The following is a 115,343-nucleotide window of genomic DNA, read 5'->3' on the forward strand; positions in this document are numbered from 1 at the left end:
TTTCAAAAGAATCATCTTTATCCACCACTACAGCCACACCACCCTGGGCATATTTTGTGTTAGATTCGTCTTCATTAGACTTGGTAACAATTAAAACCTTACCAAACTTTGCAGCTTTGAGCGCAAAACTTAAACCCGCTATACCTGAACCAATTACCAGGAAATCTACTTTTCTCATCAATAAAAACCTTTAATTATACACGATGTTAACAACTGTGTTAATAATGTTAACTTTATGTCTAAATTATTCTAACAACTAAATTTGAATGTTTAAAGCTAAACTAAAAAGACAATTTGCCACAATCTTTTCACCAATTTATAAGCACTTTTGTTGAAGTAATTAACTTTTTGGTAGGTTATAAACAATTAACATTTAAGTATTGACAATTTTTATGCAGTTTTTCAATATAGCTGTAAATCAGATTTATAATATTAAATAAATATCATCTGAATGTTAGTAAACAATTAACAACTTATATAAAAGAACTTTTTTTTGAAACTTGCCAACAAAACTAACACACTAATAAACATTAAAGATTTATTTAATTAAAATACTTATTAATTATTGAGCTGTGGAAACTCCTATCTTTGAGCCAGCTTCAAAATCAATAGAAGAAATATTTTTAAAATGAACATGGATACCTTAGCAGAAATAAATATCAAGGGATTTGTAGAAGAAGAAATTGATCCAACGCTTGATCTTTTTGCAGAAATTGAAAAACTGAAAAAAGAAAAAAATGCGATTATATTAGCTCATTATTATCAAGAACCTGATATACAGGATATTGCGGATTACATAGGTGATAGTTTAGGTCTATCGCAGGAAGCTGCTAAAACAGATGCAGACGTGATTGTGTTTGCTGGTGTGCACTTTATGGCAGAAACTGCTAAGATTTTATCGCCGGGTAAAAAGGTTTTATTGCCTGATGTTAAAGCCGGATGTTCGCTGGCCGACAGCTGTCCTCCGCACCTATTTAAAAAATTTAAAGAAAAATATCCGGATCACCTGGTGATTACCTACGTAAATTGTACGGCCGAATTAAAAGCTTTAAGTGACATTGTTTGTACCAGTACCAACGCGGTACAGATTGTAGAAAGTTTACCTAAAGACCAGAAAATTATTTTTGGTCCAGACCGGAATTTAGGCGCTTACGTAGCAAAAAAGACTGGAAGAGACCTGGTACTTTGGAATGGTGCCTGTATGGTCCATGAAATTTTTTCGCAGGAGAAAATTACGAAACTTAAAGAACGTCATCCAAAAGCTAAATTTATTGCGCATCCGGAATGTGAGGAAGTAGTTTTAAAAATGGCTGATTACATTGGTTCTACAACAGGTTTGCTTAAATATACCATCAATGATCCGGCTACTGAATTTATTGTAGCAACCGAAAGTGGAATTATTCACCAGATGGAGAAGGCAAATCCGACAAAAACTTTCATTCCTGCGCCCCCAAACAACAGTTGTGCATGTAACGATTGTCCTTACATGAAAAGAAATACACTCGAAAAATTGTATTTATGTATAAAAAACGGATTACCGGAAGTGACTGTACCAGAACACATTATAGAACTGTCGCGTAAACCGATTCAAAGAATGCTGGATATTTCAGCTGAACTGGGATTGTAGCTGATGCCCTTGTAGCGGAGTAAATTATTTTTTTGTGCTTCGTAAGGAAGAAAAAGAGAAAATATGAAAAAAAACAACATCCTTAAAAATTATTCGGGCTTACTATGGCTTTTGGCAGGTATAATTGCCGGAAGTATAGCAGGTTTAATTTTTGGAAAAAAGATTGAAACCATAAAACCCTTAGGTGATATATTTTTAAATCTGTTGTTTACAGCTGTTATTCCTTTGGTATTTTTTGCCGTTTCCTCGGCCATTGCAAATATAGACCGCTCAAAAAAGTTGGGAAAACTGATGATGATTATGGTGATGGTTTTTTTATCAACCATCTTAATATCAGCATTTTTAACCATCGTTGCCACCTGGATTTTCCCAATCCATCAACAATTGTCATCGGCTTCTTTACCTGCAGAAACTGAAAAAATTCAATCCGTAGGCGAGCAAATGACTCAGCTTTTAACCGTAGGAGAATTTTTTGAAATTGGCAGCAGAAAAAATATGCTGGCGCTAATTATTTTTTCTGTTTTAATCGGTTTCTCTACGCTTTATGCCGGCGAGGAAGGTGAAGCTTTTAAAAAGTTTTTATCTTCAGGAAACGAGGTAATGAAAAAGCTAATTATACTGATTATGAAGCTGGGTCCAGTTGGTTTGGGTGCTTATTTTGCTTATCAGGTTGGTGTTTTCGGCCCTCAGTTATTTGGTACTTATGCAAAAGCATTAGGTTTATATTACGGCGTTGGTGCATTTTATTTTATCGTTTTTTTTACTATATATGCCTTTATATCAGGTGGTTTCAAAGCAATAAAAATATTCTGGAAAAATAATATTGTACCCTCTTTAACTTCAGTCGGAACTTGTAGCAGCATTGCTACTATACCTGCTAATTTGGATGGTGCAGTTAAGATGGGGGTACCGGCTTATATTGCGAATGTGACTATTCCGTTGGGATCTACCTTGCATAAAGATGGATCGAGTATCAGTTCTATCATAAAAATTGCAGTGGTTTTTGCCATTTTTGGTAAAGATTTAGTTCATGTTGATACCATTATGATCGCTTTAGGGATTACGGTTTTGGTTAGTATTGTAGAAGGTGGAATTCCGAATGGTGGTTACATTGGAGAATTGCTGATGATTTCTGCCTACCAGTTGCCGCCAGAAGCTTTACCACCCGCGATGATTATTGGTACTTTGGTTGATCCAATGGCTACCCTTTTAAACGCAACTGGCGATAATGTTGCGGCTATGTTAATTGCCAGATTTACAGAAGGAAAAAATTGGATGTTGAATAAATCTACTGAGTTTAAAGCTTAAAAAATGATTAAGCTGTGGTGAGTTGAAGTAATCTTTTACAGATTATTTTTCTCGTATTGACAATTATAAAAATTAAAATCAGGGCTTGCCCTATAGTACAAAAGAATATGTTTGAAAATAAAGAACGCACAGATATAAATGAATTAGGAGAGTTTGGTTTAATTAAACACCTGACCACTAATTTTAAAATTAAAAATGATTACTCAGTAAAAGGAATTGGAGATGATGCAGCCGTTTTGGATTCGAAAGGCAAGCAAACCTTAATTTCAACTGATTTATTACTGGAAGGAATTCATTTCGATTTGGCCTATGTGCCTTTAATGCACCTGGGTTACAAAGCTGTACAGGTAAACTTGAGCGATATTTATGCAATGAATGGCACGGCGAGCCAGATTACTGTTTCTATTGGTTTATCAAGTAAATTTCCTTTAGAGGCTGTTGAAGAAATTTATAAAGGAATTGAATTGGCTTGTAATAAGTTTAATATTGATTTAATTGGTGGTGATACATCTTCAAGTAAACAAGGTTTAGTGATTAGCATAACCAGTATTGGTTACGCCGATGCGGATAAAGTTGTGTACAGAAATGGTGCGCAGGAAAATGATCTGCTTTGCGTTTCAGGTGATTTAGGGGGCGCCTATATCGGCCTTCAAATTTTAGAACGTGAAAAATTAATTTACCTGGAAAACCCTCAAATTCAGCCTGATCTTGAAGGAAAAGATTATATTATAGAAAGACAATTGAAACCTGAAGCCAGAATGGATATTGTTGCTTTGTTGGATGATTTAGGTATAAAACCAACTTCTATGATTGATGTTTCTGATGGACTGGCCTCGGAAATTTTGCATTTAGCTACCGAAAGTGATAAAGGCATTACCATTTACGAAGAAAAAATTCCATTAGATCCAATGACTTATGAAACAGCAAGAGAACTGGGCATTGATCCTACAGTTTGTGCATTAAGTGGTGGTGAAGACTATGAATTGTTATTTACCATTAGCCAGGAAGATTATAAAAAATTGAAACACGATGTGGATATTACAGTAATTGGACATGTTACGGATAAAAATTCTGGTTGCAAAATGGTTTCAAAATCTAATAATGTACACGAATTAAAAGCACAGGGCTGGAATGCCTTTAATAAATAATTAGAGAATTTATATTGAATTTAAATGGATCTGCGATAAGGTAAATACTTTTTCGCAGATCTTTTTTTGAAAAATTGTGACCATTCGTTATTAGCTGTATGACTAAAGAAGAAGAAAAATTAGACAACCCGGTTTGGTTTTCATTAACAGAAGCACATCAGAAATTTGCCTTAAATTATGGGAATATTAAGTTTTACCATCCAGATTATTGTCCTTTTGGAGGATTTATAAATGATGAAAATACTTCTGATTTTATTGAGGAGTATGCAAAAGAAACGGCAAACTTTTATGTAGTTGGCAAAAAACCTAATTTCAGTGAAAATTTAATATTGAATAAAGAGTTAGTATGTAACCAAATGGTGCTTCAGGATAATATTAAAATTGAAGTTACTGAAGAAATTGTTGAACTTAATGCGGATAGAAAGCATGATTTAATTGAGCTGGTAAATTTAGTTCAACCTGGTTATTTTAAAGAAAAAACACCACAACTTGGTAATTATTATGGTATTTATAAAGATCATAAACTTATAGCAGTTACAGGTGAAAGGATGAAAATGAATGCGTATAGCGAGATAAGCGCTGTGGTTACCCATCCTGATTTTACCGGAAAAGGTTATGCGAAACAATTAGTTGCTTTTACTGCAAATGAAATTTTTGTAGCAGGAAAATTACCTTATTTACATGTTGCTGAAACCAATACAGGCGCCATAAAACTGTATGAAAAACTCGGTTTTACAACCCGGAGAAAAATAAGTTTCTGGAATTTAATAAAGGAGGAAAATTAAACTTCGCCATCTAAATATTTAATATCAATTTGCTTGGTTGCTTTTGCACCTAATTTTTTAATTTTCTCTGAGGTATTGGTTAAATTACCTGATCCGACAGAAAGTTTGTTTAGTGCCTTATCATAAGCGTCCTGACTTTGTTTAACATAACGGCCAATATTTTCCATGTCGGTAATAAAACCAACAAACTTATCGTACATGCTACCGCTCAGGCGGGCAATTTCCATTACATTCCGGTTTTGACGTTCTTGTTTCCACATACTTGCAATGGTGCGCAAGGTAGCCAGCAAGGTAGAAGGACTAACAATTACAACCTTCCTGTCCCAGGCAAAATTAAAGAGTTCTGCATCTTTTTGAACGGCAACACTGAATGAGGATTCTATCGGCACAAACAATAAAACAAAATCAGGAGAATTGATCTGGTATAGATCATGATAATTTTTGGCAGAAAGTTCCTGAATATGGTTTTTAATGGAAGTCAAATGCTGTTTTACGTAGCCCTCACGCTCTTCTTCTGTCTCGGCTGATACAGATCGTTCATAAGCAACCAAAGATACCTTAGCATCAACAACAATGTGTTTTTCATCTGGCAAATCTATAACTACATCCGGCTGTAATCGGCCTCCGTCGGCAGAAGCTAAACTGGCTTGTATCCGGTATTCCTGGTCTTTTACCAGTCCCGAGCGTTCTAAAACCTTTTCTAAAATAACTTCACCCCAGTTTCCTTGTTTTTTGCTGTCTCCCTTCAAGGCTTTGGTTAAATTATTGGCATCTTCCTGAATAAGTTTACTTTGAATCTGCAACTCTGAAATTACACCTTTCAGCATGTTTCTTTCATCAGATTCGGCCTTATAAACCTTTTCAACTTTATCTTCAAAAGCTTTAATATTCTCTTTTAAAGGGTTTAAAATCAAATCGAGATTGGTTCTGTTCTGTTCAACAAATTTTGTTGATTTTTCTTCCAGTATTTTATTTGCAATCAGTTCAAAGTCTTTATTTAATTTTTCCTGCGATTGTTGCATGCTGTTTTTTTGTTCAGCTAATTTTTCTTTTTCTGCCAGATAAAAAGACCGTGTACTTTCGAGTTCCCGGTTGGCATCAGCTAAACGATCACGTTCGGCTTGTAACTCATCTATCAAACGTTGTTGTTCTTCTTTTAGAAGCGCTGTAATGTTTTCTTTTTCTAAGGATAAACCATGCACACGTTCATCCGCTTTAGCCAAAGCAATTTTTAAATGCTCCTGTTCAGATTTTAACTTTTCGAGATCTGCAACAGAAATTATTTCGGGATTTGATTGCGGTTTTTTAAGCAAAAGAAGTACTAAAACAATTAAAATTATAATTAGTAAAGCAATACCAGCGATTTCCATAATGATAAAAATTTTAGCAAAAATGAAAATTTAAAACAGATATACCAAAAATTTTTAGTTAAGATATGCTTCGTTTAGTTAAAAAAATATTTATAATTGAGCTTTGTATTTTAAAGATGAACGAATTAACAATTCTTATCCAGTGTCCGGATCAGGTGGGTTTGGTAACCAATATTACCCGGGTGCTCGCCAGCCATCAACTCAACATTATTGCCATGAGAGAGTTTGTTGATGAACAGCACAAAACCTTTTTTACGCGTATTGCATGTACAGGAGAATTGACGGAACCTTATAAACTGGAAGAAAAACTATTGGAAAACTTGCCAAATTCTGCCCAGGTAACCTTGATTACGCAACAAGAGAAAAATATAGCTGTTTTGGTCACTAAAGAATACCATTGTTTAGCGGAAATACTCATTAAAAATCAATTTAAAACACTTGGAGCCAATGTAAAATGCGTGATTGGAAATTACGAGTCGCTTAGAGATTTTACAGAAAAACTGGGAATCCCTTATTATTACATTTCTCATGAAGGCAAAGATAAAGTGCAATTCGAATCTGAGATAAAAGCAACCATAAAGCAGTTTGATGTAGATTATATTGTACTGGCAAAGTTTATGCGCATCCTTTCTGCTGATTTTGTTAAGGACTACGAAGGGAAAATTATCAATATCCATCACTCTTTCTTACCTGCTTTTATAGGTGCAAATCCGTACAAACAAGCTTTTGAAAGGGGTGTAAAAATTATTGGTGCTACTGCTCATTTTGTAACCAATAACCTGGACGAAGGACCAATTGTAGCCCAGCATACCACACACGTAGATCATACTTTTGGTGTAAAAGAAATGGTTCGGTCGGGCAAGGAAATAGAAAAAGCCGTTCTATTGGAAGCCCTCAATCTAATTTTTGAAAACCGGGTATTTGTAAGCGGAAATAAAACCATAGTTTTTAAATAAAAAATATTTAGAAACTATCGGTTAATAATTGGGCGATGTCCTCGCCGGTTTGAGCTCCCATTGCTATACCCATTCCATTACATCGGGCAGCACAAAAAATATTTGGTTTAACTTCTTTAATAATAGGCTTTAATTGTTTTCCAAAAGCCATAATGCCGCTCCAACGCTGATCTATTTCAAAAGTTACCCCAGGTAAAATCACCTCCGCCAAAAGGTTTTCTAAAGCATACTGAATTAAAGGCGTTTGCCCGAATGAATTGGTTGTTTCCACCTCAAAATCTAAATTTCGGCCACCGCCCAGTAAAATGCGGTCATTGATATTTCTGAAATAGAAATATCCCCGGTCATAATGAAAAGTACCCCTTATTTTAAGATCCTTTACAGGCTTGGTGATCAAAACCTGGCCACGGCCCGGTGTAATGTCTAATCCCGGCAAAAGGTTTTGCGTGAAGGCATTTGTGGTCACGATAACTTTTTTACACTTAAAAGGTCCGTCATCAGTTAATAAACTTATACTGTTATTTTCCTCTTCTATTTTATTTACGGTACAATTATTAAAGATAAATATGCCTTGTGCCTGTGCATATTGCAATAGGGTAAACATCATTTTTCCTGTATCAATTTGCGCTTCGTATTGATTAGCAATCAGATTTTCTATGTTTTTAAAACCAAAATCTTTAATCTTCTTATTTTGTAATGTAAAGGCATTACTGCCCGCTATATCTTTAATTAAAGAATTAAAATGTTCAATTTTAGATACACTGAGATTAGCCAGCTGTTCTTCATTATTTTTAAATAATTCGTAGCCGCCTAAACATTGGTAATCAATTCTTTCATCGCCCAGCAAGTGGCGCAATTTTAACAAGCCTTTCCATCTTTTTTCAATCAGAAAACAAAGCTCATCAGTTCCACAAATACTCTCCTGGTCTATCAGTTCAGAAATACTCCCAAAACATGCAAAACCGGCATTTTTTGTGCTGGCACCGGCAGGTAAAAAACCCCTTTCCAAAATACAAATATTCGCTTTAGGAATATATTTCTTGAGATTAATGGCCGCATTTAGGCCAACAATTCCACTCCCGATAATAATGAAATCATAATTAAAGAATGATGATTTTTCCCAATAAGATTGCTCAATATTCATACTTAAATGTAGTATAATTTAAAATGAAATTAATATGGGAACGCTTTTTGATATATGTCATCTTGAAAAACATACACAAGAAAATGGGATTTTATTTAACATTAATAATCCCGGTATTATTGCTCAGCATGTTTGTACAATGGCGGTTTAGGAATAAGTTCTCTAAATACGCTGAAATGCAACTTAGCTCTGGGTTATCGGGTAAGGAAGTGGCAGAGCGAATGCTGCACGACAATGGAATATACGATGTGAGGGTAATGAGTACTGAAGGACAGTTAACAGATCATTACAATCCATCCGATAGAACCGTAAATTTAAGTACAGACGTATATTATAGCCGTAGCGTTGCAGCGGCTGCTGTGGCAGCGCACGAGTGTGGCCATGCGGTGCAACATGCCAAATCTTACAGCTGGCTTTATTTAAGAAGCAATATGGTGCCAATAGTGAGCATCTCTTCTAATTTATTGCAATGGGTTTTATTAATTGGCGTAATGCTGTTGGTATTTTCTGTTACGCCAATTGTTTTAGCAATTGGTGTAGTTGGATTATTTTTAGTTACTGTATTTAGTATTGTTACTTTACCCGTAGAATTTGATGCCAGCAACAGAGCTTTGATCTGGTTAAAAAATAATAATGGAGTTATGCAAACCCAGGAGGAAAATGTGCAGGCAAAGGATGCTTTGTGGTGGGCTGCCATGACTTATGTGGTTGCTGCCGTGGGTGCCTTAGCCAATTTACTTTACTATGCATCAATGCTTTTTGGAAGAAGCAGAGATTAATAATAATATCTATAAAAGCAAAAAGCGGATCAGAAATATTTCTGATCCGCTTTTTTTATACGATTATCTTTTATTAATTTAACTTATAAGGCGCAATTAAAGTAAACTCCGGAATATCAACTTCAAACTCTGCTTCATCTACCAGGCGTTTCATCAGGTATTTTCCCTGCATGCTGCCCATATCGGTTTTTAAATTGCAGCCCGATACATATACATGGGTTTCGCCAGGATTTATAACCGGCTGAATACCCACAACGCCTTCTCCCTCTACCTCTCTGCGGCTGCTGTTTGAATCAAAAATAAACCATTGACGGCGCATAAGCTGTACCGGATAATCTGAAAGATTGGAAATTTCTATGCGATAAGCGAACATAAAATGTTCATTAGCCGGATTTGAATATTCTGGCTGGTAAATGGTTTCTACTGAAACTTTTACTCCATCTGTAATTGCTGTAACCATGATGATTTATACGAATGTACAAAAAGCTTTTCAAAAATCAAGCCAGTACAATTGTTGGGTCGTAGTTGGCAAATTTTTCTGCCACTTCGTCTAAAATGCTATAAATATTATTTACATCTGGCTCTGCAACCAAACGCATTCTGAAGGGTTTAAAATCAGGTAAACCTTTAAAGTAGTTTGCATAATGGCGGCGCATTTCAAAAATACCTGTTTTAGGTCCTTTCCACTCCAGCGATTTATCCAGGTGCGTACGACAAACCGAAATTCTTTCTTCAATGGTTGGTCCTGCCAAATGCTCGCCGGTTTTAAAGAAGTGTTTTATCTCGCGAAAAATCCATGGATAGCCAATGGCGGCGCGACCAATCATAATTCCGTCTATCTCATACTCCATGCGCCAGTTGGCGGCCTTTTCCGGACTATCAACGTCTCCGTTTCCAAAAATTGGAATTTTAATGCGCGGATTACGTTTAATTTCTCTGATTAAAGACCAATCGGCACTGCCTTTATAAAGCTGGGCTCGTGTACGCCCATGGATGGTAAGCGCCTGTATTCCAACATCCTGTAGTCTTTCGGCAACTTCATAAACATTTTTGGTATTATCATCCCAACCTAAACGCGTTTTAACGGTAACAGGTAAATGAGTCGCCTTTACAACAGCTTCAGTCATTTTTACCATTTTATCAATGTCTTGTAATAAGCTTGATCCGGCACCTTTGCAAACCACATTTTTTACCGGACAACCGTAATTAATATCAACAAGATCGGGCCCTGCCTGCGACGCGATTTCTGAAGCTTCACGCATGTGTTCAATATCGCCACCAAAAATTTGAATGCCTATTGGACGTTCATATTCAAAAATATCGAGTTTCTGACGGCTTTTCGCTGCGTCACGAATGAGTCCTTCAGATGAAATAAACTCCGTATACATCATGTCAGCACCATTTTGTTTACATACAAAACGGAACGGCGGATCGCTAACATCCTCCATTGGAGCTAATAATAATGGGAACTCACCTAAATCTATATTTCCTATCTTAACGGACATTTTCTATCTTCAAACTTTAATAAAACATACAAAGGTACAAATAATGAATTTTGTAACACCTAAACAGGAGGAAATCAACCCTTTCTTTCAGATTCTTTTACTTTTAGCTTACGCGATTGCGGGCGCCCTGATCTTTTCTTTTATAGGTTTGGTGATAGTCTGCGCGATGTACGGAATATTTTCTTTTGAAAAAATCAACTTTTTAGTTTCAGGAGATCCCCGGTATATTGATGGAATAAAAATCATTCAGGTTTTAAGCACCATAGGTACATTTATTTTACCACCAGTAATTCTTGCACTTAACGAAAGGAAAAAATTAAGCTCATTTTACGGTTTTGTTAAGCCGAAATTTTTATTGCTCATTATTGTTTTGGCAGTTATGATTGTGAGCATGCCGTTTATGGAATGGATTGCGGTGAGCAATCAAAAAATGGTTTTACCAACGTTTTTTAAAGGAATTGAACGCTGGATGAAAGAAAAAGAAGATGCAGCCATGCAAATGACCATTCAATTAATTACCGCCAGAAATAATTTCGATTTTTTAGTAAACCTGGTGATGATTGCTGTTTTACCCGCAATTGGCGAAGAATTAATGTTTAGAGGTGGCTTACAGCGATCGCTAAACAGAATGTTTGGTAATCCACATGCGGCCATCTGGATTTCTGCAATTATATTTAGTGCCATCCATGTACAGTTTTATGGGTTCATTCCAAGAATGCTTTTAGGTGCAGGTTTTGGCTACTTATATTATTACAGCGGCAACATCTGGTATGCCATTACAGCTCATTTTATAAATAATGCTTATGCTGTTTGTGCGGCCTTTTATATGCAAAAACATAATATTCCACTCAATAAAGCCGATGAGCCAATTGGTTTTCCCTGGTATGGTTATGTAATTAGTGCAATAATTACCATAGCTTTGTTTAAATTTTTTAAAGATATAGCACAACGTGAACGAAAACTGGGTTAAAGTATATACAACAGGCGATGCCTTTGCGGCAGAAGTATTAAAACAAGGTTTAACCGAGGCCGGAATACCGGCGGTAACCATTAGTAAACAACTGGCTGCCTATAATTTTGGTGAAGTTAATGTAATGGTCAGTCAGCTTGATTTTGATAAGGCGATTGAATACATTGTACAAAACGAAATAGAATAGCAGGGATCGTATTTTTCATATTTTAATTCAATTTTAGCTTTTTCAAAATGAAAACCCGTGCAATAACCGCTTTCTTTTTTACCATTGTGATGTTGGGCTCTATCTTTTTAGGCTCCTATACCTTTTCTATATTTTATCTTGTTCTAAGTATTTTATCGCTATTCGAATTTTATAAACTGATAAAAAACTCAGGCATAAGGCCACACCGAAATATTGGCTTAATTGCCGGGGCGCTTATTTTTTTAATGGCTGCAGGCTTGCATTATTTAAAGTATGATGTAAAGTATCTTTTGCTGTGTATTCCGCTAATTTTTTCGGTTTTTATAAGCGAATTATATAAAAAGAACAAAATTCCGTTTGCAAACATCTCCTACACTTTCGTTGGTTTTGTATATGTAACCATTCCTTTTTGTTTTTTCCACGCCTTAGGCTTTTTAAAAGAATGGAACACCTATAATTTTCATTTACCCCTTGCCTTTTTATTAATGTTATGGGCTAACGATACTGGTGCATACCTTTTTGGGGTAAAATATGGTAAACGGAAATTATTTGAACGCCACTCACCTAAAAAAAGTTGGGAAGGCTTTTTCGGCGGAATGTTTACTTCCGTTTTAGTAGCCGTTGGCCTGTCGTTTGTTTTTACAGAGAGCCAGCCATGGGTTTGGGCCGGAATGGCCGTTTTAATTTCAAGCTTTGGTACCCTTGGCGATTTGGTAGAATCGATGCTTAAAAGAAGTTTGGATACTAAGGATAGCGGAGGTTTATTACCAGGACATGGTGGTTTGCTTGACCGCTTTGACGGGTTATTGCTTGCTGCCCCGGTTGTTTATGCTTATTTGTATTTAATCCTTTATTAATCTTTTTTAATAGCCCTAATTACATAGTACTTTCTAATAACAGATTGCCCGATATTGTTGGAGATATTTTCGGTAAAGGAGGCTACTTTTTCAATGCTGAAGTTTGCTTTTTTAAGCAAAGCAGCTGCAGAATGATCACTATAGAGCTGAAACCCGTAGGAGGTAAATGGTAAGGTTTCCATAAAAGTTTGATCAGCAAAGCATACCGTGAATATACCCTTAGGCTTTAAAATACGGTTTATTTCATTTAAAAACTGCTCGGGATTTTTCCAGAAATAAATGGTGTTTACCGTAAAAACCTGATCGAAACCAGCGGAAACAAATGGAAGCACTTCAGTTTCTGTTAAAACAAATTTTGCTTTTTTATTTTCAATAAACCCGGCGTTAATTTTAGAAGCTTCTTCAATCATTAAAGCAGAAATATCTGCACCAGTATACCCAACATTATGAGCTTGCTGAAGCAGATATTCCAAGTGGCTGGCATTGCCAGGGCCTATCTCCAAAACCTGGTTTCCATTTTGAAGTACCATTGCAGAAATGGCGCTTTTGGTCATGCCTATATTGCTCACGTTCATCATTGCAGCAGTTTTTAAGCCTTTTTCGCCTTTCGGACAACTTAATTGTGCAGCAACTTCTTTTAAATCATCTTCTGAATGTTTATTTTCCATCATGCAAATTACAATTTTAAAGTGCCAGATATTTTACATCATTTCAGTTAAAACTTACGATATTTTTATTTAATCACCTGAACGGGTTTTTTATGCTCATCAATGGCAACAAAGGTAAAATCGCCATGTACGGCAAGCTCCCTTCCCTCGGCATACATCTGTTCAATGTAAATTTCTACATTAACTTTTAAACTGGTGTTGCCAACCTTGGTTACCTGGCCAATAAGCTCAACAATGGTTCCTGCCGGGATTGATTTTTTAAAGTCTATTCTGTCGCTACTCACGGTTACCATAATCTGTCGGCTGAAACGGGTAGCCGTTATAAAAGCAACTTCATCCATCATGTGCATGGCTGTACCACCAAAAAGTGTATCGTAATGATTGGTTGTATTTGGAAATACCGCTTTAAAAATGCTGGTTTTTGAGGTTGCAATTCTTTCTTCTAATGTCATTATATAAATATTATCTGATAAACGTAGCCACGGAAAACAAACGCTGCTGTATTTCCGTGGCAAAAATTACTTTATTTTCGCAAAGTTAAGTTTTAGTTTTTACGCATTTCTTTTGCGGCTTCAACCATTTCAATTAAAGCTTTTTTGGTTTCCTCCCAGCCCCGGGTTTTTAAGCCGCAATCGGGATTTACCCAAAGTTGTTCTGCCGGAATCACCGCCTTTGCTTTTTTGAGTAACTGAACCATTTCTTCTCTTTTTGGAACACGGGGCGAGTGAATATCATAAACACCCGGACCAATTTCATTCGGATATTTAAAATCAGCAAATACATCCAGTAATTCCATTTGCGACCTTGAAGTCTCAATCGTAATTACATCCGCATCCATATCGGCAATATTCTGGATAATATCATTAAACTCTGAATAGCACATGTGTGTGTGGATCTGCGTTTCGTCCTGTACACCGCTTGCCGAAATGCGGAAAGCTTTAACTGCCCAGTTTAAATACGCCTGCCAGTCGGCTTTGCGCAAAGGCAAACCTTCTCTAATTGCAGGCTCATCTATCTGTATAATTTTAATACCTGCTTTTTCAAGGTCATTAACCTCATCTCTGATGGCTAAAGCAATTTGTGCGCAGGTTTCTGATCTGGGCTGGTCGTTACGCACAAAAGACCACTGTAGAATTGTTACTGGTCCGGTTAACATGCCTTTCATAAATTTGGATGTAAGCGACTGGGCAAAAGCAGTCCATTTTACAGTCATAGCATTTGGACGCGATACATCACCAAAAATGATCGGAGGTTTAACACATCGCGAACCATAGCTTTGTACCCAACCGTTTTTAGAAAAGGCAAAACCGTCAAGCTGTTCACCAAAATATTCAACCATATCATTGCGTTCAAATTCCCCATGAACCAAAACATCCAGGTCAATCTCTTCCTGCCATTTTACGGCTTTTACCGTTTCTTCGGCAATTAAAGCATCATATTCTTCGGCACTAAAAGTTCCGTTTTTAAATTTTGCCCTCCAGCTTCTAACTTCTGCGGTTTGGGGAAATGAACCTATTGTTGTGGTTGCGTAAGCGGGCAGATTTAGTTTTTGTTGTTTTATTTTTCTTGATGGATAACCGTTTAAACGTTGGGCATCCTTATCCTCAATAGCATTTACACGAGCTTTTACCGTGTTGTTATGAATTAATGGAGAAATTTTTCTGTTTTGCTGAGCGACTTTATTTTCGGCAAATCTTCTTTCTACAACAGGAGAATTTTCTCCTCCGGCTAATTGTTTAAGCGTTACCACTTCTGCAACTTTCTGTTTAGCAAAGGCCAGCCACTGTTTAACCTCAGCTGGTAAATTTTGTTCATGGGTTTCATTATCCAAATCAACCGGCGAATGAACTAAAGAGCATGATGGCGCTATCCAAATCCGGTTTTTATCCAATTTAGCTGCTGCCATTTTTATTATGGCAAGAGAATTTTCGAAATCATTTTTCCAGATATTCCGGCCATCAACCAAACCTAATGACAAAATTGTTTTGTTGTTTAAAACCGAAATTACTTCGTTAAGCTGCTGAGGTGCACGAACCAAATCGATGTGTAAAACGGTTACAGCTAAAGATGTGGCCAATGTTAAGTTATTGCCTAAGCCTTCAAAATAAGTAGCCAATACAATTTTTAAGCGCGGAAAAGCTTTTCTAACTTCTTTATATGCATATTCAAAAGCCTTTTGCTCTTTTTCCGTTAAATCTAAATTTAAAAAAGGCTCATCAAACTGAACATATTCTACGTTTAGAGCCTCTAACCGGGTTAATATATCAATGTAAACGGGTAAAAGGTTTTTAATCAGGTCTATTTTTTCAAAGCCAGCTTCTTTTTCCTTGCCTAATAAAAGATAAGATACAGGGCCAATTAATACAGGTTTAGTTATAATCCCCAGTTGTTTGGCTTCATAAAACTCATCAATAATTTTGGTTGAAAATAATTTAAAGGGCTGGTCTTTATAAAATTCAGGCACAATATAATGATAGTTGGTATCAAACCACTTGGTCATTTCCATGGCAACAACATCCAAACCTTCTTTTTGATAACCCCGAGCCATTGCAAAATAAAGATCTAATTCTGTGTTTCCTTTTTTAAGAATCACTTCATTGTAACGTTTTGGAATTGCTCCAAATGTTAGCGAATGATCCAATACCTGATCGTAAAAAGAAAAATCATTTGAGGGGATAACATCAATTCCAGCTTCTTTTTGCATCAGCCAGTTTTCGTGTCGGATGTTTTTACCTACCTGAAGCACGTTTTTGTACCCGGTTTTACCTGCCCAATAATTTTCGCAGATTTTTTTTAGTTCGCGTTGACTACCAATTCGCGGATAGCCTAAATTTTGCGTTAGCATTTCTTTTAAAGATTAATGTAAATAAATCGTTTAAAAGCTCTTTAGCCATATTTGTTCTGCTTTTTCGGTATAGATAAAAAGGAAAGGTATGGGCACAAATAATTAATTTCCCGGCCAAAATGGCTTAAAACAAAATTTAATAAAACGGTTCATTTTATTGTTGTACAAATCAGACCTGACCAATTACTTTATAACGCGAAAGCATCGTCAATTCAATATTGGCAGGTCTCCTGACTTGTTCCCAAGTTTATCGCCTTCCCATTCCAATTGGAACAGTGGCCTTAATGATAAAATTGTTGCATCTTTATTAAGAGGCAGAACTTACAGTTGCGCGACAGCTCGTGATTTGCACACGATTCCCTATTAACCCCGATATTACATCGGGGACCACTACTGGTTGATGAAAAATAAAGTTAAGAACTTACATCAGCAGCAAATGTAGACATTAAGCACGAGGAAACGAAGGTGTAATTCACTGTAACAAATTTACAGCAAGCACATTTGAAATCTTTTTCTCTTTTATATTTGATTTAACCCTACAAACCCAACAAATTATGATAAAAATTTACACAAAAAAGCTATGTCTGGCCTTTTTGGTTTTGAGTAGTAGTTTCGCCTACGCACAGGAGGTTCCCAATCCTAAATCTCATTTCGGCTTTGATATTGGCGACGATTACCAGCTGGCCACTTATACACAAACAGAAGCATATTTCAAAAAATTAGCCGAAACCTCCAAACGGGTTAAGTTGGTTGATATTGGTAAAACTGAAGAAGGAAGATCACAATACATGCTGGTGATTTCTTCGCCAGAGAACTTACAAAAGTTAGCTCGTTACAAAGAAATTTCTCAACAGCTGGCACATGCCGAAATTACACCCGAACAGGCAAAAGCGCTGGCTCAAGAGGGAAAAGCCATTGTTTGGATTGATGGCGGATTACATGCCAACGAAACCGTAGGTGCACACCAGCTTATAGAAACAGCCTACGAATTTGCATCAAAGACTGATCCTGAAACATTAAGGATACTGGATAATGTGATTATTCTTTTTACCCATGCTAATCCCGATGGGCAGGAATTGGTGAGCAACTGGTACATGAGGGAAAAAGACCCAAAGAAAAGATCCCTATCCAATATACCAAGGCTGTATGAAAAGTATGCGGGGCACGATAATAATCGTGATTTCTTTATGCTTAATTTAAAAGAAACCCAAAATATCGGGCGTCAGCTTTTTGTAGAATGGATTCCGCAGATTATGTACAACCACCATCAGGCAGGTCCGGCAGGTACTGTAGTGGCCGGACCTCCATACCGCGACCCTTTTAATTACGTTTTTGATGCAACGCTTTTAACCAGTTTAGATGCCGTTGGTGCCGCCATGCACAACCGCATGAATGTAGAAAATAAACCAGGTTACACACAAAGAGGCGGATCTGTTTTTTCAACCTGGTATAACGGTGGGTTGCGCACCACAACTTATTTCCATAATATGATTGGCTTGCTTACCGAAATAGTGGGCAGCCCTACCCCATCTGAAATTCCATTGGTTCCATCCAGGTTGCTGCCTAACAGCGATTCTCCAAATCCGGTTACCCCGCGCAAATGGTACTTTAAAAACTCTATAGACTATTCGGTTTCTTTAAATTATGCCGTTTTAGGCTACGCACAGCGCTACCATGATGAGTTGCTGTATAACATTTATCAAATGGGCAGAAATTCTATTGAAAGGGGTAAAAAAGATACCTGGTCTTTCTCACCTAAAAAAATTGAAGCCATTAATAATGCGGCAAAGAAAGACAGAAGCACGGCGGTTAATAACAATACAGAGTTTGGCATGAGGCAAATGAACATTAAGTATTTCGATACAGTAATGAAAGCGCCAGAAAACCGCGATCCCAGAGGTTATATTTTATCTGCCGATCAGCCTGATTTTAATTCTGCCATAAAATTTTTAAATGCTTTAATCAGGACTGGAATTGTTGTTCAAAAGGCAACAACTGCTTTTACAGTTGCAGGTAAAAGTTATCCTGCCGGAAGTTATGTTGTGAAAACGGATCAGGCTTTCAGGCCACATGTTTTGGATATGTTTGAGCCGCAAGATCACCCGAACGATTTTAGATCAGAAGGTGGCGCACCAATTCCGCCTTACGATGCCGCGGGATGGACCCTGGCTTATTTAATGGATGTGAAATTTGACTGCATCCAGGATGATTTTTCAGGCCCTTTTGAAAGAAACCCGTATGGCCAGCTATTAATGCCGGAGAACAAAATGGTTTCAGGGCCAGGCTTTGTGCTAAGTGCGGCTCAAAACGATTCTTATACCGCGGTAAATGACCTTTTAAAACATAATGAACAAGTTTACCGTAATGCTGAAAATGGAGACTTTTATGTTTCTGCATCGGCCCAAACAAAATCGATTTTAGAAAAAGCCAACATCAGGTTAAAATCAGCTGCAGCACCAAAATCTAAAATTAAAGTTGTGCCAGCAAGAATCGCCCTTTGGGATGTTTATGGTGGCTCAATGGCATCAGGCTGGGTAAGGTGGCTAATGGAACAATACCACTATAATGCAACCGTTATTTACCCCGGTGATATTGATGCAGGAAATTTAAAAGCCAAATACGATGTGATTGTTTTCGTTGGTGGCGCTATCCCCTCGTTACAAACCGGAGGTTTCAATGGCAGATCTTTTGGACCAAAACCAGAAGATACACCTGAAGAATATAAAAACCGCCTGGGCAGAATATCAGCGGAAAAGTCTGTTCCACAACTTAAAAAGTTTTTAGAAGAAGGTGGAAATATTGTGACAATTGGAAGCAGTACAAACCTGGCTTATCAGTTAAATCTTCCGGTACGCAATGCAATGGTCGAAATTGTAAACGGAACAGAGAAAAAATTACCGGATGAAAAATATTATATACCAGGCAGTGTTTTAAACGTTGGTGTCGATTTATCGGTGCCCGCAACTTGGGGAATGGAAAAAGAAGCTGACGTTTATTTTGATAACAGCCCGGTTTTTAAATTAACCGGCGATGCCATTGCGACAGGAAAAATAAAACCTTTAATGTGGTTCGAATCTGCAACGCCTTTGCGTAGTGGCTGGGCATGGGGGCAAGCTTATTTGCAGGATGGTGTTACCGCTTTCCAGGCAAATGTAGGGAAAGGTAAGTTATTTGCTTTCGGACCCGAAATTGCTTTCAGGGCACAAACCCATGGTACATTTAAGCTGATATTTAACCAGCTATACAAATAATAAAAAAGCCTTTTTCTTGAGCCGCTATCCTTAAAGATAGCGGCTTTTTACTTTGGGCTTACTTTGCTTAAATCTTAATGGGCTAATTTTACATTATGAAAGTAGAAATCTGGTCGGATGTAATGTGTCCGTTTTGCTATATCGGTAAAAGACATTTTGAGCAAGCTATTGAAACCTTGCCTTTTAAGGATGAAATTGAAGTAGAATGGAAAAGCTATCAGCTAAATCCTGAATACCGCAATACAAATAACGAAACGGTTTTTGATTATTTATCGAGAAGTAAAGGCATGCCTGTTGAACAGGCTAAACAGATGACACAACAAGTGGTAGACATGGCAAAAAATGCAGGTTTAACCATTGATTTCGGAAAAAACATTCCGGCCAATACTTTTAATGCACATCGTTTAATTCATTTGGCCGCTAAACACCAGCTTCAGGATGTAGCAGAAGAAAAGCTTTTCGAGGCGCATTTTATTCAGGGAAAAGATATTGATAATTTAGCGGTGTTGGCAGAAATAGCAACCGAAATAGGTTTAGATAAAACCGAAGTAGAAGAGGTTTTGCAAAGCGAGCAATTTGCCGAAGCGGTACGGTATGATATTTACGAGAGCCAAAATTTGGGTATCCGTGGGGTGCCTTACTTTGTTTTAGACCGAAAATATGCCGTTTCAGGGGCACAACCTGTTCAGGCCTTTGAAGATGCATTAACCCAAAGTTTTAAGGAATGGAAAGAAACACAGCCAAAAACACAATTAAAATCATTAAATAAAAATGATGATGCGATATGTGATGAAAACGGCTGTGAGTTATAACTTAATTTGATTAACGCTGCTGGTTCTTCAGCGGCGTTAATAAATATTCGAGACCGTTTACGCGAATTTCGAACATGGTGGCCATCAGGTCGCCCAGTTTCCCTTTTGGGAACCCCTTATCCTTATACCACAGCAAATAACTTTCGGGAATATTACAAATTAAATAACCTTTGTACTTTCCGTATGGCATTTGCATTTTAACAAGATCGAGCAATAAGTTTGGATCCATTTTAAAGTATAAAATCTAAATAATTTTCCTGGTTTAGTATTGAAATCGGAGTCTTTTGGTATTTTTTTAATCGATTAACTCTAATGTTTGTATGGCCTCGTCAACTGTGGCTATGTTATCGAAAGCAATTCGAAGTGTATTTTTAACTTCTTTCAGGTTACACATTCGCGGATGATTTTGAGCAAAAGTTAAAATCTTTGTAAATGTATTTGAATCGAAATAAGCCGATTGTTTATCACTTAAAAAGTACCCGCGTAAACTATTTTTCTTGAAACTTATTTTTTCAAAACCGAGTTTCTTGCCCAGCCATTGTAAACGAACAACGCTTAACATAGTTTTTACCTGTGCCGGAACAGGCCCAAAACGATCGGCGAGGTGCTTCTCAAAACGTTCCAGTTCTTCTTCATTTTCAAGTTTTGAAAGCTCCGTATATAAATTATAGCGCTCCGTTATATTGGTAATGTAAGCATCCGGAATGTAAAGTTCCAAATCAGTATCTACCTGCGTAAAGCCAACAAAGGGGCGCTGCGGTTCATTCTCAAATAAACCTTTAAACTCCGCATCTTTTAGTTCCTGTATAGCTTCGTCTAAAATTTTATGGTACATTTCGAAACCAATTTCAGCAATAAAACCGCTTTGTTCGGCCCCGAGTAAATTTCCACTTCCCCGAATATCCAAATCGCGCATGGCTACATTAAAGCCACTGCCTAAATCAGAAAACTCTTCAATGGCACTTAAACGCTTCCTGGCTTCTGAGGTAAGGGTTGATAGTGGAGGAGATAGTAAATAACAGAATGCTTTTTTGTTGCTTCGCCCAACACGTCCGCGCATCTGGTGTAAATCGCTCAGCCCAAACATGTGCGCATGGTTAATGATGATGGTATTGGCATTTGGGATATCCAGGCCGGCCTCGATAATTGTGGTGGCAACCAACACATCTTTTTCGCCATTAATAAAATCGAGCATTACATCTTCCAGTGCGTCGCCGTCCAGTTGCCCGTGGGCAATGCCAATACGCGCTTTCGGAACTAATTTTTGGATCATACCGCCCAGCTGCATCAAATCATTAACCCGATTATGGATAAAGAATACCTGCCCGCCACGATCCAGTTCAAATTGTACAGCTTCCTGAATAAGTTTATCATTAAAAACATGCAATTCGGTACTAACCGGTTGCCGGTTTGGTGGTGGGGTGCTGATGATGGATAAATCCCGCGCGCCCATCAATGAAAAGTGCAAGGTTCGTGGAATAGGTGTAGCTGTTAAGGTAAGGGTATCTACATTTACCCTTACTGCTTTAAGCCTCTCTTTTGCTGTTACACCAAATTTTTGCTCCTCATCAATAATCATGATGCCGAGATCTTTAAACTTTACATCCTTGCTTAACAAGCGGTGTGTACCGATTAAAATATCAACTTTTCCTGCTGCTGCTTCGGCAAGTGTATCTTTAATTTGCTTGCTGGATTTAAATCGGTTAATGTAATCAACCGTAACCGGAAAATCTTTTAACCGGGAAGAGAAAGTTTTAAAATGTTGTAAGGCTAAAATGGTTGTTGGCACCAATATGGCCGCTTGTTTACCCTCTGCAACGGCTTTAAATGCTGCACGAACTGCAATTTCTGTTTTACCAAAACCCACATCACCACAAACCAAACGGTCCATTGGATGGGGTGCTTCCATATCTTTTTTTACATCCTGAGTAGCTTTTAACTGATCAGGAGTATCCTCATAAATAAAAGAAGCTTCCAGTTCTGTTTGTAAATAACCATCAGGAGAAAAAGCCGTTCCTGCCTGCGTTTTACGTAAAGCGTAAAGTTTAATCAGGTCGCGGGCAATATCTTTAACTTTTTTTTTAGTAGTTTTTTTTAGCTTATCCCAGGCATCAGTACCCAGTTTATTCATTTTAGGTATGCCGCTTTCTTTACCGCTATATTTCGCAATGCGATTTAAAGAGTTAATATTTACATACAGCAAATCATTATCTGCATAAACCAAACGAATCATTTCCTGGGTTTTGCCGTTAACCTCTACCTTTTCCAAACCCGCATATTTTCCAATACCATGGTCAATATGGGTAACATAATCCCCTGATTTTAGTTCACGAAGATCTTTTAAAGTAATGGCCTGACTTTTTTGATAGCCCTTTTTGAGTTTGTATTTATAGTAGCGATCAAAAATCTGGTGATCAGTATAAAATGCGGTTTGAATCTGAGGATCAACAAAGCCCTCACGCAGCATGCTATTAATTGGGGTAAACTTTGCCGTTTTATCAATATCATCTAAAATGGCATACAAACGTTCGATTTGTTTAGCCGAATCTGTGAAAATAAAGTTTACAATTCCCGCTTTTTCATTTTCTTTCAAATTATGGATCAGCAGGTTAAAATCCTTATTAAACGAGGGCTGCGGTTTGGTTTCAAACTCAAAGCGGTTATCGGTTTGATAAAAAAACTGCTTTCCAAATTCAATTATTGGAAAATCCTGTAAATGATCACCTAAAAGCTTCTCATCCGTAAAAGCAAATTTTGGATCAATCCATTCAGGGTTCTGGCTTTTATCGGCAGCAGGCAAAGCTTTCCAAAGCTCGACTGCTTTTTTGTAGCCCGCCTTTATAATATCAAGTGTAAATTCTACATCTTTAAACCAAAGCTGCGTATCCTGATCAATATAATCCAGGATGCTAATGTTGCTTTCAGTTAAAAACTTGGCCTGAACGTTAGGAACAATTGTTAACGATTTTACGTCATTAACCGAAAGCTGACTTTCAATTTCAAAACTACGGATGCTTTCTACCTCATCGCCAAAAAATTCTATGCGGTAAGGTAAATCAGAAGAGAAAGAGAAAATATCAACAATACCCCCACGAATGGAAAACTGTCCGGGCTCGTATACAAAATCGCGGCGATCGAAATCGTAATCAATTAAAAATTCATTAATAAAATCAATACCAAGCTTGGCGCCAATACTAATTTCTAAAGTATTTTTTTCAAGTGCCGAACGATCAATAACCTTCTCAGCAATGGCTTCAGGGTAAGAAACTACAATTTTACCATATTCCGAATCGTGATTAAGTTCATTTAAAACTTCGGCACGAGCCAAAACATTTGCCGTATCTACCTGCGTAAAATCAAAAGATTTACGATAAGATGAAGGAAAGAGTAATATTTGTTTATCCAGAATGCTTTCTAAATCCGACTGAAAATAAGCCGCTTCCTCCCGGTCAGGAAAAACAAAAAGCAAAGGTTTGTGTAGTAAGAAATAAGAGGATAAGGCAACAACGGCATCTGCAGAACCTACCAACCCTTTTAACTGTACTTTAGGGTTTTTAGAACTGTTGAGTACCTTGTTAAATGCGGCTACTCTATCATCTGTTTTATATCTGTTTATTAAATCGCGAATATTCAAGGCACAAATTTAATGTTTATTTCTGAATTGATTTTTTTTGAATTGTAATCTTGATATTAAATTAACCTTAAACCAGCATAAAGGTTTTTAAGTTTAAAGAAATTGCAGTTGTACTAATTTTCTTCGAAGGAATAGGGTAATTTGTCGGATATTTGCTCCTATTCGTCGAATAAAGCCATATTATTGTAACAAAGCCTTTTTGATGGCCTCTAAAATATATAAAAACTGAAACATGAAATACATTAAAAGCTTTCCGCTGGAACTTTCTTTCTGGATAATTGCTTTAGTGTTGCTGGCAACTGCTAACAGTCATGAACATCATTTTACGCTATGCCCTTTAGCAAACCTGGGTTTTGAGCAATGGTGTCCTGGTTGTGGTTTAGGCAGATCAATAAGTCACATTTTTCATGGCGAATTTAGCCAGAGTTTTAAAAATCACTGGTTCGGTTTTCCAGCTTTGCTGATTATATTTTATAGAATTTATACATTAATAAAAAATAAACAATTTAAAATTTCACCACTTAATACATAAAGTCATGGATATCTTTCAATCACCTCTAATGTCGTTACCAGGTATAACTCCAGAGGAATACTCATATTTACAACAGGCAACCGCAGGTTTAAGCGAGCAACAGCTAAGAAACTTCCTGATGGTTTACAGCAGCAAAAGAAAAAGTGCATCTGATATGCTTATTTTCTGTTTAATCGGCTTATTTGTAGTGCCAGGTTTGCAAAGGTTTATTGTAGGACAGGTTGGAATGGGTGTTTTGTACCTTTTAACCATCGGTCTATGTTTTATCGGCTCTATTATAGATGTAGTGAACCACAAAAGTCTTGCTTTTGAATACAACCAGAAAATGGTTTTTGAAAGTTTGCAGATGGTTAGAATGGGCGGGTTCCAGTAAATAAAGATTATAACTGCAGGTAAATGATGCATTACCAATAGTTTACACGTCCGCATACCAATAAAATAAGGTTTGCGGACTTTTTTTATTAAAGTTTAAATCAAGGCTCAAATCGCGATATGGAATTTGTAATTATTAAACCAGAATGTGAAATCCTGAAAAATTATGTCCAGTATTTTTTGTTTTTCAAGAAAACGGATAACAACACCATAAACTATACTACATTTCCAAATAATAATCTTTGTTTAGCCATTTATAAACAAAATAAAATCAATTATATAAATAGTGTTAATCAGAATAATTGCACCATTACAAGTGGTAAAAGAAATTTTACAAGTAAATTTTATGGCTTTCATAAAATGCCGTTTCAGGTAGAAATTAATTCTTTTCTGGATCAGATATGTATTGTTTTTTATCCATCTGCATTAAGGGCATTTACATTTGAGGGATATGAAAATTTAATGAAATCTGATCAGATTTTTGAGGAGATATTTGCTGAAAAAAATCATTTTGCCTTAGAAGAAATTTTTGAATGTGAGGATTTTACAAAAAGAGCCAGGCAGCTTGAAAGCTTGCTTTTAAAAAAACTGAGAACCGATAATATTCCGTTAAAACTAAAAGAAGCTTTTTGCTTTATTGAAAAAAACAGCAATAATCAATTTTTAAGCATCGAAATGCTTTCAAAGCACCTTGATATAAGTGATACCACCTTGTTTCGCTTGTTTAAAAATCACTTAGGACAAAACCCTAAATCTTATTTAAAAACCATTAGGTTTAGAAACGTTCTGACAGAAGTTATCGACCATAAAAACTCGCTTACTGAAATTGCTTATTTGAATGAATATTACGACCAGGCTCACTTTATAAAAGATTTCAAAAAATTCTCCGGACTTTCTCCAAAAGGGTTAATTAAGCATGTATCGGTACAACAAAACGACCTGGCCTGGATATACAACGAAAGTTAATAAATGAATGATTTTTACAATTTCTGTAAAGTAGAATTCCTTTCTTTTGTTCTAAAATTTCAACGGAATGAAAGTGAAGCACATTTTATTATTATTGGCAGTTCTAATTTCTAATATAACTTTAGCCCAAACCAATAGCAGCCAGGAAGCTTTAGAAAAGCTAATTAAACTGATGGAAAAGGACTACCCTGGGTTTGATGAAAAGACTAAAGACAAAGTAGCCTACGAGTATTTTAAAAATAGTTTACTCGAAAAATCGAAAAGCACAGCAGATGAAGACGGACTAAAATTATTGAACGAATTTACTTCCTATTTTAGGGATAAGCACATTTTCTTCCTCGATGCCTCAAATAGCTTATTGGTGGTAAAAACAGATAAAAAGGAAGTTGTTAAAAATCCTGAATCTTTTCTAAACAAAATAAAAATTTCTAAAGATACCCTGGAAGGAATCTGGAAAAACGAAGATTTTAAGATTGGTGTTATTAAGGCTAAAGACAATACTTATAAAGGTTTTGTAATCAGTTCGAACGATAAATACTGGCAGCCCAATGATGTGTTATTTACTTTGGATAACAAGAAAAACCTTAAATTTTTTAATAAAGACTTAACTTTTTTTGAGGATACCTACTCGTTGCCAAATCAGGGCACACTACAGTTTACAAAACTGAAGCACTATTTTATTAAAGACAATCAGGATGAGTACAGCTCGGTAATCATAAAGGATAGAATTAGTAAGCTACAGGGATTTTATATAGAAAAGGTATCTGAAAAAACCACACTTATAAGACTTAAAAGCTTTGATTATCCCTTTGTACAAAAAATTGAAAGCTTAATCGCTGATCATAAAACACTGATCGAAAATTCTGAATACCTTATTGTTGATTTAAGAGGTAATGGCGGCGGAACAACAACGGCTTATCCTCCACTTTTACCCTACATCGTGACGGGCAAAGACAGGAGTTTGAATAACGAATTTTTAGTAACAGACTTTTTAATTTCCGGATTGGAGGCTTATATAAAAAGGCTTCCAGATACTGAAGAGAGCCAAAAAGAAAAAGTACAATTAAATAAAAACATTGCTTTTTACAAGCAAAACATGGGCAAATTTGTGCTTAATCCTGGTGAAAAAAAGGTAGAAGAATACAATTTAGAACCAGCAATACACAGCCCAAAACAAATTATATTTTTAGTAGATAAAAAGGTTGGCAGTTCTGCCGAAGCTCTGTTACTGACCGCTAAGCAAAGTAAAAAAGTTAAAGTAATGGGTACGCCAACATCTGGTGTATTAGATTATGCGTCGGCAAGGATTACCAATTTTAAATGGAAGGAGAACGCTTTAGTATTACCCACTTACAGAAGTTTAAGATTACCCGATTTCCCGATTGATAATATTGGTGTACAACCTGATATTTATTTAGATCATGGCGTAGAAGATTGGGTGAAGTATGCCATTCAGTATTTGGAGGATTAACCAGCGGTTAAAACGTAGAGCTTGCATAAAAGCAATTTACCCCTTTGTTGCTTTTAGTCTCAAATAAGGGATCAAATAATTCTTTACAAGGGGTTAAATTAGAAAACCTGAAAATTTCTATCTTTATAAAATGAAATTATCAGAGATTACCAATTATTTAGAAAGTATAGCTCCGCTTAATTATCAGGAAGATTACGATAATTCGGGTTTAATTGTTGGCGATCCGAATATGGACATTCAGGCTGCTTTGGTTGCCCTTGATTGTGTTGAGAAAATAGTTGATGAAGCCATTCGTACCGACTGTAATTTAATCATTACCCACCACCCCATCGTTTTTAAAGGCTTAAAGAAATTTAACGGTAAAAACTATGTGGAACGTGTGGTACTTAAGGCCATAAAAAACAATATTGCGCTTTACGCCATTCACACCAATCTGGATAGCGTGCACACGGGTGTAAACGCCAGGATTTGCGAACGTTTAGGTTTATCCGGCACCAAGGTGCTTTCGCCTAAAGCAGGATTATTAAAGAAACTGGTAACCTATTGCCCTCATGCGCAGGCAGAGCAATTGCGGTCAGCACTATTTTATGCTGGTGCAGGTAATATTGGAAATTATAGCGAAAGCAGCTTTAATGCAGATGGTTATGGAACCTTTAAAGGAAATGAAGATTCGAATCCATTTGTTGGAGAAAGAGGAAACCGGCACCATGAAGCAGAAGTGCGGATAGAAACCATTTATCCGGTTCAGTCAGAACGGAAAATACTGGTTGCTTTATTCGAAAATCATCCCTATGAAGAGGTTGCCTATGATATTTATAAGCTGGAAAATAAAAACGACCAGGTAGGTTCCGGTATGCTGGGCTGGCTGGAATACGATATGGATGCCTACGATTTTTTGCACCTCGTTAAAGACCGGATGCAGGCAAAAGTAGTCAGGCATACGGAGGTTTTACCCAAAAGGATTAAAAAAGTAGCCGTTTGCGGAGGTTCAGGAAGTTTTCTGCTGAAAGAAGCAATTGCTGCCGGTGCTGATGCTTTTATTACTGCTGATTTCAAATATCACGAATTTTTTGATGCAGAGGAAAAACTGATCATCGCCGACATCGGACACTTTGAAACTGAACAATTTACCTCAAATTTATTGGTTGAAATTATTCAGAAAAAATTTGCTAACTTTGCAATCCGTTTAACGGAGCAAAATACAAACCCCATAAATTACTTGTTTTAATGGAACAAACCGTAGAACAAAAGCTAAAAGCTTTATACGAATTACAAAACATCCACACTAAAATTGATAAAATCCGTCAGGTAAGAGGCGAGTTACCAATGGAAGTAGCTGATCTTGAGGATGATGTTTTAGGATTAGAAACGAGAATTCAGAAAATTAAAGGCGAACTTGATGATCTGGAAGATTCTATCGTAACCCGTAAAAACACGATTAAAGATGCCCAGGCAGCAATCAAAAGATACGATACTCAATTAAAAGAAGTTAAAAACAACCGTGAATACGATGCTTTAACTAAAGAAATTGAGATTCAGGGATTAGATATTCAGGTTTCTGAGAAAAAAATTAAAGAACACGGTTTTGAAATCACTTCTAAAACTGAAATCTATGAAGCTGCTAAAGCTGAATTAGAAGGCAGAAAAAAAGATTTAGATATTAAAAAATCGGAGTTAGATGTAATTACTGCTGAAACTGAAAAAGAAGAACTGGATTTACAGAAAAAAGCAGATAAATCTGAGCCGCTTATTGAAGAGCGTTTATTAGTTGCTTACAAACGGTTACGCAAAAATGCAGTAAATGGTTTGGCAGTGGTAACTATCGACCGTGATTCTTGTTCAGGTTGTTTCAACCAAATTCCACCTCAGCGTCAGTTAGACATCCGTCAACGCAAAAAAATTATTGTTTGCGAACACTGTGGCCGTATTTTGGTTGATGAAGCCCTTACTCATGAAGTAGCTGAAGCTTAATCAATTCTTAAAATTATTTAAAAACGTTCAGGGCTAAACCTGGACGTTTTTTGTTTAAGGTAAAACAAGAAGCTATATTTTGCGTTAAGGTTAGATATTTATTAATTTGTTGTTGCCTCTGCAATCATCCGGGCAAATTTAGCATCCAATTCAATGTTTAAAAGACTACGTTTTTTTTCTGCGCTCTTTCTTCTGGTTTCGCCGCTTTCATTATTCGCCAATTTCGATTTTAATGCCAATTGCTTAAATGCCTACAAAAGTGTTTTTGAATTAAAGCTGGGCAACGCAAAGGCTTATATTGCTACCGAGAAAAAATTAAGACCTAACAATGCAATTATTCCATTGCTGGAAAACTACGTTGATTATTTTACCTTATTAACTTCTGAGAATAAAGCTGATTTTGATCGCCTTAAAGGAAATAAATCGGCCAGGCTGGATAAAATAGGTGACGATGATAAGCAATCGCCCTATTACTTATATGCACAGGCAGAAATTAATTTGCAATGGGCGTTAATTAGAGGCCGCTACGGCGAATATTTTAATGCCGCAATGGAAATTAAGCGGGCTAATAATTTGTTGCAGGAGAACGCAAAGAAATTCCCTGATTTTCACCTTAACTTAAAAGGCCTTGGCTTAATCAATGCGGTTTTGGGTAATTTACCCGATGGCGCTTTAAAAAGTACCCTGGCAACATTTGGCATCAGGGGCAATTTACAAAGCGGACTTTCCATGTTCGAAAAACTGGCCGATAATCTTCCTAAATCATCTTACGAGCCTTTTTACGAAGAAGTGGTATTTTACTACGCTTATGTTTTAACGGATGTTGCCCACAGCCCTTCGGCTTATGCTAAAACGATGAAGTATACAGAAAGAATTGCCGATACAAGTTTGCTTAAATCTTATTTGCAGAGTTACGTTTGCATAAAAAATGGACACAACGATGAGGCCATTAATATTTTAAAATCGAGGCCAGAGGGCGGCGTTTATCAGCCCTTTCCATATTTAGAATATCTTGAAGGTGTTGCGTACCTCAATAAGTTAGATTTAACCGCTTCTACCCATTTTAATAAATTTTTACAAACCAATAAAGGGGTCAATTACATTAAAGATGCAAACCTGCACCTGGCATGGATTGCTTTATTAAAAGGAGATAAGGCTGGCTATACGGCCTATGCGTCAAAAGCAACAAATGCAGGGTATACTTATAATGAAAAGGATAAACAAGCCCTGAATGAATCGACTGCTCCTGCGCCAAGTACAGATTTATTAAAAGCCCGTCTTTTGTTTGATGGTGGTTATTTAGCAAAATCACAGCAAATTCTCGAAGCCTCAAAGGCCGCTGATTATACCTCTGATAAAGATAAAACAGAATACAACTACCGTTTGGGCCGGGTTTACGACGATATAGGAAAAGATGAACAGGCTTTGATTTTTTATCAGGCAGCAATCAATCAGGGCAAAAACCTGAAATACTATTTCGCGGCAAATGCAGCATTGCAGATGGGTAAAATTTACGAAAAAAAGAAAAATCCAGCCAAAGCTAAAGAAGCTTATAATACCGCTATTTCAATGAAAAATCATGAATATGAAAGCAGTATCGAAAGTCAGGCCAAGGCTGGATTGAGAAGAATTTAAAGCTTAGAAACGATAAACAAAAGCATTAATGTGCATACCTGCACCCACGGATGCAAATACAGCAACGTCGCCCTTTTTAACTTTATAACCTTTAACTTGTTCTTTTAATACTAAATCGAGTAAGGTTGGTACGGTCGCTACCGAACTGTTGCCAAGCCACGAAATCGTCATAGGTACCAGGTTTTCAGGTACGGTATCTATATTATAAAGCTTAAACAAACGTTTCATAATGGCAGTATCCATTTTTCCGTTTGCCTGGTGTACAAATACAATATTAACGTCTTCTACGCTTAAGTTTGCTTTATCCAAGGCCTTTTTAATCACTTGTGGTACCTGAACAACGGCAAACTCGTACAATTTACGCCCGTTCATTTTCAGGTAATAATTTCCACTGGTTTCATCCGGATGTGAACCCTTGCCCATGGTTAGTAAATTGCCATAATTTACCGCATAAGTTTCGGTTTTATGTGCCAGGATGCCAACTTTATCTTCTTGTTCAGCTGCTTCATAAATCACAGCACCTGCGCCATCAGAAAAAATCATACTGTCGCGATCGTGAGGATCTATAATTCTGGAAAGTGTTTCAGCACCAATAACCATTACGCGTTTGGCATCTCCACTTTTAATATAATAATCAGCTTGTATGGAACCCTGAACCCAACCCGGACATCCAAAAATTAAATCGTAAGCCACACAATCCGGATTAAGAATGCCCAGTTGTTGCTTTACTTTTGCTGCCAGTGATGGCAAAACATCGGTACGATTACTATTTAATGGAATATCACCAAAGTTATGGCAGAAGATAATATAGTCTAAAGTTTCCTTATCAATTCCGGCGTTTTCAATTGCCCTTTCGGCGGCAACCGCGCCAATATGATTGCTTAACTGATCTGGACAAACATAACGTCTCTCCACGATTTCCGTAATCTCCGAAAATTTATGAATAATCTCCGTATTCTCTTTATCCAGCTTGCTTCCGTTCTCAAAAAAAGTTGAATTAAGAAACTCATTCCCGGAAATAATATTTTCAGGAATATAGCTCCCGGTTCCGGCAATTACCGTATTTAATCTTGCGCTCATAAATTATAATACCGTAGACTAAATCGGTATGTAGTATAAAATTATCAATTATAATCGATAAACGAAAATAATTTTATTTTTAGTCCAGTTTATTTTCAAGTATAAACTTGAGTAACCCTGTCCATTCGGTTACGTTTTATTTTAAAATTATATTTTTACGGTACGTATTGACCGTATTTAAACTGCGATGTAATTCATGTAAAATTTGCTGTGAAGCGTTTTACCCTGGTTAATTAATTTCAGTATTTTCAATTTCCGTGCCCTTAAGTTATACTTTTTTTGAAAGTTATGCTTATTGTTAAACTATTTTACGTCCCTAAAAATGAGTTTTATTTTTTAATACAGAAATACCAGTTAATAGATGGGTTTAACTAAAATCATCTATTAGGAAAACAAAAAGCTCTTTAGGGCCATGGGCGCCAAGAACTAAAGTTTTTTCAATATCGGCGGTTCTGCTTGGGCCTGTAATGTTGCTGATCATGGAAGGGATCTGGTTGCCGTACTTATTTTTTAAGAGCTGGAAAGCATCTTTTAAGTCCAGTACCAATTGACTGGTGCGGGCAATAACAATATGATGGTGTGGGAATATACTTAGTCTTCTGCCTGCGCCCCCTTCATTGGTTACCATTACGCTGCCATTTCTGGCGACCAGCGCCTCGCAAAGTGTAATACCAACCTCAGCCTGGTCAAAATCTTTATCTGTTTGGTAAAAGGGGAATTCATATTTAGCTAAAAATGCCTGCAATTCGGGTTCCCAGCAATAAATTTTACGCCATTTAAACCGATCAGCAAGCTGAAGCATGTTTTCGATAAAATCGATGCCATCTTCACAAAAAATAAAATTGCCCGATATGGCGGTTAACTGTTCTGCAAATAATATTTCCAGCGCTTCTGTATTTTGTTTATACAATGGGCTTTCTTCTAAGTTTGGATAAGGGTTTTCGCGTTTCTCTAAAAGCGCTTTTCTTATCTTTTTTAGTATCTGTTCTTTCGCTGTCGTATTATCCTTCATCATCTAAAAAAATGAAACCTTGAATTTTTTACGTCCAAGGTTTCAAACTTATATATAATTGTGTTTATATGCAATTTATAGCATAATGTGTTTTATTCTTTTTCAGAAGAAGGGTTTAATCCCTGAACTTCCTGGTTAATATCCGCATCACCTACTCCATCATGTACTAAACCTTCTGCTGCAGGAGTCTGATCGCCTGTACCATTCACAAATTCATCATAAGTAGTACGGGTATCAAACGGACGTTTTCCTAAAATTTCTTCTAAATCGGCTTGGAATAAAATTTCTTTTTCCAATAATTTTTGAGCTAATTTTTCTAAACCTTCACGTTTATCGGTTAATAATTGTTTTGTTTTAATGTAAACATCTCCAATTAATTTACGAACCTCAATGTCAATTAACTCTGAAGTTTTTTCTGAATATGGTTTATTAAAGTTGTACTCGTTCTGTGGATCGTGGAAAGAAACATTACCTACATTCTCATTCATACCATAAATGGTCACCATTGCATAAGATAATTTGGTAATGCGTTCCAAATCGTTTTGAGCACCGGTAGAAATTTTACCGAAAGTAAGATCTTCAGCAACACGTCCACCCATTGTCATACACATACCGTCAATTAACTGCTCAGTAGTATATAAGAATTGTTCTTTTGGTAAATACTGGGCGTAACCTAATGCAGCAACACCGCGCGGAACAATGGATACTTTAACCAGTGGATCGGCATGCTCCAGGAACCAGCCCGCAATTGCATGGCCTGCTTCATGATAAGCAACAATGCGTTTCTCTTCTGGAGATATAATTTTATTTTTCTTTTCTAAACCCCCAATTACACGATCAATCGCATCCTGGAAATCCTGCATATCTACGCTTTCTTTATTGCGGCGGGCAGCAATTAATGCAGCCTCATTACAAACATTCGCAATTTCAGCACCAGCAAAACCTGGTGTTTGCGCAGATAATTTTTTAGCATCAACTTCTGCTGATGTTTTAATTGGTTTTAAGTGTACATTGAAAATGTGCTCACGGCCAACTAAATCTGGTTTATCAATAGAGATTTGTCTGTCGAAACGACCTGGGCGTAATAAAGCTGAATCCAGCACATCAGGTCTGTTTGTTGCTGCTAAAATAATAATTCCAGAGTCTGTTCCGAAACCATCCATTTCAACAAGCAATTGGTTCAGTGTGTTTTCACGCTCATCGTTACCACCCATCACGCTATTTTTGCCACGGGCACGTCCAATGGCATCCACCTCATCAATAAAGATGATACATGGCGCTTTATCTTTAGCTTGTTTAAATAAATCACGTACACGTGATGCACCTACGCCTACAAACATCTCTACAAAGTCAGAACCTGACAATGAAAAGAAAGGAACCTGTGCTTCGCCAGCAACCGCTTTAGCCAATAATGTTTTACCTGTACCCGGAGAACCTACTAATAAGGCACCTTTAGGGATTTTACCACCCAGGTTTGTATATTTTTTAGGATTTTTAAGGAAATCTACAATTTCCATAACCTCTTGTTTAGCTTCCTCAAGACCAGCTACGTCATTAAAAGTAATGTTTACCTGGCTTTCTTTATCGAAAAGAGTTGCTTTAGATTTTCCAATGCTGAAAATCTGACCACCACCACCGGCACCACCACCCATACGGCGCATCATAAAAATCCAGAAACCGATTAATAACAATACAGGTAAGATGATGCTTAAGAACCAGCTTGCCAATGGATTGCTACGGCTTGTTTTTTCTGCCAAAACACGTGGTTGGTTAGCCGGTAAATCTTTTTGAGAATCTGCCAGTTGCTTATCTAAACCATCCATTGTGCCTGCGTTAAAATAAACTGTAGGCCCTGTAGACATGTTTAAAGAACTGGTACTTTTATAAGCTTTATACTGTGGTTTAGTATTTAAACTATCTTTTTTAATGTAAACCTCCGCTTTAACAAGATCGTCGGCTTTATAGGCAACTACTTTTTCAACGTCGCCGGTCAACAACATTTTTTGTTCAAATGTTTGGTAAGTAACTTCTTTGCCTCCATCTCCGGTAAAGAAGAACTGTGCGGCAAAAATCGCTACTATAATGGCTGCATAAACCCAAAAAACATTAAACTTTGATCCTTTTTGTGGCTTTTTCGGGATGTTTGGTAAACGTTTTCCCGGTTTTTTGTTGTCGTTTGTATTTTGATTATCGTTCATTTGTCTCGTTCAAAAGGTATGTTTTATGGCTAAGCGCTTTGAAAGTTTGTGCTTTCAGCATCTCCCCATAATTCTTCTATGCCATAAAAATGGCGTTTTTCTGTTTTAAAAATGTGCACAACCACATCAAAATAATCCAGTATTATCCAATCTGCACTTTCAAAACCTTCTTTGTGCCTGGGATCGGCCTGTGTGTTTTTATAAATTTCTTTTTCTACGCTATCCGCAATAGCTTTCACCTGTGTACCCGAGTTGGCACTGCAAATAATAAAGAAATCTGCTACTGAAGAATGAATATTTCTAAGATCCAACCGCACTATATCTTCTCCTTTTTTTTCCTGTATGCCATGTACGGCTAATTCGGAAAGGTATGTAGAAAGGGCTACTATTTTCTTTTTTACCATTAAAATGCTTTAATTTTGAGATTACAATAAATATAAATTCAACACTTGCAAAATAACACTTTTTCGACACTATTTGTTGGTCAAAATTTAATCAAATTAAAAGAAGTTGATTCTACCAATAACTATTTAAAGAATTTGGCTTCAAATTCCGAGCCATTACCTGAAGGAACTGTAATTATGGCAGATAATCAGTTTGCAGGCCGGGGGCAACAGGAAAGTGTTTGGCAAACAGAGCCAGGCAAAAACATTAGTACCAGCATTTATTTGAAGCCCTCATTTCTACCTTTAAATAAACAGTTTTATCTAAATATAGCCGTTAGCTTAGCTGTAAGTAAAGCTTTATCGCAATTTATTAATGAGCCTGTTAAGGTAAAATGGCCAAATGATATTTACTGCTCAGGCCGTAAGCTTGGTGGCATTTTAATAGAAAATACACTGACAGGTGTGTTTATAAAATCATCCGTTATTGGCATTGGTTTAAACATTAACCAGCAACATTTTAGTCCGGATTTATCGCAAAAGGCCGTTTCTTTGCTTCAGATTATTAAAAAGGAAACTCCTTTAGAAATCATATTAGAGAAAATATTCGTATATATAGAGAAATACTATTTAAATTTGAGAGAAGGTAAATACGATATTTTACAAAACGATTACCTTAAAACATTATATAACTTCGAGGTTACTGCCATTTATAGGCAAAATGGAAAGATTTTTGAAGGCATAATAAAAGGAGTTGAAGATGACGGGCGTTTGATTTTGGAAACAGAAACGGGCACCAGTATTTTTAATTTCAAGGAAATTGAATTTATACACACAAAATAAACACACAAAATGAAAAAAATCACATTAGCACTATCCCTCGTGCTCTTTACAATCGTGGGTGCTTTCGCACAGATCGAAAAACCAGTAACCTGGTCTTACGTGGCTAAAAAGGTAGGTAAAACAGAAGCTATTCTATATTTAAAAGCCACAATTGATGACAGATGGCATATTTATTCGCAGAATGTTAAAGATGGCGGGCCTGTAAAAACAACTTTTACTTTTTCTCCTTCTAAAGATTTTAGTTTGGTTGGAAAAACAATAGAACCAAAAGCAATTGTAAAATACGAATCTACCTTCAAAATGAATGTTAGCTATTTTGAAAAACAAGTAATATTTCAACAGAAGGTTAAATTAAATAAAGGTACTACTGCCATTAGAGGTAAGGTAGAATTTATGGTCTGTAACGATAAACAATGCCTTCCTCCTGAAGAAGTTGAGTTTAGCATTCCGGTAAAATAAAACAGGAAAAAAAACAGAAACAGCTGCTCTTTTGGGTAGCTGTTTCTGTTTAAAGTAAAATCTAAGCCTTATGGGGGGTAAAAATTATTCCTTTATAAAATTATGCTTAATTTCACACGTTCAAACACACACAAAACACACAAATGAAAAAGGTTTTATTATTGTTACTAATGGTTTCAATGTTTATAGCATTGCCAGCCGTTAAAAGTTTCGCTGTAGCGGTACAGGATACAACCGCCACTGCCCCACCGGATGACCTCGAATTTACAGAGGTTGGCTCTGCAAAAGATAGTGCCGCAAATCATCTCGTCAAAGATTCATTAAAGAAAGATACAATTAAAACCGCAGCTTTTAGCTCAAAAAAAACAGGCGATTCGGAGAAATTAACGCTTTGGCAAACTTTTATTAAAGGATTGCTTTTCGGCTTTGCGGCGATCTTAATGCCTTGCATTTTCCCAATGTTGCCTTTAACAGTGAGTTTTTTTACGAAGAAAGCAGGTAGCAAAAGCAAGGCCGTGGGTCAAGCCATAATTTATGGATTGTCAATTATTATTATTTATGTTGCCTTAGGCATGCTGGTCACCATCGCTTTTGGTTCGGATGCATTAAATGCCCTATCTACTAATGGAATATTCAATGCATTTTTCTTTCTAATGTTAGTGGTTTTCGGAGCCTCTTTTTTGGGCGCATTCGAAATTACATTACCAAGCGCTTTTGTAAATAAAATTGATGCAAAATCGGACAAAGGTGGATTAATGGGCATATTTTTTATGGCTTTTAGTTTGGCTTTGGTGTCCTTCTCTTGTACAGGGCCACTTATTGGTACATTATTAGTTGATGCGGCTTCAAAAGGCGACAGATTAGGGCCTGCGGTTGGAATGTTTGGTTTTTCATTCGCCTTAGCAATACCATTTGCGCTATTTGCCTTATTTCCTTCATTATTAAAATCACTGCCAAAATCAGGTGGTTGGTTAAATAGCGTTAAAGTAGTTTTAGGCTTTATTGAACTTGCTTTTGCTTTTAAGTTTTTATCAAATGTAGATTTAGCATATCACTGGAATTTATTGGATAGAGAGATTTTCTTAGCCATTTGGATTGCAATTTTTGCTTTAATGGGAGTTTATTTATTGGGTAAAATAAAGTTTTCACATGATAGTGATTTGCCTTATTTATCAGTACCCAGAACATTTTTGGCAATATTGGTATTTGCCTGGGTAATTTATTTGGTGCCAGGGATGTGGGGTGCGCCGTTAAAATCTATCAGCGCATTTTTACCGCCGACAGCTACGCAGGATTTCGATCTAAATAATTTGACTATCGCCCAGCCGGCGGCAAATTCAACCACATCAATTAAGGTAAAAAAATACGCAGAGCTATTTCATAGGTTAACACCAAAAGGGTTTGATCCTTATTATGATTTTGAACAAGCTAAGCAGGCTTCTAAAGAATTGGGTAAACCAGTTCTAATCGATTTTACGGGTTGGAGTTGTGTAAACTGCAGAAAAATGGAAAATAACGTTTGGTCAAATTCTGAGGTAGCAAAAAGGCTAAAGAATGATTTTGTAATGGCTGAATTAGTTGTGGACGACAAAACAGAATTACCGACAGAAGAACATTACGTTTCTAAGTTCAGTAATAAAAATATAAATACAATTGGTAAAAAATGGAGCGATTTTCAGGCATCAACATTTAACAGTAATTCTCAACCTCAATATATAATTGTTGATGGTGATGGAAATGTTTTAGTACCACCTCAGGGAGCGGATTATAATCCTGAAAACTACATTAAATTTTTAGATAGCGGAAAGGCAGCTTTCCAGAAAAAAAAGAATGAGTAAGATAAAAAACATTGGCGTTTTAACCTCCGGCGGAGATTCGCCGGGCATGAATGCTGCAATTAGAGCTGTAGTAAGAGCCGCAATTTATTATGATGTTGAAGTAACGGGCTTTCTTCGCGGATACGAAGGTTTGATCAACAACGATTTTATTCCGATGGACCGTAAATCTGTAGCCAATATTATTCAACGTGGCGGCACGATTTTAAAAACAGCCCGCAGTGAAGCGTTTAGAACGGTAGAAGGAAGAAAAACGGCACATGAGAATTTAATAAAGCTTGGTGTTGATGCTCTAATTGTGATTGGTGGCGATGGAACTTTTACAGGAGCTAATGTTTTTGCTAAAGAATTTGATTTCCCGATTATTGGTTTACCCGGAACAATTGACAACGATTTGGCAGGTACTGATTTTACAATTGGTTACGACTCTGCAATTAATACGGTAATTGATGCGGTTGACAGAATCAGAGATACGGCAGAATCGCACGACAGGTTGTTTATCGTAGAAGTTATGGGCCGCGATTCAGGTCTTATTGCCCTGAGAAGTGGAATTGGTGTTGGTGCAGAAGCAATTCTGATTCCTGAAGCCAATATGGGCGTTGAAGATGTTTTGCATAAGCTGGAGCATAGCCGAAAAGATAAATCATCAAAAATTATCATTGTTGCTGAAGGTGATGATGCCGGCGGTGCCTTTAAAGTTGGCGAAATACTGAAAGATAAATACCCTCATTACGATACTAAAGTTTCGGTACTTGGGCATATTCAACGTGGCGGAAAGCCAACATGCATGGACAGGGTACTGGCGAGCAGATTGGGCGTGGTAGCTGTTGAAGGGTTGCTGAAGGGCGAAAATGGCGTTATGGCGGGTCAAATAAACCGCGAAATGGTTTTTACACCTTTTGATCATGCCATTAAGCATATCGACGCTGAAAAAGTAAGTTCAACCTGGATAAAGCTGATTGATATCCTTTCATTTTAATTCAGGAAAATCATATAAAAGAAAAGTCCTTCCCGCACCGGAAGGACTTTCTTATTTTGCTTAGTTTTCGCTATAAGCAATAAAAGCTCATCAGTAGATTTGATTCTGCCAATGAGAAAACACTAAATATCTTCAATAACAACTGCGGTACCACTTGCGGTAACCATTAGCATGCTCCCGCCGCTACCAACTGTTTCATAATCTAAATCTACCCCAACAATTGCATTTGCCCCAAGTGCTGCGGCATATTGTTGCATTTCGCTTACTGCGGTATCTTTTCCTTCTCTTAAAACTTGTTCGTAAGAACCAGATCTTCCGCCTACAATATCGCGGATTCCCGCAAAAAGATCTCTAAAAATATTTGCACCAATAATGGTTTCGCCTGTTACCAAGCCAATGTACTTCACTATTTTTTTGCCCTCTACAGACGGTGTTGTAGTTACCAGCATAACATTCTTTTCTCTTTTGACTGTAAGTTATATAAAAAGTTACAAAAAACGTGAAAATTGGCTGATGTTTTTACTCCATAACGGCTGTGCCGCTGTTCTTTACGGTTATAATTGCCCTTAAAATTTAAAGGTAAAAACTAACCCTCAGAAATAAATTTATGTAATCCTTGCAAATTTTGCATCCCTATTAAAAAACCAATGTTATGAAAAAGCTTAAAGCCATAGTTGTATTTCCATTGTTAATACTGGCAACCTTTGTACAAGCACAAATGCCCGTGCTTAAAGTTCAGCAACCAGAAAATGAAGCGCAAAAAATAGCGGTCAGCCTAAAAAAACTGAATATCGATGTTCAGATTACCGGGAATATTGCAACAACGGTTATGACGATGACTTTTTATAACAACAGCAACCGGGTTTTAGAAGGCGAATTAACCTTTCCAATGCCCGAAGGTGTAACGGTTAGCCGTTATGCACTCGACATAAATGGAAAAATGCGCGAGGCGGTGCCGGTAGAAAAAGCAAAGGCAACTGAAGTTTTTGAAAGTATTGAGCACCGTCGGGTAGATCCGGGTTTGCTTGAAAAAGTAGAAGGAAATAATTTTCGTACCCGGATTTATCCGTTGCCTGCTAAGGGCAGCCGCACTATAATTGTTGGTTATGAGCAAGAGCTTAGTTTTAATGATGGTAATGCCCTCCAATATCATTTGCCTTTGGGCTATAATCAGGCTATACAAGATTTTACGCTAAAAACGACTGTTTTTGAAACAGTGGTAAAACCTGAACTGGTTGAGCAACCCGATGGAAACTTTAGTTTCAACGCAAATGGGAATACTTATATCGGAGAAATAAAGAAAAGTAATTATGAGCCTAAAAATGGACTAACCATAAGTTTACCCAAACGTACCAACCTGCCTGAAGTGCAAATGCAAAAAGCTTCTTCCGGCTACTATTTTATGGTAAATGTTTTTCCAAAAACGCAGAGCAGACCAAGGCAATGGGCAAATCAATTGGGCTTAATCTGGGATTGTTCTTTAAGTGGCCTGCAACGGGATGTTAAAAAAGAAATTGAACTTTTGGGCTTAATTATAAACCAGAAACAAAACCTAACCATACAATTGGGTTTGTTAAATAATAATTTTAAAGATGGCGGTGTTTTTGTGATTAAAAATGGCAATTGGAATCTTTTAAAAAGAAAACTGGAAACAATGGTTTATGATGGGGGAACCAATTTTAGCGCCATAAATCAAAAAAACTTCCTGGCAGAAGAGTACCTGTTTTTTTCAGATGGTTTATCCACTTTCGGCAAAAGTAACGTAAGCCTTGGCAAGCCTATTCATACTATAAATACTTCGCTAAAGGCTGATTACAGTACATTGAAATACATTAGCTTAAAAACAGGCGGCCAATTTGTAAATTTAAATAGCATTTCAGTACAAAACGCTTTTAAGCAGCTAAGTCAGGAAAATTTGCAGTTTTTAGGCGTTAAAAATAATGCAGATGTAAGAGAAGTTTATCCATCTATGCATGTTAATGTAAATGGGCAATTGTCTTTAGCGGGAATTTTAAATGGTTTAAATACATCTTTTATTCTGCAATTTGGTTTCGGGAATACTGTTGTTTTAGAGATGCCAATTCGCTTAAATGCTACAGAACATACATTAACCAGCATAGATGTACGAAGGGTTTGGGCACAGAAAAAGATTGCCGAAATGGATATTCAGTACGAAACTAACCAGGATGATATTAGCGCTTTAAGCAAACAGTTTGGTATTGTAACCAGAAACACCAGTTTGATTGTTTTAGAAAATCTGGATGATTATTTACGCTACGATATTGCGCCGCCAGCCGAATTAAGGGCAGATTATGATGCAGTAGTAAAACAACGCAGGGTTGATATTCTGGAGCGAAAAACAAATTTAATAAATACCGCGGTTGCCATGACAAAAGAACTCAAAACCTGGTGGAATACAGATTTTAAATATGTTAAAGGAAGTAAAGGAAAAGATAAATACCCAACGGTAGAGGGTGATCCTGTTGGAAATAGGGTAACCTCAGAACCTGTTAGGGCAGCAGAGAGAAGTGTTGATGCCGTGCGAATGCCTGCGCCCGTTGCTTCTGCAGACGAATCAAGAAGAAGAGAGTCAGACAGCAAGGCTTTGCAGGATGTAGTCGTAACGTCGTCCAGATCGGTCAGAAAACAAAATTTAAGCCAGTCTGCCGTTTCGTTACAGGGAAGTGTTGCCGGGTTGTCAATCAATCAAACCAGAACAAGAGTAGAAACAACTGCCCCGGGGCCAACCATTATTATCCCTGAATTTAAAAGTGATAAGGATTATATGAAAAACTTGAAAGGGAGCCCGGATAGTGCTTATCAAAAATATTTGGAAATGAGGCCGGGTTACATCAGTACACCAATGTTTTATTTTGATGTGGCAAACTGGTTTTATCAGCAGAAGGATGATGCCAGGGCCTTAACCATTTTAAGCAATATTGCTGATTTGGAATTAGAAAATGCTGATTTATACAAAACATTGGCTTATAAACTAAAGCAAACCCATAACTACACAGAAGAGATTTTTGTTACAGGAAAAGTATTGCAATGGCGTCCGATGGAGTCGCAAAGTTACCGCGATTATGCCCTTGCTTTAGCCGATGCCGGCCAATATCAGAAAGCGCTTGATTATTTATATAAAGTTTTAACACAAAGTTATAATACACAAACAGCCGATCGCGATGAAGGAATAGAAGAAATTATCATCTCAGAAATGAATAATTTGATTAGCAACCATGGCGATAAATTAAATACTAAGGGTATGGATAAAAGATTGATTTTTCCTTTACCGGTTGATGTTAGGGTGGTGCTAAACTGGAATAAAAACGATACCGATATTGATTTATGGGTTACAGATCCTACAGGAGAAAAAGGATATTACAGCAATCCAAGAACCCAGATTGGAGGTCGGATTAGTAACGATTTTACCTCTGGTTATGGTCCTGAGCAGTTTATGATTAAAAAAGCCATAAAAGGTAAATACAAAATTGAAGTAAACTATTACGGCGACAGGCAAATTAACATCAGCGGGCCAACTACCGTAACCGCAGAAATTTATACCCGTTACTCAACAGGAAAGCAAGAACGAAAAGTAATTGTTTTACCAATGGATGCTAATAATAAAAACGGCAATTTAGTTGGAGAGTTTAATTTTAATTAAGTGATGTCCAACCGACAACGTTAATTTAAATAATAAACAATGTAAGCGCACTATGGTTCAATGCGCTTACATTGGTTTTAGCTTTTAGAAAAAAGCAAGCTCAGGTATTTTTAACTTTCCTTTGTTGTTAAGCGGTATTGCAGCGGTATCGCCCGGTTCTTTATCGGGAATTTAGGGAAAAGCCCGACCGCAGGACGTAAAAGCTGCGGAGCCTACGCTTCAAAACCATTGGTTTAGAGTAATTTTTCTTCAATTTCTATCCAGCTACTTACCCTTTCGTAATCGGTAATGAGTAAGTTGTGCGGAGAGGTATATAAAAGTGGGCGGCCTTTAAAGCTGGTGAAATTTTTAATGCGATCGTCAATTAAGAAATCAGCTTCAATAATTTTATTACCGCAAAACATAATGTGTTGCCAGTCTATAAAAGGAAAATGCTCGGCCAGCCAATCGTACTTATCCGTTAACGAGTTTCTAAATTCCATGGCTGCAGAAACGATATAGACGTCATATTTTTCCTGTAAGGCCTTAATTACCCTTTGGCTGTCGGGAATCACCGCTAAATCTCTGAAAAACCCTGGCTCATTAATGTAATCAAACCATTTTTGATTTATATTTTCGGGTACATGTTTGTATATTTCATTTCCAGGCTCGATAATCAGATCCAAAGGAACGCCGTAATCGCGGTTATAAAGTTTAATAAATTTTGGGATAACATCAGCTATCACCTCGTCCATATCAATGGCAATTCTTTTCATATTGTATCAGCAAATATTTTAGCGTAAATATCTCTAAAACAAAGAAATTAAACTATGTTTTTAATTTACAGTATTTTAGTTATCTTTGCAGCCCGCAGCACGAAGCTCCGGGAACTATGTTGAATACATAAATACAATTGAAAAATGGCAACTAAAATCAGATTGCAAAGATTCGGTAAAAAAGGGAAACCTTTTTTCCACGTTGTGGTAGCAGATTCTCGCTCACCACGTGATGGTAAATTTATTGAGCGTTTAGGTTCATACAACCCAAACACCAATCCTGCAACCATCGAAATTAATTTCGAAAAAACTTTAGCTTGGGTTAACAGTGGTGCTGAGCCAACTGATACCGCTCGTGCTATCCTTTCTTACAAAGGTGTTTTATACAAAAAACACTTAGAAGGTGGTGTGAAAAAAGGTGCTTTAACACAAGAGCAGGCAGATGCTAAATTTACAGAGTGGTTAGACGCTAAAGCTGGTAAAATTTCTGGTAAATCAGAAGGTTTAGCAAGCTCGAAAGCTGAAACTCGTAAAGCAGCATTAGCAGCAGAAGCTAAGAAAAAAGAAGATAGAGCAGCAGCTATCGCAGCTAAAAATGCACCAGTTGCAGAAGAGGTTGTTGAAGAAGAAGTAACTGAAGAAGCACCAGCTGTTGAGGCTGAGGCTACTGAAGAAGCTCCTGCAGCAGAAGCTACTAAAGAAGAAGGCGCAGAATAATTTAATTTATTTTGCTGTACAGAAAATAGCGTTCCGAATTTTTCGGAACGCTATTTCTATTTAAAAGACATTATTATATATAGCTCGTTATGCTGAACTTGTTTCGGCATCTTTCTTGCAAGCCCCTGAACTAAATTCAGGGTGACGATTAGTATTTGGATATGAAGCACGAAGAAGCATTTTACATCGGTTACGTTACAAAAACCAGGGGATTAAAAGGAGAAGTTCAGGTATTTTTTGAATTTGATGAATATGAGCAATTGGAATTTGACATTGTTTATGCAGATATGAATGGTAAGCTTGTTCCTTATTTTGTTGCATCGGCTAAATTACAGGCAAACAAAACCGGATATTTTAATTTTGACGATGTAGATCATATTGATAAAGTACAGCCGCTTTTAAAAAAGAAATTGTATTTGCCTTTAACGCAAAAGCCCGAGCGTGATGAAGATGAGTTTTTCTATACAGATTTGAAAGGCTTTATGGCGGTTGATGAAACGCTTGGCGAACTTGGCGAAATTTTGGAAGTAAACGAATATCCGCAGCAATTTGTGGCTACCGTATTACATCAGGAAACCGAAATTCTTTTTCCACTCAATGAAGATTTTATTGTTGAGATTGATGATGAAGAAAAAATATTAACGCTTGATTTACCCGAAGGCTTGTTGGATATATACCTGGAAAAGTAAACGCTTGTTCTCCTACTACAAAACTTTAACTTTGAACCTATGCGTTTCGATATTATAACTGTTTTACCTGCATTATTGGATAGTCCTTTTGCTCACTCTATTTTGCAAAGGGCACAAACAAAAGGTATTGCAGAAATTGTTGTTCATAATTTGCGTGATTATGCAACAAATAAACAAAAAAGTGTAGATGATTATCAGTATGGCGGCGGAAGCGGCATGGTGATGAGTATTGAACCTTTTGCGGTCTGTATTGAGAAATTACAGGCAGAGCGCACGTATGACGAGATCATATTTATGAGCCCTGATGGCGTTACGCTTAATCAGAGCACGGCTAATGAGTTATCTATTAAAAAGAACATCATTATTCTGTGTGGCCATTATAAAGGCATAGACCAGCGCATACGTGATATTTTTGTAACCCGTGAGATTTCTGTTGGCGATTATGTTTTAAGTGGCGGAGAGCTGCCGGCGGCAATTGTTGTAGATGCTGTTGTTCGTTTAATTCCTGGTGTTTTAAATGATGAAACCTCTGCCCTTTCGGATAGTTTTCAGGGCGATTTGCTGGATGCGCCGGTTTATACCCGTCCGGCAGACTGGCGCGGCCATAAAGTGCCGGATATTTTATTGAGCGGACATGAGGCTAAAGTAAACGAATGGCGCCACGAACAGGCCTTAGAACGCACTCAGAAACGCCGTCCTGACCTTTTGAAATAGAAGCAATTAACATTATCGAATGTGGAATTCATAAAGATTGTGGAAAAAATTAAAATAGGTTTCTTTATATCAAAAATTTTCCCTAATATTGCAATCCGATTTTCAAGGTAAAGAATATCGGTTTAATAGCTTAAAATCATGGATTTAGTAAAATTTGTTGAAGAGCAGGCCATCGCGAAAAAAGATTTTCCTGCGTTCAAGTCTGGCGATACAGTGAGCGTACACTATAAAATTCGCGAAGGTAATAAAGAACGTGTTCAAATTTACCAGGGTGTTGTTATACAACGTAACAGCGCAGGTGCTAACGAAACTTTTACGGTTCGTAAAATGAGTAATGGAATAGGTGTAGAGCGTATCTTCCCTATCAATTCTCCAAATATCGAGAAAGTAGACGTTAACAGTTATGGTAAAGTTCGTAGAGCGAAATTATTCTACTTACGTGCATTAACTGGTAAAGCAGCTCGTATCAAATCTTTAAGAAAATAATATTCTTTATAAAAAGATATAAACCTTCACGATTACTCGTGGAGGTTTTTTTGTTTATATATTTGTGGCCATGATGAATTCTGAATTTTTCAACCAGGTTTTTTGGGGGAATAACATTAGGGCATATTTTCTTTTCGGTACCATCCTGCTTTTAGGGCTTATTTTTAGAAGAATTGTTTCTAAACTTTTAAGTAAACTGCTTTTTAAACTTTTTAAAAGCTTTTCCCAGCAGGCGCACGATGATACCTTTGTTTCTTTATTGCTAAAACCTATTGAGGTTTTTATCCTGTTTTCTACCCTTTATCTTTCTATAAATCAGCTAAAACACCCCCTAGAAGTAACGGTATTCCACTACGGTAAACTTGTTGGTAAGGTGAAAGAGCAGATTCCGGTCTCCATCGGAGATTGTATCGACAGAATATTTTTATTCCTGATTATTTTATCCATTTTCTGGATCATTCTCAGGATTATAGATTTTATTTCTCATGTGCTGTTATATAAGGCCTCTTTAACAGAAAGTAAGTCCGACGATCAGTTGGTACCTTTTTTAAAAGAGTTATTTAAAACGATCGTTGTTTTTATAGGCTTTTTTACACTTTTAGGATTTGTTTTCGAGGTTAATGTACTTACACTGATTACTGGTTTAGGTATTGGTGGTATTGCAATAGCGCTGGCAGCCAAAGAAAGTCTTGAAAATTTAATCGGTTCTTTTACTATATTTTTAGATAAGCCTTTCACGGTAGGCGATCTGGTAAAGGTTGACGGTGTAGAGGGTACAGTAGAAAAAGTAGGCTTTAGAAGCACCTTAATTCGTACCACGGAGAAAACGATGGCTACCATCCCTAATAAAGGCATGATTGACGGCGTTTTGGAAAACATGAGTTTAAGAAACTTTAGAAGGGTAAAGTTTTCTTTCGGAATTACTTACGAAACAGATGCACCAACAATCAAGAAAATTGTAGAGGAAATCAGAACGTACATCAGACAACACCCCGATACAAGCGATGATGGTAATGCCTATTTTGAAGGTTTCGGCGATTCATCTCTAAATATCGAGGTCATTTATTTTGTTTCTATAACTGCGTACAATGATTACCTGGCTATAAAACAAGAAATTAATTTTAAGATTATGGAGATTGTAATGAGCAATAAATCAGATTTTGCTTATCCAACACAAAGATTGATTAGTGATCAGTCTGCACCCGTATCTGATAAAGTACCGGGAAATGATGCAACGGATTAGTTTGGAATAATCAGGCATAAAAAAAGCGATTTGGTTTGTTCCAAATCGCTTTTTTTCTATTTGTATATTTTTCTAACTTAACTCTGCTAAAGTGGTAATCCCACCTTTAACCACATCGTTAAGTGCAACGTTTACCTTAGTTCCAACCGGAAGAAAAACATCAACCCTGGAGCCGAATTTAATAAACCCAAACTGTTCTGCCTGAACAACCTGATCTCCTTCTTTTACATACCATACAATACGACGGGCTAAAGCACCGGCAATTTGACGGAATAATACAGGCGTACCATTTTTATGCTCTACAACGGTGGTTGTACGCTCATTTTCAGTCGATGATTTTGGATTCCATGCGGCTAAGTACTTTCCGGGATGGTATTTGAAAAATTTAACCACACCAGAAATTGGATTACGGTTGATGTGCACGTTTACCGGCGACATGAAAATTGAAACCTGCAAGCGTTTATCTTTAAAGTACTCGCCTTCTTCAGTTTCTTCTATCACCACTACTTTACCATCTGCAGGACAGATTACCAGGTTTTCGCCAGATGAAAAGCTTCTGCTCGGGTTGCGGAAAAATTGTAAAACAATTATAAATAATGCCGCCGAAAAAATATAAATAAACCAGCGTAACCAGGTTACATCATAATATTTGTAATCAACAAAAGCATTAATGATAAAGATAAATAATATGCTTAAAGCTATAGTTGTATAACCTTCTTTGTGTATAGTCATTGTGTTATTTGATTGTTGAGCAAAGGTGCAAAAAATAAATTAAACTGTATATTAAGCTTAACAAAGGTTTTTATAATTCCGCTTTAATATCTTATTCTTCTCTCGGGATGTTCTGTCTAAAATTATGAGATTAACCTTACTTTATGTAAGTTTGAGTAGACCTTATAAGCAACCAAAATCCTAAAAACCAAATTATGAAAAAACTACTAATCTTAATGGCGCTCGTTGCCATATCTTTTGCCGGTTTTAGTAAAGAAAGTAAAACCACTAAAAATTCCATCAAATATAAAAAGGTTAATACCATTAAAAAGATTAAGGCAAAGAAAAAACAAGACTGCTACCCTGTGCAAATTAATGCCAGTTGCGGAACATTTTTTGAAACAATGTGTAGTGAAGGGGGAACTCCAAAAGAAAGACAAGAAGCATTTGAAGTACTTAGCGATATGTACGATAATGCTGTTTGTGGCTAATTAATTAACAATTGCTTATAAGGTCTAATTATTTTAAGTACAGATATTTAGTTGATTCAATTTATAGCTTTCACATTCTTTAATAAGTATACAATCACTTTGTAATGAAAAAATATTTTTTTGTAGCAATTGCCTTTTTTATTTTTCTAAATGTAAAGGCGCAAAAAGGAGAGCAGGCACTGATAACTGTTTTTTATAAGTTTAACCATTTAAAAGATACTTTAGATAAATCGAGTTTATATAAAGAAAGAATGGTGTTGTGGGCAGGTAAAAATGCGTCTGTTTATAAAAGTTATGATAAGATTGTAAATGATTCGGTTAAAAAAACATCTGTACAGGAAGATGGTAAAGGCGGTTATATAATAAATACCGCCAACCGCAAAAAAACAATCGGTACACAAATTTTTAATTATCCTGCAGATAAAAAAATGATTGTTTTAGAAAAACTGATTAAAACCTATGCCATTGATGAAACCTATCCGAATATAGAATGGAAAATCAAGGAAGACACGCTTTCTCTATCCGGAATTAAATGTCAAAAGGCAGAGGCCGTTTTTAAAGGGAGAAATTACACAGCCTGGTTTGCTCCTGATTTACCTTATAATACTGGCCCGTGGAAATTATGTGGGCTGCCGGGTCTAATTCTTCAGGCGTATGATGATAAACACGAAGTAGAGTTTATGTTTGATGGATTAAAGCCAGCGGAAAGTTTAGAAACTATTGCTACGCCGAGCATTGCAATAGCCGCTACGCAAGCAGACTACAAGAGGTTGATTGATTTGTTAAGAAATGATCCGAATGCTTTTTTTGCACAAAATGAAGTGAATGGCGTAAGGCTTTCGCCAAATAACCCCGATTTATTTAAGAATGCTAAGAAAACTGAAAGTAATCCTCTCGAGTTAAAGCCTTAATGTGTTTAAAAAAGAGCCTTTTCTTTTTACTTTTTAATTTGCTGTATGTTTCATTGGTTTTTTCTCAAGATTATATCCACGGAAAGATCACTGATTCACTAAGCAAACCAATTGCTTTTGCCAATATTGCGCTGCTTAATAATGGTATAATTATAAAATATACTCAAAGTAATCAGGAGGGGCAGTATGCATTTAAACAGCAAGAAAAAAGCACTGTACAGTATTTACAACTGCAATTTACATCTGTAGGATTCGAAAAGAAAATAGTTGCAATAACAACTGCACAAAAGCAGTACAATGTTATGCTCAAAGCATCGAGCCTTATTTTAAGCGAAATTTTAGTTAAAAGCAAGCCCGCTCCTATTCAGAAACGTGGGGATACGACGAACTTTGATCTTTCTTTTTATAAGGCTCCTCAAGATCGGGTTATAGAAGATGTTTTAAAAAAAATACCAGGGATTGAAATTACAGAGGCTGGAAAAATAAGTTACAATGGAAAATCTATTACCAGTTTTTTTATTGATGGTGATAATCTATTGGATGATAAATATACTTTGGGTACCAAAACAATTCCTGCTGGAATAGTAGATACACTACAGGTTTTTGAAAATCATCAGCCTATAAAAGCCCTTAATAAAATTTCGCCAAGTGATAATGTTTCTTTAAACATCGTTTTAAACCCAAAAGCAAGAATCAAAGTTACAGGGCTTGCTAATTTAGGGCTCGGAACAAATGAGCACTTTAAAGAGGAAACAAATTTAATGAGTTTAAAAAAGGGCTACAAGACTTTAAACCTTATTAAATACAACAGTGATGGATATGATTTATCAAAAGAAATTACCGCACAAAATTTTACTGAAAAGAATGCTGATTTAGGCCGGAATACAAATTATCCATTAATCAATTTAAATACGGTTGTAACGCCCAATCTAAGCCAAAACAAATACTTATTCAATCATGCCTTTCTTGCTACGAGCAATCAATTATTTAAGCTGAGTAATGATATACAGTTAAAACTTTCAGGACATTATTTTAGAGATGCACAGAAAAGTACTTTCTCCAGGCTAACACAACAAGTTATTTTAACGGATACCATCCGTTACCTCGAAGAGCAGAACCAACAAGATAACCCGCACAGGTTTGAGCTTAGAGGTGATTTAACGATCAATAAAAAGAAATACTATTTTAACAATACCTTGGTTTTTAAAAATGAAACCCTTAGCACCAATGCTTTGATTACGGTAAATTCTAACCTGGTAAACCAGGTGCTAAAAGTAAATCCTTACGAGTTTTATAACGAAGCGAAGTACATTAAAACCATCCAAAATGATAAGGCATTAGAATTTTTCTCTTTTATTAGCAAATCTAACCAAAATCAAAATTTAAATATATTTCCTTCCGTTTTTAATGGATACGAAGTACAGCAAATTAAAACACCTCAGCTATTTGTTAATAATGGCTTGGCTTTAAAAGTATTGAGCGGCAAAATTTTTCAGGAGTTTAAAGTTTCGCATACTTATGATGAAAAGGAAATTAATTCGGCCATAAATGGCATTTATTCAAACCAACTTGGGAATAATTTAAAATGGAAATATAACAAGCTTCAATTTAGCCCTTCCTTTAGCTATGCAGATGAAAAAATAAAAATATTGTTATCTCTGCCTGTGAGCTATAATGGTTTTAGTTTTAATGATAATCTTTATGAAAGTAACCACCATGAAAACAAGTTTGCTTTTGAGCCTAAACTAACCTTTAAAATTAATCAGGGAAAAGAGAACCGGGTAACCGCTCAATACCAATATAAAAATGATTTTGGTGATGCTAATACACAGTATCAGGGCTATATATTATCAAACTACAGAACACTAAATGCTTACAGTACTGATTTTCTATCTCAATCCAATACCCATAATTTTTCAATGGGTTATAACTTCAGTAAAAGCATAAGCCTTTTCTCTTTTAATGTATTTGGCTTGTATAGTGTAAAAGAAAATAATTCTATAAGTCAGATCAATTTTAATAATTTTAATCAAACAACTTTGCAACTTCCATTAATCAATTATAATAGAAATTTATTGTTAATCGGAAACACTAACAAATACATTTTTGAACTGAAAACAACGGTTAAGGCAAACTTTGCTTTGCAGCAACTTTACAGTAATCAAGTGCTTAATGCACAACTTTTACCCTACAAAACCATAGCGTATACTTATGGCTTCGGAACGGATACAAAGTTTAATAATTGGGTTTATTTAAAATATGCAGCATCTTATGTGCCTACAAGATCCAAAACAACAGCATTTAATTTAGAAGCGCAGAAAAACACATTTATAAACCAGAAAATGGAATTGGTTTTATTGCCGGTAAAGCCCGTAATTTTTAAGGTTAATGTCGAGCATCAATTTTATAAAAGTACAAGCAGCAATGCTTCGAACTATTTATTTTTAGATGCCAATTTAAACTGGAAGTTTGCAAAAGCCAGGCAAGAGCTAACATTTTCGGCAATTAACCTGGCCAATATAAAATCATACCGAACAAATTACCTATCGGCTTATACCAGCGCAAATTCCAGTTATCAGCTTTTAGGGCGCTTTTTTCAGGCAAATTATATTTTTAATTTTTAAGAAGTGGCCCTATAAATATCAGTTAAATTTCTGCCTAAGCCGTTATAGTCTAAGCCATAGCCTACTACAAATTCATTCGGGATCTCAAAGCCTATGTATTCAAGTTCTTCTATCTGATGCTTTAAAGAAGCCGGTTTAAGCAAAAGTGAACATACTTTTACCGATGCAGGTTTTTTTGTTTTAATGGTTTTTAAAATATGCGTTAACGTGAGGCCTGTATCTACAATATCCTCTACAATTATAATATCCCGTCCCTCAATGTCATCCGGCAAACCAATTAGTTCTTTAACCGTTCCGCTACTCTCCGTTCCCTGGTAAGAAGCCACACGCATAAAAGCAATTTCGCAAGCTCCGCTGATTTCCTTGATTAAGTCGGCCATAAACAAAAAACTTCCGTTTAAAACACCGATAAACAAAGGGCATTTGCCTTCATAATCTACATTCATTTGAATGCCCAATAACCTGATGCGTTTATTCAGATTATCATTTTCCAAAAATATCTCGAATTCCTTATCCTCTACCTGAATTTTATGCATGTTGTTTTAAAATGTTTGATAACTTATTTTGTAAAACGAGTGGATTAACCACCGTTTTCCTGTTCCCGTTGTTTTTTGCGCTGCTCTCTCCGCTCCTGTCTGAGTTGCTTTTTTGTTTTTGTGGTGTCAGCTGGGATTGTTCCCTGCTTATTTACCGTATCTTTTTTAGAACCACCACCAAATATCCGATCGAAAAGATTTTTGTTGTGATCCTGCATAATAACAGGAGGTGTGTCGCCATCTTCATCAAATGCATTGGTGTCAATCGCTACCGTATCCGGAGTTAAATACTTACGGAGTCCTTCGCGCAATCTAACATTATAAAAGCCATAACCCGAAGTATCCGCAGGCGTTAAACCTCTTCTGGCCATAATATTGCCCATATACCTGAAATAATTAAACAAGTAAGGTTTTAATGCGCCATCGCCGGCAAATTTATACATTGCAGCTTTTGGTTTGGGAACAATATTGGCTAAAAATATACCTTCTCCAATGGTTAAATCAGCTGGCTGTTTACCAAAATAATATCTTGAAGCCTCTCCAATTCCATAAATATTTTGCCCAAGTTCCATAATGTTGAAATAAACTTCGAGCATTCTTTGCTTGCTTACTAAATGGTTGTGTTCAATTAGCCAAACAATTAAAATTTCTTCCGCTTTACGTGCAAGGGTTTTTTGACGGCTTAAATAAACATTTTTGACCAATTGCATGCTGATGGTGCTTCCTCCGCGTTTAAATTTTTTCTCCTTGTAATTAACTGCAATTGACTTTCGGATCGATTCTTCCACAAATCCATTGTGAGTAAAGAAAGAGGGATCTTCGGCCGTTAATACGGCATTTTTAAAGTTTGAAGAAATAGAAGTTAAAGGGGTAAAGTTTGAGTTTGGCGGGCCAATGGTAATGTTGCGCATTGGTTTTCCGTACTCATAAGGGGTATATATAAAAGTGCTGTTTATTTTTTGAAGATTCGTTTTACCCCATTGTAAAATTTTGAAATCAACAGGCGTTAATGTTGAGCTAAAGCGAACACTGTCCGGAATTTTGCTGTCGAGATAAAAATTCAGGTTATATTTAATTTTGCCTTTTACTTTTAAGCCATCTAACGATTCGAACAAACCTTCAGGAAAAGCTTCAAAAACAGATTGTGCATCCTGCTCCTCCGCTTTTAGTTTCAGTTCGTAAATTTTATTAGGACTAAGCGTGTATTTTATATAAGGATGAATAGAGGCATTTTTTAAAAATGCAGTTGAGGTGCTATCCAGGGCCACATAATTTTTGCCCACCAAAACGTCGGCATCCAGTTTAGCACTTTGCACAATAATGTCATTGCTGGCAATTCTTGGCTGGTTAATCAACATGTTTTTAACAGACCAGGAGCCAGAAATTTTAAAATCGTCACCGCTGTAGCCCGCATCTTTTAATTCGGTTTGCAGGGTATCAAAACTTAATTTAGCGTGTAGCTTATGGTTTAAATATGGTAATTCTAATTTTTTGCCGTCGGCATAAGCCGTAAAGCTCAATTTCTTTTTGCCTGGTTTAACAAGGCCGTTTACATGCCAGGTAGATTCTCCGTTGTTAACATTAATGCTCGATTTTAAATCTCCCCCATCAATGGTTGCCGTAGTGGCAAAAGAAAGTTTTGCGGTATCATTATCATTAACCTTAAAAACCATGTTCTTCATGTCCATATCATCAGGGATTTTGTATAAAACCTGGTTTAATATGTTGCTGGCAATTTCAGATAAGTCTGCTTTCCCTTTGTTTTCGGTATTATCTTTCTTTTTTCTTTTTAACAGAAAGTCGATATTGGTAATCGAATCTTTAAGCACAATGCTTACAAACCCTTCGTTTAGTTTTACTTCAGATAATTTTACATTACCAAAAATCAGCGGGAACAATTTTACGCCAACACTAAGTTCATTAATGTGCGATAAAGTATCCCGATCTTTCGGAACAACCGAAATTTGGGTCATTTTTACGGTACTTAATCCGGTAAACCCGGCAGAACCGATTTTAATATCCAGCCCATAATCTTTATCAGCCTTTGCAATGGCTTTAGCCATCATCTTTTTGAGTAAAGCTTCCCTTTTACTATAAGCAACCGCCCCTAAAGCCATGCAAACAATTAAAAAAACGCCCAAAACCCAGGCCCCGATTTTTAAATATTTTTTAGGAATGTTAATTTTTGGTATCCGCATATAGTCGTAAAAATGGTTAATTGCTTAAACGTAACAATTAAATGTTTATTTCGTGTTAAAATTACAGTTAAAAACCCTAAATAAAAGTATATGTGGCTATGTTTTGTTAATTTTGAATTTAAATTTATATAATGCAAATTAGCTCACAGCAAGTTTTAGATGCCCTTAAAAATGTTGAAGATCCGGATCTGAAAAAAGATCTGGTTACTTTAAACATGATTAAGGATTTACAGATCGTTGATAAACACATTAGTTTTACACTTGAATTAACCACACCGGCATGTCCGATGAAGGATATGCTGACAAATGCCTGTACCAATGCCATTAAGCATTTTGTTATGGCTGATGCAACGATTTCCATCAACGTTACTTCGAGGGTTACTCAATCCATCAGTTCTTCTTCACTGGATAGCATTAAGAATATTATTTTAGTTTCTTCAGGAAAAGGTGGGGTTGGTAAATCAACTGTGGCCAGTAATTTAGCTGTGGTTTTAGCTAAAGATGGCGCTAAAGTTGGCTTAATTGATGCCGATATTTATGGCCCATCTGTACCAACGATGTTCGATTTGGTTGATGCTAAACCAGGTGCGGTAGAAACAGCTGATGGTAAAACAAAAATTTTGCCAATCGAAAAATACGGCATAAAACTCCTGTCGTTAGGTTTCTTTGCAGATCCAGACCAACCTGTGCCATGGCGTGGTCCAATGGCATCAAATGCCGTTAAACAATTATTTAACGATACAAATTGGGGCGAACTCGATTATCTGATTGTAGATCTTCCACCGGGTACGGGCGATATTCACATTACCATTACGCAAAGTTTTCCAATTTCTGGTGCCGTAGTGGTTACAACACCACAACAGGTCGCTTTAGCTGATACTAAAAAAGGATTAGCCATGTTTAAAATGCCGGGAATAAATATTCCGGTTTTAGGTGTAATTGAAAATATGTCTTATTTTACCCCAGCAGAATTGCCGGATAATAAATATTATATCTTTGGAAATGGGGGCGGGAGAAAACTTGCTGCGTATTTTGACGTTCCTTTCTTAGGAGAAATACCCATTATACAAAGCATTGCAGAAGCAGGTGATAGCGGTAAACCGGTGGCCTTAAATCAAAACCCTTTACTGGACAGTGTATTTGGGGATATAGCAGGTAAAATAGCGCAACAGATATCTATAAACAACGCGCAACCGGCTAATTGCTAAAAAATTACTATTTTTATACTTTAAAAAACATATAATGAATTTAACAGAGCGGGTAGAACAGGCATTAGAAACCATAAGGCCATATTTAATTGCTGATGGTGGGGATGTTTCTGTTGAGGAAATTACATCAGATAATGTAGTGAAATTAAAACTTTTGGGTAATTGCGGTTCTTGCAAAATGAGCTTTATGACCATGAAATCAGGTATTGAGCAGGCGATTATGAAAGCTGTTCCTGAAATTACTTCGGTTGTAGCTGTCAACATGGCTGAACAAGATTAGCTTTAACAATATTTAACAAAGAAGTTTTCTTAATAAAATTACTTTTGTATTAATGAGATATTGTATTACCCTTCTTTTGCTTATTTTTTCGGTAACTGCTTTTGCACAACAAAAGCCAGTACAGGATAAACTTATCCAGTTTTCGGGTATTATAACGGATATTGATAGTACAAACGTAATTCCTTATGTAACCATTACTAACCTTTCGGCTAAGAGTAAAAGGGTTGCTGCAGATTACCGGGGTTATTTTACCTTTATTGTAAACCCAGGCGATACCATTTTATTTACTGCCATAGGCTACAAAAAGTTTTCTACGGTTATTCCGCAAAGCCAGCCAGATAGTAAATACACCATTATGGTAAAACTTAAAGCTGAGGTGATCAATTTGCCCTCGGTAAGGGTTTTTCCGTGGGCTACAGCAGAAGAATTTACCCGGGAGTTTTTAACCATGAAACTTGCCGATGATGATATGGCCATTGCTAAAAAGAACCTTTCCCGTTCATCAATCGATGGTTTAATTCAAACCCTTCCACGCGATGGACAGGAAATTGGCAGCCAGAATTACCGCTATAACTTTGACCGGATGGTTAATAAGAACATGGTTCAAACCAATCCATTGTTAAACCCTTTTGCATGGGGTAAACTGATGCAACAAATCTTTGATGGGGATAAGAAAAGAAATACCGATAATTAAAGGATAAGTTTATCTTAAACGGATTATATATTTTTTAGTGAAATTTCTATTAACTTACGTTGATAGAAACAAAAAGGAGCAATTTTAATTGCCCTCTCTTAATTATCTCTTTTTACTTTTATTTGGAAACTTCATTTTGTAATCCGTTTTGATATTTCCCTTTGAAATGGCATCCAGTTTGCTTTTAAGCATCGTTTTACGTAAAACACTTACTTTATCGGTAAATAATTTACCTTCAATATGATCGTACTCGTGTTGGATTACACGGGCGGCTAATCCATCTACATCTTCGGTATGCTCCACCCAGTTTTCATCCACATATTTTATTTTAATGTTGGGTTTGCGCGAAATATTTTCGCGGATGTCGGGAATACTCAGGCAGCCCTCATTGAAGAACCAGGGTTCGCCTGTTTCTTCTAAAATCTCGGCATTAATAAAAACTCTTTTATAACCGGAGTTTCCGTCATCATCCACACCGGTATCAACAATAAACAACCTGATAGGCAAACCCACTTGTGGTGCAGCCAAACCAACGCCGTTAGCATAATACATCGTATCAAACATGTTGGCAATCAGCTCTTTTAATTGAGGATAATCTTTTTCTATATCAGTTCCTACTTTCTTTAATACCGGATCTCCGTAGGCTACTATTGGTAATTTCATTTTGGTAATATTTTTTCAGACTAAAAATCTGAGTTATTAATTTTTTACTTGTCAGCTAATTTTGGTTTAAATTGTTTCAAAAAAGCCATTGTCGACAATGCAATAAAGATTTGATTCTGCAAAAATAAGAATTATTCCCCTATTGGACAGAATGTAAAGATATTCAGTTTGTCTTTATCTAAAACTTCGTGAGCTATTTCTGCAATTTCATCGGTATTCACCGCATTAATTTTAGCAAAAACGGTTTCTAAACTGTCAATTTTATCATGATCGATCAGGCTTTTAGCCATCGCAATGATTAAGCCAATTCTATTTTCTTCACCAAGGGCAATCTGACCAATAAATTTATGCTTAGCTTTCTGCAGCTGTATACTGTTGAGCGGATTCTCTCTTAATTTTTTAATTTCTTTAAAAATCAAGGAGAGTGCTTTTTGTTGTTTTTCACGATCGGTACCAAAATAAATGGTAAATATTCCAGTATCGCTAAGTGGAGAAAAACCAGACTCAATGGTATATGCTATCCCATATTTCTCCCTGATTTGCAGGTTAAGTACGGAACTCATGCCGTTGCCACCGAAATAATTATTTAAAAGCAATAATCCGGCTTTATATGGGTGATGGGTTGAATAACTTTGTGCGCCCAGCAAGCAATGCGCCTGAGTAATAGGTTTATATATCGTTTTATTTTCTGGCTGATGGATTACTGGCTTCACACGTTCTTTCATTGGCGAATTTTCGGGTACATCGGCAAAATGTTTTATTCCATTATTTACCACTGTTTTAAGGCTGTAATTTCCTAAAACGGCTACTACAATTTCGCTGGTTCTATATTTCTGATTTCTGAAATTGATAATGTCTTCGCGGGTAAAATTTTCAACCGTTTCTGTTGTGCCCAAAATATTATGGCCAAGCGAATGTCCTGCAAAAAGCAAATCTTCAAAATCATCATTTATGGCCTCTTCAGGTTGATCGGTGTATGAAGAAATCTCATCTAAAATTACACCCTTCTCTTTGTCCATTTCATCTTCAGGGAAAGTAGAATGGAAAATAATATCATTAAAAAGATCTAAAGTACGATCGAGGTAAGGATTTAAAAATGAAGCATGAACGCAGGTATATTCTTTGGTTGTATAGGCATTTAAATCGGCACCTACGCTTTCTAACCGGTTTAAAATCTGGTTTGTACTGCGTTTCTCGGTTCTTTTAAAGATTAAATGTTCTATAAAATGCGCCAAGCCTGCTTTATGGTCAGGTTCATCGCGTGAACCGGTATTCACAATAATACAGGCATGAGATATCGTAGAAGCCGAGGGCACATGTAATAAGCGGATGCCGTTAGGCAGCGTATGAACGTTGTATTCCATTGATTTGCAAAGATAAGCATTTGCAGTCTACCTGAGGGCTAAACTACAAATGCCATCCGTCAGCATACTGTTATAAATTCTCTGTATCAGGGTATTGAATGTTTAAACTTTCAATAATTTTTTCTTTTGTTGGCCTGCTTATAATTAAGCCCACAAGACTGATTAAAGCAAATACTAAGAAAAAAAGATTGTGCGTAATAAAAAATACAGTAATATTAAGTAAAGCACCAGCTTCTAAAAATGCCATTTTAATAATAAATGCGGTTTGGTAACGGGTCAATTTCGAATCAGTATTAATGGTTGCATCCATAGCAGACATGGCTTTTTTAAATCCAATCAAAGCAAAGCTTAAACTCGCTAAACCCATTATGGGAAATATTGGATTAAAAGGCGATGTTGTTGCTGGGTTTGCATTAAAAAAGAGCTGATCTTTTGTAATAAAAACGGCAAGGAGTAAAAATAACATAACAGCCATACAAAAAGCCAGGTGCATAATTTGCATGATTTTGAGTTTTGACTGATTCATGTTTTAGAATTATCTTTTTTAATAGCTGAACTCTATATTATTTGTTTATTCCTTCCAATGCGAAGAAAAAAGCATAAGTTAATGCCTCATCTTTCAGGTAATCAAACCGACCGGAGGCACCTCCATGGCCAAATTCCATATTGGTTTTAAGTAATAAAATGTTTTTATCGGTTTTGTTTGCCCTAAGTTTAGCCACCCATTTTGCAGGCTCGAAATATTGTACCTGGCTATCGTGTAAGCCTGTTGTAACCAGCATATTTGGGTATGCTTTTTTCTCCACGTTTTCGTAAGGAGAGTAGCTTTTCATGTATTCGTAAGCGGCTTTTTGTTTAGGATTTCCCCATTCATCAAATTCATTGGTGGTTAATGGAATACTTTCATCAAGCATGGTATTAATAACGTCTACAAAAGGAACATCGGCAACAATGCCATTCCATAAATTTGGCGCCATGTTTACCACTGCCCCCATTAATAGTCCGCCGGCGCTGCCTCCAGTAGCATATAAATGCCCTTTTGCGGTGTATTTTTGCTCAATTAAATATTCTCCACAAGCAATAAAATCGGTAAATGTATTTTTCTTTTTCATCAATTTGCCATCCTCGTACCATTGGCGGCCAAGCTCCTGCCCGCCTCGTATGTTGGCAATTGCATATACAAAACCACGATTTAAAAGGCTTAACCTTACTGAAGAAAAATAAACATCAGAATTTGATCCGTAAGAGCCATAACCTTCGAGTAATAAAGGCGATTTTCCATCTTTTTCAAATCCTTTTTTGTAAACCAAAGCAACCGGAATTTTTGTGCCATCTTTTGCTGTCGCAAAAATACGTTCTGTTACATAATCTTTAGGATTGTAACCACCCAAAACCTGTTGTTGCTTCATTAATTCCTGGTCCTTTTTCTCCAGATTATAGTCGTAAACAGAACTTGGCGTAGTTAAAGAAGTATAATAGTACCGAATCGTTTTACTGTTATATTCGGGATTTGAAGCAACGCTGGCATCATAAGCCGGTTCATCAAATTTGATATAATAATCGCTCCCATCTCGTTTTTGAACCCGGAGATCAGTTAAGCCATTTTTGCGTTCAGAAAGCACGAGGTAATCCTTAAACTCTTCTACATTTTCTATTAAAACATCTTTTCGGTGTGGAATTACCTCTTTCCAGTTCTCTTTTGAAGTTTTATCTAAAGGGCATTCCATTAAACGAAAGTTTTTTGCATCCCAGTTGGTTAAAATTAAAAACTTATCATCAAGAGGAATAACATGGTACAGTACATCTTTGGTACGGGGTTGAAAAACTTTGAACGCGCTTTCGGGCTCGTCGGCATTGATTAACTGCCATTCGGAAGTTAGAGTGGCTTCAGATATGATGTAAATCCATTTCCCGTTTTTTGATTTGCCTACGCTGATGTAATTGCTATTGTCTTTTTCTTTATAAACATCCGCATCTTTTTTAGCATCAGTGCCTAAAGTATGTTTTTTTATTTTTTCAGAAAGCAGCGTAACCGGATTATTTGAGGAATAAAAAATGGTTTTATTATCATTTGCCCAAACACTAATTCCGTCCGTATTGGTAATGGCATCTTTGTAAACCTCGCCGGTTTCCAAATTTTTGATGTTAATGGTGTACTGGCGGCGTGAAACCTGATCGACCCCGAAAGCCAGTAATTTATTATCAGGGCTAATGCTAAAGCCCATTGCGCTGTAATACGAGTGACCTTTCGCAAGTTCGTCTACATCTAAAAGAATTTCTTCTTTTGCGCTTAAAGTCCCCTTTTTACGGCAGTATTTAAAGTATTGTTTTCCATCTTCGGTTCGGGTATAATAAAAATAACCATTTCTAAATACAGGCACAGATTCGTCTTTTTCCTTAATCCGGGCTTTCATTTCCTTAAATAAATCAGCCTGAAATTGTTCAGTGCCTTTCATGATGGTATTCAGGTAAGTGTTTTCTGCTTTCAGATAATCCACAATTTTTGTACTATCAGGACCTTTTTTAAAATAATCGATCATCCAATAGTAATTATCTGCTACGGTATCGCCATGTATAATTCTGTTTTTCGGAATAATTTCTGCCACGGGGGCTTTAGCATCGGGCCATTTGTATGGATTCATTTTTTCTTTTTGATTTTTACACGCAGTTACTACGCTTAGCAAAAGTAAGCCAGAAACAAATAACTTCATAAACGGTTGATTTTATGGTTTATGCAATTTATAAAAAACAATGAATAAATAACATTGGCATTACACAATTAAAAAACAAATATTAAATTGCCTTTTTATTATCGTACCAGGCAGAAAATGAAGTTAAGCTACCAGAAAATCATTGTTAAAATCGGATCAAACGTAATTACGCAGGCAAATGGGCTGCCGGATGAAGATAGAATTAAACACCTGGTTGACCAGCTTGCAGCAATAAAAAAACTTGGCATTGAGGTTATTCTCGTTTCTTCAGGAGCTGTAGCTTCGGGAAGAAGTTTAATTTCAATTTCTGAAAAGCAGGATGCCATTGCTTCCAGACAATTGCTGGCGGCCATTGGTCAGGTTAAATTAATTAACACGTATTCTTCCTTTTTCGATAAACATCAGATAAAATGTGCACAGGTTTTGGTTACAAAAGAGGATTTCAGGGACCGGGCGCATTACCTGAATATGAAAAACTGCATGCAAATTATGCTGCAGCACAATGTAATTCCGGTGGTAAATGAAAATGACGTGGTTTCGGTTACTGAACTTATGTTTACGGATAATGATGAGCTTGCCGGGCTTATAGCTTCTATGCTTAATGCCGACGCATTGATTATTTTATCCAATGTAAATGGAATTTATAATGGTGATCCAAAGGCAGCCGGATCTGCTGTAATAGAGGAAATTAAGGGCGATGTAACTAACCTGAGTTCATTTATAAGTACGGGGAAATCACAATTCGGGCGTGGTGGAATGATTACTAAATCAACCATGGCACAAAAAATTGCAAAACTTGGCATCTCTGTTCATATTGCAAATGGCACGAAAGATGAGATTTTAACTGATTTATTAAATGGAAATGCCATCCACACCCGTTTTGTTCCTGAAAAAATTAAATCAGGCAAAAAGAAATGGATTGCCCACTCAGAAACGGCTGCTACAGGCGTTGTTCAACTTAACGATGGTGCAAAAGCAGTTTTAACCTCCGGCAAAGCCACAAGCTTACTCCCGATAGGAATTATTGAAATCCAATCAGACTTTTTGAAAGGTGATATCATCAAAATTGTTGATGAAAATAACAAACTGATTGGATTGGGCATTGCTGAATACGGATCAGACAAGGCCAGAGAGCGTGTAGGACAAAAGAAACAAAAAGCTTTGGTTCATTACGATTATTTTTATTCAGCAATTTAATAAAGTTAAAGGCTAAAAGGCAATCTGGCCTCAATACCTGATGCTAAAAACTTGATACTAAACGATGGCATACCAGCAATATTTTGAAAAGGCAAAAAAAGCCAGCCGCGGCATGGCTGCTTTATCTAAAGAAAAAGTAAATCATGTACTTTTGGATTTGGCATCTATGTTAATTGGGGCCACAGAAACCATTTTACAGGAGAATAAAAAAGATCTTGCAAAAATGCCTGCTGAAGATCCAAAATATGACCGGTTAAAACTTACAAAAGAACGTATTAAGGCCATTGCGGCCGATATAGAAAGTGTGGCTGGATTAATTAGTCCGCTGGATGAAATCCTTTCCGAAAAAATATTGGATAACGGTTTAAATTTAAAGAAAATCAGGGTGCCGCTGGGTGTTATTGGTGTAATTTATGAAGCCCGCCCGAATGTTACTGCAGATGTATTTTCGCTGTGTTTTAAAACGGGGAATGTTGCTGTTTTAAAAGGAGGAAGTGATGCCGAATTTTCAAATCTTGCCATTGCTAAAGTGATTCATTCCGTATTGGAAAAACACGAGGTTAATCAGGAGGTATTGGTACTTTTGCCAGCCGAAAGGGCAGCAACAGAAGCTTTATTAAATGCAAGCGGTTTTGTGGATGTTTTAATTCCGCGGGGAAGCCAATCTTTAATTAACCACGTACGCGAGCACAGCAAAATCCCTGTAATAGAAACCGGGGCAGGAATTGTTCATACCTATTTTGACAAAACCGGAGACCTTGAGAAAGGAAAAGCCATTATTTTGAATGCCAAAACCCGAAGAGTAAGTGTTTGCAATGCGTTGGATTGTGTTTTAATTCACCACGGGAGGTTAAGCGATTTACCTGCACTGTTTGCACCTTTGGCAAATGCAGAAGTTGAACTTTTTGCTGATGCAGAAAGTTACCGGGTATTAGTGCAATCGTACCCTTTAGCGCTATTAAACCAAGCTACAGCGGAAAGCTTCGGAACCGAGTTTTTGTCGCTTAAAATGGCTGTTAAAGTGGTTCATGGGCTAAACGAGGCGTTGGATCATATCGCCAGTTACAGTTCTAAACACAGTGAAGCCATTATTGCCGAAGATGCAGATAATATTACCCGGTTTTTGAACGAGGTTGATGCCGCTGCGGTTTATGCCAATGCATCAACAGGTTTTACTGATGGCGCACAATTTGGACTTGGCGCTGAAATAGGAATCAGTACGCAAAAGTTGCATGCACGCGGGCCAATGGGACTTGATGCGTTAACCAGTTATAAATGGGTGGTACGTGGTGATGGACAGATTAGAAAATAGGCTTCTACGATTCTGAACACCACGAAGAATCTTTATTTCCTAAATTACCATTAAGTTAGACGGAGAAATTATCCGGTTGATATAAAAATTTACTACAACTCAAAAACTTCTCCTCTTTCGGGGATAGAAACGGTGAATCCTTCACCCTGTAGGGCTGTAGATAAACTTTTTAAACTACTGTCTTCGCCATGTACTAAAAAAACCCTTTTAGGTTGCCCGGTTTGTTTTACTGTTTTAACCAGGTCGTTATGATCACCGTGGCCACTTAACAAATCGGTTTGTCTAATCGTTGCATAAACCATCATTTCACGATCTTTAATTTTCACAATAGGATCGCCACGCAATAGTTTATTTCCTAAAGTTCCTTTGGCGCAATAACCAATAAAAAGAATGGTACAATAATAATTTTGGATGTTGTAATAAAGATGATCCTGAATTCTGCCACCTTCGAGCATGCCGGCCGAGGAAATAATGATGCAAGGATCAAAATAATTGGAAACATCTTTGCTTTCCTTCATGGTTTGAACATAGGCCAGGTGCTCAAATTCAAACTCATCGCCCATAGTCTGGTAAAAATCTTTTGCCTCCTGATTAACCAGGTTGTGGTGTTTACGGTAAATTTCGGTTGCCTGCACAGCCATCGGGCTATCAACAAAAATTTGAACCGGAGGCAGTAATTTCTTGGTAAAGATTTGATTTAAAGCAAAAACAAGAGATTGTGTACGGCCGATGCTAAATGCGGGAATAATTAATCTTCCGGGGCTTTTTATACAGGCCTCCGTAATCTCTTGTATTAAACGCGCTTCAAGTGTTTGATCTTTAGTGTGAAAACGGCCGCCATAAGTAGATTCGCTTACTAAGTAATCCACCTCAGGTAGCGTTTCCGGATTAATTAACACGGGATAATTTTCTCTGCCAATATCACCTGTAAATGCAATTTTCTTTTCTTCGCCATGTTCGTTTATGGTTAATACTGCAGCAGCAGCACCCAGCAGGTGGCCCACGGGAACAAATGTTAAACTTATATCGCCATTAATGCGGAAAGATTTATTAAAAGCAATGGTTACAAATCTATCGATGGTATCCATTACATGTTTTTGTAAGTACAATGGCTTTGGACCACTGAAATTACCGCGTTTTGTTCTGGGCTTACGTTTTTCTTTACTTAGAAAAATATTAACAGAATCGAACAGCAAAATAGCGGTTAAATCTGCTGTTGGTGCGGTACACAAAACCTGCCCTTCAAAACCCATTCTAACCAAAGTGGGTAAATTACCCGAATGATCAATGTGGGCATGGGTTAAAATCACTAAATTTATACTGGAGGGATCAAATGTGAAATGTTGATTTTCTTCCTGATAGGTATCTTTCTCATAATCAAGGCCGCAATCTATTAATATTTTATAATCTCCAACTTCGAGCAGGTGCATACTGCCTGTTACTTGTTGCGCCGCGCCCCAAAACGTTAACTTCATCTTTCTTTCTATAGGGTTATCCAGGTGTAAAGTAGTATAATTGGTTCAATTTTTAAGCAAATCGGGGTAATTTTTTTAGTAGGTTAAATTTTACGGGGTTAAAAAGTATAGCTTATCTTTGCAAGAAAAAAAGCGATGCAAGAACCATTTGATGTAGAAGTTGGACCCATTACGTATGCTGTATTTCCAGAGGGAAATGATACTTATACCATTTTTAAAAATGGAAAAGAATACATCCAGATTTTAAAGGATACTTCATCTATCTGGCTAAAGTTAGATTATAAAACAGAGCTTCCAATTTTTGAAGAAGATGAAGAGGTGAATGCTATCGGCATAGCCATTTCTAACTATACCCCGGAAGAGGAAGACGAGGAAGAATAATATTTATGGACGGCCCTGGTCCATAAATTGCTCAAAAGTATTGTCGGTAATATTTTGCAGGGCAATAAGTTTACGGCGTTTTAGCTGCAGCCACTTTGTTTTAGGGCTATCTTTTTTACCAAACATATTTCCGCCAGTAGTGTTACTTTGCTTAAATGTAGAGAAATTGCTGCTGGTTTCATCTTTTTCTCCTGATGCACGATGATAACTTCGGTTGTCAGCACCAATTAATTCCATCTGATTGTTTTGATAACGGAAAGTATAATCGTTGTTGATTACTTCCCAGGAGCCACAAGAGAAAAAGTACTGAAAAGATAAGCTAAGTAACCCTTTAGTTATAAATATTGCACCGGTTTCACTCAAAGGGTCTTCCAGGCATCTGCTTTCTAAAGAACTTTCTGCCGGAATAAAGCTGCTGTTTTCAGCAACAAGCGCATAACCTGCTTTGCTTTTAAACAGGACCAATAATTTTCGTGGATTGGTATTTAAGGTATTACTACCCATTTCATCGTTTTTAATAATGTTTTTTGGATTAGTGTTTTCAATAATTAGGGCTTCATCCGGGAGCAGATCCTTATTCAAATCTCCCTTGGCATTATAAATTATTTTCCATCCCGCTGGTACAAATTCCTTTACTGTTGCTGCCGATTTTTTAACCACCGGGTCATCGCTCTGCGCAAATAAACGGAGTGAAGAGAAAATAATTAAAAGGATAAAAAGAAAGATTTTAATATAAATGTTATTGCTCATTTTTAGTGTAATTTGAAGGCCCGTTAATGTTGATGGTTTTGCCCATAAAATATGGGTTCCTGTTCCTTGCAACATCTAACACCGATTTTATAATAGCGAAATGCTCCCGGAAACGCACATAATTATAACCCGGATAAATGCCCTGGTTGGCTACAAAACCATAAGATTTTAAGCCCAACTTGTTGCCAATATAAACGGCCCGGTTTAAATGATATTTCTGCGATACCAAAATGGCTGTATCAACCTTGAAGAGATTTTTTGCCCTGTACAGGGTAGAGTAACTGTCGAAACCAGCATAGTCAATGTAGATTTTTGTTGTATCTACTCCATGTTCGTAACAATAGATTTTCATTACGGTTAATTCATCATGAGCATCATTCCCATTATCGCCTGATAGAAGAAGTTTTTGAACCTTATTTTCCTTGTATAACTTAATGCCTGCATCCAAACGGTCTTGAAGGTATTTTCCAGGTTTATTGTTGTTAATGCCTGCGCCAAAAATAATTGCCACATTGCTGCTGGGCAATGCATTTTCTTTATTGTAAATAGATGGATTTGTTTTGGATTTCACATAATAATTAATGCCAATAACAAAAAGACTGCTTGCTATAGCCAAATAAATTATTGGCTTAATTAGTTTTTTTACTTTCACGTTGAACTATTTTTTTCAAATGGTATTAATCTTTCCTTTCGGCTTTAACGATATGGACTTTAAAAACATAACTGAATTTAAATTTTTTGAGGATTTTATTCTCGTAAAATTCTGGTGTGCTGAAGGTGGCCTTACCATAAACAATATCGTTGGTGCTGATTTGTTTTTTACTTAGGATCAGTTCTTCAATACTGCAATTCAGGTTGAGGTTTTCGTCCGGCTTATCCGTTGGTTTTTTCTGAAATACGGGATCGTATTTGCGCCAGTCTTCATATACAATTGAGGTTTTGTTTTTTATGGTTGTAATTTTAAAACGAGGGAAAAATACCCCTGTAAAAATAGTTAAAGTATCTCCATTTAAAATGGCGCCGCTATGATCGGGTTGATATAAGTTTTCTGTTGTGCCCGGATTTAATTTTTCTTTATTGCCCTGGATAATGATTTCATCAAATTTTGTAAAAATACTCCATCCAACTTTATTTTGTTCATTAAATAAACCTGTAGGTTTACCTTTGTTAATTAAACTGTCCTCCTTTTTTTCCAACTGGCTTAATTTCTCTTTATAACTTTCAGGTAGTTTTTTAAAAGCATCTTCGTAGGCGGTTTTTGCTTGTAAGCTATAGGCTAACAGGTCTTTTTTCTGCTGTGCAAACGGCGTTATGGATAACAGGCAAATCAGGATGGTTATACCCGTTTTAAATAATTTTATTTTCATGGTTTTATTCCTGTTTCTGTAAAACTAATTTTTGTGCCTTGTTAAACTTAAAGGTATAAGATTTCCAGCTTGCACCGCTTTTGCAGGTTACACTGAGTTTTTTTGATTGCTTGTTTATTTTTAAATTGGAAAAATAACCACAACCACTGTTTTGAGGTTCTTTCAAAGGAAAAAACCTTTTCAGCTTTGGGTTATAAATGAATACATTATTAGCCACATGTAAACCTTCATCATCAGCAACGGAAAAAGCAATATCATCAACGCCATCAAAATTATAATCATCTATATTGGCATATCGAGGCTTATTTTCGTTTACTTCATTAAGCGTATACTTTTCCACTTTTGAATCTGGATATTTTATATTGAGGTTGTCCTTAAAAAAAGTATAAAAATGAAACTGGACGCCATGTAGCAGTGCCATGTTTTTGCCTTCATACTTTTCTTTGTCATCAATCTCAAACCTAAAAGTTTTTTGATCTTTATAGCGCAGGTATTCAACATCAGAAATAGTTCTAAGCATCAAGGTAAGCTTATATTCGCCGGTGGCTTTTCCATCAAATATTTCAGTCCATTTGTAATATTCAATATCAGGTTGATGATCCTGCCTTTGCGAGGTGTCGCGTTGATAAGATTTTAATTTTAGTGGAATGGGCGTTTTTTGTCCATCATACCAAACGTAACCGCCCTTTTCATTTTGCCAGCCTATGTGAAAGGAAAAAGGTTTTTTAATGCCAACAGAATTAAATTTAAAGGGTTGGGCATTGGCCTGTTTCGAACAGAAAAATAACGAAACAAAAATGATGGTTAAAAATCGCATGTTAGCCTTCTTTTATAATAATTACGGTAGTATAAGTGAGAATAAACAGAAAAACAAGATAGAGCGGGATTTTAAAATACCTTGTTTTAATAATTAAATCAATAATTCCCACAAGAAGGGTTAAGCCGATTAGAAAAACAAAAATCCACACGCCAAAAAGCAGGTAAATATATAGCGTATCGGCGAAAATATAACCAGCGAATATGGAAAGCACAATTGAGGCAATAACTAAGGTCCATTTAACGGCACTATTCATTGCAGGCAATGCTTTAAAGCGCTTATCTGCTGGTTTTCCGAAAAATACTAAGGCCAGAATAAGTGAAATTAAAAGAATAGCAATGAATGTCATCAAGTCTGAATTTAATGTAAACGAATATAAAGCTCTTATTCTGGTTTTAAATGAGGAACTTATTATGTGCCATCCATGCTTTATTATTTGCGGGTATTGTATAATTATTCGTCATGTTGATTTAGAGCTTAGAAAAACTGATGTATTGTACAAAGCGGGGCCTGGTTGATTTGTTCCGGCTTGCCGCATGTGGAAGTGTGTTGCGCCATATAATTACATCGCCTTTTTCGCCGGGAATAAGTGTGCCCGTTTCCTGTTCGCGGATTTCATTGTGCGCATCGTGTAAGCTTTCAAACTTATTAATCCAGGTTTTAAACTTTTTATGAAATCCTGTAACAGCTTTAAAAGCACCTCCGTTTTCAGGAACATCATCCAGGTAAACCAGCCCCTGAATATAGTTTTCGTCCAGGCGGTCAGGATCTATGTCCCAATGGAGTTTGTCGTGCGAAAATAGCCAATCTGCGGTTTCGGGCGGATTAAAACTCAATTTATCAATGTTTGCAATAATATTTGAATTGTCGTAGAGTTCGGCAAACAAATTGAAAATGCTTGGGTTATTTCTGATTTCATTGATGGATTCATCCTGATAAAGCTGCAACATTAAGCCATGCCAGTCTTCGTGCTGCTGATACCAGGATGCTGGTTCGGAAATGTTGATGTTCAGGTGTTTACAAATGAGTTCTTTTACCGCGTCAATATGCTGAACCGGCAGCAGGTTGCTGACCTTTAAATAACCATGTGTTTCCCAAAACCTGTGCTGCTCGGCACTTAGCAGTCGCAGTACCTCGCCTTTAACCATGGGTTGATCTTGCGCCCAGTTATTAAATTTTATGGTCGCATGAGCAACAAAATCAGCTCCCTTTAGCGATGTAATCCATTCGTTAAAATGTTCGATACCATTACACTGGCTGTAAATAAACTGAAAGACTTCAAATTTACCCAGTCCAAAAATGTTTAGCCAGATCTCTTGTTTATTTTCAAAATCCGGATCTGGGGTATTGCCCAAACCAAGTTTTATGTTGTGGTGGTATTGGTAAAAGCGCGCGTTAAAATTGCAATGTAACATGGGAGGGCTTAAGTCAGATGATTGATTATAATTGAATTCTAAAGCCTAAATTAGCATTTAAAATCTAAATTAACATGGAACAAAGTACGGCTCTTATACTTTCTTTTCTAAGTGAAATTGGCTTGAGTTATCATCTGGAGCCCATTAGTGGAGAAACTTTTTTGCCCGGGCTTAAATTAATAGAAGGTGCATTAATTATAGATACAACTAAATTGAGTTATCCTGGAGATATTTTGCATGAAGCCGGACACTTAGCCTGCATGCCGCCCAATATCCGGGTTGGGATGAGTGAGCACCTGGAGAGTGGCGACTTACATAATGGGGGCGAGTTAATGGCAATCGGCTGGTCTTATGCGGCCTGTGTTTATTTGAAAATGGATCTCAAAGTGGTTTTTCACAATGGTGGTTATAAAAATGCTGCAGACTCGCTCATTGATAACTTTCAAAATTCGAGGTTTATTGGAGTGCCACTTTTGCAATGGCTTGGTATGACCTACGATGAACGCCAGGCAAAACTTAATAATGCAAAACCTTACCCGGTAATGCAGAAATGGTTATGTACAGAAAGACCGGAATAATGATTGTTTCTATGTTCTTTAGTTGAAGCAAGGCCAAATATTGCAAATGGCATCATTTGATTTTGTTCGTTTTTAAAATTCCATCAATCTTCTTATCTAAATCCAGTGTTTCCGTATCTTCAAACGAATGCCCAATTTGGTAAATCTTATTGTTTTTAAGCTTATAAATGCTGTAATGATTTGTGCCGGAAAAACCATAGGATAGTATAATTTTACGTTTTTTATCATAACTGGGATTTACAATATTTTCGAAATCCTTGATACGTGTTAAGGTGCGTTTTTTAGGGTCGGTTAAAAGAAGCATGAAAAAAGAATTGGCTCCTCGGGCACCTGTATCCATAAAAATAACCATGTCCTTTACGCCATCATCATTATAATCTATATACTCCACCTGATCTTTAATGGTGCGCATAAATAAATGTGTTTTCCAAAAAAGCTGGTCAGTAGTACCATTGTGCTTTCCAAAATAGATATTGGTGTTTTCCCCTTTAATGCCCGTAATTTTCTCGCCTGATTCATCTTCTCCCGATTGTATTGCAAGAATAAAGTGTTTATCTGCAAAGGGATAATGATAGTACCAACTACCTTTTGCCTGCGGCTGGTTGAAAATTTTCTTTCCTTGCCGGGCTAAAACCAAATTCTGAAAACAACATAAAACAAATATTAAAGCGATTGATGTTTTCATACAAATGATAATTTAACCTGGAGGAAAATTGTTCCTAAATTTTTTGTTTTTACTAAATTATTATAGCAAACACTTATTTTTTTGTAGATACCTGCACGCTTGTTACATATTTGTTGTTGTAAAAGCCAAGCTGTACAAAATATTGATTAACCTTGAACTCTAAAATTAAAAAAGCTTTAGATTCTGTGGCACTTACCTCAGTGGTTTCCTGCTGCCAGCTGGGTTTATATTTAGCAAACCTATACTTACACTGCTCAAATGTAGATTCATTAAAAGTTAATCCTAAAGGCAACCCAGAAATTTTTTCATCACCAAAATAAGCAATACTTGCATATTGGTTCTTGTCTTTTAAACGCGAATAAATAAAATTTACTCCATTTTCTAAATCCCAGATGTAATAAATGCCTTTTTCACACAGTTCATTTTCGGCCGTTTTCGGTTCTAAACCTAATCTTTTGGTAAAGTAGTCAACCGTAACGGGCAAAGGAATAAGCTTGTTTTTATCCAGCAGTACGCCCAAGTTTATATTTGTGTTTGTAGCCTGCGCAACATCTAATGCATTATTGTTTCCAGGAGTATTAAGCACATATTCTTCCTTGTCGGTATTGCTTTCAATAAAGTTTTTAAGCATGGCCTCGAGTTTTCCGCTCGATTTAGTTTTTGTAAGATCAATTTGAGGTTTCGAAGTGCGGTCTGGGTCAATCTTTTTTAGGCTCAGTGTTATGGTTGTTTTATTTCCTGTTATACCCTGAAGTTTTATGTTCCAGCTGGAAGAAATAATCGCTTTAACAGGTTTGTTTTTATACTTTAAAATCAGGAAATTATCTTTTGAAGATAGGCTGTACTGCTCTTTATTAATGGCAATGTCTGTGAGGAATATATCATCGCCTTTTACGGCATCAAATTCCTGATTGGTCAGTTGACTTTGGAATTTACTCACTAAATCTATGGTTTCATTTAAATTTTTATCTACCGTAAATGTTTTTTGCTGGGCAAAAGAGTAGGTTGCTTTTAAAAAAAGCAAGCAAGTTAAAAGGTGTTTAATTTTCATGGATAAGGTAATGATGAAACATTATTTTAATTAAAAATACGGTTGTAAATTTGAATTAAAAGCACCTTTTACTATTTGCTGTGGTTTTCAGGCTATTTGCAGGTTTTAATTAATTATTCGTAGCTATCCGGCCCATCCATCTCTATCCAGGCTGCGGTAATTGATAGATTCTGCCAAGTGTTCTATTTCAATATTTTCACTATCTGCTAAATCAGCAATGGTGCGTGCTACTTTTAAAATGCGATCATAAGCCCTGGCCGATAAACCAAGCCGCTCCATTGCCGTTTTTAAAAGTGTTTGTCCGGCATCACTGATCTGGCAAACCTTACGAACCATTTTTGGACTCATTTGGGCATTACAATGCAGGTTTTCCTGGTTGGTAAACCGAAGCTCCTGAATTTCTCTGGCTTTAATTACGCGCGCCCTGATTAACTCACTTTTTTCTGTTTCGCGGGTTGAGGCCAATTCGGTAAAATTTACGGGCGTTACCTCTACATGTAAATCAATGCGATCCAATAAAGGACCGGATATTTTGCTGAGATATTTTTGAACCACTCCCGGCGCACAAACACATTCTTTTTCAGGATGATTGTAAAATCCGCAAGGACAAGGATTCATGGAAGCAACCAGCATAAAGCTTGCGGGATATTCTACAGAGAACCGGGCTCTTGAAATGGAAACTTTCCGATCTTCGAGTGGTTGCCGCATCACTTCCAGAACAGTTCTTTTAAACTCGGGGAGCTCATCTAAAAACAATACACCGTTATGAGCCAATGATATCTCGCCAGGCTGCGGATTTATTCCACCGCCTACTAAGGCTACATCAGAAATGGTGTGGTGTGGCGAGCGGTATGGCCGAACAGTCATTAAGGCATCGGTTGCGGAGAGTTTTCCGGCCACCGAATGGATTTTAGTTGTTTCTAATGCTTCGTGTAAATTTAAGGGTGGTAAAATGGTTGGCAATCGCTTCGCAAGCATGGTTTTTCCAGCGCCCGGCGGACCAATTAAAATCACATTATGCCCGCCTGCGGCGGCAATTTCCAGCGCACGCTTTATGTTCTCCTGCCCTTTTACATCGGCAAAATCGTGTTCGTATTGACCGATATTTTTTAAAAACTCTTCACGCGTATTAATTCTGGTGGGTGTTAAAGCACTGCTTTTGTTAAAAAAAGCAATTACTTCTGTGAGTGTTTCTACTCCATAAGCCTCAATGCCATCAACTATGGCGGCTTCCTTTACATTTTGCTTTGGTAGAATGAAACCTTTAAAGATTTCGTTTCTGGCTTGTATAGCAATGGGTAGTGCCCCTTTTATGGGCTGAATATTTCCATCCAGTGAAAGTTCCCCCATAATAAAGTAGTGCTCCAGTTCATCAGCGGGAATTTGCCCGGATGCGGCAAGAATGCCAATTGCTATTGGTAAATCGTAGGCAGAACCTTCTTTTCTTATATCGGCTGGAGCAAGATTAACGACAATTTTTTGCCGGGGCATTCTAAAGCCAGCAACATGGATGGCGCTTTCTACCCTTTGCAGACTTTCTTTAACGGCATTATCAGGCAGGCCCACCATATAGTATTTATTGCCGGCACTTATACTCACTTCAATGGTAATTGTTAAAGCATTTACGCCGAAAACGGCACTTCCATAGGTTTTTACAAGCATTAGTCGTTATTTACGATGAAATGGGATGTAAATTTTGCGGGAGATTGATGGCTTGTACTAATATAAGAATAGTTTAGTGGATTTAGTTAAAAATCTCTGTTGTTGAGGTTTAACGGCGCAGCTAAACTAAGAACCGAACAAATGCATGGCGTTGGGGCTAAAAGTTTTAAAACAAAAAATCCCAATCAGTAATGATTGGGATTTGAATATTTTGATTTAAACTCAAACTATCTTTTTCCGAATGGCATTTTTGGCATACCTTTCATCATTGCGGCTGCAGCAGCAGGATTAGAAAACTGCTTCATCATTTTGCGCATATCTTCAAACTGTTTAATTAGCTTGGTCACTTCTTCAACCTTATTGCCACTTCCTTTTGCTATACGCAAACGGCGGCTTTGCTGGATACTGTCTGGATTTTCCTTTTCAAAAGGCGTCATCGATTGAATGATAGATTCAATTGATTTAAATGCATCATCTTCAATTTCGACATTTTTCATCATTTTACCAACACCAGGTATCATGCCCATCAAATCTTTCATATTACCCATTTTCTTAATTTGTTGAATCTGGTTATAGAAATCGTTGAAATCGAATTTGTTTTTGCGGATTTTCTTTTGCAGTTCAGCGGCTTCTTTCTCATCAAACTGCATTTGAGCACGTTCAACAAGCGATACCACATCACCCATTCCTAAAATACGAGAAGCCATCCTGTCTGGATAGAAAACATCAAGTGCTTCCATTTTCTCGCCAGTACCAATAAATTTAATCGGTTTGTTTACAACAGACTTAATGGAAAGGGCTGCACCACCACGGGTATCACCATCTAATTTGGTTAATACAACACCGGTAAAGTCTAATCTGTCGTTAAATATTTTTGCTGTATTCACTGCATCCTGCCCGGTCATTGAATCAACTACGAATAAGATCTCGTGAGGTTGGGTTTTAGCCTTAACTTCTGAAATCTCATTCATCAACGATTCATCAATCGCTAAACGACCGGCGGTATCAATAATAATTACATTATTTCCATTTTGTTTACCATGTTCAATACCTTCTAAGGCAATGGCTACAGGATCTTTTGATTCGCGGTTTGCATAAACAGATACACCAACAGACGTTCCTAAAACTTCTAATTGATCTACAGCAGCCGGGCGATACATATCACCAGCAACTAATAAAGGTTTTTTGCCTTTTCCTTTTAAATGTAAAGCTAATTTACCTGCAAAAGTTGTTTTACCCGCACCATTTAAGCCAGCAATCAGAATGATGGTTGGGTTGGCTTTGGTTTCTAACTCTGTAACTTCGCCACCCATTAAAGCAGCAAGCTCATCGTTCATTATTTTAGTTAACAATTGACCCGGAGAAACGGCAGTAAGCACGTTTTGTCCTAAAGCTTTTTGTCTAACTTCATCTGTAAAAGTTTTTGCGGTTTTATAGTTAACGTCGGCATCTAATAATGCTTTACGAATTTCCTTCATGGTTTCTGCCACGTTGATTTCCGTAATGCTGCCTTGTCCTTTTAATACTTTAAATGCTCTGTCTAGCTTGTCCTGTAAATTATCAAACATAATTGGTTCAAATTTGCTGCAAGCCGCAAAGATATTGTTTTTTTGACTAAAAATTACTTTTATTCAGGTCTGTATCACTATTTTCCAGTCATTCGTTAACCTAAAAAAACACCTAAAATATTTAAGGTATCTTAAAAGTTACAATACTACTAATCAATTAGTTTGTCTATTAATAAATTAGTAGTACATTCGTTATATAATTTTATGATGATGATTAAACTGGCGAAAAGAGAAGAGCAAATTATGCAGGCATTTTGGGATGTAGAGAAAGCATTTATAAGAGACATTATTCCATTGCTTCCTGATCCTAAACCACACTATAATAGTGTAGCTACGATGGTAAAAATATTAGAAGAAAAAGGTTTTTTAGGGCATGATGTGGTTGGAAATATGTTCTGCTATTTTCCATTGATAGGTAAGGAAGAGTACCAGAAACATGCCTTGAAAGATGTGGTTAGTCAATATTTTGATAATTCTTACCCGCGGATGCTGGCTTTTTTTGCTAAAGAACAAAATTTAACCGAAGACGAACTAAAAGAAATTGTAGACCTCATTAAAACCAAAAAGCCATGATCTATTATTTGGTAACTGTAGCGCTCATTTTAACCACCTGTCTGGTTTTCTATAAAGCATTGCTTCAAAAAGAGACGTTTTTCCCGTTAAACCGGATCATCTTGCTAAGTTGTTTAGTGCTGGCTTTTTGCCTGCCATTAATTCCAATTCCACAACAGTGGTCTCTAAGAAAAACAGATTCTGCCTTTCCGGTTTATGTTAATATTGGCCAGCCAAATCCAGTTAAGCCAAGTGTAGTAAAAGAAGTGCCCGGAAAAGCGACACCTGATACGGGTAATGTAGAGGTGGTAAAAGAAAGCAAATCTATTTTTAAGGATTTTTCGATTTTCAAAGCTTTAACCTGGATATACTGGCTTGGGGTGATGGTATTTAGCATCAACTTCTTGTTTCAGCTGAGTATTTTACTTTACCGCTCTTATTCAAGGCCGTTTATTCAAGACGGGCGTTACCGGATTGTTGAGCTGGCTGGCGATCAGGCGCCTTGTTCTTTTGGCAACAACATCTTTATCAACCCCGAAAAATACGACTGGGATACCTATAACCAAATTATCCTGCACGAAAAAATCCACATTAAACAAGGGCATAGCTATGATATTTTATTAGCCGAACTGGCCCTTGTTTTTCAATGGTTTAATCCCTTTGCTTGGTTATACCGCAAAGCGATAGAAGATAACCTGGAATTTCTTACAGATAACGAATTGCTGCAGCATTCGGATGTAGAACGTACCAGTTACCAAATGAGCTTAGTGAAAGTGTCGGCGCCACATTTTCCGATCAGCTTAACCACTAATTACAATCAATCCATTCTTAAAAAAAGATTAGTCATGATGAACGCAAAAAAATCAAACATCAGCTCCACCTGGAAATATTTATTTATCGTACCTGTATTATTGGTATTTGTTTCCTTCTTTAATGAGCCTATTGCTTATGGAAAAACAAATAAGCAGCCAACTTATAAAACTAAAGAATTAGAAACGGAAGGTTCGTGGTTTGCGACTGTTAAGGGCGATAAGCTACACATCCGTTTTGAATCGGGAATAAACGGCAAAGAGAATAACAGCAGTACTACTTTCTCTCTGGCAGAATTTAAAAATCTACCAAAAAATGAGCGCGGAAGTTTCTCTTTAAGCCGCGATGCCGGAACCATTGTATTTTCCGGTAAATTTGATGGCAACACGGGTATGGGCGATTACAAATTTAATGCTGACCAAAGCTTTATTGCTTTTTTAGATAGAGAGGGCATAAAAATAGACGGCGACAGGGATGCCATGGTTTTTTATATGGTAAATGTAAATAAATCATTTGTTAACATGCTTAAAGCCGAAGGGTACACCAAAATCTCTAAAAACGACCTGATTCCATTAGCGGCATTGGGTGTAGACTTAACTTATATCAGCTCGCTTAAAAAAGAAGGTTTAAACAATGTAAGCTTACAAGATCTTATTCCTTTAAAAGCGCTTGGTGTAGATGGCAAATATGTAGCCGAAATTAAAAAAACCGGCTATAAGAATATTACTGCTGATAAGCTGATTACCTTTAAATCTCAAGGCATTACCGGCGATTTCATTAAAAATGCCAAAATTGCCAAGACTGAAAGTAAAGAGATTGAAGCAGAAAAGGTTAATGAAAACAACAAAAGCCCTAAAAAAGTACAAACGAGCAATCAAGACGATGATGATGAAGCTTTTGGCGATCTTATAGCGAAAAAGGCTTTAAACATTACTGCCGAATATGTTAAAGGCTTTACCGATAAGGGTATTAAAGTTACAGATGATGAATTAATCTCCATGAAATCGCTTGGTATCACACCAGAATTTATCAGCGGATTTAAAAACAGCGGATTTCCAAACCTAACCAATGATGAGGCCATTTCGTTAAAATCGCTGGGTGTTACCGTTAGCGAATTTGCAGCCTATAAAAAGTTGGATTTAAATAATTTAACCGTAAACGATGTTATCTCCGCTAAAGCTACAGGTACATCACCGAGCTTTATAATGTCGATGAAGAAAAAAGGATTTAACTACCATTCAATTGATAAATATGTACAACTGAGAGTGGTTGCTGGCGTCATAGACTAATATTCAATTTCCACACCATGTTATTAAGCAAGCCGTTTCTGGCATTTACTTTTGCCAGAAACGACTTGTAAACAAACCACATTTTTCAGGTAATTAATAGCCGCGGCGCTATTGATGGTTAATTTTCAAAGCGATGCAAATTGCATGGCAGGGATGTGTTTTGCCCAAACCAATTAACCTGATGATGATTTTTTATCAATCCTGATTCATTGTAAAGCTAATTGGCAATTTATAAAGATGATGGTGCTAATCTTCCAAATCAAACACTTTTAATATATTTCTTTAGGCCGTGCAACATTTCATTTGCCCTACGGTCTTATAGCTAACTAACCTAATCAAATGAAACTTTTCATCCCTCTGTTTTTAACCTTCATATATTCATTAAGTTTTGCGCAAACTACTGTAAAACCAAAAGAATTACAAGCTATACGTACTGCACAGGCACCTAAAATAGATGGTATATTAGATGATGCCTGTTGGGCCAATGTACCTGTTGCAACAGGTTTTGTCGAAAATCGTCCTGTACCCGGAAGGATAGAAAGCAATGAAAAACGTACCGAAATAAAAGTTTTATATGACGATGGTGCCGTTTACCTGTATGCGCGCATGTTTGATAAACCTGACAGCGTTGTACATGAGCTTGTAACCAGAGATAATATTGGTAATGCAGATTTTATAGGGGTCGTTTTTGATACTTTTTTAGATAGAAGAAATGGAAATGGCTTCTATGTTACAGCTGCGGGTGTACAGTTTGATGCTAAGTATGCACCTGATATTGATGAGGATGCCAACTGGAATGCTGTATGGGAAAGTGCAGTTAAAATTGATGATAAAGGCTGGACTTGTGAAATGAAAATTCCGTATTCTGCCTTACGTTTTTCGAGTAAAGATGTGCAAAGCTGGGGCATAAATTTTATAAGAAAAAGGCAGATCGCAAATCAGCAAACTTTTTGGAATTTTGTTGATCCTAAAGTAAACGGATTAATTAACCAAAGTGGTACTTTGGCCGGTTTAAAAGACATTAAGGCGCCGTTAAGGTTATCGTTTTCGCCTTATGTTTCTGCTTACATCAATCATTATCCGGCAAATTTACCTGGTGTAAAAAACACAACAACACGCTTCAACGGTGGTATGGATGTGAAATATGGCATTAGCAATAGCTTTACCCTTGATATGACCCTGGTGCCTGATTTTGGCCAGGTACAATCAGATAACAGAATATTAAACCTGACGCCTTTTGAAGTGAAATTTAATGAAAACCGCCAGTTTTTTACCGAAGGAACAGAGCTTTTTAATAAAGGAGATTTATTTTACTCTAAAAGAATTGGATCCATCCCTTCTTATTACGACCACAGTGGAATAAGTGCGACCGATAAAATTATAAAAGATCAAACTGAGGCAAAAGTTTTAAATGCAACGAAGGTTTCGGGCAGAACTTCTAAAGGTTTAGGAATTGGGGTTTTTAATGCAATAACCAATGCCATGCATACGGAAGTTGAAGATGAAAACGGCAACATAAGGCAAGTAGAAACCCAACCCCTAACCAATTATAATATTTTAGTTTTCGATCAGTCATTAAAAAATAACAGCTCGGCCACATTTATTAATACCAACGTGCTGAGGCAAGGCAGTGCCTACGATGCCAATGTAAGTGCTTTGCTTTTTACCCTAAACGATAAAAAGAACGAATATTTTGTAAGTGGGAATGGTAAATTAAGTTATTTAAAGGGAAAGGAAAGCAATACCGGTTATAGTTACGAGTTTAAAGGTGGCAGGCAAAGCGGTAATTTCAGATGGGAATATGCACAGCGTTATGCCGATGATAAATTTGATCCATCGGATATGGGCTTTTTTACCAATAATAATTTTCTCGATCAAACTATTATAACGCATTATGATGTTTTCAAGCCACACTCTTGGTACAATAAATGGCTAAATTATTCACTGATTTCCTATTCAAGAAGAGTTAATCCAGGCGATTATCAAAGTTTTAGTATTGAGGGCGGACCATATATTGAATTTAAAAACTTTTGGTCGGCAGAGGTAAACCTGAGTTACGGCGCATCCAGAAACGATTTTTACGAATCCAGGAACGGGCAAGTTTATAAGGCACCAGAAGAGTTTAGTGCGGTGCTCTTCATCAATCCCAATCGTGCAAAAGCTTATAACTTTGGTGGAAACATCAGGTACCGGGAACGTGAACTTTTTAAAGGAAAGGAATATAACTTCTATTTCTTTCAAAACTTAAGGTTGAGTGATAAAATTGCCCTTGGGTTGGATTTAGACTTTAACCCGAACTACAATTACGTAAACTGGGTTAAAGCCGTTGGTGATCAGGCTATTTTTTCTAAGTACGACAGAAACACCGTAGAAAATTCATTTGATGCAAAATATACTTTTAGCAATAGAATGGGATTAACAGTTGTGTTAAGGCATTATTGGAGCGACAGAAGAAATAAAGCCTACTATTTGCTTAAAAATGATGGAAACCTGGCTGATTATGAAGGCGCGCCACTAACCGGAACCGATCGTAATTATAACGTTTTTAATATCGACTTAATTTATACCTGGCAGTTTGCACCAGGTAGCGAACTCTCCCTATCTTATAAGGATGCGGCAGAAACCAACGATATTTATTATACCAAACGTTATAGTAAAAACCTGGATGGAATTTTATCCGCACCACAGAATAACAGCGTATCGGTAAAGGTTTTATATTATATTGATTATTTAAACCTCCGCAAGAAAAAGAAGGCATAATACTAAACAACAGCGGAGGTTTTTTAGAAAGACATTGTAAGACAAATTGCTTTAAATAAACTGTTTAGCCTTTGTTTTTGCCGGGCGTTACGCCAAATTTTTTCTTAAAGGCATGGCTAAAATGTTGTACGGACGAATAGCCTAAATCATCAGCAATCTGTTTAATGGTACAAGTTCCGGAGGAGAGCAAATCCTTAGCTTGTGCCATTTTATGATCGCCTAAATAACCGAAAACGCTATTTTGGAAAGTTTCCCTAAATCCATGCTTTAACTTAAATTCATTTATCCCCGCTATTTTAGCCAGCTCGCTTAAAGATGGTGGTTGGTTGGCGTGCTCAAGTAAATACTCACGGGCATAATAAATGCGGTCTTTATCGTAAGTGGTTTTTACAACGGTATTATTGGTTTCTTTTAAGGCCATTTCAAAGGCCTGTGCCTGTAAAGCCAATAATTCTACACATTTGGATTGTAGAAACAATAATTTTAAACCACCGCTAACCCTGCAGTTTATCACATCGTTAATACAGCTGTGCATGGCTAAGCTAATCGGTAAATTATCTTTAGATATCTCAACCGATTTGTTGTTCATAATGTTTTCGGCAAACTTCATCAGCAATGGGCTGCTATCTTTAGTCAGTTCAACAAACCGGTCTTTACTAAAATGGACTTCAAAAAATTTAAACTTTTGATCCGTTGGAAATTCAGCAATGCCATCAAAATCAGGTGTATAAATAATATTGTGCTGGTTAGGTTTAATGTTTAACCTTTTATTGGTTAAGTAATTTTCCATAATGCCGCCGCCACTAATGGAAAAGTGCATTTCTACCAATTCGGGTTCCTCAAAAGATTTAATCCTTAAACGCCCGTTTTTCACCAACATATCACCATAAACAATATAAATGCCCGAAAAAGCAATCTGCACCAGTTCGGCATCACCAAATGGGAAACTATAGATGTCTTTCCGTTCGGTTACCAACGATTGGTTTAATTCAAAGTTATTGAGTTGGTTTCCAACAATATAATGCTGGTCAAAATCGTCGTAAATGCTTAAAGCCATGAAATCCCTTTCATATAAATTTTAATCCTTATTATGTAAAATAAGTGTTGCATTTGACGATTAACTTTGTGTAAAGTTACTAAACAAATTAATACGATGCCAAAAATACCCACATGGTTAGCTAATGCCGTTGAGAAATTTATTAGCGACAAAATTCATCTCGTAGAAATTGTTAAAACAGAGATGATCAGTCAGGATATAAAACAGATTACCTTTAAGGGCGACTTTTTTACGGCGGATTTTGCGCCGGGACAGGAAGCTCTTTTTCGGATTAACGAACACGAATACCGCCATTATACACTTTCTGCTTTTGATAAGGAAAATGGAACCTGCGAAATTTTGTTCTACCTGAACGGGAAAGGAGAAGGAAGCGCCTGGGCCAAAAACCTGAAAATTGGGGAAAGTTTGAAACTAATTGCTGATAAAGGCAAAATCAAATACGATTATGAAGCAAATCAGCATTTTTTCTTTGGTGATGAAACTTCTATAGGATTATACGAATGGTTTAAAAATGTATCCCAGAATTTAGACCACGAATATTTCGGGATTTTAGAAATGCAGGAAGAAAATGAAGAATCGTTAAGACGAATAAAACTTTTGCTTGATGCAGTACCCGCAAGCCAGGAAGAGCCTGCATCAAATGCCATTAACTGGATGGATAATATGCATCCAAAGTGCTGGGAAATGTGGAAAGATGCCAAGTTTTATCTTTCCGGAAGATCAAGATCGGTTCAGAAGTTTAAAAAATACCTGCGCCAAAAAGGTGTGGCTACAAAACAAATCACAAGTATTCCTTATTGGGAAATTGGTGTTTTAGGTTTGTAAACTTATCTCGGAAATATAAAGGTAAAGCCAAGGGCCAGCGTTTGGCTGGCTTGCACCTTTGTATCGGTATCCCTATCGTAAAGTACAACGCCTGTTAAGCTGGTATTCATAAACCGGTTAATTTTTGCGGTTAAAGCAACATCTAAACGATGATCAACATTTTTAACGGCAATATCCTCGTAAGGGATAAACATGGCATAACGCGCTTTTAAATTGGTATTGGTAAAAATATCCTTATCAAAAGCAGCCACTACCTGAAAAGCCAGCTCGTTACGGAAGCGCTTGCCCGGATCTACCCCAAAGTTTTTAGAATTTGTTTTATATAAATTGGTGTCCAGTACAAATGTTTGGCGGGCAGTACCCGTACCAATTCGGGTAGAAAAATATTTATTTGGCTTATATTCAAAACCGATAGACTCCGTTAAATAACCCGGCCCCATAAATTTGGAGATTAGGGTTGCAGTTTCGGCACCGTTTACGGTACTGTAAGAATAACCATTATCAAATTGCGACTCGAAATTTATGGAACCAAAGAAAGACCAGTTTTTTGACAAGAGAAAAGAAGCTTTGTTATCCCAGTAAATACGATCGGTGGTTTTCTTTTGCAACTGCGCCTTGTTTTTTACCTTTCCATATTGTAAAATAACCTCGCTCACATAGCTGTAATTGTTTTTATTGTATTCGGCCTTGTAATTAAGTAAGCCACCAACAGCAAATGAGTTTACCCCCCCACCTTTCCAGTTATCACTAAATGCTGCCTGGTTAATGTTAATGCCTACCGAAGTTTTGGTTTTCCAGTAATTTACCTTTGCATTTACAATAAAAGGTTTAAGTTTTACAGGTTCAAAGTTTAGCGGTCCTTGTCTGCTTGGCAACGGATTACGCTTTAATTTTATGTTCAGGTCTTTGGTATTGATGGGAATGGTATCAATTTCCTGTGCATATAATTTTGTAGAGCAGATGCTTAGAATAACTAATAGTGCGGCTAAATAATTCTTCATTGGTTACAAAGAAAACGAAAAATACTTATAGATAAAAGGTTTAACGAAATGATTACGTGGTTAGATTTACATTTAACGTTTCCGGCTTCTTAGCCAGCCAAACCAGTTTCCCCTCTTTAAATAGGTAAAATCAGCCTCATGGTTGTAGGCTTCGCGTTCGAAAATGATATTTCGGTAAGCCAAATCATGGTTTTGATATTTAACCAGGTTTATTAAATAATTGAAGAAATAAAGGATATAAAAAGGAAAAATTAGCAGTTCTAACTGTTGACGAAGATGAATTTTTTCGTGATTGATAATTTCAGGATCTTTTTTTAGCCGGGCAGATTTTACCAGGATAAATGGAAATACAGCCATGCCCGCTGCGGGTAATTTCTTTACAATTAATATAGGTGCTTTCACAGCTTATCAATGCTTATTTTGGGTAAGGCCGGCAACTGCAGCGCTTTAGGGTTTAGTCTGTAACTTTTATATGCATTTCTAATAAACAAGTTAAAAGAATAATCAGTAGCATCCAGCACAAATTGGTACGTTGGCCTGTACTGCTGCATAAAATCTGTAAGTTCTGAGCCTTTTATTCCTAAAACCTGCTGCACCAGATTTGCATTAAACCTGTAGTCAATTAAGTCTTCGCGGTAATCTTTTTCCAGTATTTTTTGCAAATGGCGGGCATTTCTACCTTGTTTACTCAGCAGGTTATATATGGCATCGATACCCAAACCAACACCGCCATTGCCTAAATTCAATAAATCTTTGCTGCTGCCTTTCATGGTTTGATAACGATATTCTTTTATCGTTTTTTCGTACTGTTGTTGTGGCGTTAATCGTTTTTGCTGGATTAAAACATCCCTCAATCTGATTCCTAAAGATTTTAACTGGAAGTAAGCCGCAGGCTGGCCTTTAAAAACAAGGGTATCAACCCCGTAACCCGATAAGGCGGCCACTAAAGTATCGCCCGGAACCGCAAAGGTGCTAAATTCGCCCTTGGTATTGTTGTACAATCCATCGCCGGTGCGAATGTTATAAATATAAACTTTAGCCAAACGCTGTTTGGTTTCCTTGTCAATAACAATTCCCTGCACCGGTTTTTGTTGGGCGTAAAGCATCACAGAGATGCACAAAAAGGAAATAAAAACAGCAATAAATTTCATTAGTCTACAAAACTACAAATAAGCAAGGGGCAATGTTTAGGATTAACATTATTTAACCTTAAGCACCTGACCCAACTTTATGCCATCTGTGGTAATGTTGTTGAGCATTTTCAATTCATCCACACTTAAATTAAACCTTTTAGAGATGTTGTAAAGCGTATCGCCCTTAACAACGGTATAAGTTCCGTCGGCAATAATTGGCTTTGCGCCCGGTGGCGGGGTTTCAACAGGGGTAAATTTCTTTTTCTCCTGAGGGATATTTTCATTGATTTCAGTGAAAACACGGTCCTCACGAGCAATTTTTTGCTTTTCGGTTTCCGATTGATCGTATTGATAAAGCTGATATTTTTCGATAGTGGTAATCAGCATATCCGGATATTTAGGATTGGTGGCATAACCTGCCGTTTTTAGGCCTTGTGCCCAGCTTTTATAGTCATTTTTATCCAGCTGGAATAAAAAACTATAACGCTTGCGTTTTAAAAACTCAGAATGGTCTTTAAACGATTCGCGGGCATCTTTATACACCCTGAAGCAATCGTTTTTCTGGTCGTCATCGCGGAAATAATTTTTCCCCTTCCAGTCTGAGGTACATTTAATCCCGAAATGGTTATTGGCATATTTGGCCAAATCACTGTTTCCGCTGCCCGATTCCAAAATGCCCTGCGCTAAGGTAATACTCGCCGGAATTCCGTATGCATTCATTTCCTCTATTGCTACGGCTTTGAATTCATCAATATAACTTACTGTATTGTAACTTTTGTAATTGTTATTATTGGCTTTATTTGCAGCTTTTTCTATTTGTTTATTGTTTTTACTGTACTGGCGGGTTTTACAGGCACTGAATAAAACAACAAATAAGGCTAAATAGAGGTATTTTAATTTCATTTTAAGGGTGAGCTATGGTGTTGATGTGTTTTTATATTTTTCAGGTAAAGGTTAAAGCTTAATCTTTTGCCCCGGTTTTAGATTGGCCTTTTTAAGGCCGTTTTTCTGCATTAGTTTTTTAACAGTTGTACCTTTCTTTTTGGCTATAACGCTTAAATTATCTCCAGATTTAACGGTGTATTTTGAAGTTGATTTGTGGCTCCTACTTTTACGATGGTAAACCGCTGTTGCGTAAACAGGTTCTTCATAACCTTCCGGGCGTTCATCGTATTGATACAGTTCGTACTTTTTAATTAAGGCAATAACCTGGCTACTCCATGAGCGACTGTGTGCATAGCCACAACGCTGAATGCCCTTCGCCCAGCCTTTGTAATCGTACTGATCATATTTTTCAAAAAGATTATTAAAAGGAGACCGCGTTTCCATAATCTCAACAAAATGGCTGTAAGATTCATCTGCATTTAAATAGTCACGGTAAGAAGAACGAATATCTGCATTGTTGTTTGGCCCTTTTACACCAAAATGATTATTTAGATGTTGTGCTATTCTGCTGTTTCCTGCTGCCGATTCGTGAACCGCAACGGCTAAAATAATACTTGCCGGAATTTTATGGTCGCGCATTAAGCCTTGTGCAAAATCAACATGCTCTGCAATATAATCCTCCGTATCCTGCGCTTTTGCAAAAACAGTACTTAAAATTAAGAGGCAAAAGGTAAGTAATTTCATATTTCGTTTGGGTATTGGCCCGCCATATCTTTTTGATAATTAGTTAGCCAGTTTAAACAATTAATGCGGGTAAATAAATTAACCCTTCTTCCTGATCACAAATAAGCCATCTCTAACCGGTAAAATTAATTTCTCAACCCGTTCATCAGTAGCTATTTTATCATTAAAAGTAGTAATATTGCTGGTGTCTTTATCCTGTTTGTCTAAAAGTACTTTTCCACTCCATAGTACATTATCAACAATGATTATTCCACCGGGGCGAACGCGATCAAATATCAGGTCGTAATAAGTACCGTTATTTTTCTTATCCGCATCTATAAAAACCAGGTCGAACGTTTCATGTAAACTGTTTGCCGTTTCAATGGCATTGCCCAGTATATATTTAATTTTGCCATTGTATGCTGATTGTGCAAAATTAGCCCTTACCATATCTTCCAGTTCGGCATTAATATCTAATGTATAAATTATGCCATCGGCCGATAAACCTTCGGCAAGGCAAAGTGTAGCATATCCGGTAAAGGTGCCTATTTCTAAAATCCTTTTTGGCGAAACCATTTTGCTTAGCATACTTAAAACCCTGCCCTGGTAATGGCCGGATAACATACGTGGCATTAAAACTTTAAGATTGGTTTCGCGATCTATTTTTTGAAGCAATTCGCTTTCAGGCTCGCAGTAATTGAGTAGTAATTGTTGTAAATCTTCGTTTATCAAGCTCATATATTGTGGTTATAAACGGTTGCTTTCCATAAAATATTGTAAAATGATGGTTGCCGCAATGGTATCAACCCTATCCTTATCTCTCCGGTCTGATTTTTTTAAACCACTTTGCATAATGGCCTGATGCGCCATTTTAGAAGTAAAGCGCTCATCAACCCAGTGCCTCGGTACATCAGGGAATGCTTTTTTAAGCAGCGTGGCAAACCCTTTTACATGTGGCGCAGAGTCTGATGGAGAGCCATCCATTTGCTTTGGATCACCTATAACAAAGGCCTCTACCGGCTCTGTAAGCATGTATTTTTTAATGTATTCAATCACATCTTTTGGATGCACCGTATCCAGGCCAGTTGCAATAATCTGCAAAGGATCCGTTACCGCAATGCCAATGCGTTTAGTTCCATAATCAAAAGCAAGAATTCGGGCCATGTATATTGGTTAAGTGTTGCTGTTTTGCCTGGGTGATTAACCCGCTTTAAAAATTTAAAAGCCCAAAGGTAAGGTTTTTGAAATAATAGGTAAATCGGGAATCAACAGGGTTTTTCAATATAAAATATGTACTTCCAGCGTAAGATCATAATCACGAATGTGTGAATATCACATCTATTTCTTATTTTGCACCAAATGCAGTTTAAAGAAATCATAGGACAGGAAAGAATTAAGCAACAATTGGTGCAAACGGTTAAGGAAAACCGGATTAGCCACGCGCAGCTTTTTTTATCGCCGGCGGGTTCTGGTGCATTGCCTTTGGCAATTGCTTATGCACAATACATCAATTGCCTTGAAAAGGGCGAAAAAGATAGCTGCGGTACCTGTTCAAGCTGTAGAAAGTACGAAAGGCTTATCCATCCGGATTTACATTTCTCCTATCCGTTTTTTGCCTCAGCCAGCATTAAAACGGCTGTTGATGTACTTGATGAATGGAGGAATATGGTTTTACAAGATGCCTATTTTGACATGGACATTTGGCGTTCGAAGCTCGATGCAGCTAATAAACAAGCCAATATTAACATTGCCGAATGTCACGATATTATAAAAAAACTAAGTTATAAAGCTTTTGAAGCCGAAACCAAAGTTTTAATTATGTGGCTGCCCGAGTATTTGGATAAGGCAGGAAATGCTTTGCTAAAACTCATTGAAGAACCACCTGCTAATACTTTATTTATTTTAATTGCCCAAAGTCAGGATCAGATTTTAACAACAATTTTATCACGTACGCAAATTGTTAAAATCCCTAAATTAAGCAGTGAAGAAGTTTCAGGTTATTTGTTAAAAAGTAGTGGCTTAAATGAGCATCAGGCAATTGATTACGCTTTTTTGGCAGACGGAAATTTAATTGAGGCTAAGGCATTAGCTGCCGATACACAAAGCGACAGTTCGGGTACTTTTACGGCCTGGTTAAGAATGGGATTTGGCAATAAAGTGCCGGATTTAATTGATTTTACTGACGAGGCGGCCAAGTGGGGGCGGGAAAACCAGAAGAATTTTTTAAAATATGGTGTAAATTATTTACGCGAATGCTGTTTAATTTTAAGTGGTGCCGAAGAATTGGTAAAACTGCCACCATTAACGTTTGAAACAGCAAAAAAACTAAGTACACACGTACTTACCTTACCAATGGCAGAAGCTATAATTGGCGAACTGGAGAAGGCACATTATCATATAGAACGGAATGCAAACCCAAAAATTCTGTTTTTAGATGTATCTTTACAACTGGTAAAAATTATCAAGTTTAAAACGCTCCCTGCGGGGACTCAATATATATACAATTAATATGGGATGTGGAAGTTGTTCAACAGGTGGTGGTTGCACCCCTAATGGATGCAAAAGTAATGGCTCATGTGGTACCGGTGGGTGCCAAACAATGGAAGTGCACGATTGGCTATCCAACCTGGATATGCCTTCTAACTATAAACCTTTTCAGGTTACAGAAATAAAATTTAAAGGTTCACGTAAGGAATTTTTTCTAAACAGCGATAATATTTACCTGGAAATTGGCGAATTGGTTGCTGTTGAAGGACCAACCGGTGGTTTTGATGTTGGACACGTTTCGCTTACCGGCGAATTGGTGCGGATTCAAATGAAGCGACGCAAAACGACAATGGATCAGGTGGTGAAGAAAATTTACCGTAAAGCAACCGAAGCGGATGTAGAAAAATGGAATGCGGCTAAGGGAATGGAATGGGAAACTATGCATAAAGCCCGTAAACTGGCATTGGATTTACGTCTGTCGATGAAAATTAGTGATGTGGATTACCAGGCTGATAAAACCAAGGCAACGTTTTTTTATACTGCTGATGGTCGTGTAGATTTTCGTGAACTGATTAAAAAAATGGCTGAAAGCTTTAGAATCAGGATTGAAATGCGCCAGATCGGGATGCGCCAGGAAGCCGGCCGTTTAGGTGGAATTGGCTCTTGCGGCCGCGAATTGTGCTGCTCAACCTGGCTTACAAATTTTAAAACGGTTTCTACAGCCGCTGCCCGTTATCAAAACTTATCTTTAAATACATTGAAACTTGCCGGGCAATGCGGTAAACTTAAATGTTGTTTAAATTATGAATTGGATACTTATTTAGATGCTTTAAAAGATATTCCGGATAGAATTGAAAACCTGGATACTGAAGGAGGTTATGCCCGCCATCAAAAAACAGATATTTTCAAAAAGATTATGTGGTTTAGTTACCCGAATGATGAAAACTGGATTCCGGTTGCAGCCGCTCGTGTAAAAGAGATCATGGCCATGAACAAAGCAGGCAAAAAAGCACCTAATTTGAAAGAAGAAGCAGTTAAAATTGCTGCGCCTGTTGTGGTAGAAAAATCTTTCGATTACGAAAATGTTGTTGGTCAAGACAGTTTAACCCGTTTGGATGAACGTTCTAAAAACAGAAATAACAGCCAGAACAAAAATAACAATCAGAAAAACAACCGTAATAAAAGGGAAAGAACGCAAAATAACGATGCTTCGGCTCAAACGGCTAAGCCGCAACAACCACAAGGACAAAAACCTCAAAAAAGCGGAGGAAAGCCTCAGCAAAATACCGGGCAAAAACCTCAACAACCAGTTGTGCCAAAACCGCAGCATGTTAATGGCCCAAAACCTCAAAACGCACCAAAAACTCCACAAACCCCCAAGCCTGTTGTAAAAGCTGAAGGCAATGTGCCGGCCGAAGGTGTTAAAGCAGAACCGGGTAAAAATAAGAACAGAAATAACCGCAGAAAAAATAATAATCGCCGAAAAGATAACAATGGCTCAGAAAATAAACCAGCTGCTGAATAAAAGAGCGATCCTTTTTTTAGGGTTTTTATTATTTGTAACATTCATTTCGGGATGTACAACCAGTATTGTGGATACGAATGTGCAAATACCCGATCGTAAGTGGACTTACAGGAACCGTATTGCAACTTTATTCGAAATTAAGGATAATACCAAAGCGTATAATATTTATTTTAAACTCAGGCATACCGCCGAATATCGGTATTCTAATATCTACATTTTAGTACATTTCTTTGATGGAAAGGATAAAGTAACCAAACGGTATCAATATAAATTGGCTAAAAATGATGGTGAATGGCTCGGAAGCGGCTCGGGTAATGTATTTAGTTATACCCTGCCGGTACGTACCCAATATCATTTCCCAAGAAACGGCAAGTTTAAAATAGAAGTAGAACAAAATATGCGAGACAATCCGTTAGTGGAAATTAGCGATGTTGGCCTGGCTGTAATGGAAACTATAAATAAATAAACCGCTTAATAAATTATGAAAACGCCTCTCTTTAGATTAATCCTTTTTGGTTTAATCTTAACACTTTCATCCTGCTATACCATTTACCAGCTTAGCCCTGCAAAGAACAACTTCAACTATAAAAACAATCTGGAATATGAAGTTTACGGAATGAGTTCGGCAAGCCAGCAAGCTACTGGGAATAGCAGGATCGTTGCTAAAAAAGGTTATACTTTTGTTAGTGTGAGGCTGAAAGTGAGTAATAAAACAAATGAAAACGTTGCTCTAGATTTCTCTGAAGTTTCCTTGTTGGATGTTGTAAACATGGTGAAATATCCTGTTTCTTTTGTATACCAAGCTACAGTTGTTGCCTTGCCGGCAAAAAATAAAACAACTTTAGGTCCGCAAAAAAGTTTAAAAAGAATCGTGCTGATTACCTTTCCTGATAAAATGAAGCCTGAAATACTGGAAATCTCAGGCGAAAGGTATGAAATTCAATTTTCAAAGTAAATTACAGGCATTTTAGTTTTATCCTTCCCGGTACTTTTAGTCCCAAAATCCCCATCACATGAATTTATTTCAGGATCTTTATAGCTGCAGCAATTCAGCGGGATGAGTGCATTATGGATAATTTATTAGAATACTGAATTTATTATTTGCCCTACAAGTATTGAAGTAAGTTCTCCAACCTCATTCCTCTTGATCCTTTTAGTAAAACCAGGTTGTTTTTAATTGGATTTTCCTGTAGGTAAACTGCGGCTTCGTCAGGGGTTTTAAAAAACAGGCCTTTAGCATCATCCCGGTAAGCATAAAAATCCTTGCCAATAAAAATTATGGTATTTAGCCCACACTCAAAAGCTTGTTTAACAATTAGTTCGTGCTGTTTTGCCGATTCAGGACCAAGCTCAAACATATCGCCCAAAATAGCTGTCTTTTGCTCAGCTGTTAAAACTGAAATGTTATTTAGAGCAGCGGTCATGCTGCTTGGGTTGGCGTTGTAAAAATCACAAATTACAGTGTTATTTTCCGTTTTAGTAAGTTGAGAACGATTGTTTTTAGGCTGATAATTGGCAAGCCCATTGTTAATCGATTCTGGATTCATATCAAAAAAATCGCCAATACAAATTGCGGCCAAAATATTTTCAAAGTTATAGCTGCCGGTTAACTGGGTTTTAACCACCGATTCCTCCTCATGGTTTGTCCATTCAACTTCAATATATGGATCGCTGCTTTTTAACTTGCCTTTAATGGTGTTTCCGGCCTCTGTACCGTAAAAAATCAGCTTATTTAAATTGGCAGTAACGCTCATTTCCATCAAATAAGCATTATCCCGGTTAATAAAGGTATAACCTTTTGTTGCCTTTAAAAAGGCATAAAGTTCTGCTTTTCCTTTCTTTACCCCTTCAAAACCACCAAAACCATCTAAGTGCGCCATCCCTACATTTGTAATAATGCCATGCGTGGGTTGTGCAATTGTAGAAAGTAATTCTATTTCTTTTTGGTGGTTAGCCCCCATTTCAATAATCGCAATTTCAACATCATTTCGAATTGAAAGTATAGAAAGCGGAACGCCAATGTGGTTATTCAGGTTTCCGAAAGTGGCAAAAGTTTTATAACGTTCGGCTAAAACTGCATTAACCAATTCTTTACTGGTTGTTTTACCATTACTGCCAGTTAAGCCAATAACCGGAATATTAAGTTGCTTACGGTGATGGCGGGCTAAATCCTGTAAGGCAATTAAAACGTCTTCCACTAAAAGACACTGATCATTCATTTTATACGCTTCCTCGTCAATAATGGCAAAAGAAGCGCCATTTTCTAAAGCCTGTGCAGCAAATTCGTTCGCATTAAAGTGTTCGCCCTTAAGCGCAAAAAATAAACTGCCCTGTATAATATTACGTGTATCTGTAGATATTTGAAGGCTTTTAAGGTAGTGGGCGTATAAAATTTCAGTGGTAACCATGCTTTGTGTAAAAAGTATGCGGTAAAATTAAGCTTTCGCAGCAAAAAAAAACAAAATTAGTACATTAGATAAATATATTAGTTTAATAACAGGTTATCTCCTTAAACTAATGTGAACCACTAACCGATCACAACCTATCTAAATGAAAAAAATATTTACGTTCTGTTTAGTTGCAATTGCACTAATCTCTTTCGCGCAAGCCCAAATTAAATCTCCCGATGAATTTTTAGGTTATGAACTTGGTACGCACTTTACGCCCCATTTTAAGGTAGCAGATTATTTCAGGCAAGTTGCAGCGGTTTCAAAGAATGTTAAATTAATAGAGTATGGCAAAACAAATGAAGGCAGGCCCTTAATGGTAGCTTTTGTTTCGTCAGCTGATAACATGAACAGGTTAGAGCAAATCAGAACCAACAACTTACAACTGACAAAGGGTGCTACAAATAATGTTGATTTGAATAGCCAGCCTACTTTATTGTGGCTAAGTTATAATGTGCATGGAAATGAGGCAAATTCGACCGAAACGGCCATGAAGATGTTATATGTTTTATCATCCGGGCAGGACAAACAGGCTAATGAATGGTTAAAAAATACCGTGGTTGTGATAGATCCCTGTTTAAATCCGGATGGCAGAGATCGTTATGTAAATTATTTTAATAGTGTAGTTGGGCAAGTACCCAATCCAGACCCTTCCTCAAGAGAGCATATCGAACCATGGCCAGGTGGGCGATCAAACCATTATTATTTTGATTTAAACCGAGATTGGGCTTGGCAAACCCAGGTAGAAAGTCAGCAAAGATTAGCTTTATATAATCAATGGATGCCTCAGGTACATGTAGATTTTCATGAACAGGGATATAATGAACCCTATTATTTTGCGCCGGCGGCCGAGCCGGTTCATCAGGATATTACACCCTGGCAAAAGAGTTTTCAGGTGGTTGTAGGTAAAAACAACGCTAAGTACTTTGATGAACAAGGTTGGCAGTATTTTACTAAAGAACGTTTCGATTTGCTTTATCCATCTTACGGGGATACTTATCCTTTATATAATGGATCAATAGGTATGACGTACGAGCAAGGTGGGATAAGAGCAGGTTTATCCGTGGTAACCAATGATGGGGATACTTTAACACTTAAAGATCGGATTGCGCATCATTTTACAACGGGCATGTCTACAATTGAGGTAACGGCTCAAAACCATAATAAGTTAATGGAAGAATTTAAAAAATATTTCCAGAACGCGCAGGCAACTCCACCGGGGATTTACAAAAGTTATATAATTAAGCCGGATAACTTATCGAGATTGAAGAAGCTTGCAGCCCTGCTTACCAAAAATAAAATAGAATTTGCATACGGAGGTGAGCGTACAGGCAGAGGTTATGACTACGATACACAAAAAGAAGAAACTTTTAATATCGGTCGTAATGATTTGATTGTTAATGTACAACAATCTCGGGCAGTACTTGCAAATGTTTTATTGGAACCCCAAACGGTTGTAACAGATTCTAATACCTATGATATTACGGCATGGGCATTACCTTATGTATATGGATTAAAAGCTTATGCAAGTAAAGAAAGTATTAAAGGTAAATATGAAACACTTGATGAAATTAAGACCTCATCAACAAGCTTGGATAAACCCCTCGCCTGGTTATTTAACTGGGGTGCTGCAGAAGATGTACAGCTGTTAACAGCATTGCAAAGTGAAAAAATTAAAGTTAGACAGGCAGATTTGCCATTTGCAGTAAGTGGAAAAAGCTATCCGGCTGGTACACTAATTGTTTTACGGGCCGAAAACGAAAAATCGATCAAGGATATAAAAGCAAAAGTAACGCAAATCGCAATAAACTTAGATAAACCATTACAAGCCATAAGCAGCGGTTTTGTTGAAAAGGGAAAAGATTTCGGCTCTTCAGTATACCCTTTATTGAAACAACCAAAAATTGCAGTGGTATCTGGCAATGAAGTATCATCTCTTGCTTTTGGTGAGGTTTGGTTTTATCTGGAGCACGATTTAAAGTTGCAGGCCAGTATTATTAATGCAAAGGATATTAATAGTCTGGATATCAATAAAGTTAATACCCTTATTCTTCCGGATGGTAGTTACGCTAACTTTATAGGAGACGGCTTAACAGCATGGATTAATAAAGGCGGCAAATTAATTTTAATGGAAGATGCAATAGGCAGTGTATTTGAGAAGAAAGGATTTGAAATTAAAAAGAAAGAATTACCAGTTAAAAAAGATGAAAAACCAGAAGTTAGCAAGCTTCTTTTTAAAGATAAGGACAAGGATGACTATGAAAATAGTATTCCAGGCGCTATTTATAAAATTAATTTAGATGCTTCACACCCATTTGCATATGGAATAGGGAAAACTTATTATACATTAAAAACAGACAATAAAATTTACGAACCTTTAGGTAAAGGCTGGAATGTTGGCCAGTTTGGAGATAAAAGCTTAATGGCAGGCATTGTAGGCAAGAAAGTTCGCGACGAATTAAAAACCGGCTTAGTGATTGGTGTTCAGGAGTTTGGGAGAGGGCAGGTTGTTTATTTGGCAAATGATCCGCTGTTCAGGAATTTCTGGGAAAATGGAAAAACGCTTTTCGGAAATATTATTTTCTGTAATTATTAAATTAAATTCTTTGAGAAGTTTAGCATAAAAGTCTAATTACTGAGGCTTAAATGCCATGTCTTTTGTAATATTTCGGATGGCTTTGTCATATTTCGACCTAATTGTTAAAAATTGTTAAAATAAATTTGGTGTTATTGTCAACTAACTATATTTTAGCGTATTATTATTAATCATTAACTAACCTATTTTCAAATTATGAAAAAACTTCTACAAAGTTTGTTCATTCTTATGTTCGTTGCTATAACAGCAATTGCACAAGAAAGAACAATTACTGGTACAGTTACTTCTCAGGATGACAGATTACCTATTCCTGGTGTAAGTGTAAAAGTGAAAGGCACACAATCGGGTGCAGTTACAGATGCTAATGGAAAGTATTCTGTTAAAGTTCCTTCAGGTTCTTCAGTATTAGAATTCACATTTATTGGTTATGCAACGCACAGCAGAACAATCACTGGTTCTGGTGTAATTAATGTTGTTTTAACTTCAGATGCTCAGTCTCTTAATGAGGTTGTAGTTTCTGCTGCGGGTTTAACAGCTCGTAAAAAAGAGCTTGGTAACGCTCAAACAACTCTAAAAAATGATCAGTTAACTCAAGCTAAACCTACAAACATTGTTGCGGGTTTAACGGGTAAGGTTGCTGGTTTAAACATTCAAGGAGTTAGCAGTGGTGTAGATCCTAACTATCGTATTATTTTACGTGGTATGCGTTCAATCACTGGTAATAACCAGGCTTTAATCGTTGTTGATAATGTTATTGTTCCAAATACTGTTTTAAGTAACTTAAATCCTGATGATATTGAAGATTTAACCGTTTTAAACGGTGCGAGTTCTGCAGCTTTATATGGTTCAGCAGCATCAAACGGAGCATTAATCATTACCACTAAAAGAGGTAAAAGAGGCGGAGGCGGTTTAGATATTAAAGTAACGAATACAACTACTTTAGAACAAGTTGCTTTTTTCCCTCAATTACAAAAAGAGTTTGGATCAGGATCTGACAACGATTTACAGATTTATCTTCCTTATGAGAATCAGCAATATGGACCACGCTTTGATGGTATTGTTAGACCAATTGGTCGTCCGCTTCAGGATGGCTCTATTCAGTCTGTACCTTATTCTTATACAGATGGAAAAAATAAATTCTGGGATACAGGTGTAACCAATGTGACAGATTTCTCAATTAACTCTGGTAGTGAAAAAGGATCTTTATATGCATCTGGTCAATACCTTACTTCTACAGGAACTACTCCTGGAGACAAGTATAACAGAGCAACTGTTCGTATCGGTGGTACTCAAAAAATCTCTGACAAAATTGATTTTAACTATTCAACATATTATGCTCAGAATAGAAATGATAAAACTACACAAACAGGAAATATTTACAACTATTTGTTAAATGCGCCGAGTCAGGCTAATTTAACAGATTATAGTGATTGGAGAAATAATCCTTTTGCTAATCCAAATGGTTATTATAACGCATATTATAACAACCCTTATTTTATGGCTGATAATTACAGACAACAAATAAGAAAAGATTATTTTATTGGTAGTGCAGAAATTAAATACAAACCATTAAACTGGTTAGATTTTACAGGTCGTATTGGTATTACTACATTAAATCAATCTTCTAAAAGTTACTCTGATGTATTTATCTACTCTGATTATACAAAAAGTATAAGTGGTTCAAGTGAATATAAAAACCAGGATATCTTAGGTGGTGTAACTGATGCTGCGAACTACAACACTACAATCAGTTCTGACTTCATTGCGCATGCTCAAAAGAAAGTTAACGATTTTAAATTTGACTTAACTGCTTTAGCGCAATTACAAAATAAACAATATAAAACTGTTTCAGCTTCTGTTGCTGGTTTAGTAACCCCAGGGCTTTTCAACTTATCAAATAGTACAAACCCACCAACTGCTGGCGAGGCTAATTACTTATACCGTTCTTATGGTTTAACGGGTAAATTAGATATTGCGTATAAGGATTATTTATTCTTAACGGCAACTGGTCGTAATGACTGGGTTTCTAACTTAGCACCTCAAAACCGTTCGTTCTTCTATCCAAGTGTGTCACTTTCATTTGTTGCAACAGATGCAATCCAGGCATTGAAAGATATTAAAGAAATTGACTTTATTAAATTAAGAGGTGGATGGTCTAAGGTAGGTCAGGTTAACTTAGGTAATGCTAACGATTTTGGAGCTTACTACTTAGAGCCTACATTTGGTCAAGGGTCAGGTTATCCTTACAATGGTAAAGGTGGTTTAACAGTGGGTAATACTTTAATTTCTCCAAGTCTTAAACCTGAGATTACTCAAGGTTTTGAAGCGGGTATTGAGTACAGTTTGATGAAATCAAGAATTTCAGGAACTGCAACTTATTTTAATACAAAAACAACTAATCAAACTATTCCTACTGGAATTTCTAATGCCAGTGGATATTCAGGTTATTTAACGAATACAGGTAAAACAAGTTCAAAAGGTATTGAGTTAGCTTTATCAGTTGTTCCGTTAAGAACTGAAGATTGGGAAATTACTTTAGGTAGTACTTTCACCCATTATGATAATAAAGTACTTGAAATTGGTTCAGGATTAACCCAGTTGACATTAGCTGCTTATGGTGGTTCTGCTGGTTCTTATGCTGTAGAAGGCCAACCTTTCCCAGTAATTCAAGGAAAAACGCATGTACGTGACCCACAAGGAAGAATTATTGTAGATCCAATTACAGGTTATCCTTCTGCAACGGATAACATTAGCGTTCTTGGTCAGGCATCTGCTCCAGATCAGTTGGGCTTAAATATTAATGTTAAATATAAAGGAATTACTTTATATGCATCAGGTGAATACCGTACAGGTAACATAATTTATAACTCAGGTGGTACTACTTTTGACTTTAGTGGAGCTGGTATTAATACAATTGCTTACAACCGCGATCGTTTCGTAATTCCAAACTCTTCTTACCTTTTAAATGGTCAGTATGTACCTAACACAAACATCACAGTTCGTGATGGTGGACCAGGTTACTGGACTATTGCCGGACCAAGAACTGGTATTGATGAAAACTATGTAACTTCTGCTGCTTTCTGGAAAATCAGAGAGATTTCTTTAGCTTGGGATATTCCAAAAAGCTTCTTAATGAAATCAAAAGTGGTTAAAGCTGCTAAAATTAGTGTTCAAGGAAGAAACTTATTCATCTTTTTACCTAAAACTAACGTATATACAGATCCAGAATATAGTGATGGTGATGCATCAAGTAGTGGAAATGCTATTGGTTTAACAGGCTTGAATCAAACGCCTCCATCAAGATTTTATGGAGCTACGCTATCATTAACCTTATAATATTTTAGTTATGAAAAGAAATTTTAAATATATATTCGGGTTACTAATAATTTCATCTGCTTTTTCTTGTAAAAAGGATTTGGATATTAATACTAATCCTAACCAGCCCTTAGCGGCAACGGTAAATACGGTTTTGCCTCAAGCAATTGTGGCAACAGCTAACAATCTTCCGCAATTTAATTTTTATGGTGGCCAGGTAGCTGGTTACTTTGCTAATGGTGGTGGAGTAAGTGGATGGGGTTCAATCATTTCTTATAATTATCAAAATGATGAATTCGCAGCACTTTGGGGAAATACTTATGATATCCTAACGGATGTAAAGTATATTATAGATCAGGCAGGTGCGGATGCAACAAAGAAGGAATTCTCAGCAGCAGCTAAGGTGTTAAAAGCATATAACTTCGAATTATTAGTTGATACTTATAATGATGTGCCGTATACTGAAGCAAATTTAGGTTTGGCTAATATTCAACCTAAATATGATAAAGCAACAGATATCTATAAAAACCTTGCTGATCTTTGCGATCAGGCAATTGCAACTTTTAAAACCGTAACTACTGCTACGCCTGCTTTTGTATCAGCAGATCCACTATATGCTGGAAATGCAACAAAATGGGCCCAATTGGCTAATACCATTAAACTGAAACTTGTTTTAAAAGGACAGGGTAAAGTAACTTTTACCAATACAACTTTTGATGCAATAGGATTTATTTCTGCTGATGCTTTAGTTCAGCCGGTTTATACAAAAATTGCAGGTAAACAAAATCCTACCTGGAATCGTTGGGCTTATGATGCTTCTGGAACAGCAGTAGGAGCAGCAAGTAATTATGCGCTTACGCCTTACATCATGTCATTTTATGACGGTTCTCACATTTCAGATGCTGCTCGTGCAAAAGCGATGTTTAAAACAGGAACTTCAACAGCAGTTAATCAATTAGGATATCAGCTTGCTGATGCTGGTCGTGGTGCTGCCCCAAGTTCATGGTTTGTTGGATCTTCTGCTACAACCTACGACAAAATCGGAGTATTAAAAGGTCCTGATGCAAGTCAGCCTATCATGCTGGCTGCCGAGAGTTACTTTTTACAAGCTGAAGCCAATTTAAAAGGTTTGGTAGCAGGTACCGCATCTACTAATTATGCTTCTGGTATTACTGCTTCTTTTAATTATTTATATATGGATAATACAGGTAGTGTACCTTCTACAAGAAATGTAGCTAATGATGTGCTTACTTATAACACAACAAATGCAGGCAATAGATTAGTAGATTTTACAGCTGCAACAACTGATGCTCAAAAACTGGAAGCAATTATTACACAAAAATATATTGCATTTAATATGACTTTTGGACATGAGGCCTGGAATGAATACAGAAGAACTGGTTATCCATCTATCAAAACTTCAGGTGCTTCAGAATCGGAAACTTTTGTTTCGATTGCATCCCAATCAACTGCAGCAAACAAACTGCCGACCAGAATTCTTTATCCAATTACAGAGTTTAAGTATAATACAGCTAACGTACCAACGGTAGATAAGTACAGTACAAAAATTTTCTGGGCTAAATAGATTGTTAAACTATTAATTTAATAGACATGAAAAAAATTATAAATTTATTCCTATTAGGAGTTCTTGTAACTGGACTTAGTTCTTGTTTAAAGGATAAGTCCTTGACCTTGCCGGATGCCGATGGCGCAATTAAAAACATTGTTGAATTTCAAAATGTTGATTATATTTCGTCAGGAACAAGTAGCATTTATCCTGTATATATTAAGTCATTTGATATTAAACCTACTGGCGAACTTACAATAGCTGTAAATTATGCAGGAGTTGACGCTGCACCTGAAAATATAGCCGTAAAAGTTGCTTTGGATTTAACCATTATAGATAAATATAATGCTAAAATTGTAGCAGATGCGAGAGCTGCAGCTATTATTTTGGGTGAGGATCCAGATGATGCTGAAGATAATGTTCAGGGAGAATTATTTACACCATTAAGTACTGCTTTGTATACGCTTCCTTCTATGGATTTAACAATCCCTGCAGGTCAAAGAACTGCTTCATTTAAAATTGCTTTAAAACCAGATTTATTCTCATTTTCTTTAAAGACAGCATTATCTTTCAAAATTGTTTCTTCTTCTACAGGAACTGTTAGTGGTAATTTTGGAAATATTATTGTTGGTATTGGCGCTAAAAATGCATATGATGGCGTATTTAAATACCAGTCATCTTCTACGCAAACGTTAAGACCAAATGCAAATGATACTGGTTCTAATGCAGCAGAATTAGTGACAAGCGGACCCAATACAGTTACCACGCCCTTAGTAAATTACTATACTGCGCCAGGTAATCTTTTAACATACCAAATAGATCCGGCAACAAATAAAGTAACGGTTTTAAATGGAGGTATTGGAACGCCAATTACTGATCCATCTAGCAACTGGAATCCAACCACTAAGGTGCTTTTTGCAAAATGGACCGCTGGTTCAAGAAAATTTGAAGAGACATATACCTATATTGGCTCAAGATAATTACTGATTTTTCATTACAATAAAAAGGCCGCATCGTGATGCGGCCTTTTTTGTTTTAATATTTTTATTATTTTTCGTAAAATTTGTATTACAATACACTAAATATTATATTAGCCGATTAATCATTTAAACTAATTTAAATTTTATGAAAAAACTTCTACAAAGTTTGTTCGTGATTTTGCTGTTTGCGTCAACCACAATAGCTCAGGAGCGAACCATTTCTGGAAAAGTTACATCAAAAGATGATGGACTTCCTATTCCCGGAGTAAGCGTTAAAGTTATCGATGCACAAGGCGGTGCAATTACAGATGGCCAGGGTCGTTATTCGATAAAAGCTTCCTCACAAGCAAAGATTCAGTTTAGCTCAATTGGTTTTGTTACCCAAACCATTACAGTGGGTGCATCAAACACAGTTAACATTGTTTTCGAAACAGATTCGAAATCGCTTGGTGATGTAGTTGTTGTTGCTTATGGAACTTCAAAAAAAGAAGCTATTACGGGTTCTGTATCAACAATTGGCGCTAAAGATTTAGAAAAAAGAACAGTTACTAACCTAACGGCCGCATTACAAGGATCGGCACCGGGTATTTCTGTTGTTGCTTCTAATGGCCAGCCTGGTAATAATGCAGGTATTCGTATTCGTGGATTCGGTTCTTATTCTTCTTCAAGCAGCCCGCTTATTGTTTTAGACGGTGCAGTTTTTGATGGTAGTATTGGAGATATTAACCAAAACGATATCGAAAGTCTTTCTGTTCTGAAAGATGCATCATCATCAGCCTTATATGGTTCAAGAGGTGCAAACGGTGTGGTAATTATCACCACTAAAAAAGGAAGAGATTCTCAGCCCTCTATTAATGTGAGCTTTAATCAAGGTTTCTCAACCAGAGGTATTCCTGAGTACGATAGATTAAATGCTTATGAGTATTACCCAGCAGTTTGGCAAGGTATTAAAAACAACCTGATGTATTCTGCAACTACTCCGTTAAGTGAAGCTGCAGCTGCAACTAAAGCGAGTACAGATGTGGCGACTAATCTGGTTTACAACCCTTTTAATGTACCTGCGAATCAATTGGTATTGGCAAATGGAACTTTAAATCCAAATGCTTCTTTAATGTACGATGATTTTGATTGGTACAAACCTTTACAAAGAACAGGTAAAAGAACTGATGCCAATATCAGCACTTCAGGACGTACTGAAAAATCAGATTATTTTATTTCATTGGGTTATTTAAATGATCAGGGATTTGTTTTGAAATCTGATTTCCAACGTTTTAATGCTCGTGTTAATGTAAATACACAACTTAAATCTTGGTTAAGAACAGGTTTAAACCTTTCCGGATCAATGTCTGATGCGAATATAGCAAGTGATGCTTCTACAGGTAATGGTTCAAGTTTCTCTAACATATTCAGTTTTGCGCGTAGTATGGGCCCAATTTACCCTATTCACGCGTACGATGCTTCTGGTAATCCAGTTTTCAACTCGATTACACAAGAACAATGGTATGATTATGGTACTTATCCTGGTGCTGTTAACCGTCCATCTGGTGCATCTCCAGGACGTAACGTTGTTTACGAAACGTTGTTGAACGCCAATAGCTACAGAAGAAATTTAATTAGTGGAAGATCTTTTGTTGAAGTTAGATTTCTTAAGGATTTCACCTTTACTCCATCAATTAATATAGATTTGAGAAATAACAATACTGAGTTATTCTGGAATCCAATTGTTGGTGATGGTGCTGGTACTAACGGATACAAATATCAAAGTAATGCCACAACAAGATCTTATACATTCAATCAAATCTTAAACTATAATAAAACGATAGGCTTACACAATATTTCGGCATTGGTTGGTCACGAAAATTATAGCTATAACTTCCGTACTTTCAATGCAGACAGAACAAACCTTGTGGCGCGTGGAAATACAGAGTTAGGTAATTTCGTTTCTTCAAGTAGTTCGGGTGGTAGAGCTGATAATGATAAAATTGAATCTTATTTATCGAAAGTTGGTTATAACTACGATTCAAAATATTATTTTGATGCTTCATTAAGACGTGATGGTTCATCAAGATTTGCGCCTGATCAAAGATGGGGTACCTTCTTTTCATTAGGTGGTTCATGGTCTATTAATAAAGAGAACTTCCTAAAAAGTGCGACCTGGATTGATGACTTAAGATTAAAAGTATCATACGGTCAGGTTGGAAACAATGCGCTGCTTGATGCTAACTCAAATAGCAGGTACTATGGTGACAGAGCTTTCTTCGACTTAGGTTTAAACAGCAATACTGAAGGTGGGGTACTTTTAGCTTCAGTTGCAACACCTACGTTGAGCTGGGAAAAACAAAATACATTGAATACAGGTATTAGCTTTTCATTTTTTGGTAAGAGATTATACGGTGAAATTGAGTACTACAAAAAAAATGTTAACGATTTAATATTCAGTGTACCTCAGCCATTATCATCAGCTGTTCCCAGTATTTATCGTAATATTGGTTCCATGTACAATAAGGGTTTTGAGCTTCAGTTAGGTGGAGATATTATCCGTGATAAAGATTTCTCATGGAATTTAATGACCAACTGGACAATTTTCAAAAACCAAATTACTAAACTTCCTCCTGAAACACCTTTCATTATTAGTGGTACCAAAAGAAGAGAAGTTGGACATAGTATTTATGATTATTGGTTGAGACAATATGCCGGTGTAGATCCAGCTGATGGTTCGGCTTTATACATTCCTGCTGATGGAACTACTGCTGCAAATATCCGTACGGTAAATGGAGTACAATATGTAACCAACCAAACATTTGCAAAATTTGATTATTCTGGTTCAGCAATTCCTGATTTATTAGGCTCATTCACAAATACAATCAATTATAAAGGCTTCTCGTTCTCGTTTTTAATTAACTATCAAATTGGTGGTAAAGCTTACGATGGTGTTTATCAAGGATTAATGAGTACTGGTTCTTATGGTGGTGCATTACACAAGGATATTCTGAATTCATGGACACAAACCAATACTGGCGCCAGCATTCCAAGAGCTGATTATGGTAACTCTACCAATATCAATGCCACGTCCAACAGATGGTTAATTGATGCTTCGTATTGGAACATCCGTAACATTAATTTAGCTTATAACCTTCCTAAAGATTGGTTAGGTAAAATTGATGTTAGAAATGCACGTGTATTTGTAACCGCTGAAAACTTATACCTGCACTCGAAAAGAAAAGGATTAAATCCTTCGGAATCATTTGATGGTGTAAATGGAAATACATACCCACAAAGCAGAACAGTTAGTGTGGGTGTTAACTTATCATTGTAATAATAATTATTAGCGTAGATAGATATATGAAAAAGCTTTTAATAGTTACAGGTTTAATGGCTGCTTTAATTGCGCCAGGCTGTAAAAAAGATTATCTTCAAACCACACCAACCGATCAGGTTGCTTTTGAAGAGGTGTTCAGTTCAACAACAAATGCTAATGCTGTAATTAACGGTATTTACGCATATATGTTTACAAGAACAACAACAACAACAACTAATGCTCAAGGTAAACCAGGTGTTGCTGGTATATTGTTGGGTATTGATTTTATGGGTGAAGATTTACATCAGGCTAATGCAACCTGGTTTACTTCAACAGGAGAAGGAAACTATGTTTCACCTCGTTCTGATACGCATACAAGTAATTTATATTATTACCGTACATTTTTCCGTATGATCAATAATGCAAATTATGTACTTGAAAATATTGATGCGGCAACAGGAACTGATGCTGATAAAAATAGAATTAAGGCCGAGGCTTACACCATAAGGGCTTATTCTTATTCGTATCTGGTACAATTTTATGGAACAAGATACAATGCAGCGGTTAAACCAAATACGCAGTTAGCCGTTCCATTGGTATTAACCAGTAAGGATATCGCTAAACCACGTGTATCAGTTGAAGAGATTTACACTCAAATCATTTCTGATTTAGATAAAGCAATTGCACTAAACTTAACAACCAAAGTAAATAAAACACATGCAGATATTTGGGTTGCCAAAGGTTTGAGAGCCAGGGTTGCTTTAACCATGCAGGATTATCCTAATGCAATAAAATATGCTAAAGATGTAATTGATGGTGGTAAATATCCATTAATGAGTCAGGCAGATTACCAAACAGGATTTAATAACAATAACTTATCTGAGTTTATGTGGTGCGCTATGCCAACTACTGAACAAGGAGATTCATTCGGTTCTTTCTATGCTCAAATTGCTTACAATGCAAACAGTACTTATGAGCGTGGTACACCAAAAATGATCAATTCTAAGTTATATGATCAAATTCCAGAAGGTGATATTAGAAGAAAAATGTGGGAACCTGTTCCAACAACAACTAACTTTCCTTTGCCATCAACATCATTTACCCGTCGCGCGTATATGTCAAGAAAATTCTCTGTTAAAACCGTTGGCGACCCATCATTGGGAGATGTGCCTTGGATGAGAAGTGCTGAAATGTATTTGATTTTAGCTGAAGCATATGCTCGTAATACCCAGGATGGTTTAGCACAAGCAGCATTATTTTCACTGGTTTCTAAGAGGAATTTAACTGCGGCCCAAAGTACTAAAACTGGTTCCGCTTTGGTTGATGAGATTATGTTTAACCGCAGGGTTGAATTATGGGGAGAAGGTTTCAGATACCTTGACTTAAAACGCTTAAACCTTCCATTAGATAGAACATCTGTGCCAAACTATGTTGCTACTTCAGTAAATAATGTTATGAATATTCCAGCGGGAGATCCAAGATTTTTATTCTTTATCCCTCGTGACGAAATTAATGCAAATCCAAATATTGGACCTCAAAATCCATAGATTAATAATGATCGGAGAGGCTGTGAAAGCAGCCTCTTTTAATTAAAATCAAAAAAAATGCCGGAACAATAGTTCCGGCATTTTTTGTTTAATAACTTCTTTTATCTTTTATCTACACTGTATTTTCCAGGCCCTATAAAAGTTAGACCTATAAATACGATGCCCAGCTCTATTGCGTGGGATGCACCTCCTATTCCGTCTCCTTTAGCAAAATGTACAAGTGTTGCTATAGCCATCGTGAAAATTAACAATAAACAGGCAGGCCTGAAAAATAGTCCCACAATTAATAGAAACCCACCGAAGGTTTCTGTTGCTGCAGCCATGAAGCCCCAAAAAACCGGTAAAAAATCTACACCAATCAATTTCATGCTGCCGCCCAGCCCTTCCCAACCATGTACACCCCCAGCTATTTTTGGGAAGCCATGGATAATAAACATCACTCCTAAGCCTAAACGGGTTAAAAGTAGGCCTGTGTTGCGGTATTTACCTAAAGAGTCGAAAATTGCCATTTTATAAATATTTAAATCTAACGTTGTTTGTTTCTATTTCTAATTTAACATTTGCACCTAAAACCATGCTCAGGTTGTTATTTATATGGCCGGTTGGAAAGTTAAAGCAAACCGGATAATTGTACTCCTTCACAATTTCCCAGATAACCTGCTCGGCTGTTTGGCCAAATGAAATTTTTTCTTCTTCAATTTCGTTAAAGGCACCAATAATTAGGCCGCTTAAATTTTTTAATTTACCAGCCCTTTTAAGCATTCTAAGCATTCTGTCAATCGAATATTCGTGCTCACCAACATCTTCCAGGAATAAGATTTTATTTTCAAAATCCATCTCAGAATCTGATCCTTGAATCATGGTAAGCAGGGTAAGGTTTCCTCCTATTAAAACACCCTCACAGAGCCCTGTCCTATTCTTAAAAATACTGGTGTGTTGATATTCTTGCGTTTCTCCAAATAACGCTTTCCTCAAAGATAAGAGCGAGAGTTCTGTCGCTTCTTCAAAAGTGTAGGGCATTTGCCCGTGGATGGATTGGGTGTTTTGTGTAGCAAAAAGGTGTGATAGTATGACCGTTATATCGCTAAAACCAACAAGCCATTTAGGATTTTGGCTAAATTTTGTGAAATCCAAATCATCGATAATGCGGATGGCTCCATATCCGCCCCTTCCACAAATGATGGCTTTAATAGATGTGTCATCTAAAAACTCCTGTACATCTGCGCTGCGTAATTTATCGCTTCCGGCAAATTGATGATGGCTGGCATATACGCTTTTACCCAGCACAACTTCTAAGCCCCAGTTGGTTAAAACCTTAATTCCAAAATCAATAGACTTGGGTAATTTCTTCGCCGGGCAAACAATAGCGATTTTATCTCCTTTTTTTAAATACGGGGGCTGCTTTATCATCTTCAAAACACTTATCTTTGCCAAATTAATAAAAAATGTTTTGGATAATAGTAAAATAAAAAGATATACCGTAACCGCGGCGCTTCCATACACCAATGGACCGGTACACATTGGCCATTTAGCAGGGGTTTATATCCCGGCTGATATTTATGCCCGCTATTTACGCTCCAATAAAAGAGACGTGAAGTTTATTTGCGGTTCTGATGAAAATGGAGTACCCATTACTTTAAAAGCTAAAAGAGAAGGTGTAACTCCACAGCAAATCGTAGATAAATATCATAAAATTATCGGCGATTCTTTCAGAGAATTTGGTGTATCCTTCGATATTTATCACCGTACCTCTTCTCTAACCCATCACCAAACGGCTGCTGATTTCTTCGAGACCTTATACAAAAAAGGTGTTTTTACAGAAGAAGTAACCGAACAATATTACGATGAAAGCGCGAAACAATTCCTCGCAGATCGTTATATTACAGGTACTTGTCCAAAATGTGGCAATGAAAATGCTTATGGCGATCAATGTGAGAATTGTGGTTCTACATTAAATGCTACAGACCTGATTAATCCAAAATCTACTTTATCAGGAAATAAACCTGTACTAAAAGAAACTAAAAACTGGTTTTTACCGCTGGATAAGTACGAAGACCGATTAAGAGAATATATCGAAAGTCACAAAGAATGGCGCCCGAATGTGTACGGACAGTGTCAAAGCTGGCTAAATGCAGGTTTACAACCAAGAGCCATGACCCGCGATTTAGATTGGGGAATCAGGGTTCCGGTACGTGGAGCAGAAGGAAAAGTTCTTTATGTTTGGTTTGATGCTCCTATAGGTTATATTTCGGCAACTAAAGAGCTTTGTAACTATGCGAAATTAGATGTCTGGAATCCCAAAGCTGAAGAATATTATATCAGTAACGTGGAGACAGATAAGTGTGGCTGGGAAGAGTACTGGAAAGATGAAGACACCAAACTGGTTCATTTTATCGGGAAAGATAATATTGTTTTTCATTGCATTATTTTTCCGGCTATGCTAATGGCTCACGGAGATTACATCCTGGCAGATAATGTTCCGGCAAATGAATTTTTAAACCTCGAAGGACAAAAAATCTCAACTTCAAAAAACTGGGCAGTATGGCTTAATGAATATCTGAGAGAATTTGAGGGGAAACAAGATGTTTTACGTTATGTATTAACAGCCACTGCACCCGAAACTAAGGATAATGACTTTACCTGGAAAGATTTTCAGGCAAGAAATAATAATGAGTTGGTTGCCATTTTAGGTAATTTTGTAAACCGTGTGGTGGTACTTACTCATAAATATTTCAATGGTATAGTACCAACAGTTATGGGAATTATGCCCGAAGACCAGGCTGTAATTGATGATCTGGCAACTTACCCAGCAAAAATTTCTGCTTCAATTGAAAATTACCGCTTTAGGGAAGCCCTTTCTGAAGTGATGAATGTTGCCCGTTTGGGCAATAAATACTTAGCTGAAACTGAACCTTGGAAAGTTATTAAAACGGATGAAGATCGGGTTCGCACCATTTTAAATATTGCCTTACAAATAGCTGCAAATATTCAGATTCTAATAGAGCCATTTTTGCCATTTACTGCAGAAAAATTAATGAAAATGCTTAAAAATGGTGGTCAGATTTGGGAAGATGCTGGCGCAATTAATCTGCTAAAAAGAGGGCATGAAATTGGTGAGGGTGAATTGTTATTTGAAAAAATCGAAGATGCTGCTATCGACTTTCAGATTGATAAATTAAACCAAAGTAAGGCAAGTAATAATGCAGCAGCAGTTGAAGCCATTCCAGCAAAAGAAAACATTCAGTTTGATGATTTCTCTGCGATGGATATCCGTGTTGCTACTATTGTGGCCGCAGAAAAGGTAGAAAAAACGAAAAAGCTATTAAAACTGACCGTTAATACGGGAATGGACGAACGTACTGTTGTATCAGGTATAGCAGAATATTATAAGCCCGAAGATATTGTTGGTACGCAGGTAAGCATGATCGTTAACCTGGCTCCAAGAGAAATAAAAGGAATTTTATCACAGGGAATGATTTTAATGGCTGAAAATTCAGAAGGAAAACTTACTTTTGTGGCGCCAACTCAAAAATTTGAAGAAGGCAGTGTGATCAGATAGTCACATACAGGTCCCGTAGTTCAACGGATAGAATAGAAGTTTCCTAAACTTTAGATATGAGTTCGATTCTCGTCGGGACCACCCTTATTGCCAGTAGTTATGTATAACTGCTGGCTTTTTTATTAGTCTTAGAAAAGGAACTAACCGTAAGTCTTCATAATTTTCAAATCGTAAGAATTAAATTCTTTTAGGTGGCGGTTCAGCGAATCAGAATCCTGATTTAATTGCATCCAGGTAATGCTGTTTATTGGTCTTGCCAAAGGTAATATCATGACATTCATTGAAACTTACAAACAACTTTAGTGCGTTTATAAACTTTGCTAATACCTGCTTGTCTATTTCAATCTCCTCGAAATGGATATTATGTACCATGAGGACCTTCTTTTTTCGGTCAGCTTTGGCATCCATTCTGGCAATAAATACTTCTCCTGCCAACACTGGAAGCGAAAAGTAACCATAGCGTCGTTTAGGCGCGGGTACGAAACATTCGATCTGGTAATCGAACCCGAAAAAACCGAAAAGCCTATGGCGGAAAACATTTACGACATCAAAGGGGGAAAGAATGAAAACCTCATCTGAAATATCTATATCTAATTTTTGCTCCGCAAGCATATATAATTGACCTTTTATCCCATCCACATTAACCAATATAACTGTAGCCTTTTGAACCATTTTTTCCAATTCAACTTTGACCAGGTTGCCCTTTACACGCCTGGCACGCCAGGCAATTTCTTTTACCGAAGCAATTCCCAGCGCGCTCAGTGTTTTTCGGATGACAAACCTTGCAAATTCTTCTGCAGTTGGGGTCGAAAGGTTGGTCTCCTCTGGTACGAGATTCAAAGGTACATCATATGATTTATGGAATTTCCGGTCACGCGTAATCATCAATCGGCCTTCTAAGTATAACCTTTCTAAGGCAATCTTTGCCGGCCTCCAATCCCACCATCCTGTACTCGCCTCAATCCTGTCGTTTTCAAAATCTCCAACCATCACCGGTCCATCACGCTCCACTCTATCCATAATCTCTTCCATCAGGTTGAGCATTGGCTTATCTAATGTTTTGCTATTTGCTTTAAAGGCCTCTTTAATCGGGAGGGAAAAGCGGAAGTCATCCATTGGGAGATAACCCGCATCAGAAGTAAGGTATTCAAATATTTTGCCCTCTTCGCAAAGTTCAGCAAGCCACCGGATCTGATAATCAGGCACCCTTGTAAAGAGCATATGATGGTGAGCACGCTCCACTACATAGTTGGTGTCCAGTTGCACAAAACCAAGGTGGCTAATCAGCTTGTAAACTGCCGATATGCCATAACCAAATTGTGCAGGGCGCGCAAGTCCGGCTGCATTAAGGATGATTCTGCGCGCCAACGATTTAGAAATATTAACTGGTTCCATTAGAATAAAAATAGTCAAAATTTACAAGTGCCGAAAATGATCAGAGGATAACGGTTTTTAATATTGAATTATTATTTTTGATTTGATGCAACGTTCAAATGGTTCTAAGCGTCTTTATTTTAATCCTTAAACTCTAAATTAAAATGAAAATCAAATTCTCCGCAATTCTGGTATTACTCTTTTCTGTAATTACGCTGCAGGCCCAGAAAAAACTACCAATTATAAAAGCAACTTCCCTAAGCGTGGATATTAAGGACGATAATTATCCGGTACGCAAAAATGCATGGACGGTTGTGCCTAAGGAAAAACTGGATGTTTACACAACATCAGCTAAAAAGGTAACTTTCTATACCGATTTAGAATCAATTTCTTTTAATGTGGATCCCAAAGTTGGGCAGTACGATTTTATTATTTTGGTTAACGGAAAAGATACGGCAAGAACCCAGGTAAAGTATGATATAAAAGCACCCAACAGACAACCTATAGCTTATCTGGATACGCTCCGGAAAGCTGCCAAATATAACTTATCCGATCAGCGTGAGGTTCCGGACTTTACTTACCAATCTATGGACGATCCAAACCTGGCTCGAATTAGAAATGACCTTAAACTCGATTCTGTTGCGGGCAAGGGAAACGAACTCTCGAAAGTTTTCAATCTGTTGCATTGGGTGCATAACCTGATCAGGCACGATGGGAGCAGCAATAATCCAACCCTTAAAAATGCAATAGACCTTATAAAGGTGTGCAGGGAAGAAAACCGGGGCGTAAACTGCAGGATGCTGGCAACAGTTCTGAATGAATGTTACCTGTCTATGGGAATTACTTCCAGGTATATTACCTGCATGCCCAAAGAAACCAATTTTGATGATTGTCATGTAATAAATATGGTATATATCAAGGATCTGAACAAATGGATCTGGATTGATCCAACCTTCGATTCTTATGTGATGGATGAAAAAGGAGGTTTGCTTGGTATACAGGAAGTAAGGGAAAGATTAATTAAAGGCATGCCTTTGGTGCTGAATGCAGATGCTAACTGGAACCGGACTTCACTTCAAACCAAAGAATATTATTTGCAAACCTATATGGCAAAAAACCTTTACCGCTTGGAAACGCCTCTGGTAAGCCAGTATGATACTGAAACCTGGACCAAAGGAAAACAAATTGAATATGTAGAGTTGCTTCCCTTAGATGGCATTGTTCAGGGGCCACAAAAAAAAGAAACTACCTACGATAAAACCGGGGTTAAGTTCGTTAATTATAAAACAAATAACCCTAATTTATTCTGGACAACGCCTAAATAATTAATAACGGATTGCATAGAAAATATTGGTATTTGTAAGTATTTTGAATTAATTAATCAATTTATAATTGTATGTAACTTTTCACCCTGATTCTTCTTAATTAAAAACACTTATGAAAAGGGAAAATTCTATCGAAATAAATAACCTCAGGATTATCAGGCAGAGACCACTTCATTTTTTTATTCAACTGGCCTTAGCTTTTTCATTATTCATTTTTAGCAAGTCAGCTGCACAGTCAACAGTGCAAAATCGAATCAGGCAGGTTGAAAATGGTCTGACAGAAAATCTTCAGACTGGGGATTCCGGACCAATGAATTTGCAGGAGCGAATGAAGTACTATAAGGTAAACGGCCTGAGCATTGCGGTAATAAAAGATTATAAAATAGACTTTGTAAAAGCCTATGGCATGGCTAATGTAGCCTTGAAAATTCCTGTAAGTGATCAAACACTTTTTCAGGCAGCATCCATCAGTAAATCAATAAATGGCGTAGCAATATTGAAACTTTTTAAGGATCGCAATCTGGATTTATACGCAGATATTAATGACTATCTGAAAAGCTGGAAATTTCCATATGATTCATTGTCTAACGGGAAGAAAATTAATACGGCAAACCTACTTAGTCATACTGCTGGGTTAAATGTTCATGGTTTTGGTGGTTATGAGCAAGGGAAGCCGCTCCCTTCATTAATAGAGATTTTAGACGGTAAATCGCCTGCCAATTCTGATGCCGTACGGACTGTGTCGCCTCCTGGGGTGAGGCAGCAATACTCGGGAGGGGGAGTAACCATTACTCAATTGATGCTAACAGATATTGCTGGAGAACCTTATGAAAAGTATTTGGCTGAGCAGGTGTTAAAACCCTTGGGAATGTTTAATAGTACTTTCTCCCAACCGCCTTTAAAAGTGAGAAAAGAATTGTTCTCAAACGGTTATGATGTGGATGGTAAAGAGATTCCTGGTAAATATCATATCTATCCGGAGCAAGCTGCCGCTGGTTTATGGACTAACCCCACAGAGTTAGCTAAATATATTATTGAAACGCAGCTTTCCTATGAAGGGAAATCATGTAAGGTACTCGATCAGAATAGTACCCGCTTACGCCTCAATCCATATATGAATAAGGACGGAGCTGCCTTAGGTGTTTTTATCGAAGATTATGATGGCGTGAAATACTTTGGTCACGGGGCTGCAAATGAAGGGTTCAGAGGCGGATATTACGGAAGTTTAGAGGGTGGAAATGGTTTGGTAGTGATGGTAAATTCAGATAATGGAGAAATTATTCAGGAGCTAATCAACAGCATTTCTACCGTATACGGGTTTAAAGGTTTAAATAAAACCAAAAAAATTACGCTTGCCGAAGTTTCAGATAACGACCTGGATAGTTATTTAGGAAAATACCAGCTTAAGCCACAACTTGTGTTAACCATTAGCCGGGAGGGTAAGAAGCTTTATGTTCAGGCAACCGGGCAATCCAGAATCGAAGCTTTTGCAGAAACAAATAACAAATTCTTTTTTAAAGTAATTCAGGCAAGAATGGAGTTTGTAAAAGATGAGCATGGCTTGATAAAGGAAATGATTTTTACACAAGGGCCAACGATCCATGCAAAGAAACTGTAATTGTTTGCCTTTTAATTATTGACCTACAAATTAAATGCTTAATAATAACCAATTTTCAAAACAGAACTTTATTGAAAGGCACTAAAATTCCAGGAGGCGACGATCTTTTAGATCATAAAATTTGTTGATCGGATTATAAATTTGATTTAATTTATTGATTGAGTTTGTGTGAAA

102 protein-coding genes, 1 tRNA gene and 1 riboswitch (2 of these 104 running past the window's edge) are annotated in these 115,343 nt (G+C 36.9%); of the genes, 56 read left to right on the forward strand and 47 right to left on the reverse strand.

Going from position 1 to position 115,343, the window contains the following annotated elements; all coding sequences use genetic code 11:
- Positions 1-178, reverse strand: partial view of an L-aspartate oxidase gene (gene nadB / locus R2Q77_RS03940; protein ID WP_316802401.1) — the start only. The gene continues 1,409 nt to the left of window position 1, outside the view; only the first 178 of its 1,587 coding nucleotides appear in the window; it begins with the start codon at positions 176-178; its stop codon lies beyond the left edge, outside the window.
- A 456-nt stretch (positions 179-634) separates the two neighbouring features.
- On the opposite strand from nadB, the gene nadA reads away from it, so the two are divergent.
- From nadA to R2Q77_RS03960, 4 genes are all read left to right on the forward strand, one after another.
- Entirely contained in the window at positions 635-1,627 is a 993-nt protein-coding gene (gene nadA, locus R2Q77_RS03945) for a quinolinate synthase NadA (RefSeq protein ID WP_316802402.1), read from the forward strand.
- 63 nt (positions 1,628-1,690) lie between these two features.
- A complete protein-coding gene (locus tag R2Q77_RS03950) occupies positions 1,691-2,935 on the forward strand; it encodes a dicarboxylate/amino acid:cation symporter (protein ID WP_316802403.1) in 1,245 nt (414 codons plus the stop codon).
- Between the two features lie 107 nt (positions 2,936-3,042).
- Positions 3,043-4,083 (forward strand): thiamine-phosphate kinase, encoded by a 1,041-nt coding sequence (thiL, locus tag R2Q77_RS03955; RefSeq protein WP_316802404.1) that lies wholly within the window; start codon positions 3,043-3,045, stop codon positions 4,081-4,083.
- Between the two features lie 98 nt (positions 4,084-4,181).
- On the forward strand, positions 4,182-4,868 hold the full coding sequence (locus R2Q77_RS03960; RefSeq protein ID WP_316802405.1) for a GNAT family N-acetyltransferase: 687 nt from the start codon (positions 4,182-4,184) through the stop codon (positions 4,866-4,868).
- Here R2Q77_RS03960 and rmuC read toward each other — a convergent pair.
- A complete protein-coding gene (gene rmuC, locus R2Q77_RS03965; RefSeq protein ID WP_316802406.1) occupies positions 4,865-6,238 on the reverse strand; it encodes a DNA recombination protein RmuC in 1,374 nt (457 codons plus the stop codon). The genes R2Q77_RS03960 and rmuC overlap by 4 nt on opposite strands.
- A 116-nt stretch (positions 6,239-6,354) precedes the next feature.
- Here rmuC and purU point away from each other — a divergent pair, with 116 nt between their 5' ends.
- Positions 6,355-7,194, forward strand: a complete 840-nt coding sequence (gene purU / locus R2Q77_RS03970; RefSeq protein ID WP_316802407.1) for a formyltetrahydrofolate deformylase — start codon at positions 6,355-6,357, stop codon at positions 7,192-7,194.
- A gap of 7 nt (positions 7,195-7,201) precedes the next feature.
- Here purU and R2Q77_RS03975 read toward each other — a convergent pair whose 3' ends face one another.
- The gene (locus R2Q77_RS03975; RefSeq protein ID WP_316802408.1) at positions 7,202-8,338 is read right to left on the reverse strand and encodes an FAD-binding oxidoreductase; all 1,137 of its coding nucleotides are present in this window, start codon (positions 8,336-8,338) and stop codon (positions 7,202-7,204) included.
- An 83-nt stretch (positions 8,339-8,421) separates the two neighbouring features.
- On the opposite strand from R2Q77_RS03975, the gene R2Q77_RS03980 reads away from it, so the two are divergent.
- Positions 8,422-9,117 carry a zinc metallopeptidase gene (locus tag R2Q77_RS03980; RefSeq protein ID WP_316802409.1) on the forward strand — a complete coding sequence of 232 codons (696 nt, stop codon included), beginning with the start codon at positions 8,422-8,424 and terminating at the stop codon, positions 9,115-9,117.
- A 73-nt stretch (positions 9,118-9,190) separates the two neighbouring features.
- On the opposite strand, the gene apaG is transcribed toward R2Q77_RS03980, so the two are convergent.
- Both apaG and dusB read right to left on the reverse strand, forming a co-directional pair.
- Positions 9,191-9,577 (reverse strand): Co2+/Mg2+ efflux protein ApaG, encoded by a 387-nt coding sequence (gene apaG / locus R2Q77_RS03985; protein WP_316802410.1) that lies wholly within the window; start codon positions 9,575-9,577, stop codon positions 9,191-9,193.
- 37 nt (positions 9,578-9,614) lie between these two features.
- The gene (gene dusB, locus R2Q77_RS03990) at positions 9,615-10,622 is read right to left on the reverse strand and encodes a tRNA dihydrouridine synthase DusB (protein ID WP_316802411.1); all 1,008 of its coding nucleotides are present in this window, start codon (positions 10,620-10,622) and stop codon (positions 9,615-9,617) included.
- Between the two features lie 43 nt (positions 10,623-10,665).
- Between dusB and R2Q77_RS03995 the strand changes: the two genes are divergently transcribed.
- The 3 genes from R2Q77_RS03995 to R2Q77_RS04005 are packed head-to-tail and all read left to right on the forward strand — an operon-like array spanning position 10,666 to position 12,636.
- Entirely contained in the window at positions 10,666-11,592 is a 927-nt protein-coding gene (locus tag R2Q77_RS03995; RefSeq protein ID WP_316802412.1) for a CPBP family intramembrane glutamic endopeptidase, read from the forward strand.
- Positions 11,573-11,779 carry a putative signal transducing protein gene (locus tag R2Q77_RS04000; protein ID WP_316802413.1) on the forward strand — a complete coding sequence of 69 codons (207 nt, stop codon included), beginning with the start codon at positions 11,573-11,575 and terminating at the stop codon, positions 11,777-11,779. The genes R2Q77_RS03995 and R2Q77_RS04000 overlap by 20 nt, the downstream gene beginning before the upstream one ends.
- A 47-nt stretch (positions 11,780-11,826) precedes the next feature.
- Positions 11,827-12,636 (forward strand): phosphatidate cytidylyltransferase, encoded by an 810-nt coding sequence (locus R2Q77_RS04005; RefSeq protein WP_316802414.1) that lies wholly within the window; start codon positions 11,827-11,829, stop codon positions 12,634-12,636.
- On the opposite strand, the gene R2Q77_RS04010 is transcribed toward R2Q77_RS04005, so the two are convergent.
- The 3 genes from R2Q77_RS04010 to metE form a co-directional block, all read right to left on the reverse strand.
- Complete coding sequence (locus R2Q77_RS04010) at positions 12,633-13,307, reverse strand: class I SAM-dependent methyltransferase (RefSeq protein WP_316802415.1); 675 nt, start codon at positions 13,305-13,307, stop codon at positions 12,633-12,635. The genes R2Q77_RS04005 and R2Q77_RS04010 overlap by 4 nt on opposite strands.
- A gap of 62 nt (positions 13,308-13,369) precedes the next feature.
- On the reverse strand, positions 13,370-13,756 hold the full coding sequence (locus R2Q77_RS04015; RefSeq protein WP_316802416.1) for an acyl-CoA thioesterase: 387 nt from the start codon (positions 13,754-13,756) through the stop codon (positions 13,370-13,372).
- Between the two features lie 92 nt (positions 13,757-13,848).
- Complete coding sequence (gene metE, locus R2Q77_RS04020; RefSeq protein ID WP_316802417.1) at positions 13,849-16,149, reverse strand: 5-methyltetrahydropteroyltriglutamate--homocysteine S-methyltransferase; 2,301 nt, start codon at positions 16,147-16,149, stop codon at positions 13,849-13,851.
- A 202-nt stretch (positions 16,150-16,351) separates the two neighbouring features.
- A riboswitch (cobalamin riboswitch) is annotated at positions 16,352-16,556 on the reverse strand.
- A gap of 147 nt (positions 16,557-16,703) precedes the next feature.
- Between metE and R2Q77_RS04025 the strand changes: the two genes are divergently transcribed.
- Positions 16,704-19,400, forward strand: coding sequence for a M14 family metallopeptidase (locus tag R2Q77_RS04025; protein ID WP_316802418.1), 2,697 nt, complete (start codon positions 16,704-16,706; stop codon positions 19,398-19,400).
- Positions 19,401-19,495: 95 nt separating this feature from the next.
- Positions 19,496-20,212 carry a DsbA family oxidoreductase gene (locus R2Q77_RS04030; RefSeq protein ID WP_316802419.1) on the forward strand — a complete coding sequence of 239 codons (717 nt, stop codon included), beginning with the start codon at positions 19,496-19,498 and terminating at the stop codon, positions 20,210-20,212.
- Between the two features lie 10 nt (positions 20,213-20,222).
- Here R2Q77_RS04030 and R2Q77_RS04035 read toward each other — a convergent pair whose 3' ends face one another.
- Together R2Q77_RS04035 and mfd are read right to left on the reverse strand one after the other, a co-directional pair.
- Positions 20,223-20,441: a DUF3820 family protein gene (locus tag R2Q77_RS04035; protein ID WP_316802420.1), complete on the reverse strand. Its 219-nt coding sequence runs from the start codon at positions 20,439-20,441 to the stop codon at positions 20,223-20,225.
- Between the two features lie 66 nt (positions 20,442-20,507).
- The gene (gene mfd / locus R2Q77_RS04040; RefSeq protein WP_316802421.1) at positions 20,508-23,846 is read right to left on the reverse strand and encodes a transcription-repair coupling factor; all 3,339 of its coding nucleotides are present in this window, start codon (positions 23,844-23,846) and stop codon (positions 20,508-20,510) included.
- Positions 23,847-24,078: 232 nt separating this feature from the next.
- On the opposite strand from mfd, the gene R2Q77_RS04045 reads away from it, so the two are divergent.
- The 7 genes from R2Q77_RS04045 (at position 24,079) to R2Q77_RS04075 (ending at position 30,793) form a co-directional block, all read left to right on the forward strand.
- The gene (locus R2Q77_RS04045) at positions 24,079-24,378 is read left to right on the forward strand and encodes a DUF2752 domain-containing protein (protein WP_316802422.1); all 300 of its coding nucleotides are present in this window, start codon (positions 24,079-24,081) and stop codon (positions 24,376-24,378) included.
- A 4-nt stretch (positions 24,379-24,382) separates the two neighbouring features.
- Entirely contained in the window at positions 24,383-24,751 is a 369-nt protein-coding gene (locus R2Q77_RS04050) for a TM2 domain-containing protein (protein ID WP_316802423.1), read from the forward strand.
- A gap of 119 nt (positions 24,752-24,870) precedes the next feature.
- Complete coding sequence (locus R2Q77_RS04055) at positions 24,871-25,716, forward strand: helix-turn-helix transcriptional regulator (RefSeq protein ID WP_316802424.1); 846 nt, start codon at positions 24,871-24,873, stop codon at positions 25,714-25,716.
- 67 nt (positions 25,717-25,783) lie between these two features.
- On the forward strand, positions 25,784-27,187 hold the full coding sequence (locus R2Q77_RS04060; RefSeq protein ID WP_316802425.1) for a S41 family peptidase: 1,404 nt from the start codon (positions 25,784-25,786) through the stop codon (positions 27,185-27,187).
- Positions 27,188-27,317: 130 nt separating this feature from the next.
- A complete protein-coding gene (locus tag R2Q77_RS04065) occupies positions 27,318-28,415 on the forward strand; it encodes a Nif3-like dinuclear metal center hexameric protein (protein ID WP_316802426.1) in 1,098 nt (365 codons plus the stop codon).
- Positions 28,415-29,158, forward strand: a complete 744-nt coding sequence (locus tag R2Q77_RS04070; RefSeq protein ID WP_316802427.1) for a zinc ribbon domain-containing protein — start codon at positions 28,415-28,417, stop codon at positions 29,156-29,158. Before R2Q77_RS04065 ends, R2Q77_RS04070 begins: the two co-directional genes overlap by 1 nt.
- Positions 29,159-29,311: 153 nt before the next feature.
- The gene (locus R2Q77_RS04075; RefSeq protein WP_316802428.1) at positions 29,312-30,793 is read left to right on the forward strand and encodes a tetratricopeptide repeat protein; all 1,482 of its coding nucleotides are present in this window, start codon (positions 29,312-29,314) and stop codon (positions 30,791-30,793) included.
- A 3-nt stretch (positions 30,794-30,796) separates the two neighbouring features.
- Here R2Q77_RS04075 and R2Q77_RS04080 read toward each other — a convergent pair whose 3' ends face one another.
- The 4 genes from R2Q77_RS04080 to rsfS all read right to left on the reverse strand — a co-directional run bounded on the left by R2Q77_RS04080 (position 30,797) and on the right by rsfS (position 35,487).
- A complete protein-coding gene (locus tag R2Q77_RS04080) occupies positions 30,797-31,873 on the reverse strand; it encodes a ketoacyl-ACP synthase III (RefSeq protein WP_316802429.1) in 1,077 nt (358 codons plus the stop codon).
- A gap of 367 nt (positions 31,874-32,240) precedes the next feature.
- Positions 32,241-32,885: a lactate utilization protein C gene (locus tag R2Q77_RS04085; protein WP_316802748.1), complete on the reverse strand. Its 645-nt coding sequence runs from the start codon at positions 32,883-32,885 to the stop codon at positions 32,241-32,243.
- Between the two features lie 92 nt (positions 32,886-32,977).
- Complete coding sequence (gene ftsH, locus R2Q77_RS04090) at positions 32,978-35,083, reverse strand: ATP-dependent zinc metalloprotease FtsH (RefSeq protein WP_316802430.1); 2,106 nt, start codon at positions 35,081-35,083, stop codon at positions 32,978-32,980.
- A gap of 29 nt (positions 35,084-35,112) precedes the next feature.
- Entirely contained in the window at positions 35,113-35,487 is a 375-nt protein-coding gene (gene rsfS, locus R2Q77_RS04095; protein ID WP_269426295.1) for a ribosome silencing factor, read from the reverse strand.
- Between the two features lie 45 nt (positions 35,488-35,532).
- On the opposite strand from rsfS, the gene R2Q77_RS04100 reads away from it, so the two are divergent.
- The 4 genes from R2Q77_RS04100 to pfkA all read left to right on the forward strand — a co-directional run bounded on the left by R2Q77_RS04100 (position 35,533) and on the right by pfkA (position 39,582).
- Positions 35,533-36,309 (forward strand): biotin--[acetyl-CoA-carboxylase] ligase, encoded by a 777-nt coding sequence (locus tag R2Q77_RS04100; RefSeq protein WP_316802431.1) that lies wholly within the window; start codon positions 35,533-35,535, stop codon positions 36,307-36,309.
- 9 nt (positions 36,310-36,318) lie between these two features.
- Positions 36,319-36,768, forward strand: a complete 450-nt coding sequence (locus tag R2Q77_RS04105) for a protein-disulfide reductase DsbD domain-containing protein (RefSeq protein WP_316802432.1) — start codon at positions 36,319-36,321, stop codon at positions 36,766-36,768.
- A gap of 143 nt (positions 36,769-36,911) precedes the next feature.
- Positions 36,912-38,606: a protein-disulfide reductase DsbD family protein gene (locus R2Q77_RS04110; RefSeq protein WP_316802433.1), complete on the forward strand. Its 1,695-nt coding sequence runs from the start codon at positions 36,912-36,914 to the stop codon at positions 38,604-38,606.
- The gene (gene pfkA, locus R2Q77_RS04115; RefSeq protein WP_316802434.1) at positions 38,599-39,582 is read left to right on the forward strand and encodes a 6-phosphofructokinase; all 984 of its coding nucleotides are present in this window, start codon (positions 38,599-38,601) and stop codon (positions 39,580-39,582) included. Before R2Q77_RS04110 ends, pfkA begins: the two co-directional genes overlap by 8 nt.
- A 122-nt stretch (positions 39,583-39,704) precedes the next feature.
- Here the strand turns inward: pfkA and R2Q77_RS04120 are convergent, their stop codons facing one another.
- Complete coding sequence (locus tag R2Q77_RS04120) at positions 39,705-40,031, reverse strand: heavy metal-binding domain-containing protein (RefSeq protein WP_316802435.1); 327 nt, start codon at positions 40,029-40,031, stop codon at positions 39,705-39,707.
- Between the two features lie 203 nt (positions 40,032-40,234).
- Between R2Q77_RS04120 and R2Q77_RS04125 the strand changes: the two genes are divergently transcribed.
- Entirely contained in the window at positions 40,235-43,243 is a 3,009-nt protein-coding gene (locus R2Q77_RS04125) for a VIT domain-containing protein (RefSeq protein ID WP_316802436.1), read from the forward strand.
- 233 nt (positions 43,244-43,476) lie between these two features.
- Here R2Q77_RS04125 and R2Q77_RS04130 read toward each other — a convergent pair whose 3' ends face one another.
- The gene (locus tag R2Q77_RS04130; RefSeq protein WP_316802437.1) at positions 43,477-43,998 is read right to left on the reverse strand and encodes a 5' nucleotidase, NT5C type; all 522 of its coding nucleotides are present in this window, start codon (positions 43,996-43,998) and stop codon (positions 43,477-43,479) included.
- Between the two features lie 144 nt (positions 43,999-44,142).
- Between R2Q77_RS04130 and R2Q77_RS04135 the strand changes: the two genes are divergently transcribed.
- The 5 genes from R2Q77_RS04135 (at position 44,143) to R2Q77_RS04155 (ending at position 47,847) form a co-directional block, all read left to right on the forward strand.
- Positions 44,143-44,715, forward strand: coding sequence for a 30S ribosomal protein S16 (locus R2Q77_RS04135; protein ID WP_316802438.1), 573 nt, complete (start codon positions 44,143-44,145; stop codon positions 44,713-44,715).
- Positions 44,716-44,876: 161 nt separating this feature from the next.
- Positions 44,877-45,404 carry a ribosome maturation factor RimM gene (gene rimM, locus R2Q77_RS04140; RefSeq protein WP_316802439.1) on the forward strand — a complete coding sequence of 176 codons (528 nt, stop codon included), beginning with the start codon at positions 44,877-44,879 and terminating at the stop codon, positions 45,402-45,404.
- A gap of 39 nt (positions 45,405-45,443) precedes the next feature.
- Complete coding sequence (gene trmD / locus R2Q77_RS04145; protein WP_316802440.1) at positions 45,444-46,118, forward strand: tRNA (guanosine(37)-N1)-methyltransferase TrmD; 675 nt, start codon at positions 45,444-45,446, stop codon at positions 46,116-46,118.
- Positions 46,119-46,256: 138 nt separating this feature from the next.
- Entirely contained in the window at positions 46,257-46,604 is a 348-nt protein-coding gene (rplS, locus tag R2Q77_RS04150; RefSeq protein WP_410479241.1) for a 50S ribosomal protein L19, read from the forward strand.
- A 70-nt stretch (positions 46,605-46,674) separates the two neighbouring features.
- Positions 46,675-47,847, forward strand: a complete 1,173-nt coding sequence (locus R2Q77_RS04155) for a mechanosensitive ion channel family protein (RefSeq protein WP_316802441.1) — start codon at positions 46,675-46,677, stop codon at positions 47,845-47,847.
- Between the two features lie 72 nt (positions 47,848-47,919).
- Here R2Q77_RS04155 and R2Q77_RS04160 read toward each other — a convergent pair whose 3' ends face one another.
- Positions 47,920-48,579: a phosphatidylserine decarboxylase family protein gene (locus tag R2Q77_RS04160; RefSeq protein WP_316802442.1), complete on the reverse strand. Its 660-nt coding sequence runs from the start codon at positions 48,577-48,579 to the stop codon at positions 47,920-47,922.
- A 194-nt stretch (positions 48,580-48,773) separates the two neighbouring features.
- Here R2Q77_RS04160 and R2Q77_RS04165 point away from each other — a divergent pair, with 194 nt between their 5' ends.
- From R2Q77_RS04165 to R2Q77_RS04175, 3 genes are all read left to right on the forward strand, one after another.
- Complete coding sequence (locus R2Q77_RS04165) at positions 48,774-49,049, forward strand: hypothetical protein (protein ID WP_316802443.1); 276 nt, start codon at positions 48,774-48,776, stop codon at positions 49,047-49,049.
- Between the two features lie 104 nt (positions 49,050-49,153).
- Complete coding sequence (locus R2Q77_RS04170; protein WP_316802444.1) at positions 49,154-49,960, forward strand: GLPGLI family protein; 807 nt, start codon at positions 49,154-49,156, stop codon at positions 49,958-49,960.
- The gene (locus R2Q77_RS04175; RefSeq protein WP_316802445.1) at positions 49,960-52,584 is read left to right on the forward strand and encodes a carboxypeptidase-like regulatory domain-containing protein; all 2,625 of its coding nucleotides are present in this window, start codon (positions 49,960-49,962) and stop codon (positions 52,582-52,584) included. The genes R2Q77_RS04170 and R2Q77_RS04175 overlap by 1 nt, the downstream gene beginning before the upstream one ends.
- Here R2Q77_RS04175 and hpt read toward each other — a convergent pair.
- Together hpt and R2Q77_RS04185 are read right to left on the reverse strand one after the other, a co-directional pair.
- Positions 52,581-53,120, reverse strand: a complete 540-nt coding sequence (gene hpt, locus R2Q77_RS04180) for a hypoxanthine phosphoribosyltransferase (protein ID WP_316802446.1) — start codon at positions 53,118-53,120, stop codon at positions 52,581-52,583. The genes R2Q77_RS04175 and hpt overlap by 4 nt on opposite strands.
- 44 nt (positions 53,121-53,164) lie before the next feature.
- Positions 53,165-55,318, reverse strand: coding sequence for a biosynthetic peptidoglycan transglycosylase (locus R2Q77_RS04185; protein WP_316802447.1), 2,154 nt, complete (start codon positions 55,316-55,318; stop codon positions 53,165-53,167).
- 131 nt (positions 55,319-55,449) lie between these two features.
- On the opposite strand from R2Q77_RS04185, the gene R2Q77_RS04190 reads away from it, so the two are divergent.
- The 3 genes from R2Q77_RS04190 to R2Q77_RS04200 are packed head-to-tail and all read left to right on the forward strand — an operon-like array spanning position 55,450 to position 57,500.
- Entirely contained in the window at positions 55,450-56,526 is a 1,077-nt protein-coding gene (locus tag R2Q77_RS04190; RefSeq protein ID WP_316802448.1) for an Mrp/NBP35 family ATP-binding protein, read from the forward strand.
- A 34-nt stretch (positions 56,527-56,560) separates the two neighbouring features.
- Positions 56,561-56,806, forward strand: a complete 246-nt coding sequence (locus tag R2Q77_RS04195) for a NifU family protein (RefSeq protein ID WP_316802449.1) — start codon at positions 56,561-56,563, stop codon at positions 56,804-56,806.
- A 52-nt stretch (positions 56,807-56,858) separates the two neighbouring features.
- A complete protein-coding gene (locus tag R2Q77_RS04200) occupies positions 56,859-57,500 on the forward strand; it encodes a hypothetical protein (RefSeq protein WP_316802450.1) in 642 nt (213 codons plus the stop codon).
- 102 nt (positions 57,501-57,602) lie between these two features.
- Here R2Q77_RS04200 and def read toward each other — a convergent pair whose 3' ends face one another.
- The 4 genes from def to R2Q77_RS04220 form a co-directional block, all read right to left on the reverse strand.
- The gene (gene def, locus R2Q77_RS04205; protein WP_316802451.1) at positions 57,603-58,163 is read right to left on the reverse strand and encodes a peptide deformylase; all 561 of its coding nucleotides are present in this window, start codon (positions 58,161-58,163) and stop codon (positions 57,603-57,605) included.
- Positions 58,164-58,294: 131 nt separating this feature from the next.
- On the reverse strand, positions 58,295-59,527 hold the full coding sequence (locus tag R2Q77_RS04210; RefSeq protein WP_316802452.1) for a pitrilysin family protein: 1,233 nt from the start codon (positions 59,525-59,527) through the stop codon (positions 58,295-58,297).
- A gap of 70 nt (positions 59,528-59,597) precedes the next feature.
- On the reverse strand, positions 59,598-60,053 hold the full coding sequence (locus tag R2Q77_RS04215; RefSeq protein WP_316802453.1) for a hypothetical protein: 456 nt from the start codon (positions 60,051-60,053) through the stop codon (positions 59,598-59,600).
- Positions 60,054-60,090: 37 nt separating this feature from the next.
- Complete coding sequence (locus tag R2Q77_RS04220; RefSeq protein WP_316802454.1) at positions 60,091-62,238, reverse strand: S9 family peptidase; 2,148 nt, start codon at positions 62,236-62,238, stop codon at positions 60,091-60,093.
- Between the two features lie 117 nt (positions 62,239-62,355).
- Here R2Q77_RS04220 and proB point away from each other — a divergent pair, with 117 nt between their 5' ends.
- Both proB and R2Q77_RS04230 read left to right on the forward strand, forming a co-directional pair.
- Complete coding sequence (proB, locus tag R2Q77_RS04225; protein ID WP_316802455.1) at positions 62,356-63,435, forward strand: glutamate 5-kinase; 1,080 nt, start codon at positions 62,356-62,358, stop codon at positions 63,433-63,435.
- Positions 63,436-63,499: 64 nt separating this feature from the next.
- Entirely contained in the window at positions 63,500-64,747 is a 1,248-nt protein-coding gene (locus R2Q77_RS04230) for a glutamate-5-semialdehyde dehydrogenase (RefSeq protein WP_316802456.1), read from the forward strand.
- Between the two features lie 92 nt (positions 64,748-64,839).
- On the opposite strand, the gene R2Q77_RS04235 is transcribed toward R2Q77_RS04230, so the two are convergent.
- The gene (locus R2Q77_RS04235; RefSeq protein ID WP_316802457.1) at positions 64,840-66,222 is read right to left on the reverse strand and encodes an MBL fold metallo-hydrolase; all 1,383 of its coding nucleotides are present in this window, start codon (positions 66,220-66,222) and stop codon (positions 64,840-64,842) included.
- Between the two features lie 135 nt (positions 66,223-66,357).
- On the opposite strand from R2Q77_RS04235, the gene R2Q77_RS04240 reads away from it, so the two are divergent.
- A complete protein-coding gene (locus R2Q77_RS04240) occupies positions 66,358-66,603 on the forward strand; it encodes a hypothetical protein (protein ID WP_316802458.1) in 246 nt (81 codons plus the stop codon).
- A gap of 3 nt (positions 66,604-66,606) precedes the next feature.
- Here R2Q77_RS04240 and R2Q77_RS04245 read toward each other — a convergent pair whose 3' ends face one another.
- The 6 genes from R2Q77_RS04245 to R2Q77_RS04270 form a co-directional block, all read right to left on the reverse strand.
- Positions 66,607-67,353 carry a hypothetical protein gene (locus R2Q77_RS04245; protein WP_316802459.1) on the reverse strand — a complete coding sequence of 249 codons (747 nt, stop codon included), beginning with the start codon at positions 67,351-67,353 and terminating at the stop codon, positions 66,607-66,609.
- Positions 67,343-68,005 (reverse strand): vancomycin high temperature exclusion protein, encoded by a 663-nt coding sequence (locus R2Q77_RS04250; protein WP_316802460.1) that lies wholly within the window; start codon positions 68,003-68,005, stop codon positions 67,343-67,345. Before R2Q77_RS04250 ends, R2Q77_RS04245 begins: the two co-directional genes overlap by 11 nt.
- 25 nt (positions 68,006-68,030) lie before the next feature.
- A complete protein-coding gene (locus tag R2Q77_RS04255; protein WP_316802461.1) occupies positions 68,031-68,720 on the reverse strand; it encodes a hypothetical protein in 690 nt (229 codons plus the stop codon).
- A gap of 4 nt (positions 68,721-68,724) precedes the next feature.
- On the reverse strand, positions 68,725-69,537 hold the full coding sequence (locus R2Q77_RS04260; protein ID WP_316802462.1) for an XAC2610-related protein: 813 nt from the start codon (positions 69,535-69,537) through the stop codon (positions 68,725-68,727).
- Position 69,538: 1 nt separating this feature from the next.
- Positions 69,539-69,886 (reverse strand): hypothetical protein, encoded by a 348-nt coding sequence (locus tag R2Q77_RS04265; protein WP_316802463.1) that lies wholly within the window; start codon positions 69,884-69,886, stop codon positions 69,539-69,541.
- A gap of 121 nt (positions 69,887-70,007) precedes the next feature.
- Positions 70,008-70,952, reverse strand: coding sequence for a phytanoyl-CoA dioxygenase family protein (locus tag R2Q77_RS04270; protein ID WP_316802464.1), 945 nt, complete (start codon positions 70,950-70,952; stop codon positions 70,008-70,010).
- A 74-nt stretch (positions 70,953-71,026) separates the two neighbouring features.
- Between R2Q77_RS04270 and R2Q77_RS04275 the strand changes: the two genes are divergently transcribed.
- Positions 71,027-71,530: a hypothetical protein gene (locus R2Q77_RS04275; RefSeq protein WP_316802465.1), complete on the forward strand. Its 504-nt coding sequence runs from the start codon at positions 71,027-71,029 to the stop codon at positions 71,528-71,530.
- 52 nt (positions 71,531-71,582) lie between these two features.
- On the opposite strand, the gene R2Q77_RS04280 is transcribed toward R2Q77_RS04275, so the two are convergent.
- From R2Q77_RS04280 to ffh, 4 genes are all read right to left on the reverse strand, one after another.
- Complete coding sequence (locus R2Q77_RS04280) at positions 71,583-72,215, reverse strand: XAC2610-related protein (RefSeq protein WP_316802466.1); 633 nt, start codon at positions 72,213-72,215, stop codon at positions 71,583-71,585.
- Between the two features lie 73 nt (positions 72,216-72,288).
- Positions 72,289-73,266 carry a hypothetical protein gene (locus R2Q77_RS04285; protein WP_316802467.1) on the reverse strand — a complete coding sequence of 326 codons (978 nt, stop codon included), beginning with the start codon at positions 73,264-73,266 and terminating at the stop codon, positions 72,289-72,291.
- Between the two features lie 123 nt (positions 73,267-73,389).
- Positions 73,390-74,928 carry a YifB family Mg chelatase-like AAA ATPase gene (locus R2Q77_RS04290; protein ID WP_316802468.1) on the reverse strand — a complete coding sequence of 513 codons (1,539 nt, stop codon included), beginning with the start codon at positions 74,926-74,928 and terminating at the stop codon, positions 73,390-73,392.
- 227 nt (positions 74,929-75,155) lie between these two features.
- Positions 75,156-76,496 carry a signal recognition particle protein gene (gene ffh, locus R2Q77_RS04295; RefSeq protein ID WP_316802469.1) on the reverse strand — a complete coding sequence of 447 codons (1,341 nt, stop codon included), beginning with the start codon at positions 76,494-76,496 and terminating at the stop codon, positions 75,156-75,158.
- 162 nt (positions 76,497-76,658) lie between these two features.
- Between ffh and R2Q77_RS04300 the strand changes: the two genes are divergently transcribed.
- From R2Q77_RS04300 to R2Q77_RS04310, 3 genes are all read left to right on the forward strand, one after another.
- Entirely contained in the window at positions 76,659-77,069 is a 411-nt protein-coding gene (locus tag R2Q77_RS04300) for a BlaI/MecI/CopY family transcriptional regulator (protein WP_316802470.1), read from the forward strand.
- On the forward strand, positions 77,066-79,147 hold the full coding sequence (locus tag R2Q77_RS04305) for a M56 family metallopeptidase (protein WP_316802471.1): 2,082 nt from the start codon (positions 77,066-77,068) through the stop codon (positions 79,145-79,147). Before R2Q77_RS04300 ends, R2Q77_RS04305 begins: the two co-directional genes overlap by 4 nt.
- Before the next feature lie 339 nt (positions 79,148-79,486).
- Positions 79,487-81,907 (forward strand): DUF5916 domain-containing protein, encoded by a 2,421-nt coding sequence (locus R2Q77_RS04310; RefSeq protein WP_316802472.1) that lies wholly within the window; start codon positions 79,487-79,489, stop codon positions 81,905-81,907.
- 64 nt (positions 81,908-81,971) lie between these two features.
- Here the strand turns inward: R2Q77_RS04310 and R2Q77_RS04315 are convergent, their stop codons facing one another.
- Complete coding sequence (locus R2Q77_RS04315) at positions 81,972-82,964, reverse strand: AraC family transcriptional regulator (RefSeq protein ID WP_316802473.1); 993 nt, start codon at positions 82,962-82,964, stop codon at positions 81,972-81,974.
- 96 nt (positions 82,965-83,060) lie between these two features.
- Between R2Q77_RS04315 and R2Q77_RS04320 the strand changes: the two genes are divergently transcribed.
- Positions 83,061-83,789 carry a siderophore-interacting protein gene (locus tag R2Q77_RS04320; protein ID WP_316802474.1) on the forward strand — a complete coding sequence of 243 codons (729 nt, stop codon included), beginning with the start codon at positions 83,061-83,063 and terminating at the stop codon, positions 83,787-83,789.
- Positions 83,790-83,791: 2 nt separating this feature from the next.
- On the opposite strand, the gene R2Q77_RS04325 is transcribed toward R2Q77_RS04320, so the two are convergent.
- The 7 genes from R2Q77_RS04325 to ruvX form a co-directional block, all read right to left on the reverse strand.
- Positions 83,792-84,790 (reverse strand): DUF3078 domain-containing protein, encoded by a 999-nt coding sequence (locus tag R2Q77_RS04325; RefSeq protein WP_316802475.1) that lies wholly within the window; start codon positions 84,788-84,790, stop codon positions 83,792-83,794.
- A 72-nt stretch (positions 84,791-84,862) separates the two neighbouring features.
- Positions 84,863-85,192, reverse strand: a complete 330-nt coding sequence (locus R2Q77_RS04330) for a hypothetical protein (protein WP_316802476.1) — start codon at positions 85,190-85,192, stop codon at positions 84,863-84,865.
- Positions 85,189-85,941: a hypothetical protein gene (locus R2Q77_RS04335; protein WP_316802477.1), complete on the reverse strand. Its 753-nt coding sequence runs from the start codon at positions 85,939-85,941 to the stop codon at positions 85,189-85,191. Before R2Q77_RS04335 ends, R2Q77_RS04330 begins: the two co-directional genes overlap by 4 nt.
- Positions 85,942-85,989: 48 nt before the next feature.
- Positions 85,990-86,826, reverse strand: coding sequence for a glucosaminidase domain-containing protein (locus tag R2Q77_RS04340; protein ID WP_316802478.1), 837 nt, complete (start codon positions 86,824-86,826; stop codon positions 85,990-85,992).
- Between the two features lie 51 nt (positions 86,827-86,877).
- On the reverse strand, positions 86,878-87,552 hold the full coding sequence (locus R2Q77_RS04345; protein WP_316802479.1) for a glucosaminidase domain-containing protein: 675 nt from the start codon (positions 87,550-87,552) through the stop codon (positions 86,878-86,880).
- A 78-nt stretch (positions 87,553-87,630) separates the two neighbouring features.
- On the reverse strand, positions 87,631-88,269 hold the full coding sequence (locus R2Q77_RS04350) for an O-methyltransferase (protein ID WP_316802480.1): 639 nt from the start codon (positions 88,267-88,269) through the stop codon (positions 87,631-87,633).
- Positions 88,270-88,278: 9 nt separating this feature from the next.
- On the reverse strand, positions 88,279-88,695 hold the full coding sequence (ruvX, locus tag R2Q77_RS04355) for a Holliday junction resolvase RuvX (RefSeq protein WP_316802481.1): 417 nt from the start codon (positions 88,693-88,695) through the stop codon (positions 88,279-88,281).
- A gap of 195 nt (positions 88,696-88,890) precedes the next feature.
- Here ruvX and R2Q77_RS04360 point away from each other — a divergent pair, with 195 nt between their 5' ends.
- From R2Q77_RS04360 to R2Q77_RS04375, 4 genes are read left to right on the forward strand one after another with little or no spacing between them, the layout of a single operon-like run.
- Positions 88,891-90,039 carry a hypothetical protein gene (locus R2Q77_RS04360; RefSeq protein WP_316802482.1) on the forward strand — a complete coding sequence of 383 codons (1,149 nt, stop codon included), beginning with the start codon at positions 88,891-88,893 and terminating at the stop codon, positions 90,037-90,039.
- 1 nt (position 90,040) lies between these two features.
- Positions 90,041-91,543 carry a regulatory iron-sulfur-containing complex subunit RicT gene (gene ricT / locus R2Q77_RS04365; protein ID WP_316802483.1) on the forward strand — a complete coding sequence of 501 codons (1,503 nt, stop codon included), beginning with the start codon at positions 90,041-90,043 and terminating at the stop codon, positions 91,541-91,543.
- The gene (locus tag R2Q77_RS04370; protein WP_316802484.1) at positions 91,512-92,009 is read left to right on the forward strand and encodes a gliding motility lipoprotein GldH; all 498 of its coding nucleotides are present in this window, start codon (positions 91,512-91,514) and stop codon (positions 92,007-92,009) included. Before ricT ends, R2Q77_RS04370 begins: the two co-directional genes overlap by 32 nt.
- A 15-nt stretch (positions 92,010-92,024) precedes the next feature.
- A complete protein-coding gene (locus R2Q77_RS04375; RefSeq protein WP_316802485.1) occupies positions 92,025-92,498 on the forward strand; it encodes a hypothetical protein in 474 nt (157 codons plus the stop codon).
- 151 nt (positions 92,499-92,649) lie between these two features.
- Here the strand turns inward: R2Q77_RS04375 and R2Q77_RS04380 are convergent, their stop codons facing one another.
- Positions 92,650-93,951 (reverse strand): UDP-N-acetylmuramoyl-tripeptide--D-alanyl-D-alanine ligase, encoded by a 1,302-nt coding sequence (locus R2Q77_RS04380; protein WP_316802486.1) that lies wholly within the window; start codon positions 93,949-93,951, stop codon positions 92,650-92,652.
- A gap of 142 nt (positions 93,952-94,093) precedes the next feature.
- Here R2Q77_RS04380 and R2Q77_RS04385 point away from each other — a divergent pair, with 142 nt between their 5' ends.
- The 6 genes from R2Q77_RS04385 (at position 94,094) to R2Q77_RS04410 (ending at position 107,293) form a co-directional block, all read left to right on the forward strand.
- On the forward strand, positions 94,094-96,586 hold the full coding sequence (locus tag R2Q77_RS04385; RefSeq protein WP_316802487.1) for a M14 family metallopeptidase: 2,493 nt from the start codon (positions 94,094-94,096) through the stop codon (positions 96,584-96,586).
- 195 nt (positions 96,587-96,781) lie between these two features.
- Positions 96,782-99,922 (forward strand): SusC/RagA family TonB-linked outer membrane protein, encoded by a 3,141-nt coding sequence (locus R2Q77_RS04390; RefSeq protein WP_316802488.1) that lies wholly within the window; start codon positions 96,782-96,784, stop codon positions 99,920-99,922.
- Between the two features lie 10 nt (positions 99,923-99,932).
- Positions 99,933-101,486 carry a SusD/RagB family nutrient-binding outer membrane lipoprotein gene (locus tag R2Q77_RS04395; RefSeq protein ID WP_316802489.1) on the forward strand — a complete coding sequence of 518 codons (1,554 nt, stop codon included), beginning with the start codon at positions 99,933-99,935 and terminating at the stop codon, positions 101,484-101,486.
- Between the two features lie 26 nt (positions 101,487-101,512).
- Entirely contained in the window at positions 101,513-102,448 is a 936-nt protein-coding gene (locus tag R2Q77_RS04400; RefSeq protein ID WP_316802490.1) for a DUF1735 domain-containing protein, read from the forward strand.
- 145 nt (positions 102,449-102,593) lie between these two features.
- Positions 102,594-105,764 (forward strand): TonB-dependent receptor, encoded by a 3,171-nt coding sequence (locus R2Q77_RS04405; RefSeq protein ID WP_316802491.1) that lies wholly within the window; start codon positions 102,594-102,596, stop codon positions 105,762-105,764.
- 26 nt (positions 105,765-105,790) lie between these two features.
- Positions 105,791-107,293, forward strand: coding sequence for a RagB/SusD family nutrient uptake outer membrane protein (locus tag R2Q77_RS04410; RefSeq protein ID WP_316802492.1), 1,503 nt, complete (start codon positions 105,791-105,793; stop codon positions 107,291-107,293).
- Between the two features lie 101 nt (positions 107,294-107,394).
- Here R2Q77_RS04410 and R2Q77_RS04415 read toward each other — a convergent pair whose 3' ends face one another.
- Positions 107,395-107,802 (reverse strand): DoxX family protein, encoded by a 408-nt coding sequence (locus tag R2Q77_RS04415; RefSeq protein WP_316802493.1) that lies wholly within the window; start codon positions 107,800-107,802, stop codon positions 107,395-107,397.
- A 1-nt stretch (position 107,803) separates the two neighbouring features.
- A complete protein-coding gene (locus tag R2Q77_RS04420) occupies positions 107,804-108,703 on the reverse strand; it encodes an LD-carboxypeptidase (protein ID WP_316802494.1) in 900 nt (299 codons plus the stop codon).
- Positions 108,704-108,743: 40 nt separating this feature from the next.
- Between R2Q77_RS04420 and metG the strand changes: the two genes are divergently transcribed.
- Both metG and R2Q77_RS04430 read left to right on the forward strand, forming a co-directional pair.
- A complete protein-coding gene (gene metG / locus R2Q77_RS04425; protein ID WP_316802495.1) occupies positions 108,744-110,852 on the forward strand; it encodes a methionine--tRNA ligase in 2,109 nt (702 codons plus the stop codon).
- Between the two features lie 9 nt (positions 110,853-110,861).
- A tRNA-Arg gene (locus R2Q77_RS04430) sits at positions 110,862-110,933 on the forward strand.
- A 126-nt stretch (positions 110,934-111,059) separates the two neighbouring features.
- Here R2Q77_RS04430 and R2Q77_RS04435 read toward each other — a convergent pair.
- Positions 111,060-112,247, reverse strand: a complete 1,188-nt coding sequence (locus R2Q77_RS04435; protein ID WP_316802496.1) for a winged helix-turn-helix domain-containing protein — start codon at positions 112,245-112,247, stop codon at positions 111,060-111,062.
- A gap of 143 nt (positions 112,248-112,390) precedes the next feature.
- Here R2Q77_RS04435 and R2Q77_RS04440 point away from each other — a divergent pair, with 143 nt between their 5' ends.
- Complete coding sequence (locus R2Q77_RS04440) at positions 112,391-113,551, forward strand: transglutaminase domain-containing protein (RefSeq protein ID WP_316802497.1); 1,161 nt, start codon at positions 112,391-112,393, stop codon at positions 113,549-113,551.
- A 112-nt stretch (positions 113,552-113,663) separates the two neighbouring features.
- The gene (locus R2Q77_RS04445) at positions 113,664-115,169 is read left to right on the forward strand and encodes a serine hydrolase (RefSeq protein ID WP_316802498.1); all 1,506 of its coding nucleotides are present in this window, start codon (positions 113,664-113,666) and stop codon (positions 115,167-115,169) included.
- A 146-nt stretch (positions 115,170-115,315) separates the two neighbouring features.
- On the opposite strand, the gene R2Q77_RS04450 is transcribed toward R2Q77_RS04445, so the two are convergent.
- On the reverse strand, positions 115,316-115,343 hold the 3' end of the coding sequence (locus tag R2Q77_RS04450) for an ATP-binding protein (RefSeq protein WP_316802499.1). The gene runs 1,253 nt beyond the window's last position; the window shows 28 of its 1,281 coding nt (coding positions 1,254-1,281); its start codon lies off the right edge, out of view; it ends in the stop codon at positions 115,316-115,318.

Source organism: Pedobacter nototheniae, from assembly GCF_032678625.1.
In the GTDB taxonomy this organism is placed as follows: Bacteria; Bacteroidota; Bacteroidia; order Sphingobacteriales; family Sphingobacteriaceae; genus Pedobacter; species Pedobacter nototheniae_A.

What these genes read in the sequence shown, in the direction of transcription:
- nadA (WP_316802402.1), top strand. Translation starts at nt 635, where the DNA reads ATGGATACCTTAGCAGAAATAAATATCAAGGGATTTGTAGAAGAAGAA.
- R2Q77_RS03950 (WP_316802403.1), top strand. Translation starts at nt 1,691, where the DNA reads ATGAAAAAAAACAACATCCTTAAAAATTATTCGGGCTTACTATGGCTT.
- thiL (WP_316802404.1), top strand. Translation starts at nt 3,043, where the DNA reads ATGTTTGAAAATAAAGAACGCACAGATATAAATGAATTAGGAGAGTTT.
- R2Q77_RS03960 (WP_316802405.1), top strand. Translation starts at nt 4,182, where the DNA reads ATGACTAAAGAAGAAGAAAAATTAGACAACCCGGTTTGGTTTTCATTA.
- rmuC (WP_316802406.1), bottom strand. Translation starts at nt 6,238, where the DNA reads ATGGAAATCGCTGGTATTGCTTTACTAATTATAATTTTAATTGTTTTA.
- purU (WP_316802407.1), top strand. Translation starts at nt 6,355, where the DNA reads ATGAACGAATTAACAATTCTTATCCAGTGTCCGGATCAGGTGGGTTTG.
- R2Q77_RS03975 (WP_316802408.1), bottom strand. Translation starts at nt 8,338, where the DNA reads ATGAATATTGAGCAATCTTATTGGGAAAAATCATCATTCTTTAATTAT.
- R2Q77_RS03980 (WP_316802409.1), top strand. Translation starts at nt 8,422, where the DNA reads ATGGGATTTTATTTAACATTAATAATCCCGGTATTATTGCTCAGCATG.
- apaG (WP_316802410.1), bottom strand. Translation starts at nt 9,577, where the DNA reads ATGGTTACAGCAATTACAGATGGAGTAAAAGTTTCAGTAGAAACCATT.
- dusB (WP_316802411.1), bottom strand. Translation starts at nt 10,622, where the DNA reads ATGTCCGTTAAGATAGGAAATATAGATTTAGGTGAGTTCCCATTATTA.
- R2Q77_RS03995 (WP_316802412.1), top strand. Translation starts at nt 10,666, where the DNA reads ATGAATTTTGTAACACCTAAACAGGAGGAAATCAACCCTTTCTTTCAG.
- R2Q77_RS04005 (WP_316802414.1), top strand. Translation starts at nt 11,827, where the DNA reads ATGAAAACCCGTGCAATAACCGCTTTCTTTTTTACCATTGTGATGTTG.
- R2Q77_RS04010 (WP_316802415.1), bottom strand. Translation starts at nt 13,307, where the DNA reads ATGATGGAAAATAAACATTCAGAAGATGATTTAAAAGAAGTTGCTGCA.
- R2Q77_RS04015 (WP_316802416.1), bottom strand. Translation starts at nt 13,756, where the DNA reads ATGACATTAGAAGAAAGAATTGCAACCTCAAAAACCAGCATTTTTAAA.
- metE (WP_316802417.1), bottom strand. Translation starts at nt 16,149, where the DNA reads ATGCTAACGCAAAATTTAGGCTATCCGCGAATTGGTAGTCAACGCGAA.
- R2Q77_RS04025 (WP_316802418.1), top strand. Translation starts at nt 16,704, where the DNA reads ATGATAAAAATTTACACAAAAAAGCTATGTCTGGCCTTTTTGGTTTTG.
- R2Q77_RS04030 (WP_316802419.1), top strand. Translation starts at nt 19,496, where the DNA reads ATGAAAGTAGAAATCTGGTCGGATGTAATGTGTCCGTTTTGCTATATC.
- R2Q77_RS04035 (WP_316802420.1), bottom strand. Translation starts at nt 20,441, where the DNA reads ATGGATCCAAACTTATTGCTCGATCTTGTTAAAATGCAAATGCCATAC.
- R2Q77_RS04045 (WP_316802422.1), top strand. Translation starts at nt 24,079, where the DNA reads ATGAAATACATTAAAAGCTTTCCGCTGGAACTTTCTTTCTGGATAATT.
- R2Q77_RS04050 (WP_316802423.1), top strand. Translation starts at nt 24,383, where the DNA reads ATGGATATCTTTCAATCACCTCTAATGTCGTTACCAGGTATAACTCCA.
- R2Q77_RS04055 (WP_316802424.1), top strand. Translation starts at nt 24,871, where the DNA reads ATGGAATTTGTAATTATTAAACCAGAATGTGAAATCCTGAAAAATTAT.
- R2Q77_RS04060 (WP_316802425.1), top strand. Translation starts at nt 25,784, where the DNA reads ATGAAAGTGAAGCACATTTTATTATTATTGGCAGTTCTAATTTCTAAT.
- R2Q77_RS04065 (WP_316802426.1), top strand. Translation starts at nt 27,318, where the DNA reads ATGAAATTATCAGAGATTACCAATTATTTAGAAAGTATAGCTCCGCTT.
- R2Q77_RS04070 (WP_316802427.1), top strand. Translation starts at nt 28,415, where the DNA reads ATGGAACAAACCGTAGAACAAAAGCTAAAAGCTTTATACGAATTACAA.
- R2Q77_RS04075 (WP_316802428.1), top strand. Translation starts at nt 29,312, where the DNA reads ATGTTTAAAAGACTACGTTTTTTTTCTGCGCTCTTTCTTCTGGTTTCG.
- R2Q77_RS04080 (WP_316802429.1), bottom strand. Translation starts at nt 31,873, where the DNA reads ATGAGCGCAAGATTAAATACGGTAATTGCCGGAACCGGGAGCTATATT.
- R2Q77_RS04085 (WP_316802748.1), bottom strand. Translation starts at nt 32,885, where the DNA reads ATGAAGGATAATACGACAGCGAAAGAACAGATACTAAAAAAGATAAGA.
- ftsH (WP_316802430.1), bottom strand. Translation starts at nt 35,083, where the DNA reads ATGAACGATAATCAAAATACAAACGACAACAAAAAACCGGGAAAACGT.
- rsfS (WP_269426295.1), bottom strand. Translation starts at nt 35,487, where the DNA reads ATGGTAAAAAAGAAAATAGTAGCCCTTTCTACATACCTTTCCGAATTA.
- R2Q77_RS04105 (WP_316802432.1), top strand. Translation starts at nt 36,319, where the DNA reads ATGAAAAAAATCACATTAGCACTATCCCTCGTGCTCTTTACAATCGTG.
- R2Q77_RS04110 (WP_316802433.1), top strand. Translation starts at nt 36,912, where the DNA reads ATGAAAAAGGTTTTATTATTGTTACTAATGGTTTCAATGTTTATAGCA.
- pfkA (WP_316802434.1), top strand. Translation starts at nt 38,599, where the DNA reads ATGAGTAAGATAAAAAACATTGGCGTTTTAACCTCCGGCGGAGATTCG.
- R2Q77_RS04120 (WP_316802435.1), bottom strand. Translation starts at nt 40,031, where the DNA reads ATGCTGGTAACTACAACACCGTCTGTAGAGGGCAAAAAAATAGTGAAG.
- R2Q77_RS04125 (WP_316802436.1), top strand. Translation starts at nt 40,235, where the DNA reads ATGAAAAAGCTTAAAGCCATAGTTGTATTTCCATTGTTAATACTGGCA.
- R2Q77_RS04130 (WP_316802437.1), bottom strand. Translation starts at nt 43,998, where the DNA reads ATGAAAAGAATTGCCATTGATATGGACGAGGTGATAGCTGATGTTATC.
- R2Q77_RS04135 (WP_316802438.1), top strand. Translation starts at nt 44,143, where the DNA reads ATGGCAACTAAAATCAGATTGCAAAGATTCGGTAAAAAAGGGAAACCT.
- rimM (WP_316802439.1), top strand. Translation starts at nt 44,877, where the DNA reads ATGAAGCACGAAGAAGCATTTTACATCGGTTACGTTACAAAAACCAGG.
- trmD (WP_316802440.1), top strand. Translation starts at nt 45,444, where the DNA reads ATGCGTTTCGATATTATAACTGTTTTACCTGCATTATTGGATAGTCCT.
- rplS (WP_410479241.1), top strand. Translation starts at nt 46,257, where the DNA reads ATGGATTTAGTAAAATTTGTTGAAGAGCAGGCCATCGCGAAAAAAGAT.
- R2Q77_RS04155 (WP_316802441.1), top strand. Translation starts at nt 46,675, where the DNA reads ATGATGAATTCTGAATTTTTCAACCAGGTTTTTTGGGGGAATAACATT.
- R2Q77_RS04160 (WP_316802442.1), bottom strand. Translation starts at nt 48,579, where the DNA reads ATGACTATACACAAAGAAGGTTATACAACTATAGCTTTAAGCATATTA.
- R2Q77_RS04165 (WP_316802443.1), top strand. Translation starts at nt 48,774, where the DNA reads ATGAAAAAACTACTAATCTTAATGGCGCTCGTTGCCATATCTTTTGCC.
- R2Q77_RS04170 (WP_316802444.1), top strand. Translation starts at nt 49,154, where the DNA reads ATGAAAAAATATTTTTTTGTAGCAATTGCCTTTTTTATTTTTCTAAAT.
- R2Q77_RS04175 (WP_316802445.1), top strand. Translation starts at nt 49,960, where the DNA reads ATGTGTTTAAAAAAGAGCCTTTTCTTTTTACTTTTTAATTTGCTGTAT.
- hpt (WP_316802446.1), bottom strand. Translation starts at nt 53,120, where the DNA reads ATGCATAAAATTCAGGTAGAGGATAAGGAATTCGAGATATTTTTGGAA.
- R2Q77_RS04185 (WP_316802447.1), bottom strand. Translation starts at nt 55,318, where the DNA reads ATGCGGATACCAAAAATTAACATTCCTAAAAAATATTTAAAAATCGGG.
- R2Q77_RS04190 (WP_316802448.1), top strand. Translation starts at nt 55,450, where the DNA reads ATGCAAATTAGCTCACAGCAAGTTTTAGATGCCCTTAAAAATGTTGAA.
- R2Q77_RS04195 (WP_316802449.1), top strand. Translation starts at nt 56,561, where the DNA reads ATGAATTTAACAGAGCGGGTAGAACAGGCATTAGAAACCATAAGGCCA.
- R2Q77_RS04200 (WP_316802450.1), top strand. Translation starts at nt 56,859, where the DNA reads ATGAGATATTGTATTACCCTTCTTTTGCTTATTTTTTCGGTAACTGCT.
- def (WP_316802451.1), bottom strand. Translation starts at nt 58,163, where the DNA reads ATGAAATTACCAATAGTAGCCTACGGAGATCCGGTATTAAAGAAAGTA.
- R2Q77_RS04210 (WP_316802452.1), bottom strand. Translation starts at nt 59,527, where the DNA reads ATGGAATACAACGTTCATACGCTGCCTAACGGCATCCGCTTATTACAT.
- R2Q77_RS04215 (WP_316802453.1), bottom strand. Translation starts at nt 60,053, where the DNA reads ATGAATCAGTCAAAACTCAAAATCATGCAAATTATGCACCTGGCTTTT.
- R2Q77_RS04220 (WP_316802454.1), bottom strand. Translation starts at nt 62,238, where the DNA reads ATGAAGTTATTTGTTTCTGGCTTACTTTTGCTAAGCGTAGTAACTGCG.
- proB (WP_316802455.1), top strand. Translation starts at nt 62,356, where the DNA reads ATGAAGTTAAGCTACCAGAAAATCATTGTTAAAATCGGATCAAACGTA.
- R2Q77_RS04230 (WP_316802456.1), top strand. Translation starts at nt 63,500, where the DNA reads ATGGCATACCAGCAATATTTTGAAAAGGCAAAAAAAGCCAGCCGCGGC.
- R2Q77_RS04235 (WP_316802457.1), bottom strand. Translation starts at nt 66,222, where the DNA reads ATGAAGTTAACGTTTTGGGGCGCGGCGCAACAAGTAACAGGCAGTATG.
- R2Q77_RS04240 (WP_316802458.1), top strand. Translation starts at nt 66,358, where the DNA reads ATGCAAGAACCATTTGATGTAGAAGTTGGACCCATTACGTATGCTGTA.
- R2Q77_RS04245 (WP_316802459.1), bottom strand. Translation starts at nt 67,353, where the DNA reads ATGAGCAATAACATTTATATTAAAATCTTTCTTTTTATCCTTTTAATT.
- R2Q77_RS04255 (WP_316802461.1), bottom strand. Translation starts at nt 68,720, where the DNA reads ATGAAAATAAAATTATTTAAAACGGGTATAACCATCCTGATTTGCCTG.
- R2Q77_RS04260 (WP_316802462.1), bottom strand. Translation starts at nt 69,537, where the DNA reads ATGCGATTTTTAACCATCATTTTTGTTTCGTTATTTTTCTGTTCGAAA.
- R2Q77_RS04265 (WP_316802463.1), bottom strand. Translation starts at nt 69,886, where the DNA reads ATGACATTCATTGCTATTCTTTTAATTTCACTTATTCTGGCCTTAGTA.
- R2Q77_RS04270 (WP_316802464.1), bottom strand. Translation starts at nt 70,952, where the DNA reads ATGTTACATTGCAATTTTAACGCGCGCTTTTACCAATACCACCACAAC.
- R2Q77_RS04275 (WP_316802465.1), top strand. Translation starts at nt 71,027, where the DNA reads ATGGAACAAAGTACGGCTCTTATACTTTCTTTTCTAAGTGAAATTGGC.
- R2Q77_RS04280 (WP_316802466.1), bottom strand. Translation starts at nt 72,215, where the DNA reads ATGAAAACATCAATCGCTTTAATATTTGTTTTATGTTGTTTTCAGAAT.
- R2Q77_RS04285 (WP_316802467.1), bottom strand. Translation starts at nt 73,266, where the DNA reads ATGAAAATTAAACACCTTTTAACTTGCTTGCTTTTTTTAAAAGCAACC.
- R2Q77_RS04290 (WP_316802468.1), bottom strand. Translation starts at nt 74,928, where the DNA reads ATGCTTGTAAAAACCTATGGAAGTGCCGTTTTCGGCGTAAATGCTTTA.
- ffh (WP_316802469.1), bottom strand. Translation starts at nt 76,496, where the DNA reads ATGTTTGATAATTTACAGGACAAGCTAGACAGAGCATTTAAAGTATTA.
- R2Q77_RS04305 (WP_316802471.1), top strand. Translation starts at nt 77,066, where the DNA reads ATGATCTATTATTTGGTAACTGTAGCGCTCATTTTAACCACCTGTCTG.
- R2Q77_RS04310 (WP_316802472.1), top strand. Translation starts at nt 79,487, where the DNA reads ATGAAACTTTTCATCCCTCTGTTTTTAACCTTCATATATTCATTAAGT.
- R2Q77_RS04315 (WP_316802473.1), bottom strand. Translation starts at nt 82,964, where the DNA reads ATGGCTTTAAGCATTTACGACGATTTTGACCAGCATTATATTGTTGGA.
- R2Q77_RS04320 (WP_316802474.1), top strand. Translation starts at nt 83,061, where the DNA reads ATGCCAAAAATACCCACATGGTTAGCTAATGCCGTTGAGAAATTTATT.
- R2Q77_RS04325 (WP_316802475.1), bottom strand. Translation starts at nt 84,790, where the DNA reads ATGAAGAATTATTTAGCCGCACTATTAGTTATTCTAAGCATCTGCTCT.
- R2Q77_RS04335 (WP_316802477.1), bottom strand. Translation starts at nt 85,941, where the DNA reads ATGAAATTTATTGCTGTTTTTATTTCCTTTTTGTGCATCTCTGTGATG.
- R2Q77_RS04340 (WP_316802478.1), bottom strand. Translation starts at nt 86,826, where the DNA reads ATGAAATTAAAATACCTCTATTTAGCCTTATTTGTTGTTTTATTCAGT.
- R2Q77_RS04345 (WP_316802479.1), bottom strand. Translation starts at nt 87,552, where the DNA reads ATGAAATTACTTACCTTTTGCCTCTTAATTTTAAGTACTGTTTTTGCA.
- R2Q77_RS04350 (WP_316802480.1), bottom strand. Translation starts at nt 88,269, where the DNA reads ATGAGCTTGATAAACGAAGATTTACAACAATTACTACTCAATTACTGC.
- ruvX (WP_316802481.1), bottom strand. Translation starts at nt 88,695, where the DNA reads ATGGCCCGAATTCTTGCTTTTGATTATGGAACTAAACGCATTGGCATT.
- R2Q77_RS04360 (WP_316802482.1), top strand. Translation starts at nt 88,891, where the DNA reads ATGCAGTTTAAAGAAATCATAGGACAGGAAAGAATTAAGCAACAATTG.
- ricT (WP_316802483.1), top strand. Translation starts at nt 90,041, where the DNA reads ATGGGATGTGGAAGTTGTTCAACAGGTGGTGGTTGCACCCCTAATGGA.
- R2Q77_RS04370 (WP_316802484.1), top strand. Translation starts at nt 91,512, where the DNA reads ATGGCTCAGAAAATAAACCAGCTGCTGAATAAAAGAGCGATCCTTTTT.
- R2Q77_RS04375 (WP_316802485.1), top strand. Translation starts at nt 92,025, where the DNA reads ATGAAAACGCCTCTCTTTAGATTAATCCTTTTTGGTTTAATCTTAACA.
- R2Q77_RS04380 (WP_316802486.1), bottom strand. Translation starts at nt 93,951, where the DNA reads ATGGTTACCACTGAAATTTTATACGCCCACTACCTTAAAAGCCTTCAA.
- R2Q77_RS04385 (WP_316802487.1), top strand. Translation starts at nt 94,094, where the DNA reads ATGAAAAAAATATTTACGTTCTGTTTAGTTGCAATTGCACTAATCTCT.
- R2Q77_RS04390 (WP_316802488.1), top strand. Translation starts at nt 96,782, where the DNA reads ATGAAAAAACTTCTACAAAGTTTGTTCATTCTTATGTTCGTTGCTATA.
- R2Q77_RS04395 (WP_316802489.1), top strand. Translation starts at nt 99,933, where the DNA reads ATGAAAAGAAATTTTAAATATATATTCGGGTTACTAATAATTTCATCT.
- R2Q77_RS04400 (WP_316802490.1), top strand. Translation starts at nt 101,513, where the DNA reads ATGAAAAAAATTATAAATTTATTCCTATTAGGAGTTCTTGTAACTGGA.
- R2Q77_RS04405 (WP_316802491.1), top strand. Translation starts at nt 102,594, where the DNA reads ATGAAAAAACTTCTACAAAGTTTGTTCGTGATTTTGCTGTTTGCGTCA.
- R2Q77_RS04410 (WP_316802492.1), top strand. Translation starts at nt 105,791, where the DNA reads ATGAAAAAGCTTTTAATAGTTACAGGTTTAATGGCTGCTTTAATTGCG.
- R2Q77_RS04415 (WP_316802493.1), bottom strand. Translation starts at nt 107,802, where the DNA reads ATGGCAATTTTCGACTCTTTAGGTAAATACCGCAACACAGGCCTACTT.
- R2Q77_RS04420 (WP_316802494.1), bottom strand. Translation starts at nt 108,703, where the DNA reads ATGATAAAGCAGCCCCCGTATTTAAAAAAAGGAGATAAAATCGCTATT.
- R2Q77_RS04435 (WP_316802496.1), bottom strand. Translation starts at nt 112,247, where the DNA reads ATGGAACCAGTTAATATTTCTAAATCGTTGGCGCGCAGAATCATCCTT.
- R2Q77_RS04440 (WP_316802497.1), top strand. Translation starts at nt 112,391, where the DNA reads ATGAAAATCAAATTCTCCGCAATTCTGGTATTACTCTTTTCTGTAATT.
- R2Q77_RS04445 (WP_316802498.1), top strand. Translation starts at nt 113,664, where the DNA reads ATGAAAAGGGAAAATTCTATCGAAATAAATAACCTCAGGATTATCAGG.